Origin of the sequence: Emcibacter sp. SYSU 3D8, assembly GCF_039655875.1 — a bacterium.
Taxonomy (GTDB): Bacteria; Pseudomonadota; Alphaproteobacteria; order SMXS01; family SMXS01; genus RI-34.
In genome coordinates this window covers 619,788-730,479 of record NZ_JBBYXK010000002.1, presented here as the reverse complement: position 1 = coordinate 730,479, position 110,692 = coordinate 619,788, and the positions used below count along the sequence as shown (strand labels likewise).

General features: G+C 65.7%; 111 protein-coding genes, 1 tRNA gene and 1 pseudogene (2 of these 113 only partly in view). 53 read left to right on the top strand and 60 right to left on the bottom strand.

Annotated features, from left to right (window positions below):
- The 5 genes from WJU21_RS09405 to WJU21_RS09385 all read right to left on the bottom strand — a co-directional run.
- Nucleotides 1–1,020, bottom strand: the 5' end (the start) of a protein-coding gene (locus WJU21_RS09405; protein ID WP_346323147.1) for a DNA translocase FtsK 4TM domain-containing protein. It extends 1,374 nt beyond the left edge of the window; only the first 1,020 of its 2,394 coding nucleotides appear in the window; it begins with the start codon at nt 1,018–1,020; its stop codon lies beyond the left edge, outside the window.
- Nucleotides 1,020–2,243: an aminotransferase class I/II-fold pyridoxal phosphate-dependent enzyme gene (locus WJU21_RS09400; RefSeq protein ID WP_346323146.1), complete on the bottom strand. Its 1,224-nt coding sequence runs from the start codon at nt 2,241–2,243 to the stop codon at nt 1,020–1,022. Before WJU21_RS09400 ends, WJU21_RS09405 begins: the two co-directional genes overlap by 1 nt.
- A 121-nt stretch (nt 2,244–2,364) precedes the next feature.
- On the bottom strand, nt 2,365–3,594 hold the full coding sequence (locus WJU21_RS09395) for an ammonium transporter (RefSeq protein WP_346323145.1): 1,230 nt from the start codon (nt 3,592–3,594) through the stop codon (nt 2,365–2,367).
- A gap of 309 nt (nt 3,595–3,903) precedes the next feature.
- Nucleotides 3,904–5,208 (bottom strand): ammonium transporter, encoded by a 1,305-nt coding sequence (locus WJU21_RS09390; protein WP_346323144.1) that lies wholly within the window; start codon nt 5,206–5,208, stop codon nt 3,904–3,906.
- Between the two features lie 23 nt (nt 5,209–5,231).
- Nucleotides 5,232–5,570, bottom strand: a complete 339-nt coding sequence (locus tag WJU21_RS09385; protein ID WP_346323143.1) for a P-II family nitrogen regulator — start codon at nt 5,568–5,570, stop codon at nt 5,232–5,234.
- Nucleotides 5,571–5,869: 299 nt separating this feature from the next.
- Here WJU21_RS09385 and WJU21_RS09380 point away from each other — a divergent pair, with 299 nt between their 5' ends.
- Nucleotides 5,870–7,108, top strand: a complete 1,239-nt coding sequence (locus WJU21_RS09380; protein ID WP_346323142.1) for an FAD-dependent monooxygenase — start codon at nt 5,870–5,872, stop codon at nt 7,106–7,108.
- Nucleotides 7,109–7,272: 164 nt separating this feature from the next.
- Here WJU21_RS09380 and WJU21_RS09375 read toward each other — a convergent pair whose 3' ends face one another.
- On the bottom strand, nt 7,273–7,464 hold the full coding sequence (locus tag WJU21_RS09375; protein ID WP_346323141.1) for a DUF1192 domain-containing protein: 192 nt from the start codon (nt 7,462–7,464) through the stop codon (nt 7,273–7,275).
- 63 nt (nt 7,465–7,527) lie between these two features.
- Here WJU21_RS09375 and WJU21_RS09370 point away from each other — a divergent pair, with 63 nt between their 5' ends.
- Complete coding sequence (locus WJU21_RS09370) at nt 7,528–8,526, top strand: NAD(P)H-quinone oxidoreductase (protein ID WP_346323140.1); 999 nt, start codon at nt 7,528–7,530, stop codon at nt 8,524–8,526.
- A 200-nt stretch (nt 8,527–8,726) separates the two neighbouring features.
- The gene (locus WJU21_RS09365) at nt 8,727–9,344 is read left to right on the top strand and encodes a cell cycle transcriptional regulator TrcR (protein WP_346323139.1); all 618 of its coding nucleotides are present in this window, start codon (nt 8,727–8,729) and stop codon (nt 9,342–9,344) included.
- 75 nt (nt 9,345–9,419) lie between these two features.
- Here the strand turns inward: WJU21_RS09365 and WJU21_RS09360 are convergent, their stop codons facing one another.
- Nucleotides 9,420–9,584, bottom strand: coding sequence for a YdcH family protein (locus tag WJU21_RS09360; protein WP_346323138.1), 165 nt, complete (start codon nt 9,582–9,584; stop codon nt 9,420–9,422).
- A gap of 137 nt (nt 9,585–9,721) precedes the next feature.
- Between WJU21_RS09360 and WJU21_RS09355 the strand changes: the two genes are divergently transcribed.
- Nucleotides 9,722–10,270: a UbiX family flavin prenyltransferase gene (locus WJU21_RS09355; RefSeq protein ID WP_346323137.1), complete on the top strand. Its 549-nt coding sequence runs from the start codon at nt 9,722–9,724 to the stop codon at nt 10,268–10,270.
- 8 nt (nt 10,271–10,278) lie between these two features.
- Here WJU21_RS09355 and WJU21_RS09350 read toward each other — a convergent pair whose 3' ends face one another.
- Nucleotides 10,279–10,728, bottom strand: a complete 450-nt coding sequence (locus WJU21_RS09350; RefSeq protein WP_346323136.1) for a TIGR02444 family protein — start codon at nt 10,726–10,728, stop codon at nt 10,279–10,281.
- A gap of 76 nt (nt 10,729–10,804) precedes the next feature.
- On the opposite strand from WJU21_RS09350, the gene WJU21_RS09345 reads away from it, so the two are divergent.
- From WJU21_RS09345 to WJU21_RS09335, 3 genes are all read left to right on the top strand, one after another.
- Nucleotides 10,805–11,005 (top strand): DUF465 domain-containing protein, encoded by a 201-nt coding sequence (locus WJU21_RS09345; protein WP_346323135.1) that lies wholly within the window; start codon nt 10,805–10,807, stop codon nt 11,003–11,005.
- Between the two features lie 94 nt (nt 11,006–11,099).
- Nucleotides 11,100–11,594 (top strand): 5-(carboxyamino)imidazole ribonucleotide mutase, encoded by a 495-nt coding sequence (gene purE / locus WJU21_RS09340; RefSeq protein WP_346323134.1) that lies wholly within the window; start codon nt 11,100–11,102, stop codon nt 11,592–11,594.
- Nucleotides 11,595–11,602: 8 nt separating this feature from the next.
- Entirely contained in the window at nt 11,603–12,676 is a 1,074-nt protein-coding gene (locus tag WJU21_RS09335; protein WP_346323133.1) for a 5-(carboxyamino)imidazole ribonucleotide synthase, read from the top strand.
- A 63-nt stretch (nt 12,677–12,739) separates the two neighbouring features.
- Here the strand turns inward: WJU21_RS09335 and WJU21_RS09330 are convergent, their stop codons facing one another.
- Entirely contained in the window at nt 12,740–13,414 is a 675-nt protein-coding gene (locus WJU21_RS09330) for a COQ9 family protein (protein WP_346323132.1), read from the bottom strand.
- Nucleotides 13,415–13,563: 149 nt separating this feature from the next.
- On the opposite strand from WJU21_RS09330, the gene rpsU reads away from it, so the two are divergent.
- Entirely contained in the window at nt 13,564–13,770 is a 207-nt protein-coding gene (gene rpsU, locus WJU21_RS09325) for a 30S ribosomal protein S21 (protein WP_346323488.1), read from the top strand.
- Between the two features lie 67 nt (nt 13,771–13,837).
- Here rpsU and WJU21_RS09320 read toward each other — a convergent pair whose 3' ends face one another.
- From WJU21_RS09320 to WJU21_RS09280, 9 genes are all read right to left on the bottom strand, one after another.
- Nucleotides 13,838–13,990 (bottom strand): type II toxin-antitoxin system VapB family antitoxin, encoded by a 153-nt coding sequence (locus WJU21_RS09320; protein WP_346323131.1) that lies wholly within the window; start codon nt 13,988–13,990, stop codon nt 13,838–13,840.
- Between the two features lie 52 nt (nt 13,991–14,042).
- The gene (locus WJU21_RS09315; protein WP_346323130.1) at nt 14,043–14,972 is read right to left on the bottom strand and encodes a DMT family transporter; all 930 of its coding nucleotides are present in this window, start codon (nt 14,970–14,972) and stop codon (nt 14,043–14,045) included.
- A gap of 794 nt (nt 14,973–15,766) precedes the next feature.
- Nucleotides 15,767–17,170 carry an NAD(P)(+) transhydrogenase (Re/Si-specific) subunit beta gene (locus WJU21_RS09310; protein WP_346323129.1) on the bottom strand — a complete coding sequence of 468 codons (1,404 nt, stop codon included), beginning with the start codon at nt 17,168–17,170 and terminating at the stop codon, nt 15,767–15,769.
- Nucleotides 17,171–17,180: 10 nt separating this feature from the next.
- The gene (locus tag WJU21_RS09305; RefSeq protein WP_346323128.1) at nt 17,181–17,510 is read right to left on the bottom strand and encodes a proton-translocating transhydrogenase family protein; all 330 of its coding nucleotides are present in this window, start codon (nt 17,508–17,510) and stop codon (nt 17,181–17,183) included.
- 2 nt (nt 17,511–17,512) lie between these two features.
- Nucleotides 17,513–18,658: a Re/Si-specific NAD(P)(+) transhydrogenase subunit alpha gene (locus WJU21_RS09300; protein WP_346323127.1), complete on the bottom strand. Its 1,146-nt coding sequence runs from the start codon at nt 18,656–18,658 to the stop codon at nt 17,513–17,515.
- Nucleotides 18,659–18,766: 108 nt separating this feature from the next.
- A complete protein-coding gene (locus tag WJU21_RS09295) occupies nt 18,767–19,708 on the bottom strand; it encodes a hypothetical protein (RefSeq protein WP_346323126.1) in 942 nt (313 codons plus the stop codon).
- Nucleotides 19,709–19,750: 42 nt separating this feature from the next.
- On the bottom strand, nt 19,751–21,529 hold the full coding sequence (locus WJU21_RS09290; protein ID WP_346323125.1) for a M3 family oligoendopeptidase: 1,779 nt from the start codon (nt 21,527–21,529) through the stop codon (nt 19,751–19,753).
- 2 nt (nt 21,530–21,531) lie between these two features.
- Nucleotides 21,532–21,774, bottom strand: a complete 243-nt coding sequence (locus WJU21_RS09285) for a DUF2312 domain-containing protein (protein ID WP_346323124.1) — start codon at nt 21,772–21,774, stop codon at nt 21,532–21,534.
- Nucleotides 21,775–21,842: 68 nt separating this feature from the next.
- Nucleotides 21,843–22,676 carry a beta-1,6-N-acetylglucosaminyltransferase gene (locus tag WJU21_RS09280; protein WP_346323123.1) on the bottom strand — a complete coding sequence of 278 codons (834 nt, stop codon included), beginning with the start codon at nt 22,674–22,676 and terminating at the stop codon, nt 21,843–21,845.
- A gap of 143 nt (nt 22,677–22,819) precedes the next feature.
- On the opposite strand from WJU21_RS09280, the gene pyk reads away from it, so the two are divergent.
- The gene (pyk, locus tag WJU21_RS09275) at nt 22,820–24,244 is read left to right on the top strand and encodes a pyruvate kinase (RefSeq protein WP_346323122.1); all 1,425 of its coding nucleotides are present in this window, start codon (nt 22,820–22,822) and stop codon (nt 24,242–24,244) included.
- A 69-nt stretch (nt 24,245–24,313) separates the two neighbouring features.
- On the opposite strand, the gene ykgO is transcribed toward pyk, so the two are convergent.
- The 3 genes from ykgO to WJU21_RS09260 form a co-directional block, all read right to left on the bottom strand.
- Entirely contained in the window at nt 24,314–24,439 is a 126-nt protein-coding gene (ykgO, locus tag WJU21_RS09270) for a type B 50S ribosomal protein L36 (RefSeq protein WP_346323121.1), read from the bottom strand.
- Between the two features lie 100 nt (nt 24,440–24,539).
- On the bottom strand, nt 24,540–25,040 hold the full coding sequence (locus WJU21_RS09265; protein ID WP_346323120.1) for a hypothetical protein: 501 nt from the start codon (nt 25,038–25,040) through the stop codon (nt 24,540–24,542).
- Nucleotides 25,041–25,119: 79 nt separating this feature from the next.
- Nucleotides 25,120–26,529, bottom strand: coding sequence for a coniferyl aldehyde dehydrogenase (locus WJU21_RS09260; RefSeq protein ID WP_346323119.1), 1,410 nt, complete (start codon nt 26,527–26,529; stop codon nt 25,120–25,122).
- A 135-nt stretch (nt 26,530–26,664) separates the two neighbouring features.
- On the opposite strand from WJU21_RS09260, the gene WJU21_RS09255 reads away from it, so the two are divergent.
- Nucleotides 26,665–27,108: a thioesterase family protein gene (locus WJU21_RS09255; protein ID WP_346323118.1), complete on the top strand. Its 444-nt coding sequence runs from the start codon at nt 26,665–26,667 to the stop codon at nt 27,106–27,108.
- On the opposite strand, the gene WJU21_RS09250 is transcribed toward WJU21_RS09255, so the two are convergent.
- Entirely contained in the window at nt 27,098–27,706 is a 609-nt protein-coding gene (locus WJU21_RS09250; protein ID WP_346323117.1) for a 2-hydroxychromene-2-carboxylate isomerase, read from the bottom strand. The two genes, WJU21_RS09255 and WJU21_RS09250, sit on opposite strands and share 11 nt — an antisense overlap.
- Entirely contained in the window at nt 27,703–28,950 is a 1,248-nt protein-coding gene (locus tag WJU21_RS09245) for an MFS transporter (protein WP_346323116.1), read from the bottom strand. The genes WJU21_RS09250 and WJU21_RS09245 overlap by 4 nt, the downstream gene beginning before the upstream one ends.
- A 96-nt stretch (nt 28,951–29,046) precedes the next feature.
- On the opposite strand from WJU21_RS09245, the gene WJU21_RS09240 reads away from it, so the two are divergent.
- Nucleotides 29,047–29,508, top strand: a complete 462-nt coding sequence (locus WJU21_RS09240) for a MaoC/PaaZ C-terminal domain-containing protein (protein WP_346323115.1) — start codon at nt 29,047–29,049, stop codon at nt 29,506–29,508.
- A 10-nt stretch (nt 29,509–29,518) separates the two neighbouring features.
- Here WJU21_RS09240 and WJU21_RS09235 read toward each other — a convergent pair whose 3' ends face one another.
- Nucleotides 29,519–30,043 carry an arsenate reductase ArsC gene (locus WJU21_RS09235; RefSeq protein WP_346323114.1) on the bottom strand — a complete coding sequence of 175 codons (525 nt, stop codon included), beginning with the start codon at nt 30,041–30,043 and terminating at the stop codon, nt 29,519–29,521.
- Between the two features lie 246 nt (nt 30,044–30,289).
- On the opposite strand from WJU21_RS09235, the gene WJU21_RS09230 reads away from it, so the two are divergent.
- Genes WJU21_RS09230 through WJU21_RS09220 form a run of 3 tightly spaced genes read left to right on the top strand, consistent with a single transcriptional unit; the run spans nt 30,290 to nt 35,321 of the window.
- Nucleotides 30,290–32,863 carry a PAS domain S-box protein gene (locus WJU21_RS09230; RefSeq protein ID WP_346323113.1) on the top strand — a complete coding sequence of 858 codons (2,574 nt, stop codon included), beginning with the start codon at nt 30,290–30,292 and terminating at the stop codon, nt 32,861–32,863.
- Nucleotides 32,860–33,252 (top strand): response regulator, encoded by a 393-nt coding sequence (locus WJU21_RS09225; protein WP_346323112.1) that lies wholly within the window; start codon nt 32,860–32,862, stop codon nt 33,250–33,252. Before WJU21_RS09230 ends, WJU21_RS09225 begins: the two co-directional genes overlap by 4 nt.
- Entirely contained in the window at nt 33,249–35,321 is a 2,073-nt protein-coding gene (locus tag WJU21_RS09220) for a response regulator (RefSeq protein ID WP_346323111.1), read from the top strand. The genes WJU21_RS09225 and WJU21_RS09220 overlap by 4 nt, the downstream gene beginning before the upstream one ends.
- A gap of 4 nt (nt 35,322–35,325) precedes the next feature.
- On the opposite strand, the gene WJU21_RS09215 is transcribed toward WJU21_RS09220, so the two are convergent.
- The 5 genes from WJU21_RS09215 to WJU21_RS09195 form a co-directional block, all read right to left on the bottom strand.
- A complete protein-coding gene (locus tag WJU21_RS09215) occupies nt 35,326–36,993 on the bottom strand; it encodes an amidohydrolase family protein (RefSeq protein WP_346323110.1) in 1,668 nt (555 codons plus the stop codon).
- A 99-nt stretch (nt 36,994–37,092) separates the two neighbouring features.
- Nucleotides 37,093–38,454: an NAD-dependent succinate-semialdehyde dehydrogenase gene (locus tag WJU21_RS09210; protein WP_346323487.1), complete on the bottom strand. Its 1,362-nt coding sequence runs from the start codon at nt 38,452–38,454 to the stop codon at nt 37,093–37,095.
- Nucleotides 38,455–38,479: 25 nt separating this feature from the next.
- Nucleotides 38,480–39,604: a class I SAM-dependent methyltransferase gene (locus WJU21_RS09205; RefSeq protein WP_346323109.1), complete on the bottom strand. Its 1,125-nt coding sequence runs from the start codon at nt 39,602–39,604 to the stop codon at nt 38,480–38,482.
- Nucleotides 39,605–39,644: 40 nt separating this feature from the next.
- Entirely contained in the window at nt 39,645–40,541 is an 897-nt protein-coding gene (locus WJU21_RS09200; RefSeq protein ID WP_346323108.1) for an MBL fold metallo-hydrolase, read from the bottom strand.
- Nucleotides 40,542–40,563: 22 nt separating this feature from the next.
- The gene (locus tag WJU21_RS09195) at nt 40,564–41,547 is read right to left on the bottom strand and encodes a hypothetical protein (RefSeq protein ID WP_346323107.1); all 984 of its coding nucleotides are present in this window, start codon (nt 41,545–41,547) and stop codon (nt 40,564–40,566) included.
- A gap of 130 nt (nt 41,548–41,677) precedes the next feature.
- Between WJU21_RS09195 and WJU21_RS09190 the strand changes: the two genes are divergently transcribed.
- The 3 genes from WJU21_RS09190 (at nt 41,678) to WJU21_RS09180 (ending at nt 45,028) form a co-directional block, all read left to right on the top strand.
- Nucleotides 41,678–43,246 carry an AMP-binding protein gene (locus WJU21_RS09190; protein WP_346323106.1) on the top strand — a complete coding sequence of 523 codons (1,569 nt, stop codon included), beginning with the start codon at nt 41,678–41,680 and terminating at the stop codon, nt 43,244–43,246.
- 11 nt (nt 43,247–43,257) lie between these two features.
- Nucleotides 43,258–43,686 carry an OB-fold domain-containing protein gene (locus tag WJU21_RS09185; RefSeq protein ID WP_346323105.1) on the top strand — a complete coding sequence of 143 codons (429 nt, stop codon included), beginning with the start codon at nt 43,258–43,260 and terminating at the stop codon, nt 43,684–43,686.
- A gap of 196 nt (nt 43,687–43,882) precedes the next feature.
- On the top strand, nt 43,883–45,028 hold the full coding sequence (locus WJU21_RS09180; RefSeq protein ID WP_346323104.1) for a beta-ketoacyl synthase N-terminal-like domain-containing protein: 1,146 nt from the start codon (nt 43,883–43,885) through the stop codon (nt 45,026–45,028).
- A 5-nt stretch (nt 45,029–45,033) separates the two neighbouring features.
- Here the strand turns inward: WJU21_RS09180 and WJU21_RS09175 are convergent, their stop codons facing one another.
- From WJU21_RS09175 to WJU21_RS09165, 3 genes are all read right to left on the bottom strand, one after another.
- Nucleotides 45,034–46,302 (bottom strand): cytochrome P450, encoded by a 1,269-nt coding sequence (locus WJU21_RS09175; protein ID WP_346323103.1) that lies wholly within the window; start codon nt 46,300–46,302, stop codon nt 45,034–45,036.
- A gap of 152 nt (nt 46,303–46,454) precedes the next feature.
- On the bottom strand, nt 46,455–46,772 hold the full coding sequence (locus tag WJU21_RS09170) for a helix-turn-helix domain-containing protein (RefSeq protein WP_346323486.1): 318 nt from the start codon (nt 46,770–46,772) through the stop codon (nt 46,455–46,457).
- Between the two features lie 78 nt (nt 46,773–46,850).
- Nucleotides 46,851–48,308 carry an MFS transporter gene (locus WJU21_RS09165; protein WP_346323102.1) on the bottom strand — a complete coding sequence of 486 codons (1,458 nt, stop codon included), beginning with the start codon at nt 48,306–48,308 and terminating at the stop codon, nt 46,851–46,853.
- Between the two features lie 139 nt (nt 48,309–48,447).
- Between WJU21_RS09165 and WJU21_RS09160 the strand changes: the two genes are divergently transcribed.
- The 4 genes from WJU21_RS09160 to WJU21_RS09145 all read left to right on the top strand — a co-directional run bounded on the left by WJU21_RS09160 (nt 48,448) and on the right by WJU21_RS09145 (nt 50,430).
- Nucleotides 48,448–48,789 carry a hypothetical protein gene (locus WJU21_RS09160; protein ID WP_346323101.1) on the top strand — a complete coding sequence of 114 codons (342 nt, stop codon included), beginning with the start codon at nt 48,448–48,450 and terminating at the stop codon, nt 48,787–48,789.
- Nucleotides 48,786–49,346 (top strand): cytochrome b, encoded by a 561-nt coding sequence (locus tag WJU21_RS09155; protein ID WP_346323100.1) that lies wholly within the window; start codon nt 48,786–48,788, stop codon nt 49,344–49,346. Before WJU21_RS09160 ends, WJU21_RS09155 begins: the two co-directional genes overlap by 4 nt.
- Complete coding sequence (locus WJU21_RS09150) at nt 49,343–49,981, top strand: YceI family protein (RefSeq protein ID WP_346323099.1); 639 nt, start codon at nt 49,343–49,345, stop codon at nt 49,979–49,981. Before WJU21_RS09155 ends, WJU21_RS09150 begins: the two co-directional genes overlap by 4 nt.
- 86 nt (nt 49,982–50,067) lie before the next feature.
- A complete protein-coding gene (locus tag WJU21_RS09145; protein ID WP_346323098.1) occupies nt 50,068–50,430 on the top strand; it encodes a hypothetical protein in 363 nt (120 codons plus the stop codon).
- A 13-nt stretch (nt 50,431–50,443) separates the two neighbouring features.
- Here WJU21_RS09145 and WJU21_RS09140 read toward each other — a convergent pair whose 3' ends face one another.
- Together WJU21_RS09140 and WJU21_RS09135 are read right to left on the bottom strand one after the other, a co-directional pair.
- Complete coding sequence (locus tag WJU21_RS09140) at nt 50,444–51,922, bottom strand: MDR family MFS transporter (RefSeq protein WP_346323097.1); 1,479 nt, start codon at nt 51,920–51,922, stop codon at nt 50,444–50,446.
- 54 nt (nt 51,923–51,976) lie between these two features.
- Complete coding sequence (locus tag WJU21_RS09135) at nt 51,977–53,518, bottom strand: alkaline phosphatase family protein (RefSeq protein WP_346323096.1); 1,542 nt, start codon at nt 53,516–53,518, stop codon at nt 51,977–51,979.
- A 150-nt stretch (nt 53,519–53,668) separates the two neighbouring features.
- Here WJU21_RS09135 and WJU21_RS09130 point away from each other — a divergent pair, with 150 nt between their 5' ends.
- Nucleotides 53,669–54,298 (top strand): glutathione S-transferase family protein, encoded by a 630-nt coding sequence (locus WJU21_RS09130; protein WP_346323095.1) that lies wholly within the window; start codon nt 53,669–53,671, stop codon nt 54,296–54,298.
- Nucleotides 54,299–54,321: 23 nt separating this feature from the next.
- Here the strand turns inward: WJU21_RS09130 and WJU21_RS09125 are convergent, their stop codons facing one another.
- Together WJU21_RS09125 and WJU21_RS09120 are read right to left on the bottom strand one after the other, a co-directional pair.
- On the bottom strand, nt 54,322–54,870 hold the full coding sequence (locus WJU21_RS09125) for a hypothetical protein (RefSeq protein WP_346323094.1): 549 nt from the start codon (nt 54,868–54,870) through the stop codon (nt 54,322–54,324).
- Nucleotides 54,871–55,034: 164 nt separating this feature from the next.
- Entirely contained in the window at nt 55,035–56,048 is a 1,014-nt protein-coding gene (locus tag WJU21_RS09120; protein WP_346323093.1) for an NADP-dependent oxidoreductase, read from the bottom strand.
- 330 nt (nt 56,049–56,378) lie between these two features.
- Between WJU21_RS09120 and WJU21_RS09115 the strand changes: the two genes are divergently transcribed.
- The 3 genes from WJU21_RS09115 to WJU21_RS09105 are packed head-to-tail and all read left to right on the top strand — an operon-like array spanning nt 56,379 to nt 57,516.
- Complete coding sequence (locus WJU21_RS09115; RefSeq protein WP_346323092.1) at nt 56,379–56,591, top strand: hypothetical protein; 213 nt, start codon at nt 56,379–56,381, stop codon at nt 56,589–56,591.
- On the top strand, nt 56,591–57,049 hold the full coding sequence (locus tag WJU21_RS09110; RefSeq protein WP_346323091.1) for a DUF2243 domain-containing protein: 459 nt from the start codon (nt 56,591–56,593) through the stop codon (nt 57,047–57,049). The genes WJU21_RS09115 and WJU21_RS09110 overlap by 1 nt, the downstream gene beginning before the upstream one ends.
- A gap of 14 nt (nt 57,050–57,063) precedes the next feature.
- A complete protein-coding gene (locus WJU21_RS09105) occupies nt 57,064–57,516 on the top strand; it encodes a hypothetical protein (protein WP_346323090.1) in 453 nt (150 codons plus the stop codon).
- A gap of 118 nt (nt 57,517–57,634) precedes the next feature.
- On the opposite strand, the gene WJU21_RS09100 is transcribed toward WJU21_RS09105, so the two are convergent.
- Nucleotides 57,635–57,709 (bottom strand) — tRNA-Val (locus WJU21_RS09100).
- A 174-nt stretch (nt 57,710–57,883) separates the two neighbouring features.
- Here WJU21_RS09100 and WJU21_RS09095 point away from each other — a divergent pair.
- Complete coding sequence (locus WJU21_RS09095) at nt 57,884–58,807, top strand: N-formylglutamate amidohydrolase (RefSeq protein ID WP_346323089.1); 924 nt, start codon at nt 57,884–57,886, stop codon at nt 58,805–58,807.
- 280 nt (nt 58,808–59,087) lie between these two features.
- Here WJU21_RS09095 and WJU21_RS09090 read toward each other — a convergent pair whose 3' ends face one another.
- Both WJU21_RS09090 and WJU21_RS09085 read right to left on the bottom strand, forming a co-directional pair.
- Nucleotides 59,088–60,062 (bottom strand): NADPH:quinone oxidoreductase family protein, encoded by a 975-nt coding sequence (locus WJU21_RS09090; protein ID WP_346323088.1) that lies wholly within the window; start codon nt 60,060–60,062, stop codon nt 59,088–59,090.
- A 10-nt stretch (nt 60,063–60,072) separates the two neighbouring features.
- The gene (locus WJU21_RS09085; protein ID WP_346323087.1) at nt 60,073–61,200 is read right to left on the bottom strand and encodes an FAD-binding oxidoreductase; all 1,128 of its coding nucleotides are present in this window, start codon (nt 61,198–61,200) and stop codon (nt 60,073–60,075) included.
- 70 nt (nt 61,201–61,270) lie between these two features.
- Between WJU21_RS09085 and hisN the strand changes: the two genes are divergently transcribed.
- Entirely contained in the window at nt 61,271–62,074 is an 804-nt protein-coding gene (hisN, locus tag WJU21_RS09080; protein WP_346323086.1) for a histidinol-phosphatase, read from the top strand.
- 15 nt (nt 62,075–62,089) lie between these two features.
- Here the strand turns inward: hisN and WJU21_RS09075 are convergent, their stop codons facing one another.
- The 4 genes from WJU21_RS09075 to WJU21_RS09060 form a co-directional block, all read right to left on the bottom strand.
- Nucleotides 62,090–62,884: a hypothetical protein gene (locus WJU21_RS09075; RefSeq protein WP_346323085.1), complete on the bottom strand. Its 795-nt coding sequence runs from the start codon at nt 62,882–62,884 to the stop codon at nt 62,090–62,092.
- 72 nt (nt 62,885–62,956) lie between these two features.
- Nucleotides 62,957–63,865: an alpha/beta hydrolase gene (locus tag WJU21_RS09070; protein WP_346323084.1), complete on the bottom strand. Its 909-nt coding sequence runs from the start codon at nt 63,863–63,865 to the stop codon at nt 62,957–62,959.
- A gap of 11 nt (nt 63,866–63,876) precedes the next feature.
- The gene (locus WJU21_RS09065) at nt 63,877–65,706 is read right to left on the bottom strand and encodes an ATP-binding cassette domain-containing protein (RefSeq protein WP_346323083.1); all 1,830 of its coding nucleotides are present in this window, start codon (nt 65,704–65,706) and stop codon (nt 63,877–63,879) included.
- A gap of 42 nt (nt 65,707–65,748) precedes the next feature.
- A complete protein-coding gene (locus tag WJU21_RS09060) occupies nt 65,749–66,396 on the bottom strand; it encodes a helix-turn-helix domain-containing protein (RefSeq protein ID WP_346323082.1) in 648 nt (215 codons plus the stop codon).
- A 194-nt stretch (nt 66,397–66,590) separates the two neighbouring features.
- Here WJU21_RS09060 and WJU21_RS09055 point away from each other — a divergent pair, with 194 nt between their 5' ends.
- Entirely contained in the window at nt 66,591–67,934 is a 1,344-nt protein-coding gene (locus tag WJU21_RS09055; RefSeq protein ID WP_346323081.1) for a TldD/PmbA family protein, read from the top strand.
- Nucleotides 67,921–68,733, top strand: coding sequence for a 3'(2'),5'-bisphosphate nucleotidase CysQ (locus tag WJU21_RS09050; RefSeq protein ID WP_346323080.1), 813 nt, complete (start codon nt 67,921–67,923; stop codon nt 68,731–68,733). The genes WJU21_RS09055 and WJU21_RS09050 overlap by 14 nt, the downstream gene beginning before the upstream one ends.
- Before the next feature lie 91 nt (nt 68,734–68,824).
- On the opposite strand, the gene WJU21_RS09045 is transcribed toward WJU21_RS09050, so the two are convergent.
- From WJU21_RS09045 to xseA, 3 genes are all read right to left on the bottom strand, one after another.
- Nucleotides 68,825–69,601, bottom strand: coding sequence for a TorF family putative porin (locus WJU21_RS09045; protein WP_346323079.1), 777 nt, complete (start codon nt 69,599–69,601; stop codon nt 68,825–68,827).
- Between the two features lie 278 nt (nt 69,602–69,879).
- Nucleotides 69,880–70,683: a M23 family metallopeptidase gene (locus WJU21_RS09040; RefSeq protein ID WP_346323078.1), complete on the bottom strand. Its 804-nt coding sequence runs from the start codon at nt 70,681–70,683 to the stop codon at nt 69,880–69,882.
- A 5-nt stretch (nt 70,684–70,688) separates the two neighbouring features.
- Nucleotides 70,689–72,254 carry an exodeoxyribonuclease VII large subunit gene (gene xseA, locus WJU21_RS09035; protein WP_346323077.1) on the bottom strand — a complete coding sequence of 522 codons (1,566 nt, stop codon included), beginning with the start codon at nt 72,252–72,254 and terminating at the stop codon, nt 70,689–70,691.
- A 47-nt stretch (nt 72,255–72,301) separates the two neighbouring features.
- On the opposite strand from xseA, the gene purD reads away from it, so the two are divergent.
- The 5 genes from purD to WJU21_RS09010 all read left to right on the top strand — a co-directional run bounded on the left by purD (nt 72,302) and on the right by WJU21_RS09010 (nt 77,263).
- Nucleotides 72,302–73,570: a phosphoribosylamine--glycine ligase gene (gene purD / locus WJU21_RS09030; RefSeq protein ID WP_346323076.1), complete on the top strand. Its 1,269-nt coding sequence runs from the start codon at nt 72,302–72,304 to the stop codon at nt 73,568–73,570.
- A gap of 183 nt (nt 73,571–73,753) precedes the next feature.
- Nucleotides 73,754–74,824: a phosphotransferase gene (locus WJU21_RS09025; RefSeq protein WP_346323075.1), complete on the top strand. Its 1,071-nt coding sequence runs from the start codon at nt 73,754–73,756 to the stop codon at nt 74,822–74,824.
- Nucleotides 74,825–74,963: 139 nt separating this feature from the next.
- A complete protein-coding gene (gene ppa / locus WJU21_RS09020) occupies nt 74,964–75,503 on the top strand; it encodes an inorganic diphosphatase (protein ID WP_346323074.1) in 540 nt (179 codons plus the stop codon).
- 165 nt (nt 75,504–75,668) lie between these two features.
- A complete protein-coding gene (locus WJU21_RS09015; RefSeq protein WP_346323073.1) occupies nt 75,669–76,187 on the top strand; it encodes a nuclear transport factor 2 family protein in 519 nt (172 codons plus the stop codon).
- A complete protein-coding gene (locus WJU21_RS09010; protein WP_346323072.1) occupies nt 76,184–77,263 on the top strand; it encodes a nuclear transport factor 2 family protein in 1,080 nt (359 codons plus the stop codon). The genes WJU21_RS09015 and WJU21_RS09010 overlap by 4 nt, the downstream gene beginning before the upstream one ends.
- Nucleotide 77,264: 1 nt before the next feature.
- On the opposite strand, the gene WJU21_RS09005 is transcribed toward WJU21_RS09010, so the two are convergent.
- The gene (locus WJU21_RS09005) at nt 77,265–79,970 is read right to left on the bottom strand and encodes a PAS domain S-box protein (RefSeq protein ID WP_346323071.1); all 2,706 of its coding nucleotides are present in this window, start codon (nt 79,968–79,970) and stop codon (nt 77,265–77,267) included.
- 430 nt (nt 79,971–80,400) lie between these two features.
- Between WJU21_RS09005 and WJU21_RS09000 the strand changes: the two genes are divergently transcribed.
- Complete coding sequence (locus tag WJU21_RS09000; protein ID WP_346323070.1) at nt 80,401–82,305, top strand: ATP-binding protein; 1,905 nt, start codon at nt 80,401–80,403, stop codon at nt 82,303–82,305.
- Between the two features lie 37 nt (nt 82,306–82,342).
- Here WJU21_RS09000 and WJU21_RS08995 read toward each other — a convergent pair whose 3' ends face one another.
- The 3 genes from WJU21_RS08995 to WJU21_RS08985 all read right to left on the bottom strand — a co-directional run bounded on the left by WJU21_RS08995 (nt 82,343) and on the right by WJU21_RS08985 (nt 85,752).
- Nucleotides 82,343–83,902: an alpha/beta hydrolase gene (locus WJU21_RS08995; RefSeq protein ID WP_346323069.1), complete on the bottom strand. Its 1,560-nt coding sequence runs from the start codon at nt 83,900–83,902 to the stop codon at nt 82,343–82,345.
- Nucleotides 83,903–83,905: 3 nt separating this feature from the next.
- Nucleotides 83,906–85,216, bottom strand: a complete 1,311-nt coding sequence (locus WJU21_RS08990) for a mechanosensitive ion channel domain-containing protein (protein WP_346323068.1) — start codon at nt 85,214–85,216, stop codon at nt 83,906–83,908.
- A gap of 104 nt (nt 85,217–85,320) precedes the next feature.
- The gene (locus WJU21_RS08985) at nt 85,321–85,752 is read right to left on the bottom strand and encodes a nucleoside deaminase (protein WP_346323067.1); all 432 of its coding nucleotides are present in this window, start codon (nt 85,750–85,752) and stop codon (nt 85,321–85,323) included.
- A gap of 183 nt (nt 85,753–85,935) precedes the next feature.
- Between WJU21_RS08985 and WJU21_RS08980 the strand changes: the two genes are divergently transcribed.
- From WJU21_RS08980 to WJU21_RS08955, 6 genes and pseudogenes are all read left to right on the top strand, one after another.
- Nucleotides 85,936–86,391 (top strand): GNAT family N-acetyltransferase, encoded by a 456-nt coding sequence (locus tag WJU21_RS08980; protein WP_346323066.1) that lies wholly within the window; start codon nt 85,936–85,938, stop codon nt 86,389–86,391.
- 39 nt (nt 86,392–86,430) lie between these two features.
- The gene (locus tag WJU21_RS08975) at nt 86,431–86,661 is read left to right on the top strand and encodes a hypothetical protein (RefSeq protein ID WP_346323065.1); all 231 of its coding nucleotides are present in this window, start codon (nt 86,431–86,433) and stop codon (nt 86,659–86,661) included.
- On the top strand, nt 86,658–87,050 hold the full coding sequence (locus WJU21_RS08970) for a type II toxin-antitoxin system VapC family toxin (protein WP_346323064.1): 393 nt from the start codon (nt 86,658–86,660) through the stop codon (nt 87,048–87,050). The genes WJU21_RS08975 and WJU21_RS08970 overlap by 4 nt, the downstream gene beginning before the upstream one ends.
- Before the next feature lie 100 nt (nt 87,051–87,150).
- Nucleotides 87,151–87,849, top strand: a pseudogene (locus WJU21_RS08965) (pseudouridine synthase); the annotation flags it as partial.
- Nucleotides 87,850–87,934: 85 nt separating this feature from the next.
- Nucleotides 87,935–88,498: a 16S rRNA (guanine(966)-N(2))-methyltransferase RsmD gene (gene rsmD / locus WJU21_RS08960; RefSeq protein ID WP_346323063.1), complete on the top strand. Its 564-nt coding sequence runs from the start codon at nt 87,935–87,937 to the stop codon at nt 88,496–88,498.
- A 77-nt stretch (nt 88,499–88,575) separates the two neighbouring features.
- The gene (locus WJU21_RS08955; RefSeq protein WP_346323062.1) at nt 88,576–88,770 is read left to right on the top strand and encodes a hypothetical protein; all 195 of its coding nucleotides are present in this window, start codon (nt 88,576–88,578) and stop codon (nt 88,768–88,770) included.
- Here the strand turns inward: WJU21_RS08955 and mutL are convergent.
- The 8 genes from mutL to WJU21_RS08915 all read right to left on the bottom strand — a co-directional run bounded on the left by mutL (nt 88,753) and on the right by WJU21_RS08915 (nt 97,068).
- Complete coding sequence (gene mutL / locus WJU21_RS08950) at nt 88,753–90,555, bottom strand: DNA mismatch repair endonuclease MutL (protein WP_346323061.1); 1,803 nt, start codon at nt 90,553–90,555, stop codon at nt 88,753–88,755. The two genes, WJU21_RS08955 and mutL, sit on opposite strands and share 18 nt — an antisense overlap.
- Entirely contained in the window at nt 90,552–91,826 is a 1,275-nt protein-coding gene (locus WJU21_RS08945; RefSeq protein ID WP_346323060.1) for a glucose-6-phosphate isomerase, read from the bottom strand. The genes mutL and WJU21_RS08945 overlap by 4 nt, the downstream gene beginning before the upstream one ends.
- Nucleotides 91,823–93,148, bottom strand: a complete 1,326-nt coding sequence (locus tag WJU21_RS08940) for a pitrilysin family protein (RefSeq protein WP_346323059.1) — start codon at nt 93,146–93,148, stop codon at nt 91,823–91,825. The genes WJU21_RS08945 and WJU21_RS08940 overlap by 4 nt, the downstream gene beginning before the upstream one ends.
- Nucleotides 93,148–94,503, bottom strand: a complete 1,356-nt coding sequence (locus WJU21_RS08935; protein ID WP_346323058.1) for a pitrilysin family protein — start codon at nt 94,501–94,503, stop codon at nt 93,148–93,150. The genes WJU21_RS08940 and WJU21_RS08935 overlap by 1 nt, the downstream gene beginning before the upstream one ends.
- Nucleotides 94,504–94,565: 62 nt before the next feature.
- Nucleotides 94,566–95,054, bottom strand: a complete 489-nt coding sequence (locus tag WJU21_RS08930; protein WP_346323057.1) for a DUF3035 domain-containing protein — start codon at nt 95,052–95,054, stop codon at nt 94,566–94,568.
- 17 nt (nt 95,055–95,071) lie between these two features.
- Nucleotides 95,072–95,557 carry a signal peptidase II gene (gene lspA / locus WJU21_RS08925; RefSeq protein ID WP_346323056.1) on the bottom strand — a complete coding sequence of 162 codons (486 nt, stop codon included), beginning with the start codon at nt 95,555–95,557 and terminating at the stop codon, nt 95,072–95,074.
- Nucleotides 95,558–95,668: 111 nt separating this feature from the next.
- Nucleotides 95,669–96,670, bottom strand: a complete 1,002-nt coding sequence (locus WJU21_RS08920) for a bifunctional riboflavin kinase/FAD synthetase (RefSeq protein WP_346323055.1) — start codon at nt 96,668–96,670, stop codon at nt 95,669–95,671.
- Nucleotides 96,671–96,681: 11 nt separating this feature from the next.
- Nucleotides 96,682–97,068, bottom strand: coding sequence for a MaoC family dehydratase (locus WJU21_RS08915; RefSeq protein WP_346323485.1), 387 nt, complete (start codon nt 97,066–97,068; stop codon nt 96,682–96,684).
- Between the two features lie 249 nt (nt 97,069–97,317).
- Here WJU21_RS08915 and WJU21_RS08910 point away from each other — a divergent pair, with 249 nt between their 5' ends.
- The 7 genes from WJU21_RS08910 to WJU21_RS08880 all read left to right on the top strand — a co-directional run bounded on the left by WJU21_RS08910 (nt 97,318) and on the right by WJU21_RS08880 (nt 102,527).
- Complete coding sequence (locus tag WJU21_RS08910) at nt 97,318–97,638, top strand: DUF2849 domain-containing protein (protein ID WP_346323054.1); 321 nt, start codon at nt 97,318–97,320, stop codon at nt 97,636–97,638.
- A 170-nt stretch (nt 97,639–97,808) separates the two neighbouring features.
- Nucleotides 97,809–98,360, top strand: a complete 552-nt coding sequence (locus WJU21_RS08905; protein ID WP_346323053.1) for a hypothetical protein — start codon at nt 97,809–97,811, stop codon at nt 98,358–98,360.
- Nucleotides 98,361–98,464: 104 nt separating this feature from the next.
- Nucleotides 98,465–99,685: an acyl-CoA dehydrogenase family protein gene (locus WJU21_RS08900; protein ID WP_346323052.1), complete on the top strand. Its 1,221-nt coding sequence runs from the start codon at nt 98,465–98,467 to the stop codon at nt 99,683–99,685.
- A gap of 8 nt (nt 99,686–99,693) precedes the next feature.
- Entirely contained in the window at nt 99,694–99,870 is a 177-nt protein-coding gene (locus tag WJU21_RS08895; protein WP_346323051.1) for a hypothetical protein, read from the top strand.
- A 166-nt stretch (nt 99,871–100,036) separates the two neighbouring features.
- Nucleotides 100,037–101,392, top strand: a complete 1,356-nt coding sequence (locus WJU21_RS08890; RefSeq protein WP_346323050.1) for a cytochrome ubiquinol oxidase subunit I — start codon at nt 100,037–100,039, stop codon at nt 101,390–101,392.
- Nucleotides 101,393–101,403: 11 nt separating this feature from the next.
- Nucleotides 101,404–102,405 (top strand): cytochrome d ubiquinol oxidase subunit II, encoded by a 1,002-nt coding sequence (gene cydB / locus WJU21_RS08885; RefSeq protein WP_346323049.1) that lies wholly within the window; start codon nt 101,404–101,406, stop codon nt 102,403–102,405.
- Nucleotides 102,405–102,527, top strand: coding sequence for a DUF2474 domain-containing protein (locus WJU21_RS08880; protein WP_346323048.1), 123 nt, complete (start codon nt 102,405–102,407; stop codon nt 102,525–102,527). The genes cydB and WJU21_RS08880 overlap by 1 nt, the downstream gene beginning before the upstream one ends.
- Here the strand turns inward: WJU21_RS08880 and WJU21_RS08875 are convergent.
- Complete coding sequence (locus WJU21_RS08875) at nt 102,524–103,147, bottom strand: hypothetical protein (protein ID WP_346323047.1); 624 nt, start codon at nt 103,145–103,147, stop codon at nt 102,524–102,526. The genes WJU21_RS08880 and WJU21_RS08875 overlap by 4 nt on opposite strands.
- Before the next feature lie 105 nt (nt 103,148–103,252).
- On the opposite strand from WJU21_RS08875, the gene pabB reads away from it, so the two are divergent.
- The 5 genes from pabB to WJU21_RS08850 all read left to right on the top strand — a co-directional run bounded on the left by pabB (nt 103,253) and on the right by WJU21_RS08850 (nt 109,645).
- On the top strand, nt 103,253–105,082 hold the full coding sequence (gene pabB / locus WJU21_RS08870) for an aminodeoxychorismate synthase component I (RefSeq protein ID WP_346323046.1): 1,830 nt from the start codon (nt 103,253–103,255) through the stop codon (nt 105,080–105,082).
- 72 nt (nt 105,083–105,154) lie between these two features.
- Nucleotides 105,155–105,583, top strand: coding sequence for a DUF2946 family protein (locus WJU21_RS08865; protein ID WP_346323045.1), 429 nt, complete (start codon nt 105,155–105,157; stop codon nt 105,581–105,583).
- A gap of 65 nt (nt 105,584–105,648) precedes the next feature.
- Nucleotides 105,649–107,727: a TonB-dependent receptor gene (locus WJU21_RS08860; RefSeq protein WP_346323044.1), complete on the top strand. Its 2,079-nt coding sequence runs from the start codon at nt 105,649–105,651 to the stop codon at nt 107,725–107,727.
- Between the two features lie 38 nt (nt 107,728–107,765).
- Nucleotides 107,766–108,257, top strand: coding sequence for a copper chaperone PCu(A)C (locus tag WJU21_RS08855; RefSeq protein ID WP_346323043.1), 492 nt, complete (start codon nt 107,766–107,768; stop codon nt 108,255–108,257).
- Between the two features lie 53 nt (nt 108,258–108,310).
- The gene (locus WJU21_RS08850; RefSeq protein ID WP_346323042.1) at nt 108,311–109,645 is read left to right on the top strand and encodes a PepSY domain-containing protein; all 1,335 of its coding nucleotides are present in this window, start codon (nt 108,311–108,313) and stop codon (nt 109,643–109,645) included.
- Between the two features lie 76 nt (nt 109,646–109,721).
- Here the strand turns inward: WJU21_RS08850 and WJU21_RS08845 are convergent, their stop codons facing one another.
- Nucleotides 109,722–110,692, bottom strand: partial view of an acyl-CoA dehydrogenase family protein gene (locus WJU21_RS08845; protein WP_346323041.1) — the 3' portion only. It continues 169 nt past the right edge of the window; 971 of the gene's 1,140 nt are visible here — the last part of the coding sequence; its start codon lies off the right edge, out of view — the gene reads right to left on this strand; its stop codon occupies nt 109,722–109,724.

Here is a 110,692-nt window from a genome sequence, read left to right as displayed (position 1 = left end):
GATGCGGCCCTGGACGCCGAAATCGTCGAGCACGGATTCAAGCAGCCTGGCGTTCTGCTCCAGGCCCTCTTCGTTCACCCGGTCGGTCTTGCGGCCGGGTTCGGGTTCCTCGAGCAGCGACAGGTGCGGCAGGTTGAATGACGACGAGCCGGGGTCGAATTCGAGCGCCTGCTGCTTTTCCTCGGCGGCGCGCTTGCCTTCCCGGGGTTTTTTCGCCTCGCGGGAGATGATCGACTTCCGTTCCTTCGGCGGAGTGTCCAGCTCCGGATCGGCGGGGCGGCTGGACTGACCGCCCAGCACGGGCGCGATCCGCTCCCGCTTCTCGCGCGGCGGGGCTTTCCGGCGCACCACGCGTGGTTCGTCCTCGCCGCGTGCGCCGCGCCATTCGATCAATTGGGCGATGGGCCAGTACAGCACGCGGCCCACCGTCTGCCAGTGGTGAATACTGAAGCCCATGGCCGGCAGCAGCAGCATCATGGCCGCAGCGCCCAGCAACAGGCCCGGAAGCTGGGGCGGCAGCACGGGTGTCAGATAGGGTTGAAGCGCCTTGTCGTAGAGCAGCCATCCAAGGGTGCCGCCGGGACCCGCCCCGCCGGTGACCGGCCATTCCAGGCCCGGCGCCAGGGCCTTGGCGGAAAAGGCAGCCAGCACCACGCAGAGCGGCAGCAGCGCCAGATAGAACCAGATAGACCGCAGGCCCTGATGGGTCATGATCCGCCATCCCCAGCCGAGCATGGCCAAGGGGAACACATAGCCGGCGATGCCGACCCACTGGAACAGGATATTGGCGACCCAGGCGCCGGGCGTGCCCAGCCAGTTGGCGGTCATAATGGCCTGGTCGCCGATGCTGGTGTCGGTGCTGGGGTCGGCGATGTCGTAGCTGAGCAGGGCGGCCGCGAAGGCAACGGCGGCGGCGATCACCAGCAGGCCCCCCAGCTCGATCAGCCGGCGGCGAATGAACATGACGAACGCCGCGGGCAGGAAGGAACGCCGTGCCGCCGATGAACTGATCGTTGCCATCAGCGGGCGTCCACCGTCTCGAGTATGTCGCGGATGCTCTGCAGGGCCAGTTCCGTAACCTCCAGCGAGTTCACCAGCGCGACCCGGATATAGGCCGCGCCAGGATTATAGCCTGAAGCGTCGGGCCGCGCCAAATAAGCTCCGGGCAGCACGCGCACCCCGGCCCTGGCCCACAGCGTCCGCGCCGCCGCCTCGCCATCGCCCACGTCGAGCCAGAGATAGAAGCCGCCGCCCGGCCGGTAGGCGCCGAAGCGGCCCTGCAGGATGGAGTCGGCGGCGTCGAACTTGGCCCGGTAGAGCACCCGGTTCTCGTCCACATGGGTTTCGTCGTTCCAGGCCGCCGCGGCGGCAGCATAGACCGGCAGCGGCGACGGCGCGCCGCCATAGGAGCGCAGCTCGCGGTACGCGGCGATCAACCGGGGGTCGCCGGCAACGAAGCCCGAGCGCAGCCCCGGCACGTTGGAGCGCTTCGACAGCGACTGGAAGCTCAGCACATTGGCATAGGGATCGGCCGGATCGCCCAATCCGCGCCGGGCCATGTCGCGGCATGCCTCCAGCGCGCCCACGGGCGGCGCGTCGGTGTAGATCTCGCCATAGCACTCGTCGACCACCAGCGTGATGTCGTGACGCCGGCACAGGCCGATCAGCGTGTCGAAATAGTCCTGGCTGGCCACGGTTCCTTGCGGATTGGCGGGCGTGCACAGATAGACCAAAGCGGCGCGCGCAAGCGCCGCCTCGTCCAGCGCGGTGAAATCGGGCAGGAAGCCGGTTGTGGCGGTGGCCGGCAGATAGACCGGCTCGGCGCCCGCCGACAGCGCCGCAGCGGCATAGCACTGATAGAACGGATTGGGCATCAGCACCGTCGGCTGCTGCCCCGCCTTGCGCTGGGGCACGGCCACGAACGCGATCGAGAACAGGCCCTCGCGGGTGCCGGACACCGGCAGGACGTGCCGGTCCGGATCGATGCCGGTCAGGCCATAGCGGCGCTCCAGCCAGCCCGCCACCGCCTGCTGCCAGGCGGGCGTGCCCTGGATCGGCGGGTATTTGGCATAGCCGGCGCTGTTCGCCTCGAGCACCTCGTTGATGAACGCGGGCATCGGGTGGCGCGGCTCGCCAATGGTCAGGTCGAGCGGCGCATTGCGGCCGGCGGGAACGCCGTCGAGCAGCGCGCGGAGCTGGGTCCACGTATGGGCGGGCAAATTCCTGAAGACGGGGTTGAGCAAAGGGCACACCGGAACAAAAGCAAAACGCGCCGTACTGTACCGGTCACCGGGAATCCCGACAAGAGTCTCGCTTACCGGGGAACAGGACCGGCCTGCGGCGCAGCCTTGTTCCCCGGCAATTCTACCGCCCGCTGACGTCCTCTTCCGGCGTCGCGCCGATGCTATGGAGCGACAGGTCGGCGCCGCGGAATTCCTCCTCCTGGGTCAGGCGGATGCCCATCGAGACGCGCAACAGGCCGTAGATCGCCAATCCGGCGACCAATGCCAGACCGGCGCCGATCAGGCTGCCGACCAGCTGGCTCATTAAGGTCACCCCGCCCAGGCCGCCCAGCGAGTCCTGGCCGAAGATGCCGCAGGCGATGCCGCCCCACAGGCCGCACAGCCCGTGCAGCGGCCAGACGCCCAGCACGTCGTCGATCTTCCACTTGTTCTGGCACCAGGTGAATGCATAGACGAACAGGGCGCCTGCAATGGCGCCGACCGCCAGCGAACCGACGGGATGCATCACGTTGGAGCCGGCGCAAACGGCGACAAGTCCGGCCAGGGCGCCATTGTGGGTGAAGCCGGGATCGTTGCGGCCCGCCGCCCAGGCGGCGAGGATGCCGCCCGCCATCGCCATCAGCGAATTGATCGCCACCAGGCCGTTGATGGCGGCGACGCTCTGGGCGCTCATCACGTTGAAGCCGAACCAGCCGATGCAGAGCAGCCACGAGCCGAGCGCCAGGAAGGGGATGTTCGAGGGCGGAATGCCGACGACGGCGCCGTCCTTGCGGTACCGGTTGTGCCGCGCGCCCAGCATCAGCACCGCGCCCAGCGCCAGCCAGCCGCCGAACGCATGCACCACGATGGAGCCTGCGAAGTCATTGAACCGGGCGCCGAACTGGGCCTCCAAGAAATCCTGGAAGCCGAAATTGTTATTCCACGCCAGTCCTTCGAAGAACGGATAGGCGACGCCGACGATGACCGCCGTGGCGATCAGCTGGGGCGTGAACCGGGCGCGCTCGGCGATGCCACCCGAAATGATGGCCGGGATCGCCGCGGCGAAGGTCAGCAGGAAGAAGAACTTCACCAGGTCGAAGCCGCTGGCGGCGAATCCGCTGCCATCGGCCGCGCCGGAGATCATTGCCGCGCTCTGCAGGAAGTGGACGCCATAGGCCACCCCGTAGCCGACGAAAAAGTAGGCAATGGTCGATACTGCGAAGTCGACCAGGATTTTCATCAGGGCGTTGACCTGATTCTTCTTGCGTACCGTGCCGACCTCGAGAAAGGCGAAGCCCGCATGCATGGCGAACACCAGGATCGCCCCCATGAGTACGAAAAATACGTCAGCCGCCCGATCGGACGCTTCCATTCAATCTCTCCCTGTTGCTCTCTTCCCGGCGGTCAAACCGCAGGCAGGTCGACCGCATTGACGCCAGTTCCGAACCAAGAACCGTGCCAATTCGATGGAACAGGGTAAAAGAGACATGCTTTCAACAGGTTGGCAGTTCAGGCCGCGCCCGGCCTGGTTCCGGGCATGACCGCCGCTGCCCAAAAAACGGGCCGGGCCCGCCCGGAACGATGAAGTTCTGGGCAGGCCCGGGGGGAGAAACCGGCCTGGGAGAGGCCGGGGGAGAATGGGTTGGCCGGACCGCGGTGACCCGTGGTCCGGCCGATAGGCTTACTGCAGGGATTCCCCGTGCAGGCTGATGTCGAGGCCTTCGACTTCCTGCTCCTTGGAAACCCGGAGGCCGATGGTCATGTCGATGACCTTCAGGATGACGAAGCTGGCGATGCCGCTCCACAGCAGGGTGGCGACGATGCCTTCGATCTGGATGATGACCTGGCCCATGCTCGGGGCCGTGCCGCTTACCGCTTCGGAGACGAAGACACCGGTCAGCACTGCGCCGACGATGCCGCCCACGCCGTGAACACCCCAGACATCGAGGGAGTCATCATAGCGCAGCGCCTTCTTCAGGGTCGTGGCAGCGAAGAAGCAGATCACGCCGGCGGCGATGCCGATCCAGAGCGCACCCATGGGATCGACGAAACCGGAAGCCGGGGTGATCGCCACCAGGCCGGCAACGGCGCCGGAGATGATGCCGAGAACGCTGGGCTTCTTGTGGACCATCCACTCGATGAACATCCAGCTCAGCGCGGCGGCAGCCGTGGCGATCTGGGTCACGACCATGGCCATGGCGGCGCGGCCGTCAGCGGCCAGTTCCGAACCGGCGTTGAAGCCGAACCAGCCCACCCACAGCATGGAGGCGCCGATCAGGCTGAGCGTCAGGTTGTGCGGCGCCATGTTCTCCTGGCCGTAGCCGGTGCGCTTGCCCAGCACGATACAGGCGACAAGACCCGCGATACCCGCGTTGATGTGCACCACGGTACCGCCGGCGAAGTCGAGGACGCCGGCATTGGCAAGGAAGCCGCCGCCCCACACCCAGTGAGCCACGGGGGCGTAGACGATGATGCTCCACACGCCCATGAACCACAGCAGCGCCGAGAACTTCATGCGGTCGGCGAAGGCGCCGGTGATCAGGGCGGGCGTGATGATGGCGAACGTCATCTGGAAGACCATGAACAGGCTTTCCGGAATGGTGCCGCTGAGGCCGTCAACGGTCAGGCCCGACAGGAACATCTTGTCGAAGCCGCCGAAGAACTTGTTCAGGCCCGGGTTGGGGTTTTCGGTGAAGGCCAGCGAGTACCCGATGATCATCCAGATCAGCGTCATCAGACAGGTGATCGTGAAGCTCTGCATGGCGGTGGACAGGATGTTCTTCTTGCGGACCATGCCGGCATAGAACAGGGCCAGGCCCGGAATGGTCATGAACAGGACCAGAGCGGTCGAGGTCAGCATCCACGCCGTATTGCCGGTATCGAGAACGGGCGTCGGATCGGCCTCCTGCGCGAATGCGGGCATGGCGGCCATGCCCACGGCGACAATCGCCGTAGCCGCGGCCATAAGGGTTGGTTTGATCTTCATTGGATTGGTTCTCCCTAATCTTGTTAGACGGCGGTGGGGCCGGTTTCCCCGGTCCGGATGCGGGCTGCGTATTCCACCGGAACGACGAACAGCTTGCCGTCTCCGATATTCCCGGTCTTGGCGGAGGCCATGATGGCCTCGATGACCGCCTCGGTTTTTTCTTCGGGAATGACGAGTTCGAGCTTCAGCTTCGGGAGGAAGCTGACGTCGTACTCGGCGCCGCGGTAGATTTCGGTATGGCCCTTCTGCCGCCCGAACCCCTTGACCTCGCTGACGGTCATCCCCGCCACGTCGAGTTCAGTCAGTGCCTCGCGCACCTCCTGCAACTTCGATGGTTTGATGATCGCAATGATCAATTTCATGGGATCGTCCTTTGCCTCGTGGATGCCAATTTTTCTTGGGAAAGGAGTGCCGTGACGCCGAGACGCTCGTCTCCCTTCTGCTCCAGTAGCATCAAGAACCGTGCCAACCGGGAAAATAATCCGTAAGTTATTGCAAATATGGAATAATTGACTAATGCGGCAGGTTTCATGCTCGGGTGGGCTTCGTTGTGCATGTGAGCGATATTTGTGCATAATTTATAGACTGTCTGTTATTTAGGCAATTGCGGCCCGGTCAATGGGCTGGACAACGTATTGCGCCGCCGTCCATGGTTCGCGTCATGACCGTGCAGCATCCGACACCGGCCTCGTCCCCGCGCACCGACGTGCTGATCGTCGGCGGCGGCCTCGCGGGTCTCAGCCTCGCCGTGGCTTTGGGATGCGCGGGAATCCAGACAACTGTCGCCGAGCGCGCCAGCCTGGATGCCACGGTCGACCCCGGTTTCGACGGCAGGGTGACGGCCATCGCCTATGCCTCCTGGCGTCTGCTGGAGACGATCGGCGCGTGGCGGCACATGGCGGCGCATGCCCAGCCGATCCTGAATATCCGGGTTACCGATGGCGCGGCGCCCGTCTTCCTCGACTTCGATCATCGGGCTCTCGGCCGTGAGCCGTTCGGCTATCTGGTCGAGAACCGGCACATCAGACTGGGCCTGCTCAGGGCGATCCAGGACCTGGGTACGGTCCACCTGCAATACCCGGCCACGGTCGATGGCCTGGAGCCGCATCCGGGCGGCGTCAGCGCGCGGCTGGGCGGCCATGGCACGCTGCGCGCCTCGCTGGTGGTGGCCGCCGACGGGCGGAAATCGCCGCTGCGCGATGCGGCAGGCATCAAGGTGCTGGGCCGCGACTATGCCGAGACCGGCATCGTCACCACCATCGAGCATGAAAAGGATCATCTGGGCATCGCCCACGAGCGCTTCCTGCCCGCCGGCCCGTTTGCTGTGCTGCCGATCACCGGCAAGCGCTCGTCGCTGGTGTGGAGCGAGAAGCATCACGTGGCCAGGGCCATGCTGGCGCTGGACGAAAACGCCTTCAACGCCGAGATCTCGAAGCGGGTGGAGGGCTTTCTCGGCGCGGTGCATGCTGTCGGCCCGCGGTTCTCCTATCCCTACGCGGTACATGTAGCCGAGCGCTTCAGTGCCGACCGTCTGGCGCTGGTGGGCGACGCGGCCCACGGCATCCATCCCATCGCGGGCCAGGGCCTGAACCTGGGCTGGCGCGACGTGGCGGCGCTGGCCGAGCTGCTGGTCGACAATGCACGGCTCGGCCTCGACATCGGCTCGCCGCTGGTTCTGGAGCGCTACGACAGGTGGCGCCGCATCGACACACTGACGCTTGCCGCCGTCACCGATCGTCTCAACGCCCTGTTCACCAACGACGTGGCGCCGGTGCGCCTGCTGCGCGACGCCGGCCTGGCCGTGGTCAACCGGATCGATCCGCTGAAGCGCTTCTTCATGCAGCATGCCCGCGGCACTGTCGGCACGTTGCCGCGCCTGCTGAAGGGCGAAGCGCTGTAGCACGCCGGCCGGCGCGGACAAAAAAAGGCCGCTCGGCAATGCCTGAGCGGCCAAGTCTGGGGGAGTCATCAGACCGGCCAAGGGAGGGGAAAGCCGATCTGATGGTCTCAACCTATACGGATGAACCTTAACGTCGGATTAACGGCGTTCAGACATCGGCCCGTTTACTTGAACAGCTTTGCGGCCGCCGATTGGCTGGTTTCCTTGGAGTCCATCAATTTCCGGGTCCGCACGATCTCGGCCTCGAGCAGCGCGATGCGCTCCTTGAGTTCATAAATCGACAGGTTATCGAGCGCTTCCCGGGCAAGATCGGCGGCACCGGCCGGGCGCGGGCGGGGCAGGTCGTCCAAATCCACCTTGTCCTCCTGTTCGTCATTGGTAAGGTGCCCGGACTCTACTCCAAAATGGGAATCTCCAGAATGTCCGACCTGCCAAAGACCGCACCGGCCATCGTTACCGTCAAATTCGGCGGCCCCGAGAACATGGAAGTGCGGGACATTCCGGTGGATCTGCCGAAGGCCGGCGAAATCCTGATCCGGGTCCGCGCTGCCGGGCTGAACCGGGCGGACGCGGCGCAGCGCGAGGGCCATTATCCGCCGCCGAAAGGCTCGTCGGAGATCATGGGCCTGGAATGCGCGGGCGAAGTGGCGGCGATCGGCGACGGCGTTACCGGGTTCAAGCTGGGCGACAGGGTCTGCGCGCTGCTGGCGGGCGGCGGCTATGCCACCTATTGCGCGGTTCCCGCGATCCAGGCGCTGCCTTTGCCGAAGGGATTCAGCTTCGAGCAGGGCGCGGCCATCATGGAGACGTATTGCACGGTCTGGACCAATGTGTTCGAGCGCGGCCGGCTGCAGAAGGGCGAGCGCCTGCTGGTGCATGGCGGCTCGTCGGGCATCGGCACCTCTGCCGTCGCGCTCGCTGCGGCGCTGGGCGCCGAGGTCTATGCCACCGCCGGGACGGCGGAAAAGTGTCAGGCCTGCGTCGATCTGGGTGCAAAGCGCGCCATCAATTACAAGACCGAGGATTACGTAGAGGTCATCAAGGCCGAGACCGGCGACGGCGTCGACGTTGTGCTCGACATGGTGGGCGGCGATTACCTGGCCCGCGACCTCTCGATCATGCGGCTCGAGGGCCGGCATGTCAGCATCGCCGCGCTGGGCGGCAATACGGCCGAGATCCCGATTTTCACCATGATGCTGAAGCGGCTCACCATCACCGGTTCGACGCTGCGCGCGCGGACGCCCGAGCAGAAGGGCGCCGTGGTGCGCGGCATCCACGAAACCGTCTGGCCGCTGTTCGAAAGTGGCAGGATTGCGCCGGTCATCGACTCGGTAATGCCGCTCGCCGATGCCGCCGCGGCCCATCGCCGGATCGAATCGAGCGCCCATATCGGCAAGATCATCCTGAAGGTGGACTAGAACAGCCCGCGTCGCTGTTGGATGCCGGCACGCTGCTCAAGCACTCAGGAATCGATCTTCTGCCCGCATTCAGGTCCAGCCTCCTGAAAGCGGTGGATCCAGACAAAATCTTTCTTTCGCGCGCCCCTGAGCCTATATAGGGGCGAACATCCGAGCATTGACTTCCCGTCGGCGCCGATGCGGCGCACAGGAGACTATTGATGAACCTACCGTTGATGCCCAAGGCAACCGCTGTCTGGCTCGTCGACAACACCAAGCTGACCTTTCGTCAGATTGGCGAATTCTGCGGCCTGCACGAACTGGAAGTGCAGGGCATCGCCGACGGCGAGGTGGCACAGAACATTGTCGGACTGGACCCGGTCAGCAATGGCCAGCTTACCAAGGAAGAGATCGTCCGCTGTGAAGGCGACCCGGCCGAGCGGCTGAAGCTCAACCAGCCGGTCATCCCCGAAGCGAAAAAGCGCCGGGGTCCGCGCTACACGCCGGTATCCAAGCGTCAGGACCGCCCGGACGCCATTGCGTGGCTGGTGCGGAATCATCCGGAACTGACCGATGCGCAGGTCGGCAAGCTGATCGGCACCACCAAGCCGACCATCGCCTCGATCCGCAATCGGAGCCACTGGAACATCACCAATCTGAAGCCCACCGATCCGGTGTCGCTGGGACTGTGCACCCAGAGGGAACTGGACGAGGCCATCCAGATCGCGGCGGCACGCGCCGACAAGGCGCGGGCGGCGCAGGGAGACTCGGCCGGTATGGACGAGCAGCCCTATGTCGACCTGGGCAAGATGCCCCAGCCGGACATCACGTTCGACTAGCAGTCCGCGATCGGACTTGAACCGCGCTACGCCCGGCGGCCCGCAGAAACGGCCCGCCGGGTGGCGACGCGGGTGTCAGTCCTGCAACCGCGTGATCTCTTCCTTGATTCGAAGTTTTTCCCGCTTCAGGGAGGTCAGCCGGACCTGGTCCGGCGTGGGGCGATGCATTTCGCCGCTTATTTCGTCATCGAGACGGTGATGCTTGGTTTCGAGTGCGGACAGGTGCGACTCTGTGGTCATCAAAATCTCCTTATAGGCATCTAGCCAGTATACTACATCACGCCCACGGCGGCAGAGTCACGGAAGAACGATTCTAATCTAGGCTGCAAAGCGGAGGACTCATCTCCATTCCCACGCAAAACCCGAGCGGGAACAGATTGATCGTCGGAATCACCGGCGCGTCGGGCGTGATCTATGGCGTCACCCTGCTGCGCGCGTTGAGGGAAACGGGGGTGGAAAGCCATCTGGTGATCTCGAAGGCCGCCGAGATGACCCTGGGCTATGAGACCGAGCTGAAGCCGGCGGATGTCCGGGCGCTGGCCGACCATTATTACCCGGCCGCGGATGTGGGCGCGGCCATCGCCTCCGGCTCGTTCCGGGGCCTGGGCATGGCTGTCGTGCCCTGTTCGGTGCGCTCGATGTCGGAAATCGCCACCGGCGTCACCACCACCCTGCTTACCCGCGCCGCCGACGTTGCATTGAAAGAGCGCCGCCGGCTGGTGCTGATGCTGCGCGAATCGCCGCTTCATCTGGGCCATTTGCGGACCATGGCGGCGCTTACCGAGATGGGCGCCATCATCGCCCCGCCGCTTCCCGCCTTCTACCCCCGGCCACAATCCGTGCAGCAGATCGTCGATCATTCGGTCGGCCGCATCCTCGACCTGTTCGGGATCGACAATGAGCTGGCGCACCGCTGGCGGGAATGAGCGCAGGTTCAAGCGACGCTGGTCGCCGCCAATAGCGGTGCGGCCGCCGCCGCGAATGCATCTGCATCGGCCGCGAGCCGTCCGGCATAGAGGCGCAGATTGAGCCGCGCCAGGTTTGCGTCCGGCGCGGCGCCCTCGCCCAGCGCCTCGAGAGCGTCCTGTTCCAGCTTTTCCGCCGCCAGCTCGGCGCGTTTGACGGCATCGCGGGCGCCGCCATCATCCTTGGGCAGCGAACGGCGCATATCGCGCAGCGGCTGGATGTAGGTCTGGATCGGCGCCGCCGCTTCGAGCGCCGCGTCAAGGGCCTGAGGCGTCAGTGCGCGGCCGATCCACAGGCAATAGAGCACCAGGTTCACGTCGGCGCCAAAACGATCCTGGAGGTCCAGGCACGCCGCCTCCACGCCGGGCGCGCCGTAGACCGAGAGGGAAAAACACCAGAATGTGCCAGCAGGGGACATATGCGAGCGAAAGGCTACGGCAATTGGTACTCCGCTGCTATCATGCGCGCGGGAACTTTACGGATTCTTAGGCACGATGATCGATCGAGCGGCACTGGAAGCCAAACTGGCCCAGTTGGAGATTGAGCACAGCGATCTGGACGCTTCGATCTTGGCCCTGCAGACGCAGGCGCATGTGGATCAGATTCGTGTCCAGCGGCTGAAGAAGCGCAAGCTGGCCCTGAAGGACCAGATATCCAAGGTGCGTAATGAGCTCACCCCCGACATTATAGCCTAGCTGTGTGAGAGCACTGCTTCGGGCATCCGAACCGCGCTTGCTCCCGGCGCGATCCCGCCTATAATCGCGCGCTTTTCCGGTGGAAGGCAAAGCAATGGCGGATACGCCGCTGGTAGGGATCATCATGGGAAGCCAGTCCGACTGGACGACCATGAAGCATGCCGCCGACATCCTGGCCGAACTTGGCGTGGCCTACGAGACCCGCATCGTCTCGGCGCATCGAACGCCCGACCGCATGGTGGAATACGCCAAGGCGGCGCGCGGCCGTGGCCTGAAGGTGATCATCGCCGGCGCAGGCGGCGCAGCGCATCTTCCCGGCATGACCGCGTCGATGACGATCCTTCCCGTATTCGGCGTGCCTGTGGAATCGAAGGCGCTGAAGGGCCAGGACAGTCTGCTGTCCATCGTCCAGATGCCGGGCGGCATTCCCGTCGGCACCCTCGCTATCGGCGCGGCCGGCGCCAAGAACGCCGGATTGCTCGCTGCCCGTGTCGTGGCGCTGCTGGATGAGAAGGTTGCGGCGCGGCTCGATGCCTGGCACCGCGCGCTGACCGAATCCGTCGCCGTCGAACCCATCGACGAGGCATAGTAGGCACAATGCGTATCGCACCAGGTGGCACGATCGGCATCCTCGGGGGTGGCCAGCTTGGCCGTATGCTCGCGCAGGCGGCCGGGAAGCTGGGATACCGCACCGTCATTTTCACGCCGGAGGAAGACAGTCCGGCCTCGCAGGTGGCCGACGAGACCATCGTCGCGCCCTACAAGCGCGAGGAGGCGCTCAAGGCGTTCGCCGACAAGGTGGACGTGATGACCTACGAATTCGAGAACATCCCCCAGCAGACCGTGCTGTTCGCCAGCAAGGACAAGCCGGTGCATCCCTCGCTGCAGGCGCTGAAGACATCGCAGAACCGGCTGGACGAAAAGTCCTACCTCAATCGCATCGGCGTGCCGACAACGCCGTTCGCCGCCGTCCAGCTGCTCGACGACCTGGTCGGCGAAGCGCCCTTGCTGGGATTTCCCTGTGTGCTGAAAACCCAGCGCGGCGGCTATGACGGCAAAGGCCAGGTCCTGATTCGCGAACGCACCGATATGGGCCGGGCTTACGCCCAGATGCTGGGCCAGTCATGCATCATCGAGGCGTTCGTCGAATTCACCCGCGAGTTGTCCATCGTCTGCGTGCGCGGCCAGTCGGGCGCCATCCAGTTCTACCCGGTGGTCGAGAACGAGCACCGCGATCACATCCTGTTCCGCACCACCGCGCCGGCGCTGATTTCGGAACGGATGGAACAGCGGGCCCAGACCATCGCCACCAAGATTGCCGAGGGACTCGACTATATCGGCGTGCTGACCGTGGAGCTGTTCGAGACCGTGGATGGCGGATTGCTGGTCAACGAGACCGCGCCCCGGGTGCACAATTCCGGCCACTGGACCATCGAAGGCGCCAGGACCAGCCAGTTCGAGAACCATATCCGCGCCATTTGCGGCCTGCCGCTGGGGCCGACGACCCAGACCCACCGTGCGGTGATGACCAATCTGATCGGCGACGATATCGAGCAGGTGGCCGACTGGCAGGCGCAGCCCAGCACGTTCGTGCATCTCTATGGCAAGGCCGAGGCCCGCCCCGGCCGCAAGATGGGCCATGTGACGCAGGTCTTTCCGCTGGACGACTGAGGCAGGCCGTTGAAGCCGCCCATGCTTCAGGGTCCAGGCGACGCCGCCTGACGGCGGAATGATCTAGGGCTTCATCCGGGATTCGCCGGGATAGCGCAGCCGCGACAGCAAGGCGGCCAGCGAGGGGCCTTGCTGCAGCGTCTTGCGCAGCTTCAGCTTGGTCTTTTCCACGGTCATGACATTCTCGATCCGGCGGTCGAGGAACGCCCAGGTGTCGGCATTGCCCTCGGAACTGTCCCCGATCCAGTACATGACGGTGGCCGAGTACACCGCCGCCAGTGTGGCGCGCTTGGTGTAGAAGGCGAAATCGGTGGAGGTGTCGCCGGCGGCGCGCCACATCAGGTCGACGCTGCGCGCCAGGGTCTTCAGGCCCAGCGCGGCATTCTGGGGCAGCGCGGCGAAGCTGAGGGCCCGCCGCTCTGCCTCCCGGTGCTCGGCGATGACGTCGATGCGGGTCTTGACCACGGTGCGGATGCGGTCGCGCATGCGCATGTCGCCGATGCCCTGTTCGGCGACTCGGGCGAGCATGCGGGAATCGGCGTCTTGCGCGAAGAAATCCAGCAGGTCGGCTGCGCCGGCGGGAAACGCCATGCCCACGGCGCCCGCGTCCACGCCGATGTCCCTGGCCGCCTTTCCCAGGCTGATGCCGCTCCAGCCGTCGAACGGTATATGGGTCAGCGCGGCGGCAAGCACGTCGCGGCGGATGGAATCGAGTGCGTCGGCGGAAGTATCGCTCATGAATTGAATATGGTTGCTGGGCGCGGCGCGGTCAAAGGGCTTCACAAGCGTTTGGCGAAGTGTTACACACGCGCCAACTTGCTGGCTGAAACATGCTGGCGATACAGCTATATGTCTACCGTACGGTGACATCAACAACAGGAGAGAACGTGCAGGTTTCCGTTCGTGACAACAACGTTGATCAGGCGCTGCGCGCCCTGAAGAAGAAGATGCAGCGCGAAGGTATCTACCGGGAAATGAAGCTTCGCCGTTTCTACGAAAAGCCCTCCGAGCGCCGCGCCCGCGAGCACGCCACGGCCATCCGCCGGGCTCGCAAGCTCGAGCGCAAGCGCGCCGAACGCGACGGCGGCGTGTAAGTCTCACGCCGATTCCGGATCGAAAAGCCGCCCGATGGGCGGCTTTCGTGTTTCTGGGGGTTGTGGGCTATTTGATCGCGGGCATTCCGCGTTTGTGGCGTTCGCGGTTCAGTTCATTTTTCACGGCGGCTCTCACCGCAGCAGTAATTGACGTTCCCATTAGTTCGGCCAACTCGCGGGCAAGACGATCAGTCTCCGGATCTGTTATGTGAATCGTCATATTCCTGGGCCCGCATACGGCCAAATAATCTGTCTCGGTGATAATAGCGCCTTCACCGCCGCTCCATAAGCGTGAACCAGCCGACGCCGGCGATGATCAGCACCGCGCCGATCCATTCGGTGCCGGTCATCACCTCGCCCAGGATCGCGGCAGCGAGGACGATGGTGGCGATGGGGCTGAGCGTGCCGATCACCGCGTTGGCCTGGGCCGAGATGCGGTGGAGCGCGGCGTTCATCAGGAACGACGGGATCACCGTCGCGCCGATGGCGAGGAACAGCGAGCAGGCGAACGCGTTGGGCGACACCGCCAGCGCGCCGACCTCATGGGTCAGCAGGAACTGGGCGACCACCACGATGGACGCGGCGCTCATGGCGATGCAGGTGAACAGGCTGGGCCCGATGCGGCCGATCATCGGCTTGGCCAGCAGCTGGTAGAGCGCGAAGGCGATAGCCGAGGCGATGACGAGACTCGCGCCGATCAGCAGCGAATCACCCGTGCCGGCCGGGGCTCCGGCGAAGATCAGCGCCAGCCCCGCATAGGAAAACACGAAGGCGAACAGCGCCCGGGGCCGCACATGCTGGCGGAACAGCAGCGCACCGAACAGCACCGTGAACAACGGATAGGTGAACAGGATCAGCCGCTCGAGCTGGGCCGAAATGTAATTCAGCCCGAGGAAGTCGGTGTAGCTGGCGAACCAGTAGCTGAGGATGCCGACCAGCCCGGCCTTGACGATCAGGTTGCGGCCCAGCGGTTCGGCGCCGCCTGTCTGCCGGCCGCGCAGCGCCATCACGCCGACGACCACATAGAAAGGCAGCGACAACAGCATGCGCAGCGCGAGCAGCGTCTCGGTATCGACGCCCTCTTCATAGGCCAGCTTGATGGCGATGCCCTTGGTCGCGAACAGGATCGAGCCCAGCGCGCCGAGGCCGTAGCCGATGGCGAGGCGTGAGCGTTGTGCCGATGAAGCTGTCTGCGGGGTCATGCGATCGTTCCTTGAGCGTGGGACGGGAGCGATCGCGTTGGCAAGGGAGCGGCGGCGCGTCGCCCGCGCGGCCGGTCGGGATGCAGATTCAGGCACCGTCCCGGTCGCGGAGACCGGGAATAATCCACAGGATTGTGTTCGGGCGCTGCATCATGGTGGTTTGGTAGCACGCGGCTTCGAGCCGGCGCAAAAGGAAAAGGCGATCATTGAGTTTGCATGACGTTGCTCCGCAGAGTCCGCTATCGACCCATTCCGGTCATCGGTAAAATGCTGTAATTAGCTGCCTATGGTGCAAGCGCCCTCGAAATCTGAGCGTATGGAACTCCGCAAAGCGATTGGGAATCGAGCGATCCCCGGTCCCGATTCCGGTGTCCGTCCTCGTGGGCCAGATTACTTAGTCGCGCACGCCTGCTTCGATTGTCGAAAGTCATGGAAGATATCAGAGCAGAGCACGGCTACCTGCCCCCAATGCGGCGGGGCGCTGCATTGGATGGGGCGAGCATTCAAGGCGCCGAAGAAGTCCGACCTTGAGCAATGGAAGAAGGTTGAGCTGCTGTGGGGAGCCGGTTTCAGGTTCTTTCCGCACAGTCGCTGGAGAAACGTGGAGCCTTATCCAGAGCGACTCCGAGAGGTCGCAGCGTTCATTGAGAGCAATTGTGAGCACCCATTCAGAGTGAAATGCTAGCGGTTGCTTTCCACCCATAGCTGCCATCGGCGCGTGGATTTGCAGACTATGCAGTCGCCAAAGAAAAGGCCGCCCGGAGGCGGCCTTTCCGAAGCATGGGCAATGCGCCTTACAGCGACTTGACGATCTCTTCGACCATCTTCTTGGCGTCGCCGAACAGCATCATGGTGTTGTCGCGGAAGAACAGCTCGTTCTCGACGCCGGCGTAACCGGCCGCCATGCCGCGCTTGATGAACAGCACGGTTTTCGCGTTCTCCACGTCCAGCACGGGCATGCCGTAGATCGGGCTGGTCTTGTCGGTCTTGGCCGCCGGGTTGGTCACGTCGTTGGCGCCGATGACGAAGGCCACGTCGGTCTGGCTGAACGACGAGTTGATGTCCTCGAGTTCGAACACCTCGTCATAGGGCACATTGGCTTCGGCCAGCAGCACATTCATGTGGCCGGGCATGCGGCCGGCGACCGGATGGATGGCGTATTTGACGACGACGCCTTCCTTCTTCAGCTCCTCGGCCATTTCCTTCAGCGCGTGCTGCGCCTGGGCGACGGCCATGCCGTAGCCGGGGACGATGATGATCGAGCCGGCGTTCTTCATGATGAAGGCCGCGTCCTCGGCCGAGCCGCGCTTGACCGGGCGGGTTTCCACCGCGCCTGCCGAGGCCGACGAGGATTCTCCCCCGAAACCGCCAAGGATGACGCTGAAGAACGAGCGGTTCATCGCCTTGCACATGATGTAGCTCAGGATCGCGCCCGAGCTGCCCACCAGTGCGCCGGTGATGATCAGCGCCGTATTCGACAGGGTGAAGCCGATACCGGCAGCCGCCCAGCCCGAATAGGAGTTCAGCATGGACACCACGACCGGCATGTCGGCGCCGCCGATCGGGATGATCAGGGTGATGCCGATGACCAGCGACAGGCCGGCGATGGCCCACAGCACCCAGGCTTCCTGCGCGACGCAGAAATAGACGATCAGCAGCAGCAGGATGATGCCGAGCAGCGCGTTCAGCAGATGCTGACCGGGAAACACCACGGGTGCGCCCGACACCAGGCCCTGCAGCTTGGTGAAGGCGATGACCGAGCCGGTGAAGGTGACGGCGCCGATGGCGATGCCCAGCGACATCTCGACCAGGCTGGCCGTGTGGATCGCCCCCGGTTCGCCGATGCCGAACGCGACAGGCGAATAGAACGCACTGGCCGCCACCATGACGGCCGCGAGGCCGACCAGGCTGTGGAATGCGGCCACCAGCTGGGGCATGGCGGTCATGGCCACCTTGCGGGCGATCACGGCGCCGATGCCGCCGCCGATGGCGAGGCCGCCGACGATCAGCCCGATGGTCGCCGGATCGACGCCGTGGGCGGCGACATTGGCCAGGGTCGTGACAATGGCGATGGCCATGCCGATCATGCCCATGGTGTTGCCGCGCCGGGAGGTGACGGGTGACGACAGGCCGCGCAGCGCCAGGATGAACAGCACGCCGGCGACGAGATAGAGGATGGCGGTTAGGTTCGCGGACATTTCCGGCCCCTTACTTTTCTTTTTTCTTGTACATGGCCAGCATGCGCTGGGTGACGAGGAAGCCGCCAAAGATATTGACCGACGCCATGATCAGGGCGAGGAAGCCGAGGATCTTGGAGGTCCAGGTCATTTCGGCCATCTGGCCGGCGAATTCGGGGAGCTGTACGCCCACCGCGATCAGCGCACCGACCACGATCACCGACGAAATGGCGTTGGTAACGGCCATCAGCGGCGTATGCAGGGCGGGCGTGACGCTCCAGACCACATAATAGCCGACGAAGATAGCCAGCACGAAAATCGCCAGCTGGAAGACGACGGGACTAACGGCAAGCTGTTCCATGATCAGGCTCCGGTGAATTGCGGATGGACGATCTGGCCGTCGCGCGTCAGCAGGATGCCGGCCACCGTCTCGTCGTCCCAGGTGAAGGACAGGACGCCGTCCGTCACATGGGGGGTGATGAAGTTCAGCAGGTTCTTGGCAAACAGGTTCGACGCATCGACCGGGATGCGGCTCGGCACGTTGAAGTGCCCGATGATGGTCACATCGTTGCGCACCACCACCTCGCCCGGCTCGGTCAGCGTGCAGTTGCCGCCTGTTTCGGCCGCCAGATCGTAGATCACCGAACCCGGCTTCATGGAGGCGACCATGGCGTCGTCGATCAGCTTGGGCGCGGGGCGGCCCGGGATCAGCGCCGTGGTGATGGCGATGTCCTGCTTGGCGATGGTGTCGGCGATCAGCTTGGCCTGCTTGGCCTTGTAGGCGTCGCTCATTTCCTTGGCATAGCCGGCGGCGGTCTCGGCGGCCTTGGACTCGTCGTCCTCGACCATCAGGAATTTGCCGCCCAGCGATTCCACCTGTTCCTTGGTGGCGGGACGCACGTCGGTGGCCGAAACAATGGCGCCCAGGCGCTTGGCGGTGGCGACAGCCTGCAGCCCGGCAACGCCGGCGCCGAAGATCATCACCTTGGCGGGCGCCACGGTGCCGGCCGCCGTCATCATCATCGGCATGGCCCGCTTGTAGTGATTGGCGGCTTCCACCACGGCCTTGTAACCGGCCAGATTGTTCTGGGAACTCAGGATGTCCATGGACTGGGCGCGGGTGATGCGCGGCATCAGCTCCATCGCCATGGCGTTGATGCCGGCGCTGGCATAGGCCTTCACGCCGTCCATGTCCTGGTAGGGCATCAGCGACGCGATCAGGTAGGCGCCGGGCTTGATCATGGCGAATTCGTCCACGTCGCCTTCGCCGGCGCGCAGCGGGCGCTGAATCTTCAAGACGACGTCCGCGTCGGCATAGGTGCCGGCAGCGTCCGGCGCGATGGTCGCGCCCGCTTCGGCAAAGACACGGTCGGGCAACGAGGCGGCGTCGCCCGCGCCGGATTCGACGACAACGTCAAATCCCAGGCCTTTGAGTTTCTTCACGGTGTCTGGCGAGACCGCGACACGGCGCTCGTGCGGCCGCCGTTCCTTGGGTACAGCGATTTTCATGAAAAAGTCCCGTTATGCCGTTTTTTGGCGATGCTTATCGTTGGGGCGGACTATAGCAGACGAACACTGCACCGCAACAATCGACACGGAGTACCAGCGCACGTGACTTTAGGATTTTCGCACGGTCTGCGCGGGGGCCAGCCGCCGCACCACGAGGCTGGCGATCGTCACGTGGGGATGGGGGCCGTGGCCCAGCCGCATGGCAAGCGAGGGCGCACCATCCACCGCGTCAGCCAGCGCGCGGGCGCCGGAGGCGATGGCGCGCTCGGTGGCGATGCTGTCTTCCAGCCCCTTCTTCAGCGCGCCCATGGCGGTGCGCATGGGCGCCGTATTGGCCAGGCCGCTGGGATCCTCGTGGCGGCGCAACCAGTCGTAGTAGCGCGGCGCCGATGCGGCAGCCTTGCGCAGCAGGCCCTCGGCCTTGTCGATGGCCCGCCGGGCCGCGGCCAGCTTGGCCGGCTCCAGCGACTGGCCAGCGGCGTCGGGCCGCTCCAGCAGACGGATCATCGCCGAGTTGAGTTCGGCCCGTGCACGGGTCAGGAAATATTGCGGATTGGCGGTGCGGATCGCATCGGCCGCAGCGTGCTGGAAGACATTTTCCCGGGCCAGCAGGTCGATCAGGATCTGGTCCTGGGCGGACGCGAGCAACAACTCGGTGGCCAGGTCCTTCTTTGTCCGGGCGGTCCGAATCTGGCGTGAAATAACGGTCTGGCGTTCGGTCGCAGCGATCAGCGCCTCGGCATAGGCGAATACGCCGGCCACGTATTCCTGGCGCTGGGCGCTGCGCAATCTGGGCGCCGGTATCAACCTGAGTGCCCGCGATGCGACGCCCGCCGTGGCGGCCGCCTCGATCAGCACGTTGTCGGCGGCGGTGTCGGAGGCCTGGCGCTCGAGCAGGGCCACATAGGCGGCGCCCGCCTCGGCCAGGATCGGCGTCAGACGGTTCATGGCCTCGAATTCGGCCCTGCCGTCTTCCCGTGAATGACGGGACGCCGTGTCGGATACGGGCAGATAGCACTGGCGCACGCGCATCCACCAGGTTCGCACCATCCGGCCTATCCGCTTCGTGGAGACCCGCGCCACGACTCGCTCCTACAGCGATTCCAGTTCGTCGATCATAGCAGAAATCATGGACAATCCCTTCTGCCAGAACGCCGGGTCCGACGCATCGAGCCCGAACGGCGCCAGCAACTCCTTGTGCCGCTTGGTGCCGCCCGCCCGCAGCATGTCGAGATACTTGTCCTCGAAACCCTCGGGCTGCTGCTGGTAGACCGCATAGAGCGAGTTCACCAGGCAATCGCCGAAGGCATAGGCGTAGACATAGAACGGCGTATGGATGAAGTGCGGGATGTAGCACCAATAGTCGCGGTACGCGTCGGTCAGCTCGATGGCCGGCCCCAGGCTGTCGGCCTGCACGCCCATCCAGATTTCGCCCAGCCGCTGCGGCGTCAGCTCGCCGGTCCGCCGCTCGGCATGGACCTTTTCCTCGAACGTGTGGAACGCGGTCTGGCGCACCACGGTGTTGATCATGTCCTCGACCTTCGATGCCAGCATCACCTTGCGGCGCACCGGATCGGTGGTCTGGGCGAGCAGCGCCTGGAAGGTCAGCATCTCGCCGAAGACGCTGGCTGTCTCGGCCAAGGTCAGCGGGGTGCCGGCCATCAGCGCGCCGCGCGGCCCCGCCAGCACCTGATGCACGCCGTGGCCCAGTTCGTGGGCGAGCGTGGTCACGTCGCGGGTCTTGCCCTGGTAGTTCAGCAGCAGGTAGGGATGCGCCGACGGCACGGTCGGGTGCGCGAAGGCGCCGCCCTGCTTGCCCGGCTTCACCGGCGCGTCGATCCAGTTGTTGGCGAAGAACGGGTGCGCCACATCGGCGAGCTTGGGCGAGAAGGCGCGGTAGGCCTCGATCACCGTGGATGTGGCCTGCTCCCACGGAATGTGCGCATCGTCGTGCTCGGGCAGCGGCGCGTTGCGGTCCCAGAAGTTGAGCCGTTCGACCCCCATCCACCTGGCCTTGAGCGCGTAATAGCGGTGCGACAGCCGGGGATAGGCGTCGCGGGCGGCGCTTACCAGCGCATCGACGACTTCCGGTTCGACCTGGTTGGCCAGATGGCGCGAGGCGGCCGGCGTCGCATATTTCCGCCAGCGGTCCTCCACTTCCTTGTCCTTGACCAGCGTGTTCATCACCAGGGCGAACAGGCGGATGTTCTTGCCGAACACCTCGGTCAGCGCCTCGGCGGCCTTGCGGCGCAGGCCGGCGTCCTTGTCGGAGAGCAGGCCCAGGACCTGTTCTTCGGTCAGGCTTTCACCGTCCACCTGGAAGCGCAGGCCGGCGATGGTCTCGTCGAACAGGCGGGCCCAGGCGGAACGTCCCGACACCGACTTGTCGTGCAGCAGGTGTTCGGCCTCGTCGGACAATTGATGCTCGCGGAACAGCCGCACCTCGTCGAGCCAGGGACGGTAATGGTTCAATACCGGGCTGGCCATCAGCGCGTCGAACGTGGCGTCCTCGATGCGGTTGATCTCGAGGGTGAAGAACAGCAGATGTGCGCTGATGTCGGTCAGCCGTTCCTGGATTCCCTGGCTGAAACGCGCGGTTTCGGCGTTATCCAGGCGGGTAACGTAATACAGGCCCGCATAGCTGCCGATCCGGCCCGCCAGTTCCTCGATCTGCTCGAAAACCCGGACTGCCTGTCCGAGCTGGTCGCCGGTCAGGGCGCCGACCTTGCCCTGGAAACTGGCCTCGAATCCGGTGGCCTGCCGCTCGAGCTCGGCCAGGGCGTCCCTGAGCTGGGGCGACTCGGGACCGGGATAGAGATCCGACAGGTCCCATTCGGGCAGCACAGTATTGGCGATTGCGGATTCGGCCATAATTACCCCTCGATGGCGCTCATATAGAGGTCAAGCAGCGCCTCCAGCTCCTGACGATCGCCCCGTTCCATCTTGCGCAGGCGAATCACCTGACGCATGACTTTGGGGTCGAAACCGTTGCCCTTCGCTTCGGCATAGACATCGCGAATATCATCGGCGAGGCCCTTCTTCTCTTCTTCCAGACGCTCGATCCGCTCGATCAGCGACTTCAGTTGACCCGCCGCGATACCGCCGACATCGGCCATGAAACGCTCCCTGTTACTGTCTGTTCCGGTCCAGCGGGAACTTAGCGGCTATGATCTGGAATGCAAGCTCAGGGGGCGATGCGCGCGGCAAGTTCGCGGATGATCGAGGCGTCCACCGCCGGATCGAACTTGCGGGCGAAGAATGCGCCCGATGCGTCCACCGTGGGCAGGTCATCCCGCTGCAGCACGACGGGATGGGCCCTGCCGGCAAAGCGGTAGTAGCGCTTGTTGTCCTTGACCAGCGTATGGCGGAACGGGCTGGCCATGATCATCTGCTGTGACAGGAGCTCGTCCGAGGCGAAGGTGACGGGAAGCGTGGACCAGCCGGCGTCGCGCGCGCCGGTGCGGGCAACCCAGTCGCAGAACGGCCGGCTCAGCATCACCCATTGCGAGCCGTAATAGCGAACCCGGCCGCGGTGGAGGAGCGTCATCGGCACGGGAAGCCGCCGTGTTCGCCCCGCCCCCTCATAGGTGATCCAGCGCACGCGCCGCTGGATCACGCCGCGCAGCGGATTGTCGAGTTCGCTGATCTGACGGCAATCGATGTAATTGGCCCCCGGACGTGCGGCGAGGAAGGTCCGCAGTTCGTCGATGGGACGCAGCGGCATGTCCTGACCACTCAGATTGATCAGGTAGTCCCAGTCAAGTCCGCTTGCGCACAGATCCCTGATTGCGTCGAGCAGGATGCGGGACATGCTCCATCCGCCCCAATATATGGTGCGGGACGGCAACAGCCGGGCGCTCAGGCGGTCGCGCAGCCGCCGCGCCGTGTCGTGGACAGCGGCGTCGGCCTTCCGGTCGATGTGCAGCACCACCGAATCGCGCGGATCGGACAGCAGATGCGCCAGATCCTCGACCTGCTGCGGATTTCGGTGCGCGGCAATGAAAAAGGCTAGTTTCAAGAGGCCTCAACGGGAATTTTCTCGGTATATTAACGGTTTGCGCCGCGCCGCGCGATGGTTGGATCGGGCTTTTCGCGCGTGGTCCTGAAGCTGGCGGTATGGTACTTCGGAAGCCGACGTTCGCCCAGAGAGGAACTGCCGCAATGCGCCGGTCACGCAGCATCCGAATCATCGCCACACTTGGCCCCGCCAGCAGCACACCGGAGATGATCGACGCGCTCTATCGGGCCGGCGCGGACGTGTTCCGCCTCAACATGAGCCACGGCGACCATGGCCAGATCGCGGCGCTCTACCAGGCCGTCCGCGAGGTCGAAGCGGCCGCCGGGCAGCCGATCGGCGTGCTTGCCGACCTGCAAGGCCCCAAATTCCGCATCGGCGGCCTGGCCGCGGGACCGGTGATGCTGCGCGAAGGCGACAGGTTCCTGCTGGACCGGGACCCGTCGCCTGGCGGCAAGCAGCGCGCCCAGCTTCCCCATCCGGAGATATTCGCCGCCCTCGAGCCCGGCCAGCGGCTGTTGCTGGACGACGGCAAGATCCGGCTGAAGGTCCTCGAATCCGGCGTGGACACGGCGGTGACCTTGGTCGAAGTCGGTGGTGCGTTGTCCGATCGCAAGGGCGTCAACCTGCCCGAGGCTGTCCTGCCGCTGCCGCCGCTGACCGAAAAGGACAAGCGCGACCTGGAGTTCGTGCTGGGCCTGGGCGTCGACTGGATCGCCCAGTCCTTCGTGCAGACCGCCGCGGATGTGGCCGCCGCCCGCGATCTGGTCGCCGGCCGCGCCGGACTGCTGGCCAAGATCGAAAAGCCCCAGGCGTTGAAGGAGATCGACGCCATCACCGAAATCGTCGACGCGATCATGGTGGCGCGGGGCGATCTGGGCGTGGAGATGCCGGTCGAGGATGTCCCCGGGGCGCAGAAGACGATCATCGATGCCGCCCGCCGGCGCGGCAAGCTGGTGGTGGTCGCCACACAGATGCTCGAATCGATGGTGAAGTCCCCGGTGCCGACGCGCGCCGAGGTGTCGGACGTGGCCAACGCGGTGTTCGAGGGCGCCGACGCGGTCATGCTGTCGGCGGAATCGGCAGCGGGCGAGTACCCCATCGCCGCGGTCGAGGTGATGAACCGGGTTGGCACCAAGGTCGAGCAGGACCCGCACTACCGCACCTATATCGATTCGGTGCGGCCGATTCCCGAGGCGACCAGCGCCGACGCCATCACCACCGCCGCGCGTCAGGTGGTGCAGACCATCAACGCGGCGGCCATCGTCACCTACACCACGTCCGGCTCTACCGCGTTGCGCGCGGCGCGCGAGCGCCCTGCCGTGCCGATCGTGGCGCTGACGCCCCGGCAGGATACGGCGAGACGGCTGACGCTGGGCTGGGGATTGCACAGCGTCATCGGCGAGGACGCCAGCAATTTCAGCGAAATGGTCGGCAAGGCCCGCCGGGTCGCCAAACAGCAGGGCTTTGCCCGCACCGGCGACTATATCGTTGTCACTGCGGGCGAGCCGTTCGGGACGCCGGGCCGCACGAACGTGCTGCGGATCGCCCGGGTGCTGGAGGACGACTGAACCACGCCCCAAAGAAAAAGGGCCGCGTCTTGTGGACGCGGCCCCTAAATTCTTCGCCTGCGGCTGGATTCAGCCCTGGCGTGCCTTATAGCGGCGCTGCGTCTTGTTGATGACGTAGACGCGGCCCTTGCGGCGGATGACGCGGCAGTCGCGGTGACGCAACTTCAGCGACTTGAGTGAGTTCTTGACTTTCATTGTACTGCTCCGGACCGCGTTGCGGCTGAATTCGAGGCGCGGACCATATGAGCGGCATCCTGCATTGTCAACACGCAGAAAACGCCGCATGCACGAATCGTCATTGCGGGGCGTTTTCTTCGGTGAAGCCGTCGTTCGAGGCGCTGACGACGACCACGGCGCCGATGCCCAGCGCCAGCGCCATGAGACCATAGGTCCACCACGCCGAAGGTTCGCCTTCGTTGCGATAAGCGAGGCGCTGCTCGGTCTCGCGCATGCTCAGACCGTTGACCATGAGATCCTCGAACCCGTCGGGCGTGAACTTCAGATCGGCCATCGCCATCAGGTTGCGCCTTGTGTCGACATAATTGGTCGAGACGCTGTCGGGCATGCGGGCGGCCAGATTGAAGCCGTACTTCACATCGGACTTGCGCAGGTGGGCCGGGCCGCCGAACGGAATTCTCAGATAGGCCATCCCGGCCACCTCGTCCTGGCCCAGCACGCCAGCCAGGGCGTTTTCCTGCTGCGCGTAGAGGTGCCGCCACTCCTGGGCGAAGGACGGCATGGTCTGGGCCGCGACCAGCGCGAAGGCGGTGGCCATGAGAGCGGTCTTCCGCAGCATGAAGTACTCCGATTCCGGCGGTTGAGCCGCCGATAATACCTGTTTTCCCAAGCCTGTCATCCGCTTGAGACGCAATGAATCAGCTGCCGATCAGAAACCGGGCGATTCGCTCGATGCGCGGGCCGAACGGAGGCCAGGCGGCCTTGTTGAAGGCGATGCGTCCCTGTTCCATCACCGAACGCGCATGACTGAAGGTGCGGAACCCGGCCTCGCCGTGGTAGGCGCCCATGCCGCTGGCCCCCACGCCGCCAAATGGCAGGTCCTCGATCGCCACATGCAGCATGGTGTCGTTGATGGTGACGCCGCCCGACAGGGTGCGGTCCAGCACGGTTTGCTTCTCATCGTTGTCGTTGGTGAAGTGATACAGCGCCAGTGGCCGCTCCCGGGCATTGATGTAGTCGATCACGTCGCCGATGGAACGGTAGGACCTGATCGGCAGCACCGGGCCGAACACCTCCTCGCGCATCACCGCCATGTCGTCGTTTGCCTGCAGGATCAGGGTCGGGGCGATTTTGCGCCGGTTGTCCAGCGCCTCGCCCATCGGGTTGATCTCGATTACTTCCGCGCCCTTGTCCCGCGCGTCGGCGATCAGGTGGCAGAGGCGGTCATAGTGATGCTCGCTGGCGATGGCGCTGTAGTCCTCGTTGGCGGCCAGCGTCGGGTACATGGTGGCGGCCTGACGGGCGAATGCATGGGCGAAGGCATCCACGCGCTGCTCCGGCACGAAGCCGTAGTCCGGGGCGATGCAGGTCTGGCCGGCATTGATCAGCTTGCCGAAGGCGATGGCGCCCGCCGCCTTGGCCATGTCGTAGCCCTCGCCGATAATCACGGGAGATTTGCCGCCCAGTTCCAGCGTGACGGGCACCAGGTTCTCGGCGGCAGCCCGCATCACCAACCTGCCGGTGGCCGCCGATCCGGTGAACATCAGGTGGTCGAACTTCTGGCGCGAGAATGCGGCCGCGACCTCCGGACCGCCGGTAACCACGCTCACGCAATCCTCGTCGAACGTCGCGGCCAGCAGTTCCTTCATCAGTGCCGAGGCGCCCGGGGTCATCTCCGACGGCTTCAGCATCACCCGGTTGCCGGCGGCAAGAGCCTGCCCCAGCGGCACGAGGCACAGCTTGTAGGGATAGTTCCAGGTGGCCATGATTCCGATCACGCCGAGCGGCTGGTACTGCACATAGGCTTTCGCCAGCGGGTGCTGCAGCCGGTTGATCGGTACGGGGCGCTGCTTCATCCAGCGGGCCAGGTGCTTGCGGGTGTGCCGCAGCACCATCAGGGAACCCAGCGCCTCGGCAAGCAGGGTTTCGTGGCGGCTTCTGTGGCCGAAATCCTCCATGAGCACTTCGGCCATCCGCCGGTGATTCTGCTGGATCAGATCATCCAGCGCGCGCAATTGCTCAAGCCGCTCGGCAAGTTTCGGCGCTCCTTTTTCCAGGAACGCGCGGCGCTGTTTTTCAACGGCTACACCAATCCGACGCTCGAACAACCTGGCACTCCCGAATGGCAAGTCAGAGATGTATTCCGATACATTGCCGAATTCTAGCAGATGCGAGTGTGTGGCAAACTCATAACTGCCACACCCTGCATTGCAGGAACGCCGCACTTCGTTAAAAGTGTCCGGATGGCACGCACCGATTTCAGGTTCCACCACCGGATTCGCACCCGCTATGCGGAGGTCGACGCGCAGGGCGTCGTGTTCAACGCCCACTACCTGACCTATTTCGACGTCGCGCATACCGAGTATATGCGCGCCACCGGCTACGACTATAAGGACGAGGTGGCGCGCTCGGGCCTCGACTTCCATCTGGTCAGATCGCTGGTCGAATACCGCCAGCCGCTGGTCTTCGATCAGGAGATCGATGTATGCGTGCGCGCCGCCCGAGTGGGACGCACCAGCATCACCAACCTGTTCGAGATCCACGCCGCGGGCGCCGACGATCTGCTGGCGTCGGGCGAGACCGTGATGGTCTGTGCCGACATGGTCACCCGCCGGCCCGTGCCGGTGATGCCCTCCTTCCTCGAGGCCATGCGCCGGATCGAGGGCGAGGCGCTGGCTAGCGGCTGAGCCGTTCGAACGCCGCGCGCACCAGCGGCAGCCGGTCGTTGCCGAAATACATGTCGGTGCCGCCCACGAACATGGTGGGCGAGCCGAAGCCGCCGCGGTCGATCACGTCCTGGGTGTTGGCCTTGAGCCGGTCCTTGATGTCCTGCCGCGCGATACCGTCGAAGAATCGGGTCCGGTCCAGGCCGGTCTCCGCCACGATTCCGGCCAGCACCGAATCGTCGCTGATGTCGAGGTTCTCGCCCCAATAGGCGTGAAACACCCGAGACGCGAAGGGTACGAGCCTGCCCTCCTCGGCGGCGACGAGGCAGCCGCGCATGGCCTTCACGCTGTTGATCGGGAAGATCGACGGCCAGTTGATCTCGATGCCGGCCAGCCGCGCCCAGTCATACAGGTCCTTGCGCGAATAGGCCGCCTTGGCCGGCACGGGGTTCTCCCGGTTGCGGTAGACGCTGTCATTCACCGAGTTGAAGATGCCGCCGACAAGGATGGGCTTCCAGTCGATGTCGACCCTGAACTCGGCGGCGATCGGCTGGATGTTGAGGAAGCCCAGATAGGTCCACGGGCTGGAGCAATCGAAGAAGAACTCGAACCTGATCATGGCGCCTGCTCCTGTAGTTGGGGCCGATCCCAATATTTATAGACCACGAGCCAGACCAGTATGGCGCTCGATCCCAGATAGGCCGCGCACAGCGAGGCCAGCAGGCTGACCGACGCGCCGTGGTCGAAGGCAAGGCCCATCACATACGGCGACAGGGCCGTGGCCAGCATGCCGAAGCTGCTCATGATGGCGCGGGCCGTGCCCACATGGCGCGGGCCGTACATCTCGGTCCAGAACGCGGCGCCGACCGGGATGCCGAAGCCCAGGGTGACGCCCGACAGGCCAAGATAGAGCCAGGCGGCGATCGGGTGGCTGGTGACGGCAAGCGCGATCATGCCCGCCATGAAGGGCAGCGTGTTCCAGGCGATCATCTTGCGGGCGCCCAGCCTGTCGACCAGCGGTCCCGCTACGATCGAACACAGGAAGGCAACGGCGGCAAAGGCGATGAACGCCTTGGGCTGGAGACCCATCGGCCAGTCCTGCAGCCGGGCCACATGCTGCTGGTGGAAGATGAACCCGGTCAGGATGAACGGCATGGTCATGGCCGAGGGAAACATCAGGAAGAAGCGCACATCGCGCAGCAGCACGCGCCGCGCCCAGCCGTTTTTCTGGCTGGCGGCGTGCTGGCCCTCCTCGTTGTCGCGCAGGAACGCCTCGTGCCGCTCCTTGTGGCCGACCAGCAGCCACAGCATCATCGGGATCAGCGTGACCGTGAGAAACAGGGCGTTGTAATACCAGGCGTCGCGCCAGCCAAAATTGCTGTTGAGCGTCTTGGCCATCACCGGAAAGGTCGCCTGGGCCAGCGCCATGCCGAACGAGGCGACCGAGATCGCCTTGCCGCGCTCCTTGTCGAAATAGCGCGCCATGGAGGTGAACGAGGCATGCATCATCAGCCCTTGCCCCGAGATGCGCAGCAGGAAGAACGCCAGCATCAGGGTGGGGATCGAATTGGCGGTCGACATGGTGAAGCAGCCGGCGATCAGGGTGACGCAGATCAGCAGGGTGAAGGTGCGCAGGTCCACATCGTCGATCTTGCGCCCGGCCCACATCATCAGCAGCCCGGCCATGCCGGTGGCCAGCGAGAACAGCAGGCCGATGTCGCCGTGGCTCAGGTCGAACGATTGCCGCACCGAATCCGTATAGGGACCGAAATAGTAGGTCTGCCCGAAGCCGGAGAAGAACAGCATCATGAACCCGTAGGCCAGAAAGCGCGGGTTTGACAGGATGAAGGCCAGGTAATTCATCGGGCGCCCCTCCCCGTGGGCGCGGTCATTGTGGCATCGTCGACAAACAGTCTAAATAGGTTGGCAACAGGCTAGCTGCATGGAAAGGCGAAGGCCATGGCCGAATGGCGGTATTTCGAGGATCTGGCGGTGGGCGAGACGGTTGAGTCCGAGCCCTTCACGCTGGAGCGGCGAGAAATGATCGCCTTCGCCTCGCGGTACGATCCGCAATATTTCCACAATGACGAGGCGCTTGCCGCCGACCATCCGGTATTCCAGGGGATTACCGCCAGCGGCATCTACACCACGGCAATCTGGCGGCTGCTCGATCACCAGGTATTCGGCGATGTGCACTGGGTTTGCGGCATCGGCTGGGACAAGGTCCGCTGGCGCAAGCCGCTGAAGCCTGGCGACCGCGTCCGCGCCTGGGCCGAGATTCTGGAAAAGCGGCCGTGGAAGAAGCGCGCCGATATCGGCCGCGTCACCATTCGCCATGAATTGCGCAACGACGCCGGCGAAGCCGTGTTCCACTTTCTAGGTGACAGTCTGGTCCACCGGCGCCCGAAGGACGGCACCTGATAAGGCCGCCTCAGGCCTTCCGGGCGGCGTGCGCGGCCGACATCTCGTCCACCTTGTCTTCCAGGCTGAGCCGGTCCAGCGATTGGTGGGGCAGGCTGACGAAGGTGGACAACAGGGCGTGGATGTCCTTGTAGGTCTCGGCGAACTCGGCGGCGATTTCGGCCTCGCCATGGTCGCCAGTGTCGAAGCGCGACGGATCCGGAAACGTCCAGTGCGCGGTCACCGGCTTGCCGGGCCATTGAGGCGTGATCTCGCCTGCCGCGCTGTCACTCAGGGTAATGATGAAGTCGAAGGCCTGGGCGCCGGGCGCATTGAATTCCTCGATGGACTTGGAGCGCAGCTCCTCGACCGGGTAATGCATCTGGCGCAGCAGGTTGAGCGCATACGGGTCGATCGACCCTTTGGGCTTGGTGCCGGCGCTGTATCCCTTGAATTTGCCCTGCCCCAGTTTGTTCAGGACAGCCTCGGCGATAATGCTGCGCGCGGCGTTCCGCGTGCACAGGAACAGGACGTCGTATACACCGTCTTTGGGCATGGTGACCTCATGGCACAATAGTGGCGTGCCGCCCGTGCGGCAGCCATCCGTGGCGGTAATGGTTCTGAAACCCGCGCACCAATTCCAGTGAATTTTTTCTGACAGGGTATTCGCGGGGGGCCGCGCCGGCCGAATCTTTAGATAGGCAGCAGGCCTGTAAGACGTAATGATGAGCGGGATTGTACGAGGCCGCACGATGGGGATGGCGCCAGCCAGCGTAAATGATCCGGGGACGGGCACGCTATGATGGCGGCGCCACATCCACCTGATGAATCCGCCCGGCTGGAAGCGCTGCGCCGCTACGGGGTGCTTGATACCCCGCCGGAACAGGCGTTCGACGATCTGACGGCGCTGGCCGCCCGGATTTGCGCCGCGCCCATGGCCATGGTGTCGCTGGTCGACGCGACGCGTCAATGGCTCAAGTCCAGTGTCGGCGTCCCCTATGCCAGCGCGCCGCGCGACACCGCCCTTTGCGCATATGCGATTCTCGGCCGCGACGTGTTCGTGGTGCCGGACATTGCCCAGGACGTCAGGTTTGCCAGCCCGCCGGCGGGGCCTGATGCAGGCATCCGCTTTTATGCCGGTGCGCCGTTGATCACCGGTGACGGCCATGCGCTGGGCACCCTGTGCGTCGCCGACCGCGTGCCACGCCAGATCGATGATGGGCAGCGTGCCGCGTTGCTGGCGCTGGGACGCCAGGTCATGGCCCAGCTCGAGCTCCACCGGCATTTTGGCGACATGGCGGGGTCGCGTCTGGCGGCGATTGTCGAATCCTCGAACGACGCCATCCTGGCCAAGGATATGAACAGCATCGTCACCGACTGGAACGAGGGCGCCGAGCGGCTGTTCGGCTACAAGGCGCACGAGATCGTCGGCAGCTCGGTACTGGCATTGATCCCGCCCAGCCATCGCGACGAGGAGGTCGCCGTCCTGCGCCGCATCCGCCGGGGCGAGCGCATCGACAATTTCACAACCACGCGGCTCACCCGGGATGGCAGGACCATCGACGTGTCGATCACGGCGTCACCGGTGAAAAGCCCCGATGGGCAGATGATCGGCGCCTCGATCATCGCCCGCGACATCACGGCCCAGATAGCCCATGAGCGGGAACTCGAGCGGGTGTCCCGCCTCCATGCGGCCCTGACGGAGGTCAACCAGGCCATCGTCGCGACCGGAAGCAGCGGCGAGCTGTGCGGCCGGATCTGCAGTGCGCTGGTGGAACTGGGCGGATTCCGCATGGCGTGGATTGGCTGGCGGAACGACGAGACCGGCAGTTTCACACCTGTCGCCCAGTGCGGCGACGATACCGGTCTGCTCGATTCGATCCAGGTGTTCGGCGACGACGGACCGCACACCGGCGAGAGTGACGGCTATCGGTTCCGCTTTACCGAACCGTTCGTCAGCAACGATTTGCTGGCGGATCCCGCCACCAGGCCGTGGTGGCCGGCGCTGGCGAAAAGCGGATTTCAGTCGGCGGCTACCTTTCCCATCTCGAGCCAGGGCGAAGTGTGCGCGGCGCTGTGCGTCTATGCGGAACAGAAGGATTTTTTCCACGACAAGGAAAGCGAGCTGCTGCGGGAGGCAGCCGGTGACATTTCGTTGGCGCTCGATGCCATGCACGCCGAGACCCAGCGCGAACGTGCCGCGGCCCTTGCCGAGAACGAACGCCGGTTCACGGAAATCCTGATCGAGAGCATGCCGGGAATTCTTTACTTCTATGACAGCAGCGGCCGGTTCGTGCGCTGGAACCGCAATTTCGAGACCGTCTCGGGCTATGGGCACGACGAAATCGCGCTGATGCATCCGCTGGATTTTTTCGATACCGACGATTCGGCGCGCGTGGGCGAGCGCATTTCCGAGGTATTCAGCGAAGGCGATTCCTTCGTCGAGGCGGCGTTCCTCTCCAAGGATGGCCGCAGAACGCCCTATTACTTCACCGGGCGGCACGTGACCTACAATGGACGGGATTGCCTGGTGGGCGTGGGAATCGACATTTCGGAGCGAAAGAGTGCCGAGCAGGCGCTGCGCGATCTTAACGAGACGCTCGAGCAGAAGGTGGCCGAGCGCACCGGCGAACTGGAGGTCGCGCTGGTCAGGGCGGAGTCGGCGGACAGGATCAAGTCCGCGTTTCTCGCCACCATGTCGCACGAATTGCGCACGCCGCTCAATTCCATCATCGGCTTTACCGGCATCCTCGCCCAGGGACTGGCGGGGCCGCTCAACGACGAGCAGGCCAAGCAGCTGGGCATGGTCCGGAGCAGCGCGCGTCACCTGCTGGCGCTGATCAACGACGTGCTGGACATTTCCAAGATCGAGGCCGGCCAGCTTGAAGTGCGCACGGAAAGGTTCGACCTGCCGGCGGTGCTTGAGAACGTGGTCGATACGATCCGCCCGTTCGCCGAGAAGAAGGGGCTGTCCCTGACCGCCAGCATTTCGCCGCGGCTGGGTGCCATGACCAGCGACCGGCGCCGGGTCGAGCAGATAATGCTCAACCTGCTGAACAATGCGGTCAAGTTTACCGAAACCGGAGGCGTGACCCTTGTGGCCGACCTTGCCGAGGGAGGCGCCGCCGGACCGGTCCTGACCATCCGGGTGCGGGACAGCGGCATCGGCATCGCGGCCGCCGACCTGGCGACGTTGTTCCAGCCGTTCCGGCAGATCGATACCGGCCTGGCGCGCCAGCACGAAGGCACCGGCCTCGGTCTGGCGATCTGTCGCCGTCTGGCGGCATTGCTGGGCGGCGACATCGCGGTCGACAGCGAGCCCGGCCGCGGCAGCGTGTTCTCTGTCGTTCTCCCGCTGGAAAGGAAAGCGCCGTGAGCCGAACTGTCCTGCTGATCGAGGACAATGAGCAGAATCGCTATCTGACCAGTTTCCTGCTGGTGCGGAATGGCTATGCGGTGTCCATGGCCGAGAACGGACTGAAAGGCATTGCTCTGGCCGCGGAAACGGTGCCGGACCTGATCCTGCTCGATATCCAGCTGCCCGGCATGGACGGACACCAGGTCGCCCGCGTCTTGCGCCAGATGCCGGCTTTGGACGCCACGCCCATCATCGCCGTCACCTCCTATGCGATGGTCGGTGACCGCGAGAAGTCGCTGGAGGCTGGGTGCGACGGTTATATCGAAAAGCCGATCAACCCGGAGACCTTCGTCGCCGAAATCGAACAGGTCGCACCGCCGGGCCGGGCCGGCACGAGGATTCCATGACCACGATCCTCGTCGTCGACGATAAGGAGGACAACCTCTACTACCTGAAGGCCCTGCTCGAGGGTGTGGGATACGACGTCGTTGCCGCCCGGCACGGTGCCGAGGCGCTGGTCCTGGCGCGGCAGTCCCTCCCTGACATCGTCGTGTCCGACCTGCTGATGCCGGTGATGGACGGCTATACGCTGCTGCGCCACTGGAAGGCGGATCCGCGCCTGAGCGCCGTGCCGTTCATCGTCTACACCGCCACCTACACGGAGGCCGACGACGAGACGCTGGCCATGGATCTGGGCGCGGACGCGTTCATCATGAAACCCGCCGAGCCGGAGGATTTCATCGCGACGCTGCGCCAAGTCGAATCCGGCCCGGCCCGGTCCGGCACGCCGCGCCCGAAAGAGCCGAAGGCCGACGAGGATTCCATCCTCAAGCTCTACAGCAAGACCCTGATCCGCAAGCTCGAGGAAAAGAGCCTTCAGCTTGAACAGACCAATCGGACGCTCGAGACGGACATTGCCGAGCGCAAGGCCGTCGAGGCGTCGCTGCGCGAAAGCGAGCAGCGATTCCGGCTGGTGGCCGAAACCATCGATGAGGTGTTCTGGATCACCGACCCGCCCAAATCCCGAATGATTTACGTCAGCCCGGCTTTCGAACGTATCTGGGGGCGCCCGTGCGAGGACCTCTACCAATCGCCGGCCCTGTGGCTCGACGCGGTCCACGAGGATGATCGTGAGCGGGTCGACGCCGCGGCGGCCGAACAGCACAGCGGCGCGACCTACGACGAGACCTATCGGATCCGCCGTCCGGACGGCACCCAGCGGTGGATTCACGACCGGGCGTTTCCGGTGCGCACGTCTTCCGGCGAAATCATCCAGATGGTCGGGATGGCCGAGGACATCACCGAGCGCCGCCAGCTGGAAGAGGAATTTCGCCAGGCCCAGAAGATGGAGGCCATCGGCCGGCTCGCCGGCGGCGTCGCGCACGATTTCAACAACATCCTGGCGGCCATCATGATGCAGGCCGAAATGGCCTGCATGGCGGAGGAACTGCCCGCTGAAGCCTCCGGCTATCTGGACGACATCCGCGGCGCGGCGGAACGGGCCGCCAACCTTACTCGCCAGTTGCTCGCCTTCAGCCGCCGCCAAGTGCTGCAGTCGCGGTCGCTCGATATCAACCGCGCGGTGACCAGTCTGGGCAGGATGCTGAACCGGTTGCTGGGCGACGACGTCCGGTTGCACCTGAAACTCCATGATGCGCCGCTGGCGGTACGGGCCGATGCGGGCATGCTGGACCAGGTGCTGCTCAATCTGGTGGTCAATGCCCGCGACGCGATGCCGTCGGGCGGCCGGATCACGGTGGCCACAAGGATCAGCGATGTGACAGCCGAGGATGCCGCCGGCATCGAAGGCGCGGTGGCCGGCCGCCACGTCCGCCTCAGCGTCGCCGACACCGGCATCGGTATCGCGCCCGACAACCTGACCCGCATCTTCGATCCGTTCTTCACGACCAAGGAAGCCGGGAAAGGCACCGGTCTTGGCCTTGCCACGGTGTTTGGCATCGTCCGCCAGCACGGCGGATGGGTGACGGTTGAAAGCCAGGTCGGCAAGGGCACCACATTCCATGTCTACCTGCCGTTCGCCGCGTCGGACACGGTGCCGGGCGAGAGCGCGGCGCCGGCGCCGGCGCCGACGGCTGCCGGTACGGAAAACATCCTGCTGGTCGAGGACGAGATCAGCGTGCGTGTCATCACGCGGGCGCTGCTCGAGCGGCAGGGCTATGCAGTTCACGAAGCGGCGAGCGGCGTGGAGGCGCTGGAGGTCTGGGAGCGGCGCGAGCGCCCGTTTTCCCTTCTGTTCACCGATCTGGTGATGCCCGAGGGCATCAACGGCCGCGAACTGGCGTCCAGGCTCCAGTCAAGGGACCCCAGGCTCAAGGTGATCTACACCAGCGGTTACAGCGGCGACGTCGCCGGACGCGAATTGTCGCTGCGCGAGGGCTGGAATTTCCTGCAGAAGCCGTATACGCGCCAGCGCCTGCTGGAAGCCGTACGCCGCGCCCTCGACGGCGCCGACTGATCCCTCAGACGATCAGCCCGGCCCGCGCGGCGGTGTAGCCGCCGTCCCGCACCGTCAACGCGCCGTTGACGATCACCGCGTCGATCCCGGTGGGGTGGCGGATATAGCGGTTGGCGTTGCCCGGCACATCGTGCACGAAGATCTCCTCGCCCCGGTCGATGGTAGCGGGATCGAACACCACCACGTCGGCCGCCATGCCCGGCTTCAGCAGGCCCCGGTCGCCGATGCCCCAGGCGTCGGCCACTTCCTTGGTCATTCGGTGGACGGCGCGCTCCAGACTCATGTCGCCCCGATCGCGGACATGGCGCGACAGCATGTAGCAGGTGTCGCCCGCGCCGCAGAACTGGGCGATGTGGGCGCCGGCGTCCGACGCGCCGACCAGGCAGGCCGGATGGTCGAGGATCTTCGCCACGAAATTCTCGTCGCCGTGGATGGCGCCGACCAGCTGGAACTCGGCGTCGAGATCGTCGCGCAGGGCGATGTCGATCATGGCGCGCGGCAGGGAAACGCCCAGTTCGCTGGCCACCTCGGCCAGCGGACGGTTCTCGAACCGCTTGTTGTCGGGGTGGCTGACGCGGCCCACCCGCAGATTGCCGAACGCGGCCATGATCTGGCCCGCGCTCATCTCCTTGACCAGGATTTCCTGGGTGGCCGGGTCGGAGAAGTACTCCAGCCGCGCGCTCAGACCCATTTTCAGTGCCTTGGCCCAGCTGGGCATGGACAACAGCAGGAACGAGTTCTCCGACAGTCTCATGTTCAGGTCGAAGGGCCGGGGCATGGACTGGCCATAGACGTTGGCGCCGCCCTCGCGCACGGCGGTCAGCCGGTCGAGCGAATCCTGCCACAGCGTCCCCATGGGGCTGTAGACGATGGGCGCCAAGGTGCACATGATCCCCGTCTCGCGGGAAATCTGCGCCAGTTCGTCGATGCACTCGATCTGTTTCACCGGATCGAGGAAGAACGGCACGGTCTGCATCACGCCGCGGCCGGTTTCCACCATGGCGCGGGCCAGCGCCAGCTTTTCGCGCATGTCGGCGTAGCGGCTGGGCACCGGCTTCATGTTCTCGTCCACGTCCACATAAGAGGTGGACAGGCCGATGGCGCCGGCCTCCATGGCCTGTTTCAGCAACCGGACCATCTCGGCGATTTCCGCGTCGGTGGCCGCCCGCTCCTGCGCCGCGTCGCCCATGACGTAGAGCCGCAGCACGGAATGACCGACCAGCGCGCCCACATTGATGCCCAGGCCCTGGCAGATATGGTCGAGATAGTCGGGGAAACTCTCCCACGACCACGGCACGCCGGCCTCGAAGGTGGCGTCGCCGATATCCTCGATCACTCGGAACATGGAGACCAGCTTCTGCGCCGCCGCCTTGTCGCGGATCGGCGCCACCGACAGCGAGCAATTGCCGATCACCACGGTGGTGCAGCCATGCTCCAGCGACGGCGTCGCCAGCCGGTCCCAGCACAGCTGCGGGTCGTAATGGGTGTGAATGTCGATGAAGCCCGGCGCGATCACCTTGCCGGCCGCGTCGATGGTCTGCTTCGCCTCGCCGGCGAAGCTGCCGACGGCCAGGATCCGGCCATCCGCGATGGCGACGTCGCCCGCGAACGGCTTGCCGCCCGATCCGTCGACGATCAACCCGTTCCTGATCACGATATCAGCCTGCGCCATCCCCGCGTCTCCCTAACGCTGTTACCATATGGTTACACACGATAGAGCCGCGTGATGCGGTGGTAAACGGGCAAAATGGCCTGTGGAGCGATTGCCGCCCTAAGCCACCACCACCGTCTTGATATTGGTGAACTCGCGGATGCCGAAGATGCCGAGCTCGCGGCCATAGCCGCTTTCCTTGACGCCGCCGAACGGCAGGCGGGGGTCGGACTTGACGAAGTCGTTGACGAAACAGACGCCGGCGTCGAAATGGTCGCGGGCGATGCGCTCGCCTCGCTTGCGGTCCTCGGTGAACACGGCCGCGCCCAGCCCATAGGGCGTGTCGTTGGCGATCGCCAGCGCATCGTCCTCGTTCCTGGCAGTCATGATCGACGCGACCGGTCCGAACAGCTCCTCGTCGAAGGCGGGCATGCCCTTCTCGACGCCGTTCAGGATGGTGGCGGGATAGAACGCGCCGGGCTCGTTGGGGATGGCGCCGCCCAGGATGTTGCGGGCGCCATCCTTCAGGCTGCGCTCGACCTGGCCGTGCAGCTCGTCGCGCAGATCGGCGCGGGCCAGTGCGCCCAGCGCCACCGACTCGTCCATGGGGTCGCCCATCTTGCGGGCCAGCATGCGCTCGGCCAGCTTTTCCTCGAACTGCTTGGCGACGCTGTCGACGACGATGAACCGCTTGGCGGCGATGCAGGCCTGGCCGGTGTTGAACAGCCGGCTCGCCGCACCCGCTTCGGCGGCCTTGTCCAGATCGGCATCTTCCAGCACCACGAATGGATCGCTGCCGCCCAACTCCAGCACGCTTTTCTTCAGGCACTCGCCCGCCACCGAGGCGATGGCCCGGCCTGCGGCGTTGCTGCCGGTCAGGGTGACCGCACGCACGGCGCCGTGCCTGATCACGCCCTCGACCATGGTGCTGGGAATCATCAATGTCTGGAACACGTCGTCCGGCAGGCCCGCCTCGCGCAGCGCCTCCTCGATGGCAAGCGCCGAGCCGGGCACGTTGGAGGCGTGTTTCAGCAGGGCCGCGTTGCCCGCCAGCAGGCTGGGGATGGCGAAGCGCAGCACCTGCCAGAACGGAAAGTTCCAGGGCATCACGGCCAGCACCACGCCCAGCGGGCGGAACGCCACGAACGCCTTGTGCGCATCGGTCCGGACAATGTCATCAGCCAGATAGGCCGGACCGTGCTCGGCATAATAGCGGCAGGCCCAGGCGCATTTCTCGATTTCGGCGCGTGCTTCCCGGATCGGCTTGCCCATCTCGGCGGTCATCAGCCGGGCGTAGCGCTCCTTGTTGGCCTCCAGCACGGCCGCGAGGCGCGGCAGCAGCGCGGCGCGATCGTCGATGGCGGTCGCCGCCCAGCCGGTGAAGGCGCGGCCCGCATTGTCGGCCATCTGGGTTACCTCGCCGGCACTGTGCTGCTGGTAGGTGGCGATCACGTCGCCGCTCGCCGGGTTGATGGCCTGCATCACGCTCATGGCTGGTTCCCTAGATCTAGTTCTTCACGCGCTCGAGCGGCGTGGTCCACAGATAGATAGTCCTCTCGCGCTTGTATGCACCGCCCGGCGTCACCTTGACAACGGTCTGGTGGCGGATGCCGGGAATGTCGAAATCGTGACTGACGATGCGCGATCCGGGCTTCATCCGGTCGAACTGGGGCAGCAGCTTGGCATTCATGGTCGGGCTCAGATAGAGCGTCACGACGTCGGCCTGGCTCAGATCGGCCTCGAACAGATTGCCCTCGCGCACCTCGATCTTCTTGCCGAGGCCCAGCGCCTTGATGCGCTCGCGCGATTCTTCCACCAGCCTGGGATTGATCTCGTAGCCGACCGCCTTCGCGCCGTATTTTCGCGCGGCCGCGATCAGGATACGGCCATCGCCCGATCCCAGGTCGTAGACGGTCTCGTGCGGCATCACGCGCGCCATCACCAGCATTTCCTCGGCGACCGGCTCGGGCGTCGGCACGAAGTTGATGCCGGCGGTATCGGGCCGGTCCACGGCCGTTGCCGCCGAGGCGGTCTTCAGCGGCGTGGTGTAGACATAGATCAGATGCTCGCGGCCGCCTTCGACCTCGGGCGCGAACCGGATCAGCTTCTCGGGCACATAGTCGCCCAGGCCCCAGTCGTGACTGACGATGCGTGCGCCGGGCTTCAGCCTTTCCAGCTGGGGCAGCAGCTTGCGGTTCAGGTCGCGGCTGAGCGACAAGGTGATGACGTCGGCGTCCTGCAGGTCAAGGGTCAGGATGTCGCGGCGCAGGAAGGTGACCTTGTTCTCCAGCCCGGCTTCCCGTGCCGCCGCCCGCGACTGTTCGACCAGCTTGGGGTCGAGTTCGAAGCCGTCCGCCCTGACGCCAAAGCTGAGCGCCGCCTTGATGACGATCCGGCCGTCGCCCGAGCCCAGGTCGTACAAAACGTCGCCGCGCTCGAGCTTGGCCGCCTCCAGCATGCGCTCGACCACGATCTGCGGCGTGGGCGCATAGGGAATGTCGGGCTTCTTGAAGGTCTCGGCCGCCACCGGCGTGCTTTGCTCCCGGTATTCGCGCCAGCCGCTCCAGCCATAGAAGCCGGCCGCCGCGAGAACGAGCACGACGAAGACCCCGCGCGACAGCGTCCGGGTCATGGTTCCGATCCCCGATGTGACGCGGTGTTCCGGAAGGGACCTACTCCTCGACGTCGAGCCGGTATGTGTCACCGTCACGCTTCAGGCGTCCGGCGGTGGGACTGGCGAAATGGGTGCCGATGATCAGTGTCGGCGTATCCGCATACCGCTCGAACACGTCGCGGCGGGTGCGGGTGGACTGGTCCGAATCGTAATCCACGGCGGCGGCCCATTCCGGCCGGGCGATCTGGCAGGGATGGTGCATGAAGTCGCCGGTGATCATCGCCGTCTCGCCTTTCGATTCTATCATCACGCTGACATGGCCGGGCGTGTGGCCGACTGTCGGAATCAGCCTGACCGCGTCTGTAATGATGTGGTCGGTGCCGACAAGGTCAACCAGCCCGGCCTCGAACACCGGCCGGACGGAATCGCCGAATACCTGGCCGGTCTCGAGCATGCCCTTGTCTCCGGCAGGCCGGGCATCGTCGGCGTCGGCCTCGCTCTTCCAGTAGGCGAATTCCTCGGCGCCCATCAGGTAGCGGGCGTTGGGGAAGGTCGGCACCCATTTGCCGTCCACCCACATGGTGTTCCAGCCCACATGGTCGATATGCAGATGGGTGCACAGCACAGTGTCGATGCTCTCGCGCGGGAAGCCGGCCTTCTCCAGATCCTGCAGGAACGGGCCCTGCATGTGGTTCCAGGCGTCGAATGCCCGGTCCTTGTCGTTGCCGACGCAGGTGTCGACCAGGATGCGCCGGCCGCCGGTCTCGACAATAAGGGCATGGATGCTCGCCAGCATCTTCAGGTCATGGGTGACGAAGTGGGGCTGCAGCCACTTGATGGGCTCGATCGCCTCGCGGGTGGCGGCCGGAATCAGGCCGCGCATGCCCGGCACACGGTCCAGTTCCGGTACCTTGGTGATGGTGACGTCGCCCACCGTCCACTTCATGAACTCCATCGCTCTCTCCTCGTTGCCCTGCCTAAGGCAGGCGCGTCGCCACCGTACGCTTGAAGCGGCGCTCGGGCCCGATGATCGACTGGTGCTCGATAGTCATCGTGTCCGGCCATCCGTCGGCGAGTCGCAGCGTCGTGGTCTGAAATTCCTGCACGTCGTAGTTTTCCATGCTCTTGATGGTGCTGGCCAGCCTCTCGGGCACCTGGCCGCCACTTTGATCGGCCCGTTGTTGCAGCGCGGTGGCCAGACCCTCGCGCACGCTGTCGCGGTCGTAGGCGGTCCGCAGCTCGATCACCGCCTGGCTTGCATCCTGGCGCACCAGCCGCAAGGTGCCCCTGGTCTTCAGCAGGGTGCCGGTCATGGGCCAGGGCTCGGTCTCCTCGAACACGATCGCGCCGCCCACCGGCAGGTCGATGCCGGTGGTGCCGAACAGCGGCCTGATGTCGTCCAGCAGCATGTGATTGGCCTGATCGGGCGTCATGCTGGCGTAGGTCTGCTCCATGCCATCCACCATCTTGCCCATGGTCGCATCCGCCTGCGGCGGCAGCCTGGCCTGCTTGAAGTAATAGCGGAGGGTGCCGATGTTCTTCGCCATCACCTCCTTCACGTCAGCCAGGTTCTCCAGCCGGGTGGGATTGCCGTTCAGGTCGCACAGATAGACCAGCGTGGTGCGCTCGAAGCGCTTGCCGATCTTGTCGGCCACCTCGTCGCTGATCCCCATGGCCTTCATCTGCGGCGACCGGCTTTCCACCTTGTCGTAGCTCATCGCCATGCGGTAGCCGTCGCTCCGGGTCGACAGCACCCGGAACGACACCTCGGCGACCTGGGTCGCGGTTATGGTCGGGCCGGAATCGCCGTCCTTCTGGCGCGACTGGGTCACGTCGATGCGGTAGCGGAAGATGCTGGTCGGCGGCGCGCTGAACGGCACATTCAGGTCGCCCGGTTCCGCCCGCGCCACACCGGGCAGCAGCAAAAGGACGATCGACAGCAGGGCCAGCCTTGCGCGCATGTGCCTGAATCCAAACAGGGGTCGGCACGAACCCTATCGCGGCGCGGCAGCGGTGGATAGCCCCGTGATCCGCTGATTGATGCGCCCGCAAGCCGTCGATAGAGTGGGCGCGGGGAAACGGGGTAGTAACATGACCGAACTGGCCGAAGTCCATCTGGGCACCACCGCGGGCGAGATCTCGCGCCGGGCGATCGAGCGCTACGGCAGCCGCGAGGCGCTGGTGTGCGGCGACATCCGCCTGACCTACCGGCAGCTGGGCGACCGGATCAGCCAGATCATGCAGGCCATGCAGGCGCGCGGCCTGAAACGCGGCATGGCGCTGTGCCAGCTGGGCTCCAACCGGCCCGAGACGTTGATGGTGCGCCTCGCCTGTACCCTGCTCGGCATCCGCTACACCGCGCTGCATCCGCTGGGTGCGGTCGAGGATCATGGCTTCATCATCGAGGACAGCGAAGCCGACGCCCTGGCCGTCGATCCGCACTATGCCGAGCGCGGCGCGGCGCTTGCCTCGCTGTCGCCCCGGCTGCAACACGTGTTCAGCGTCGGCCCGACCAATATGGGCGACGACCTGCTGGCCCGGGCCGACGGCTTCGAGCCAACCAAATTATGGGACGACGCCGATCCCGCCGGCATTGTCGGGCTGGTCTATACCGGCGGCACGACGGGACGGCCCAAGGGCGTCATCCACCGCCACCGGGCATCGGTCAATGCCATCCTGATGATGCTGGCCGAGTGGGAATGGCCGCGCGACATCCGCACCCTGGTGGTGACGCCGCTGTCGCACGCCGGCGGCTCCATGGTCGCGCCCAGCTTCGTCAAGGGCGGCACGGTGCATCTGCAGGAAGGCTTCGATCCGGACAGGTTCCTCGATTGCGTGGTGCGCGAGAAGATCAGCGTCACCTGGCTGGTGCCGACCATGCTTTACCGGCTGCTCGAGCACCCGCGCATTCGCGAGCTGGACCTGTCCAGCCTCAAGCTGGTGGTCTACGGCGCCTCGCCCATGTCGCCCACCCGGCTGAAGGAGGCGCTCGGCATTTTCGGCCCGGTGTTCCTGCAGCTCTATGCCCAGTCCGAGCTGCCGATGACGGTGACCACGCTCAACACCTGGGACCACGATCCGAACCATCCCGAGCGCTTGGCGTCATGTGGTTTCCCGGTCGCCAACGTGCAGGTGAAGCTGCTCGACGAGAACGACGCCGAGGTGCCGCAGGGCGAGGTCGGCGAGATCTGCGTGCGCAGCCCGCTCGCCATGGATGGCTACTGGAAGCGGCCCGAGGAAACGGCGGCCACCTTGCGCGGCGGCTGGCTGCACACCGGCGATATGGCGCGCAAGGACGAGGAGGGCTACCTCTACATCGTCGACCGCAAGAAGGACATGATCATCTCCGGCGGGTTCAACGTGTACCCGAAGGAGGTCGAGGACGTGCTGACCCGGCATCCGGGCGTGGCCCAGGCCGCCGTTATCGGCGTGCCCGACGACAAGTGGGGCGAGGCGGTCACCGCCGTCATCGTCCGCAGGAACGGCGCCGCCGTCACCGCCGAGGAGCTGATCGCGCTGGTGAAGGAAAAGAAGGGCTCGGTACAGGCGCCAAAGCGCATCGAGTTCGCCGATTCGATCCCGGTGACCGCCATCGGCAAGCCCGACAAGAAGGTGCTGCGCGCCCGCTTCTGGGGCGAGACCGCGCGTCAAGTGAACTAGGAGAGCAACGCATGTCCGACACCGCCCTGGCCAACCCGCCGACCATCGTGCCGTTCCTGAAATTCGGCGCGGATGGCGCGCCCTATCTGGAAGGGCAGCAATGCGCCGATTGCGGCGAGATCTACACCACCGAGCGCATGGCCTGCTCGAAGTGTTTCTCGCGCAAGCCGTTCAAGGCGGTGCGGCTGCCGACGACCGGCGAACTCTACACCTTTTCCATCGTCCACCGCTCCTATCCGGGCATCAAGGTGCCGTTCGTGTCGGCCACCGTCGACCTGGACGGCGCCTGCTCGCTGAAGGGCACGCTGATCGACGTGGAGCCTGACCCCGAGCATGTGAAGACAGGCATGAAGGTCGAGGTGGTGTTCCGTGAGCTGGAGCACAAGAACAAGGAAGGCAGGACATATGTGTCCTACTTCTTCGTGCCGAAGAAGGGCTGAAGGTGTTTTCACTCCCACCCTCCGCCGTCATCCCCGCGCACGCGGGGACCCAGCTCTTCGTAGAGCACCGGCGCGCTGCGGAAATAAGGGGGTTTGTCGTGACTGAAGCCCACGACAGCCGCTGCCCTTTCCCCATCTGGGTTCCCGCGTGCGCGGGAATGACGGGCTTTGTTGTTGCGATCTGTGGAGACCTGACATGAGCGAAGACGTTTACGTACTCGGCGTGGACATGATCAAGTTCGGGCGGTTCCCGCACCGGACCATCGACGGCCTGGGCGCGGAAGCCGCGCTGCTGGCGCTGGACGATGCCGGGCTCGGCATCAAGGACATGCAGGCGCTCTATCTGGGCAATGTGGGACACGTCACCCAGTTCGTCGGCCAGAAGATCCTGCAGCAGATCGGTCAGACCGGCATTCCGGTGGTCAATTGCACCAATGCCTGCGCGTCGGGCGCGACCGCGTTCCGCGAGGCGTATCTGGCCGTGAAATCAGGCGAATACGACCTGGTGCTGGCGGTTGGCGCCGAACAGATGGGCAAGGGCCTGCTGGGGAACGCCGGCGGCGGCGATGACGGCATCCCGCGCGAGGGCCTGCTGGGTTCGCGGCTGATGCCCGCCCTGTTCGCCGAGGTGGGCATGGAGCATTCGCGCAAATACGGCACCAAGCCCGAGCATTTCGCCAAGGTGTCGGTGAAGAACCACCACCATTCCACGCTCAATCCCAAGGCGATGTACCAGATCGAGACGCCGCTGGAAGACGTGATGGGCGCCGAGATGATCGCTTATCCCAACACCAAGCTGATGTGCTCGGTGAACGTGGATGGCTCGGCCGCTGCGGTCATTGCCTCGGCGAAGAAGGCCCGCGAGCTGGGCATGGGCCGCGCGGTGCGGGTGCGCGCCTCGGCGCTGACCAGCGACCGCTTCACCCAGCGCGACCTCACCCTGCCCGACTTCAACACCTGCACCCGCGACGCGGCCAGGATCGCCTATGAGAAGGCCGGGATCGGCCCGCAGGACATCAACCTGGTGGAGTTGCACGACTGCTTCGCCACCGCCGAAATCGTACATTACGAGAATCTCGGCCTATGCGGCGAAGGCGAGGCCGGGGCGTTCATCGACTCGGGCGCCACCTGGCTGGGCGGCAAGGTGCCGGTCAATGTCTCGGGCGGCCTGCTGTCGAAAGGCCATCCGCTCGGTGCGACCGGCATCGCCAATATCTATGAGGTGGCGACCCATCTGCGCGGCGAAGCCGGCGCAAGGCAGGTCGAGGGCGCAAGGCTGGGCCTTACCCACGTATTGGGTCTGGGCCAAGCGTGCGCGGTGCATGTGCTGGAGAAGGTGTAGCGCGCCTACCGCGTCGGGGTGAACTCGATGTGCAGTTCCTTGAGCGCGCGGAGCATGAAGTTGGGCGCGTGCCGGAAGTCGTTCCTGCCGGGAGCGAAGCGCATGTCGTCGATGCGCTCGATCAGCGCCTTGAAGCCCCACCACAACTCACGTCGGGCGAGCGGCGCGCCCAGGCAATGGTGCACGCCCGAGCCAAAGGCCAGGTGGCTGCCGGCGTTCTTGCGATCAAGGTCCAGCTTCTCCGGGCACTCGAAGTGCCGGTCGTCGCGGTTGGCCGACGCGTAGCGGATATTGAGGATGGAATCGGCCGGCACCACCGTGTCGCCGATGCGCTTTTCCTTGGTCGCAATGCGGAACAGCCCTTGGACCGGGCTCTCGAGGCGCAGCACCTCCTCGACAAAGGTGCGCAGGTCCTTGTCGTCGCCTTGCTTCAGGCGCGCCCAGACATCGGGGTTCTGGATCAGCAGCATTACGCCCGCCGACAGGGCGTTGGTGCTGGTCTCCGAGCCGCCGACGAAGGTGTCGGCCATCATCTCGGCATGCAGTTCGTTGTCGTTCAGCGTGCGGCCCCATTCGGGGACGACCGTGTTCACCAGGTCGGACAAAAGCGTGTCGTCCGGCTCCTTGCGCAGCCTCTCGAAGATCGGCTGGAAATAATGCTGGGCCTCGATTTCCATCTCGACCGACCAGCGTTCTTCCTCCTCGCTTTGCATGCGGCCAAGCCGTTGCACCCAGGCGTCGGTCCAGGCCTTGATCCGCCAGATGTCCTCTTCCTTGGCGCCCATTTGCCTGCCGATGATCGTCAGCGGCAGCGGTACGGCGAACTGCTGCACCCAGTCGCAGTGCCCGTCGCCGATGAACTTGTCGATCAGCCGATGGGCGATATCCTCGACCAGCGGATCCAGCCCCTTGATCTTGCCCGCGCGGAACGCCTGATCGAAGATCGCCCGCATCTGCTTGTGGCCAGGGTCGTCCCGCCCGCCCAGCGTGGCCGCGGGCACCCATCCCTTGTCCTGATACAGAGCCAGCATGCGAAGGTCGCGCTCGGTCATCTGCTCCAGGGCGATGCGGCTGTACCGGTCATTGGAGAAATGCTCGGTGTCCAGCAGTATCTCGCGCAGGTCGTCATAGCGCGTGACTACGTAATAGCCAGTCAGCGGATCGCGCCAGACGGGTGCCTGGTCGCGCAGCGTCCCGTAGGCCGTGTAGGGACACTCCTGGGTTTCGGGATCCATGAAGTTGACGTCGTCGGGCCTGGCGCTGGCTTTTGTCACGGTCGTTCTCCCGGCTTGGCCTTAATGGGCCGATGTGGCGGGAACAGTGCCGGGAAACGCAAAATATGGTCAAGTACGGTTAAAAATCGTACCAAGTATGGAAATAGATACTATCAGTCTGCCAGACGACACGGCATGGATATGCCGCGCCATCAGCCTTGCCTGTCCGTCTTCAGACTGTCCGAATACTTGTATGCCCACTCTAACGCGGCGGCGAACATGGGCGCCAGGTCGACTGCGGCGCGCGAGAGCGTATATTCGACTTTCGGTGGCACCTCGGCATACACCTTGCGGTGAATCATTCCGTCAGCTTCCAATTCGCGCAAACGGGCCGTCAGCATGTGCTGGGTGATGCGGGGCAGCGCGCGCCGCAACTGGCTGAACCGCTTTGTACCCAGGCTGAGATGCCAGAGGATTTCCAGCTTCCATTTTCCGGCCAGGACCGTGAGCGCCGTGCTGAAGCTGGCCATCTCCTGTGCCGTGGCGGGTCTTCGGTTGAAAATCAAATCCTGATCGGTCATCGGATAACCTGCTTGATCGTAGGGTTCCTATCCGCGGGCAGGATCCGGGCCGGGCCTGAGCGGGACTGGTGCCGGAGAATACGTAGCCCATTCCGCCGTCGCCCGCACGGCTTCCGCGACCCGTTCGCGTTCGGTGCGGCGCGCGTTGCGCCGCTCGATGGCCGCGCGCATGCGGCGGTGGCGTTCCTCGGTAATCGGATAGCGCCAGGCGACAATGATGGTCACGATCATGAAGACGGGCGGGCCCAGGGCGAATACGAGTTTCAGGCCCCACAGGCTGGTATCCGAATTGGCCGCGCCCGGCGCCGGGTCGAAGGCGAGCCAGGCGAGCAGCGTCAGCGCGAGCCACGGTCCGATCGACAGGGCCAGCTTGGTGGCCATCGCCCATACGGAAAAGAACAGGGCGGCACGGTTCTGTCCGGTCATCATGGTGTCCAGGTCGATGACATCGGCCTTCATGGAACTGGCCAGCACCTGATTCGATCCGGCGCCGAAGCCGGTGGCCATGGTGATCGGGATCATCCACCAGAAGTCGCCCTCGCCCAGCAGCAGATAGAACGGGCTGGTGCAGGGATAGATCATCAGGCAGGCGATCCAGGTCTTGTGCTTGCCGATCCGCTTCGAGAGCCAGACCCAGAACGGAATGCCCACCAGGCATGCCAGATAGAAGGCGAGCAGGAAGACGATCCCCAGCTTTTCCTCGCCGACCACGCTGCGGATGTAGAACAGGACTGTCGCGGTGGCGACCGTGGTCCCCATGTAGCTGATGAAGAACGCCACGATCAGCCGGCGGAACGGGCCGTTGCGCCACATCACTTTCAGGCCGCGCCAGAAAGGAATGGTGGTGGGCTGGAATTCCGGCAATTCGGGCACATTCGCGACCGTCAGGCCGACTGTTAGCGGCACCAGCACCAGGGTCATGGCGCCGACCATCAGCAGCACCTCGCGCGTCCCGCCAAATCCGAACACCAGCAGGGCCAGAACCGGCAGCGCCTTGCTGGAGACGTTGGCCGCCATGCCGAGCCAGACGCGCCAGCCGACGATCACCGACCGCTCGTTGTAGTCGGTCGATAGCTCGGCAGCCCAGGCGTAATAGGGGATCAGCAGCATGGTCCAGCCGAGCCACAGCATCAGCATCCAGATCAGGAAATAGGTTTCGTCGACCGGCAGCTGTGGAAAAAACAGTTTCCAGACGGCCAGCATCATCACCGGCACGGACGCAACCATCCAGATGCGCCGGCGACCCCACCGCGTCCGGGTGATATCGCTCAGATATCCGATCAGCGGGTCGGTGACGCCATCGAAGATTCGCGCCAACAGCCAGACGAATCCCATGGCCGCGAGGCCGAGTCCCAGATCGGTGGCATAATAGTTCAGCAGGTAGGCGGAAACGACGACGCTGGCCACCTGCAGCGGCATTTCGGACAGACCGTAGAAGACGATGGTCCGCCTCGACAGCGGACGGTGTCCCGTTTCCTCGACCACGATATCTCCCCAATATCTTTTGGCCCGGCGCCAGTTAAGCAAACGTCCATCTCGCGGTAATGTCCAGCGAAGTTTCCAGCGGCCATGCTGAAAAACCGCCGCGCTGGACGCCGCGCGCCGCCGTGCTATGACTCTGACAATGCGGATACGAATTCTCGTCACGATCGCGGGTCTGATGGCGCTGGCTGCGTGCGGCGAGCCGCTGGGCAAGAAGTCCATGCTGGCGGGCTGCGAGGCCGCCTCGGCCGCCTTGCGGCCGGACCTTGCCAGCGGGTCGCTCGACTACCGCGCGGTTGTCGGGCGAGAATCGATCCTGCGGTTTCACCTGCAGCCGGACGGCGCCGGGCCGGTGACGGTCAATATCAAGTGCAAGGTCAACATGCGCGGCGCCCTGACCCGCATCAAGATCGACGGCACCCGCGCACGGAATGGCGACCTCGATGCCGCGAAAACCGCCTTCGCCGCGGCGACCGGGCGATGACCCGCTATTCGGCGGTGGCGATCACCCTGCACTGGCTGATCGCGCTGGCGGTCGGCGCGCTGGTGGTCCTGGGCATCGTCATGACCGGCCTGCCGGATGCTGAACTCGCCCGCAAGTTCGCGCTGTACCAGTGGCACAAGTCGATCGGCATCACCGTGCTGCTGCTGTCGCTGCTGCGCCTGGCATGGCGGCTGACGCACCGGGCGCCGCCGCTGCCGCCGACGCTCAAGCCCTGGGAGCGGATCGCGGCGCGGGCCACCCATATCGGCTTCTACGGGCTGATCATCCTCATCCCGTTGCTGGGCTGGGCCATGGTGTCGGCCTCGCCCTACAATATTCCGACGGTGCTTTACGGCCAGATCTCCTGGCCGCATCTGCCGGTGCCGAAATCCATGTTCGGCGCGGCGCTGGCGGCGCATGTCTGGCTGGCATTCGGCGCGGTCGCGCTGCTGGTGCTGCACGTCGCGGCGGCGCTCAAGCATCATTTCATCCTGAAGGATGACGTTCTGGCGCGCATGGTGCCGTTCCTGCGCCCGCCGCAGGGAGAGCAGCGATGACACGGTGGCTGACGGTTTCGCTGCTGACGGCGTGCCTTGCCGCATCCGGGGCATGGGCGGCGGGCGGCAAGCACAAGGAAGATGCCGCGGGCCACACGCGGCCGGCGCCCGCCCAGGCCGCGAAGCCGGCGGCGCCGACATGGCGCATCGTGCCGGGAAAGAGCAGCCTGACCTTCACCGCCACCCAGCTTGGCCAGGAGTTTACCGGCAGATTCCCCAGATTCGCCGCCGACCTCACCCTCGATCCGTCGGATCTGGCCAGGGCGACGCTGACGGCGAGTGTGGACCTGTCGGCCATCGACGCGGGCGACAAGCAGCGCAACGAGGCGCTGCCCGGCAGCGACTGGTTCGACGTGGCGGATCACCCGAGGGCGACGTTCAGGTCCCGCAAGATCGTCAAGAAGGACGACCGGCGCTTCGAGGCTACCGGCGTGATGTCGATCAAGGGCATCGAGCGGCAGGTCACCATTCCCTTCACCCTGACGCCAGACGGCGACCGGGCGGCGATCAAGGCCGGCTTCAGCATCACGCGCACCGACTTCAAGGTGGGCGACGGGCAATGGGCCACCGGCCAGTGGGTCGGCCTCGACGTCAGGATCGTGATCGATGCCGTCGCGTCGAAGTCCGGCACATGAAGGCCGCCACTTTCGCCGCGCGGCGGCGTTACCTATAAGGAAGGCGGCGCCCCGGATCGGCGTGCGCCCAGGGTAGCGGAGGAAACGTGATCGGAATTGCGAAGGGCACGGCCCTGTTCGGACTCGCCGTGGCATTGGCCGGCTGCGGCGTCGTCTACAAGCCGGAGGTGTTGACCAGCGGCTGCATTTCCGCGGCCAGGGCGCTGGGCGAGCCGATCACCGGCGGCAAGGTCGACACGCACAGCTGGGGACCCGGTCAGTCGCAGATCGACTTCATTACCCAGGATTCGGAAGAACCACGGCGAATCGTGGTCCGCTGCACCATCGACGGTGACGGCGAACTGGACCAGATCTCGGCCGATGGCCAGCGAATCGAGGGCGAACCTGCCGAGGCGGCCAGAAAGGCGTTCAGCGACATCGCCCGGTCGCCTGCCTGGAACAACCAGTAGACTTGGGACGCCGCTACTCGGCGGGTAATTCGGCGTTAGATGACGGCTTCCGTCCAAAGCCGCTCATCACCGCGCCCGCATCCGGTGTCAGCTTGCGGACCCAGAGCCAGGACGCGGCACACATCAGGCCCGCTGCGGCGAAGATCGGCAGGAAGTTGTCCGGGTCGATGCGCTGGACGGTATGGCCGTCCGCCATGCCGGGCACCAGGCTGAGCAGCAGGGCGGCAAACGCCACGCCCATGCCCAGGCTGAGCTGCTGGGCAACACTGGAAAAGCTGGTGGCGTTGCTCATGCGCGCGTCATCCACATCGGCGAAGCTGAGGGCATTGAAGCAGGTGAACTGCAGCGAGCGGAAGAAGCCCGAGACCATCAGCAGCGCCAGCACGATCAGATAGGGCGTATCCGGCCGGAGCAGGCCGGTCGCTGCAAGCAGCACGCCGCTCATCAGCGCGTTCCAGGTCAGCAGCGTCCTGAAGCCGAACCGGCGCAGCACCCAGGTGGCCACGACCTTCATGGTCATGGCGCCGATGGCGGTGGAGAAGGTGAGCGCCCCCGATTCCAGCGGCGACAGGCCGAAGCCCAGCTGGAACATCAGCGGCAGCAGGAACGGCACGGTGCCGATGCCGACACGGAACACCGAGCCGCCGACGGTGGCGATGCGGAAGGTGGGGATGCGCAGCAGCCGCAGGTCGAGCGCCGGATACCGGCTGAGCAGGGCATGGCGTCCATAGATCGTCAGCGTGACGGCCGCCACCGCGAAACCGGCCACCACCGACCAGGCCGGCAGGATGCCCCGGCCCAGATTGTCGATGGCGAAGGCGAAACTGCCCAGGCCAAGTCCCAGCATCAGGAAGCCGGCGATATCGGGTTTGCGCGGCTTGGGACCGGTGATGGGGCCGATGTGGCGCAGCGCCAGGAACAGGCCCAACGCGCCGATCGGCAGGTTGATCAGGAAAATCCAGCGCCACGACCAGTAGGTGGCGATGAAGCCGCCCAGCAGCGGGCCGACCGCCGGGCCGACCAGCGCCGGGATCACCACCCAGCTCATGGCCTTGACGAACTGGTTCTTGGGAATGGTGCGCAGCAGGATCAGCCGGCCGACCGGCATCATCATGGACCCACCCATGCCCTGGCAGACACGCGCAAGAATCAGCGTATTGAGATCGACCGCCAGCGCGCAGCCCAGCGAGCTCAGGGTGAAGACCACGATAGCGGCGCAGAAGATGCGCCGCGCACCGAACCGGTCGGCCAGCCAGCCGCTCAGCGGTATGAACACGGCGAGGCTCAGCATGTAGGCGGTCATTGCCAGGTTGAGCGCCAGCGGGCTTTCGTCCAGGTCCCGGGCGATGGCGGGAATGGCGGTCGCGATCACCGTCCCGTCCAGGGTTTCCATGAACAGCGCGCAGGCAATCACCAGCGGCACCATCATGGAAGGGCGAACTGCGGCGGGCGGCGACTTCGACAATGCATCGATCCGGTTCAGGGATCGCATACCATAGGCCGTGGGCGGGCCGCGGCCAAGGGCCGGCCAGCACGGGTGCAGAATTCAGTGGTGAAGCGGGAGCGGCTTGCCGTCGGTGTCTCCGGCAGGCACGCCAAGCAGGTGGAGGATGGTGGGCGCGATATCGAGCACGTTGCCGTCGGGCATCCGCCGTCCCGCGCGGATATCGGGACCTGCCGCCCATAATCGCGTATTGGGCACATGGTCGCCGGTGCGCGGATATCCCGGCGAGCGGATCGGGACCGCCACATGGCCCACCCGGGCCGAATGGCAGGCCTCGATCGGCCCGATGTCGGAGCGGAAGCGGATGATCAGGTCCGGCACGTCCGGATGGTGACCGGGTCCAAACGCGTCTTCGGCGCTGACGATGCTTTCGACGATCGGCTTGCCGGTTCCTGCCAGGGTCAGGGACATCAGGGCATCGCACAGCTCGGCCATCAGCGCCTGTGCCTCGGCGCCCGGCGCGACCGAGCCGAAGGGCTCGCGGCCTTTCAGGTTCAGCCGGATGGCGCCGCAGCGGTTGTTCTTCACCGCGCCGGCACGGGTGCGGGGAGACTCGAACGGGTCAAATGATGCGCCGATCCCCGACTGCACGCGGCGCAGCGCACCAAATCCGAGGGTCTTGCGCAAAAGGCGCTTGATGCCGAAGGGCAGGTAGCGGGCCTGATTGTGCATGCCGCGCAACGCACGGCGCAGGGGCGAATCGGCATGGCTCGACATGCCCAGCCGCGACATTATCTCCGGAAGCAGCTGCGGCCCGCCCGCATAGGGTCCGACGCCGTGGCTCGTCAGCACCATCACCGTGGTATCCGTCCCGGCGCGATCGATCAGACGGCCAATGCCCTCGTCGATCGCCGAATAGATCAGCTTCATGGAATCGCGCAGATGTTGGGGCGCATCGGGGTCATGCTCGGGGTGGGATTTGTCCAGCAGGTGCCAGAGCTGATGGCCGGCGCAGTGGGTTTCGCCGAACGCGCAAGCGAACAGGTCCCAGTGTTCCCGGTCCAGCAGGTCCACCATCATGTCGGCCTTGCTGCGGCAGCCTTTCAGCAGGCCATCGAGCAGGACGTCGTGTCCTTGCTGGCTGGCCAGCGTGTCGCAGGCGCGTCCCTGGATGGGATGGTCGCCATACAGCGCACTCATCTCGCCCATCAGCTCCGGGGGAACCGAGCCGGGGCGGAAATTGCGGTCATGCACGCCCCATTCGGCGATCTGGATGCCGTTCAGGTCCGGCGCCAGCACGCCCTGGGGAATGTCGATGGCCGCGACCCTCCGGCCGGCGCGGCTGGCCTTCGTCCAGAAATATCGTTCCGTCCGCGTCTCTTCCTCGCTGATCGGCCGGATTCGGGATTCGCCGGTATGAAGCTGGCCCGGATGGTAGAACTCGGCCATCCTGCCGCAGGAAATCCCAGTCATGATCTCGGGCCAGATGGCGCCCGGCAAGGTGCGCAGCGGGCTTTCCAGCCGGCACAGCGCGCCATCACGCTCCAGCCGGGAGAAGGTCGGCATGGCGCCCTCGGCGGCGAACCGGCGGACCAGCGCCGCGCTGCCCGCATCGAGTCCGATGAACAGTACTTTTGCCGGCATGCCCCTCCTGAAGGCGCGTCCAGCGCCAATCGGGCAGACATTAGGAGACCGGACGTCCCGGATCAACCGGCCGCGGGGCATATCGGCCTTTCGCTTCAGGGACATGCGGGGCTACTCTGCCTGCGGAACAGGGAATCAGCAGGAGACATCATGACCACTCGGCTCGAGGGCCTGACGTTGCTCGACAACAAGGCCGGCTCCAATACCAAGCGGGTGCGGATGTACCTGGCGGAAAAGGGGCTGGAGATCCAGCGCGAGAACGTGGCGTTCTCGAAGATGGAACACCGCACGCCCGAATTCCGCCGGATCAATCCCATGGCGGCATTGCCCGTGCTCAGGCTGGAGGACGGCACCTATCTGAGCGAGTCCTACGCCATCTGCCGCTATCTGGAGGAATTGCATCCCAACCCGCCGCTGTTCGGCACCACGCCGAAGGAGCGCGCCATCATCGAGATGTGGAACCGCCGCATCGAGCTGGACGTGGCCAGCTACGTCACCAGTTTCGTCAAGCACTCGCAGCCGTTCTTCGCCGAGGTGCTGACCCAGGTGCCGGACTATGTCGAGGCGTGCCGCAAGGACGCGCTGAAGAAGTTCGACTGGCTGGAAGGGGAGATGGCCGGCCGCGACTACATCGCCGGCAACGCGTTCACGGTGGTCGACATCACCACATATGCCCGTCTCGGGACCGGCAAGGGCGAGGGACTGTTCTTCACCGAGCGGCATCCCAATCTGCTGCGCTGGTGGGAACGGATCGAGAGCCGTCCCAGCGCCCAGGCATAGGCCTGCCGGCATTGCGCCGGTTGCTAGTGCGGCAACGGCGCGCCGGGCACGTCGCCGGGGCGGATCTCCGGTTCCTGGCGGCGCGGCTGCGGCTGGGGTGCGGGCGTTTCACGCGGCACCGGCCGGGGCTGGCGGACTGCCTGGGGCGGGTCCATGTCATAATTGCGCGCGAACGGCTCGGCGAAGTTGCGGCAATATTTGAAATCCTGCTTCACCAGCGATCCTCTGCCCGTGGCCGCACTCTCGGCGCCGTACTCCTCGACCATCCGCTCGACCTCGTCCATCACGCCATTGGCGGTCGCCGTTGGATCGTCGCCGGGTGTCATGCGGAACGAGGTGGCGATGGCGATCATCTTCATTGCCGTCTGCATCACGTTCTCGGCCTTGTCCGGCGTGACGCCGGCGCCCGCCACCTTCAGCGACGACATGTAGAGCGCGCCGCAGCGCATTAGCGGATAGGCGTGGTCGCGCTCGCCCGCCTCGCCGGTGCTCAGATAGTCCCGGATCGGCGCCAGGGCCTGTGCCGGCCCGGCCGCGAGCAGCAGCACGCCAAGCATTGCCGGCAGCAGCATGGCCGGCTTCGAGAAGGTTATGGGACCCGGATAAAATTTTGGCATCGCGTGGAAGGTAGGGGCCAGCGGTTGCCGCGGCAAGCGGCGAGGCCTTCTCGCCGCCTGCATCCGAACTCCTGATCAGGGATGACGCGGTGCCTGGCCGGACCGGGCGCAAGCCGCGGTCACGGTTTGACGAGCATCTTCCCGGTGTTGCCGCCGACGAACAGCGAGCGCAGGGCGGCGGGAAAGGCGTCGATGCCGTGCACCACCTGTTCCGGCATCTTCAGCTTGCCTTCGGCCAGCCATTGTCCCAGCTGGGCATAGGCTTCGGGGAATTGCGCGGTGAAGTGCATGACGGTGAAGCCCTCCATGCGCGCATAGCGCTCGGCAAGGCGCAGATACAGGCTCGGGCCGCGCACATGCTGCTGGTCGTTGTATTGCGAGATGGCGCCGCAGATCACCACCCGGCCGCGCTCGCGGATATTGTCCAGCGCGATGTCGAGGATCTCGCCGCCCACATTGTCGAAGAACACATCGATGCCGTCGGGCGCCAGTTCCTTGAGCCGGGCGTCCACATCCTCGCCCTTGTAGTCGATGCCGGCGTCGAGGCCGAGCGTGCCGGTCAGATAGGCGACCTTGTCCGGCCCGCCCGCCAGACCGATCACCCGCGCCCCGGCGATCTTGGCGATCTGCCCCACGATGGATCCGACCGCGCCCGCCGCGCCCGAGACAAGCACGGTCTCGCCGGGCTTCACCTGACCCACCTCGCGGATGCCGAAATAGGCGGTGACGCCGGTGGTCAGGCCCAGTGCCCCCAGATAGGTGGACAGCGGCATGGAATCGTCGATCTTCTGCAACATGCCAACCGGCAGGGTCGCATGGGTCTGGGCGCAGAGCGGCCCGGCCACCGCATCGCCCACCGACCAGCCCGGCGCATTGCTCTCGATCACCCGGCCGACGCCCAGGGCGATGACGGTGCCGCCGACCGGCACCTGGGTGTGCAGGCCTTCCGTGTCGTTCAGGCTGGTGCGGATGAACGCGTCGATGGAAATGGAATCCGTCTCGACCAGAACCTGCCCCTCGCCCGGTGGACGCGTGGTCTCTTCCTCGATCCGGAAGTGCTCGGGCCCGACCAGGCCGTTGACATGGCTGACGAGCACGACCTTGCGGTTGATGGGCCGGTTGGTTGCGGACATGCGAGTATCTCCCCTCAATTGCGCGGCGGTGTTCCGCCTGCTGGACAGGACAGTAGACAACGCCATTTTTAGAGTAAATCATCAATGCTGATTTTATTGAGGGAAACCGCAAAAGGCCCGTGCGATATCGCCGGGCGGCGCACAGCACCCTGACTGTCAGCCCCTCGGCGCGAACAGCTTTTGGAGGCCGTCCGGTGCCGCCAGATCGGAAACCCGAAAAATATGGCCCTTTCCGCCGGTTTCGATCCGCAAGACCGGCTTGATTTCACCATCTGGTGACCGGAACATTTGCCCGAAACGACTGTTATGCCAACAACGGACGGAGTTGGCATGACAATGCGCGTTGGACTTCTGACAGTTGGATTGGCGGCTTTTCCTGCCTCCCCGCTGCTCGCGTGCACGCTGTGCCACAGCGAAACGGCCGAAGCTGTCAGGGAGCGACTGTTTCAAGGCGACTTCCTGATCAATCTGGCGCTGGTTGCCGCCCCGATGGCTGCACTCGGCGTCGTCGTTGCATTTGCGCTTTACGCACGGAGTTCCTGATGCCGCGGAAATTGCATGCTGCAGGTCTCGCGATAGGCATCGGAATGGGCGGCTTTGTCGATGGCATCCTGTTCCATCAACTTCTCCAGTTTCACAACATGCTCTCCGCCCGCATTCCGGCTGATACCCTGATCGGTGCGAAGATCAACATGGTCTGGGACGGCGCTTTTCACGCACTCGTCTGGATGGCCACGGCAATCGGAATCTGGCTGCTCTGGGAGGCGACGAAAGACCTGGATGAATCCAGGTCCGGACAGGCGCTCTCGGGATCGATGTTAATGGGGTGGGGGCTGTTCAATGTTGTCGAAGGGGTAATCGATCATCACATCCTGAACCTGCATCATGTGTATCAGGTGGCCGGCCAATCGGTCTGGGACTACGCATTCCTGGCCTGGGGTGCTGCGATGATCGTCGGTGGCTGGCTCCTGAGAAGGGCAGCTGCAAGAAGACCAGTTTAGAGCAGGAGGGTTCGATGAGAAGCACTCGCCAGCGAGTCCAGGTTAGCACCGCACCAGAAATCAACGACCGGATAGCAGAGGCGACGCGGGAAAGCGTTGCGTACTTCCGGTCACACAAAGACGAGATTCCCGAACGCCTGACTGAACTTGATCGGGAATGGGACATAGAGAGGGCCATCGAAGCGAACGCTTCAACTTTGGCCCTTTCCGGGGTTCTGCTCGGCGCAGTGTCAGATCGCAGGTGGCTTGTGCTGCCGGCGCTCGTCTCCGCGTTCCTCCTTCAGCACGCTATTCAGGGATGGTGTCCGCCTGTGCCGATCCTCCGCCGATTAGGCTTCCGGACAGCGGATGAGATCAACAAGGAGCGATATGCGTTGAAGGCATTGCGAGGCGATTTCGAGGGTGTCGGCCGCCAGGAAAGCACCTTGGACCGTGTTCTCGCAGCGGTCGGTCTCGCGCCCAAATGATCCGCTGATGCACGCCATGGCCGACGGTCAGGAACGTGGCATTCCGCCCATTGCGGGTCGCAAGACGCTTGTACCCCGATGGGGGCAGCGACGTTCTCGATTGTTTCCGGGAGGATGATGGTGGGCGCAGCAAGGTTCGAACTTGCGACCCCTACGATGTCAACGTAGTGCTCTACCACTGAGCTATGCGCCCCTCGGGATCGGCGCGGACTATAAGCAAAACCTTCGTGCGCGCAAGACCTGTGTTGCCGGAATGCGCCGCCTTGTGCGTTTCGCGCGCGCCCGGTTGCCCTGCGGCCAGAATCCGTCATAATTCCATATGGAAGTGCCTTGCCGGAGGGTGCATCCGGTACCAGATGATCGGACCATGACCCCCAGCGAACCCGCACTCGACATCCAAGCCGCGCTCGACACCGAATCCGGCCCGCCCGCATGCCTGGTGACCGAACCGGCGCGCCAGACCGCGGCGCTGGTGTTTGCGTCGCCGCATAGCGGCCGCCACTACCCGGCCGATTTCATCGCGTCGTCGCGGCTCGATCCCCTCACCCTGCGCGCATCCGAAGACGCCTTCGTGGACGAATTGTTCGGCGCCGCGCCCCATCTGGGGGTGCCGCTGATCCAGGCGACCTATGCCCGCGCCTATCTGGACGTGAACCGGGAAGCGTGGGAGCTGGACCCGGAAATGTTCGACGGGCCGCTGCCCGAATACGTCAACGCCCGGTCGGGCCGGGTCGCCGCCGGCCTGGGCACCATCGCCCGCGTCGTGGCGAGCGGTACCGCCATCTATGACGGGCGCATGCCCTTTGCCGAGGCCGAGCGCCGGGTGTCGGTGGTCTACAAGCCCTATCACCAGGCATTGTCGCGGTTGCTCGACCGGACCCGCGCCCAGTATGGCTGCGCGGTGCTGATCGATTGCCATTCCATGCCGTCCTGCGGCGGCTCGTGGGGCGACATGCCGCTCAAGAGCGGCGGATCGGTGCCCGACATCATCCTGGGAGACCGCTATGGCAGAAGCTGCCACGGCGACGTGATGACGGTGGCGCAGCAGGCGCTGACCGAGCAGGGTTTCCGGGTGGTGCGCAACGATCCCTATTCGGGCGGCTTCAACACCCGGTATTACGGCATGCCGCGCGAAGGCCGGCACGCCCTGCAGATCGAGATCAACCGCGCGCTCTATATGGACGAGGCAACCATGAGCCGCAGCGAGGGTTTTACGCCGCTGCGCGACGCCATGAGTGCGCTGATCGCGGCGCTGGCCGCGTTGCCGACCGAGTTGCTCAAGGCATTCTGAGCCGGCCCCTCAACGATCGTCCCGGACCGGAACAATACCGCCGGTGCGGCGCTTGCGCGCCCGGGCCGGTCAAAAAAAGAGCCACTCCAGATGCCTGAAGTGGCCCAAGTTTAGGGAGGAAACGCCCACGAAGGGCAGTACCTTCTCGCGAAACTCGCGGCCAAAGGTACATGACTGATTTTAGGACTCCCCGGCCATGAATCAAGGCAATTCGGGAAGTGTTTCATGAACAATGGGTTACAGCGGGACTCCCCGGCCTGCCGCCGTGTCTGGCCGGCCTTCAGGGGCTGATCACCACCTTGCCCGTGGACTTGCGGGTAACCACCGATTTCAGTCCTTCGACGGCCTGCTCCAGCGGGAAAGTCCGCGATACCAGCGGCCTGATCTTGCCGGCCGCCAGCCAGCCGAGCAGTTCCTCCTGACTGGCGCGTGACACGTCGGGTGCGAAGCTGTCATAGGCCGGTCGGTTGACGCCGATGATGTCGACGTTCTTCACCATCACGTGGTTGGCCGGGATCTGCTGCACGCGGCCCCCGGCGAAGCCGATCACCAGGATGCGGCCCTCGAAGGCGACGCAGCGCAGCGAGGCGTCGAACACATCGCCGCCTACCGGGTCATAGACCACGTCGGCGCCGCGGCCGCCGGTCAGCGCCTTCACCCGCTCGCGGATATCCTCGGCCAGGTAATCGATGGTCTCGTGGGCGCCGGCGGCGCGGGCGATCTCCAGCTTGTCCGGGCCGCCCGCCGTGGCGATGATCCGCGCGCCCATGATCCTGCCCAGTTCGACCGCTGTCAGGCCCACGCCGCCGGCTGCGCCGTGCACCAGCAGCGTCTCGCCCGGCTTCAGCCGCGCCCGGTGGGCGAGCGCCACGTGGCTGGTGCCGTAGGTCACGGCAAAGCTGGCGGCCTGCTCGTAGGCCAGATGCTCCGGCAGGCGGGTCAGCCGATTGACATTCACCGCCACCAGTTCGGCATAGCCGCCGCGCCCGGGCAGGCCCATCACCCGGTCGCCGACGGAGCATCCTGCCGCGCCCTCGCCCAGCGCCACCACGTCGCCGGCGATCTCGGAGCCGGGAATGAACGGCAGCTCGGGCTGGTTCTGATACTTGCCCGCCGCCATGATGCTGTCGGCGAAGTTGATGCCGCAGGCGCGGATCCGCACCAGCGCCTGTCCGGGGCCGGCAACCGGATCGGGCACGTCCTCGAGCTTCAGGACGGACAGGTCGCCGTGTTCGCGGCAGATGATGGCGCGCATGAAATCTCCGTCAGCGGAAACGGTCGGGATCGTAGGTGGCGGCGGACACGTCGAAGCCGGCCAGTTCCTCGGGCATGTTCCGGTCGATGATCAGGCTTTCGGCAAGCCGCCCCATCATCGGCGCGGTCTGGATGCCGTAGCCGCCCTGACCGACGAACCAGAAGAACCCCGGGGCGCTGCCGTCGAAGCCGACAACGGGCGTGCGGTCGGGCGAGAAGGTGCGCAGGCCCGCCCATTTGTTGTCCACGTGCCGGACCGGGATATCGGCCGCCTGCTGGATGCGGTCGATGGCGATGGCGATGTCGAGCTCCTCGGGCTGGGCGTCGACCGGGTCGCTGGGTGTTTCGTCGGCCGGAGAGGCAAGGATGCGGCCGGATTCCGGCTTGAAGTAGAACTGGTCGCCGATGTCCAGCACCACCGGCCAATGCGGCGAGAACAGCGGCGGCGGCGGCAGGATGATGATGGTCCGCCGCAACGGGCGCATGCCGATGGGCCTGAGGCCCGCCAGCTGCGCCACCTGATCGGCCCAGGCGCCGGCCGCATTGACCAGCACCGGCGCGCGCCACGTGCCCGACGGCGTCTCGACGGACCATTGTCCGCCGACCCGGGTAATGGACTGGGCGGTGGCGTCGGTGACAACGGTGCCGCCGCGCTGGCGCAGGCCGCGCAGAAACCCCTGATGCACCGCATTGACGTCCAGGTCGGAACATTCCGGCTCGAGCAGCGCCGAGGCCACGTAATCCTCGCGCAGCACCGGGCACAACGCCCGCGCCTGCGCCGGCCCGAGCCGCACGATATCGGGCTCCAGCACCCGGAGCGCGGCTTCGAAGGCGTCGAGTTCGGCGACCTGGTCCTGGCGGGCGATGTAGAGCGCGCGCCGCTCGCTCAGCGGTTTGGTATCGGAGAAACCTTCCGGCGGCTGGCGCAGGAACGGGCCCGAGGCAATGGTCAGCGGCCGGATGCTGGTGCCGCCATAGGATGGCGCATAGAACGCCGCCGAACGGCCGGTCGTGTGATAGCCGGGCGCGCTTTCCCGCTCCAGCAGCGCCACGGTCCCGTGGCGGCTGAGGAAATAGCCGGCGCTTGCTCCGGCGATGCCGGCGCCGATGATCAGAAAGTCGCAGTCGCGGGCGGCCACTTGGATGCTTCCCCTGTTGGATTGGAGTGCCTAACCTATGCAGCGATGCAGCCTACGCAAGGGGAAATCCGTGGTTGATACCGATGGCAAAGAGCGACTGAGCGATGCCGAAGCGCGCGAGCTGCTCGCCTTTGCGCATGTGCTGGCCGATGCCGCCGGCACGGTGATCAGGCCGCTGTTCCGGTCGGCCGGCGCCATCGACAACAAGCGCGTTGCCGACTTCGATCCGGTAACCGCCGCCGACCGCGACGCCGAGGCGGCCATGCGCGCGCTGATCGCCGACCGCTATCCCGGCCACGCGGTGTATGGCGAGGAACACGGCGCCGAATGGGGCGAGCGTTTCACCTGGGTGCTCGACCCCATCGACGGCACACGCTCGTTCATCGGCGGCTTTCCCACCTGGGGCACGCTGATCGGCCTGGCCGAATATCAGCGCCCGGTGCTGGGCATCATGGATCAGCCGATTACCGGCGAGCGCTTCACCGGCGGGCCCAGCGGCGCGTTTCTGGGCGATCGCCGGCTGAAGGTCAGGCCCTGCGCCAATCTCGAGGACGCGGTGCTCTATTCAACGACACCAGACATGTTCGAGCCCGAAGTCGACATGCCCGCGTTCCGCCGGGTCGAGGAGCGGGTGAAGCTGCGCCGCTTTGGCGGTGACTGCTACGCCTATTGCATGATGGCGCATGGCCTGGTCGACCTGATCGTCGAGGCCAAAATGCAGCCTTATGACATTCACGCGCTGATCCCCATCGTCGAGGCCGCGGGCGGCATCGTCACCAACTGGGAAGGCGAGCCGGCGTGGCAGGCGGGCCGTATCCTCGCCGCCGGCGACCGCCGGGTGCACGAGGCCGCGCTCAGGGCATTGAACGGCTAGCGCAACCCGTTTTCTTCAGACGCTGTCCTTGAAGGACTCCTGCGGTTTCGGGCGCGGTTTTGGCGCGGACATGGCGCGCAGCGCCAGGTAGCGCAACGGCGCGTCGGTCCGCCCCAGCTTCTGGTAGACCCGCGCAAGGAACAGGCATGTCCCCTTGCGCTCGGCGGCGTTGGACGCCGGCCTGCCGGCATGGCCGCCAAAATACATCCGGTCCGCTTCCTCGCCCTGGGCGAGCGACGCCCGAATTTCCTCGACCTTGGCCCGGCCCGCCATCCATTCGTCGGGGCTCATGGTCACGGGCGCGCTGGTCGCAGTCGCAACCAGGTTCAGCATGACATTCCCGAGCCGATTCCGGATGTCCGGCGGCAACGGCGCGTTGCCATTCACCACGTGCCCGCGGGCAAACGCGTAACAACCATCGGGGTCTGAATCATATGCGTCGGCCAGGTATTCGGTGGTGACATCGAGAAAGTCGGCCAGCGCGGCATCGGACGCTGTCGCCAGCAGCATCGGCGAGTAGGCGCGGCCGATCTCCTGGCCGATGGCATGGGCCTCCGACGCGGATGCGTCGATGCCGCCGGCCGCGTACGCCGTCTTCAGCCGGGCCAGATATACGTCCCGCAATGATGGGTCGTGCCGGATAGCGAGCTGGAAGACGGCGTTGTTGTCGAGCGCGGCCGCCAATTCGTCCTCTGGCGTCGGCGCGGTCGCGATGATGCGTGTGACGGTGATCGCCAGTCCCAGCAGAATGCCGACGGCGCCAGCCGCGCACAGCTTCAGCAACCTGCGATTCGGCCGTGCCTCGTTCATCTCCGTTCCTTCCGCGCCGGCAGATGCCGGTATGCCTTGTCCGCGCCCCCGCCCGGGATGGGTGAGCCCTCCCTAGAGGAGTTTGCTCACGAACGCGTCGAAGATAACCCAGAACTGGTTGCGCAGCGCGTCGCGTTCTTTCAGCAGCTCGTGCCGGGCGCCTTCGATGCGGTGCAGTTCGCACGCCGGTACCCGTTCGGCGAACCGGTCCTGGGCTGTGTTGGAGACGACCTTGTCGGCGCCGGCCTGCACCAGGCAGATGGGGCTGCGGAACAGGTCAAGATAGGCCCGGTCTTCGAACAGTCTGATCGAGCGCAGCGCGGCCTTCAGCCAGCCATAGGTGCCGCCGCCCGATGCCAGTGCGGGGTTCCTGGCAATCCAGTAATGGGCATCGGCGAAGCGCACCGGATCGGAAGTGAGCGTGTTGCCCTCGAATTGCTGCTTCCACGGGCCGTAGTCGCGGGCACCGGGCGCATAGGCCTCATCGAAGCCCAGGCTGACCGCGCCGTTGACAATGGCGCCGATGGCCCAGCGCAGCCGTGCCGGCAGGGCGATGTCGATCATGGGTGACGACAGCACTGTGCCCCTGATGGCGGGCGGCCGGTTGTGCAGGTAGCGCAAGGCGATGTGGCCGCCCATGGAATGGGCGAGGATGAAATACGGTCCGGGCAACGCCAGCCCGACTATTCGTTCCTGAAGCTCCTGCAGGTCGTCGGCATAGCGGCGGAAGCTGGTGGCGTGGATCTTCTGGGGGTTGGACACGCTGCGCTGGGACAGGCCCTGGCTGCGCCAGTCCATGGCGGCGACCGCGAAGCCGCGGTCCAGCAGGTCCTGGACGGTCTCGAAATGCTTCTCGATGAATTCGGTGAAACCGCCCAGCAGGGTCACGGTGCCGCGGGCGCTCTCGCGCGGCCACAGCGCATAGCGGAGCTCGGCGCCGTCGCTGGCTGCGAAGGTGACGAACGCGCCGCCGGGCGGCATAGGCGCCGGGCTTATGCCGCGCCTTCCAGATCCTCCCGCATCATTTCCAGTTCCAGCCATCGGTCCTGCTTGCGTTCACGCAATCTTTGCGCGGTTTCCAGCAGCTTGGCCAGCCTGGCGATGCCCTCAACGTCAAGACCGGCGGGATCGGCGAGCTGGCCCTCGATGCGGGCGATATCGCGCTCCAGCGCCTCGATCTCGCCCGGCAGCTTCTCCAGCTCGTGCCGGTCCCTGAAGGTCATGCGCGCCTTGGCGGGCTGGCGCGGCGCCGCAGCGGGCCTGGGCCTGGCGGGCGGGTCGGGCTGCGGCAGGGTGGCCAGGATGGCTTTTTCGCCGCCGCGCTGGCTCAGCATATCCGAATAGCCGCCGGCATATTCGCGCACCTTGCCGTCGGGGTCGAAGCTGATGGTGCTGGTCACCATGCGATCGAGAAAATCGCGGTCATGGCTGACCAGCAGGACCGTGCCCGCATAGGAGGCGACGATGTCCTCAAGCACGTCCAGCATGTCCATATCCAGATCGTTGGTCGGCTCATCGAGCACGAGGACGTTGGATTCCTTGGTGAACAGCTTGGCCAGCAGCAGCCGGTTCTTCTCGCCGCCGGACAGTGCGCCCACCGGCTGGCGCGCCTGGTCCGGGTCGAACAGGAAGTCCTTCAGGTAGCCGACCACATGGCGCACCGTGCCCTGGACATTGACCGAATCGCCGCCGCCGCCGTTCTTCGCGTCGGTCAGGGTTTCCCACAGGGTCTGCTTGGGATCCAGCTTGGCGCGGGTCTGGTCGAAATAGGCGACTTCCAGGTTGGTGCCCAGCTTGATCTGGCCGCTGTCATGGCGCATCTCGCCGGTCAGCAGCTTGATCAGGGTGGTCTTGCCCGCGCCGTTGGGGCCGACGATGCCGACCCGGTCGCCGCGCATGATGCGGGTCGAGAAGCCGTCGATGATCAGCTTGCCGTCATAGGATTTGCTGATGTTGCGGGCCTCGACGATGCGCCGGCCGGCCGGCGGGCCGTCGGTCAGGTCCAGCTCGATCTTGTCGGGCTGCTTGAGCTGCTTCTGGCGGCGCTCGCGCAGGACATGCAACTCGCGCAGCCGGCCCTGGTTGCGCTTGCGCCGCGCGGTGACGCCCTTGTGCAGCCACTCGGTTTCCTCGGCGATCTTCCTGGACAGCCGGTGCCGCACCGCTTCCTCTTCGGCGAAGACGGCCTCCGACCATTCGTCGAACGCGCTGAAACCCTTTTCCATGACCCGCATGCTGCCCCGGTCGAGCCAGAAGGTGCGTTTGCTGACGGCGCGCAGGAAGGCCCTGTCATGGCTGATCAGCACCAGCGCGGTGGGCGTGCTCGCCAGGGTCCTTTCCAGCCAGAGGGTGACGGCGATATCGAGGTGGTTGGTGGGCTCGTCCAGCAACAGCACGTCGGGGTCGCCGACAAAGGCGCGGGCGATGGCCGCCTTGCGCAGCGCGCCGCCGGACAGGGTGCCGATCAGCGCCCCGGGATCGAGGCCCAGCGTGCCGAGCAGGTCGCGGACACGGTACTGCCGCTGTTCGCGGTGGTCCGCATCGAGGCCTTCGGAAACATAGTCGGCGACGGTCAGGCTCTGGTCGGGGGACGGGTCCTGCGGCAGGTAGGCAACCCTGGTGCCGGGCTGGACGAAGCGCTCGCCCGTGTCGACGTCGATGATGCCGGCCAGCGCCTTCAGCAGGGTCGACTTGCCGCTGCCGTTGCGGCCGACCAGGCAGATCTTGTCGCCGGGCGACACGGCCAGTTCTACGCCGCTGAACAGCGGCGTGCGGCCGAAGGTAAGGCCGGCATTCTTCAGGGCGAGGATCGGTGGGCTCATGGCGCGGGGTTTAGCAGGAAGCCGGCGTGGGCGGAAGCGCGGTCAGTCGGCCGGCTGGACCTGTTTCCTGCGGGCATCGAACACGCCGTGCACCAGCAGGCCGAACGCCTTCTCCAGCCGCTTCCAGTCTTCCTCCGAGCGGAGCGGGACGCCCCAGAAATCCTCGGCGACCCGCGAGCGCAACACCAGGTGCTGGAAACCCGACAGCAGAATCGCATAGACCGCGTCGGCGTCGATCCCTTCGGGGGCCTCGACGCCGTGCATGAACTTGCCGGTCGATGCCCGCGCTGCGCCACGCCGCGCGCGGGCCAGCGGTTCGATCAGCTCAGGGGGCGCGGTCAGTTCCGACGCCATGATTTCCTGCATCATGGGCCGCTGGCGCAGGATGCGGGTGTAGCAGGTGATCGACAGGCGCACGAGTTCGGCATAATCGTCGATCTGCTTGCCGCCGGTCTCGTCCTGCGCCTCGGCCGAGATATCGGCGACCGCCAGCCAGAAGTGCGCGTCCTTGCCGAACTCTTCCAGCAATGGCGCCAAGCCGCCGAAATAACGGTAGATCAGCGGCTTGCCGATGCCGGCTTCCTTGGCGATGGCGTTGACGCCAAGGCCGGTGAAGCCGTCCCGGGAAAGAACCCGGCCAACGGCCTGGAGAATGTTTTTGCGGGTTGCTTCAGCGTCGCGATGAGCCATCGTAGAAAGGGCTGCTTTTGGTTCTTGTTACCGGCAGTTTACACCAGAGTCTATGCAATGCGCCATGGGCACGGTTACCTGCCGCCAACATTGACAATAGCCATGATCGGCCGAACTTCCCACTCGGTAACCGGTATTCCCGTCAGGCGAAACCACTCTATAGTAAGCGCCGTCAATTTCACCAAGGAGACGTCATGACCCAGACCGGGCCATCCCTCGATATTCTGGCCAGGCTGCTGGATCTCGCCAAACGCGCGGGCGCGGAAAACGCCGACGCCGTGCTGCTCGAAAACGCCTCGCTCGGCGTGTCATGCCGTCTCGGCCAGATGGAGGATCTGGAGCGGTCGGAAGGCCGCGATGTGGGGCTGCGCGTGCTGATCGGCCGCAAGCAAGCCATCGTCTCGGGTAGCGACGTGGCGCCCATGGCGCTCGAGCTGATCGCCCAGCGCGCCGTCGACATGGCACGCTATGCCCCCGAAGACCCGTTCGCCGGCCTTGCCGACCCGGCGCTGCTGGCCAAGAACTGGCCTGACAACCTGGACATGATCGATAATTCCGAGCCTGGCGCCGAGGAACTGATCGAACAGGCCCGCGCCACCGAGGATGCGGCCCGCGCCGTCTCCGGCATCACCAATTCGGAAGGCGCCAGCGCAAGCTGGAGCCGCGGCCGGATCGCCATCGCCACGTCGCACGGTTTCGCCGGCAGCTACGAGAACACCAGCTTCGCGGTAGGCGTCTCGGTGCTGGCGGGCGAAGGCACCGCCATGGAGCGCGACTACGAGTATGACAGTGCCCGCCACCGCTCGGACCTGGCCGACCCGGCCGATATCGGCCGCCGGGCCGCCGAACGGACGATCCGCCGCCTTGGCGCGCGCAGCGTCAAGCCCAGGAAGGTGCCCGTGGTGTACGACCCGCGCGTGTCCGGCGGCCTGCTCGGCCACCTCACCGGCGCCATCTCCGGCAGCGCCGTGGCGCGCGGCACCAGCTTCCTGAAGAACAGCCTGGGCGAGATGATCTTCGCGCCCGGCATCAATGTCATCGACGATCCGCTGCGGCCGCGCGGCCAGCGCTCGAAGCCGTTCGACGGCGAGGGCGTGGCGACCCGGCGCCAGAACATCATCGACGACGGCAGGCTGACCACCTGGATGTTGGACAGCGCCTCGGCCCGACAGCTCAATTTGGCGAGCACCGGCCACGCCAGCCGGGGCGTCGGCCTTCCGGCACCCGGCCCGACCAATTTCTACATGGCGCCGGGCAAGGTCAGCGTGAAGGACCTGATCGGCGCCATCGACGACGGCTTCTATGTCACCGAGATGATCGGCATGGGCGTCAACGGCGTCACCGGCGATTACAGCCGCGGCGCGTCGGGTTTCTGGATCGAGAAGGGCGAGCTGGCCTATCCGGTTTCCGGCCTTACCCTCGCCGGCAATCTGCGGGACATGTACAAGGCCATCATTCCGGCCGACGACCTGGTGTTCAAGTACGGCGTCAACGCGCCCACCATGCGTATCGACGGAATGACCATTGCCGGAAGTTGATCACAGTGTTCGCCGTCAGGTGATGCTGGCCGCCGTGCGCGAGGCGGGCGCCCTCGCCATGGATTATTTCCGCAAGGGCGCCCGTAAATGGGAGAAGGCCGCCGACGACCCGGTCACCGAGGCCGACCTGGCAGTGGACGCGTTATTGCGCGAGCGGCTGCTGGGCGACCTGCCCGACGACGGCTGGCTATCCGAGGAATCCGAGCGCTCGCCGCACACGCCGGGCCTGCCCTTTACCTGGGTGGTCGATCCCATCGACGGCACCCGCGCGTTCATCGAACGCAAGCCCCATTTCACGATCTGCGCCGCGCTGGTGCATGGCGACGAGGCGGTGTTGGGGGCCGTGTTCAACCCGGCAACCGACGAATTCTTCGAGGCCAGTCTGGGCGGCGGCGCGACCTGCAACGGCCAGCCGATCCGGGTCAGCGATCATGCCGAGCTGAAAAATGTGCGCATGATCAGCTACCGCGCCATGTTCGACGACCGCCACTGGCGCACGCCGTGGCCCCCGGTGAAAATCCACATGGTGAATTCCATCGCCTATCGGGTGGCTTTGGTCGCCCGCGGCGATCACGATGCCTGCATCAACCTGAAGCCGCAGAACGACTGGGACATCGCCGCTGCCGAACTGATCCTGCGGGAGGCGGGCGGCATCTGCACCAATCGCGACGGCCAGCCCTATGTGTTTCACGGCAAGGGCGGGAAGAACCAGAACGTCATCGCCGCCAATCCGGTGCTCCAGCCCAAGCTGATCGCGAAGCTGCACGAATTCGAGCCGAAGCTTCCCAAGAAGGATTGAGCGTCGCCGCCATCCCCAAAAGAAAAGTGCCCGAGACCGTCTCCGGTCCCGGGCCCAGTTGGGAGAGAAGCTGGCTGGCTTGTCTAGGTAATCAGATCGAGCGGCTGACCATGACGGTGACGCGCTCGTCGCAAAGCTTGTGGCAGTAGACGTTGTCCAGATCGGTGTCGTGATACCGGACATCCACGTCGAACCAGTCGGTGATGCTCAGGGTCAGACCGATGTTCCAGTTCAGGTAGCTGTCGTGGACGCCGTCCCAGGTCACGCCCGCATTGGTGTACTCGTTGTAACCGAGCTGGCCGCTGACGCTCAGGCCGAACCGGTCGCTGCCGAGGGGAATCGGCACGCTCACATCGAGCGGCACGTTGATCATGTCGCCCGCGCCGCCGAAGAAGTCAGGCGAATAGACGATGCCGGTACCCACCGAGGCGAAACCGAAATCGGCGCTGACCTTGCCCCAGAACTCCCAATAGGCGTAGTCGCTGCCCGACGGGTCTCCGGGATACATGTAGTAGATGGCGCCGACTTCATAGCCGAAGATGCTGTTGCCGAAGGTGCCGGAATAGCTGGCATACAGATCGACTTCGACCGACGTGGAATTGCCGCCCGTCTCGTCCAGGAACTCAATGTTCGACGCCCAGACGCCAACGGCCAGGCCGCTCTTGTGGGCCAGGTCGAAACCGCCCTGTACGGCGAAATCCTCGTTGGTCTGGGTGAAGCCGCGGAACACGTAATCATTGGTGATCGCAATGTTGCCGCTAAAGCTGAAATCGGGCTCCGCCGCGGTTTCGGCCATGGCCGGGCCGCTGGTCGTGATGATGCCGGCGGCCAGTGCGGCCAGCGCGATTGCCTTCGTGAACTTCATCATGTGTCCTTCCTTACCCTTCGGGGTGCGTTTTCTAGTGTCTCAGAGCAGGGTGTCTGCGCTCTAAATGTTTATACTCAAGAGACGTGCCAACTCGGCATGTCGCATTGCGGAATGGACCCAGGAATGAGGCAGGTCAACGCTTTATGAAAGTTTTTAGGGATTTCATGCTGCATTTGCGCTTCGCTGTTGCGGTATTGCAACGCATCAAAATGCACATAAAATAGCCAGCAACTGCAACAAAGAAGAAATAATAGGCAGCATCCGCCGGGTTACGGCGGCTAATTATCAGGCATGGGCGAAATTGCCAGCGCCGGGTCGAGGCGGACCCCATTCCAGTTGATGCGCCAGTCCAAATGGGGTCCGGACGCGCGTCCCGCCGCCCCCAGCAGCCCGATTCGCTGGCCCTGCCCGACTGATTCGCCTGTCTTGACGTCGACCCGCTCCATGTGGATCAGGGTGGAGGAAACGCCGTAGCCGTGGTCGATGATGACAATGCCGCCCTCGTAATAGAAATCGGACTCGGCCAGCGTCACGATACCGGCGGTCGGTGCCGACACCGGCGATCCCTTCGGTCCGGCGACGTCGACGCCATAATGTGGCTGCTTGGGCACGCCGTTGAGAATACGTTGACTGCCGTAGACGCCCGAGATTCTTCCCCTCGACGGCCATACCAGCGTCTCGGCCCAGAACATGGCGTCGCTGACATGCCGGCGGGCCGCGCCGATGGCGGCCCGTTCCCGTTTCAGCCGCTCGGCCAGGCCGGGCGGCGGCGTCACTTTAGAGGGCGGAAGGCCGTCGATCCGCTGTATGTCCCAGCGGCGCTGGGCAATCGCAAGTATGCGCTGTTCGGTCTGACCGTCGGGCGAGGACACCTGCAGCACGGCCGATGGCGGCGCGTCGCGGCCAAAGCCGAATACGAAGCGGCCGTCGGGCGCAACGCGCACGGGTTGCCCGTCCAGCACCACAGCCGCACCGGGATCCGCATGGCCGATGATCATGCCGCCCTGGGTCATCTGGCCATCGAGACGCAACCCGGCGTGCGCGGGGCAGGCGATGGCGAGGAACAGCATTGCGGCGAGCAACAGCCTCAGAACAGGTCTCCCTGCGGAATGGCCGCGGGCGGCTTCTTCTTCGGCGCCGCGCGCGGCGGCGCGCCCTCGCCGGTCGCCAGCACATGGGCGCGGCCATCGGCGAACTCGATGCTCAGCCCGTCACCGGGCGATACGGCCCTGCTTTCAGTCACCGGCCGGTCGTCGGCGTCGCGGATCACCGCGTAGCCGCGCTTCAGCACGTTCTGGTAGCTCAGGCTGTCAAGCACCCGCGCGGCGGCGGCAAGCGCCGCCGTGCGCTGCTCCAGCGCGCGCGCTACCGCCGGCGCCAGCCGGCCTGCGCGGTCGTTCAGCACGCGCCCCGCATCGGCCATGCGGCCGCTGACCAGCGCGGGCCGCAACCCCGCCGACGCCTGGCCAAGGCGGTGCCGGTGACCCTGGATATTGGCCTGCAAGGCGCGGGGCAGCCGGGCGGCCTGTTCGGTCAGCGTCCGGTCGGCCTGCTGCGCTCCTCCGCGCAACAGCGAAGGCCGCAGGCCGCCTGCCACGTCGGCCAGCCGATGCCGGAGTGCCTGGGTGTTGGCGACGAGCGCGCGCGGCAGGCGCTCGGACAGCTCGTCGAAACGCTGCTGGCGCAGGCCGAGAATGGCGTTGAGATCAGGTAGCGCCCGCGCCGCCGCCGTCAGGGCGGTGCGGCGCTCCTCCATCAGCCGGCGCGTGCCCTGCCGGTGCCGGCGCTCCAGCCCGGCAATGCGATCGAGCAGGTCCTCGCGCACCGGCACGGCCATTTCGGCGGCGGCGGTGGGCGTCGGTGCGCGCCGGTCGGAAGCATGATCGATCAGGGTGGTGTCGGTCTCGTGGCCCACGGCCGAGATCAGCGGGATCTGGCTGGCAGCGGCGGCGCGCACCACGATCTCCTCGTTGAACGCCCACAGATCCTCGAGGCTTCCGCCGCCGCGCGCCACGATCAGGACGTCGGGCCGCGGCACCGTGCCGCCCGGTTCGATGGCGTTGAAGCCATTGATGGCGGCGGCCACCTGCGCCGCGGCGTCCGGTCCCTGGACCAGCACGGGCCACAGCAATACGTGGCGCGGAAAGCGGTCGGCCAGGCGGTGCAATATGTCGCGGATCACGGCCCCTGTGGGCGAGGTGACCACGCCGATCACCGCCGGCAGATAGGGGATCGGCCGCTTGCGGCCGGCGTCGAACAGGCCCTCGGCCGCCAGCTTCTTCCGGCGCTCCTCCAGCAGCGCCATCAGCGCGCCGGCGCCCGCCGGCTGCATGTTCTCGATCACCAGCTGGTATTCGGACCGGGGGCCGTAGGTGGTGAGTTTTCCGGTCACCAGCACCTCCAGCCCGTCCTCGGGCCGGAAGGTCAGACGACTGGTCGTGCCCTTCCACATCACCGCCTTCACCTTGGCGGACTCGTCCTTCAGGCACATGTAGAGATGGCCCGACCGGGCGGCCATGAACTCGGTGATCTCGCCGCGCACGCGGACGTGGTCGAACCGGGTCTCCAGCGTCTTCCTGATGGCGTTGGAGAGTTCGCCGACCGAATATTCGGGGACGTTCGGGGCCGCGCCGGCCGTGGGACTTGTGCTCATGGGGACCTATGCTACAAGAGCCGCACCCCGGATGAAAGAAGAGCAGCATGAAGGTTCTCGTTGTCGGCTCGGGCGGCCGTGAGCACGCCCTTTGCTGGGCCATAGCGGCCTCGCCCCTGTGCACGAAGCTGTATTGCGCGCCCGGTAACGGCGGCATCGCGCAGGAAGCCGAATGCGTGGCCATCGCCGCCGACGACCTGGACGGCATCGTCGGCTTTTGCCGGGACAATCACATCGACTTCGTCGTCGTCGGGCCGGAGCAGCCTTTGGTGCTCGGCCTGGTCGACCGGCTGGACGCAGCGGGTATCAAGGCCTTCGGTCCGCGCGCCTACGCCGCCGTGCTGGAAGGCTCGAAGGGCTTCACCAAGGATCTCTGCGCCAGATACGGTATGCCCACCGCTGCCTATGGCCGGTTCGGCGACGCGGCGGCCGCCAAGGCCTTCGTCGCCGAAAAGGGCGCGCCGATCGTGGTGAAGGCCGACGGTCTCGCGGCCGGCAAGGGCGTGATCATGGCCGAGACCGATGCCGAGGCCATCGCCGCCATCGACGACATCTTCGGCGGCCGGTTCGGCGCGGCCGGCGCCGAGGTGGTGATCGAGGAATGGCTGATCGGCGAGGAGGCCAGCTTCTTCGCGCTGGTTGACGGCGAGCACGCTCTCGCGCTCGCCACCGCCCAGGACCACAAGCGCGTCGGCGACGGCGACACCGGCCCGAATACGGGCGGCATGGGCGCTTACTCGCCCGCGCCGGTGATGACCCGGAAGGTGATCGACGCGGTGATGGAGACGATTATCCGTCCCACCGTCGCGGCGATGAACGCCGAAGGCCGCCCGTTCCGCGGCGTGCTGTTCGCCGGGCTGATGATCACCGACAACGGCCCGCAGCTGATCGAATACAACGCCCGTTTCGGCGACCCGGAATGCCAGGTGCTGATGATGCGGCTCAAATCCGACATCCTGCCCGCGCTGATCGCCTCGGCCGACGGCCAGCTCGCCAATTTCGACCTGCGCTGGCGCGACGAGCCGGCGCTCACCGTGGTGATGGCGGCGAACGGCTATCCGGGCGACTACGACAAGGGCACCGTCATCGGCGGCCTGGACGAGGCGGCCAAGGCGGATGGCGTGCAGGTATTCCACGCCGGCACCGCGCTGCGGGACGGCAAGGTCGTCGCCACCGGCGGCCGGGTGCTGGGCGTTACCGCCATGGGGACGACCATCGCCGAGGCCCAGCAGCGCGCCTATGCCGCCATCGACAAGCTGGACTGGCCCGAAGGCTTCTGCCGCCGCGATATCGGCTGGCGGGCGGTCGGGCGGTAGTTCACGTCAGTCCCCAGAGCCCGTCGGCCACTGCGAGCACGCCTTCGGTGATGGCACAATCAGGCACACCCGGCGTCGTCGAATAGGGACAGTGACGCAGGCCAGCCGCTTTACACCCCGGCGATTTGCGCTAAAAAAGGCCATGCCCGCCGGGCACAACGAACCTGCATCACGGGGACAGGCATGGCGATCGACCGCGCGACCGAATTTTCCGGCACCCAGGAGGTGCGCGAGCAGCACCGCTTCGATGTGGCGAAGCTGCAGGCGTTCATGGAGAAGAACGTCGAGGGCTTCTCCGGCCAGGTGGACGTTGCCCAGTTCAAGGGCGGCCAGTCCAATCCCACCTTCCTGCTCGACGCCGGCGGCAAGCGCTATGTCATGCGCCGCAAGCCGCCGGGCGAGCTGCTGAAGTCGGCCCACGCCGTCGACCGCGAGTACAAGGTGATCACCGCGCTGGGCAAGACCGACGTGCCCGTGCCGAAGACCTATGCGCTGTGCACCGACGATTCGGTGGTCGGCACCTGGTTCTACATCATGGATTTCATGGAAGGCCGCATCTTCTGGACGCCGGACCTGCCCGAGGTGCCCAAGGAAGGCCGCCTCGCCATCTACGAGGGCATGGTCGACGCGCTGGCCCGGCTGCACAAGGCCGACTTCCGCGCCATCGGGCTCGAGGATTTCGGCAAGGCCAGCGACTACATCGCCCGCCAGATCCATGTCTGGTCGAAGCAGTACCGGCTGTCCGAGACCGAAGAGATCGACGCCATGAACAAGCTGATGGACTGGCTGCCGGCCAATCTGCCGCCCGATCACGGCCCCTGCGTCGTCCACGGCGACTTCCGGCTCGATAACATGATCTTCCATCCCACCGAGCCGCGGGTGATCGGCATCCTGGACTGGGAGCTGTCGACCATCGGCGATCCCATGGCGGACTTCAGCTACAACTGCATGCCCTATCACCTGGTGTCGCAGGCCAACACCACCGGCCTCGTCCACCGCGACGTGCACGAACTCGGAATCCCGACCGAGGACGAGTACATCCGGATGTATTGCGAGCGCACCGGCCGCGACGGCATCGACAATTGGGATTACTACCTCGTCTACAACATCTTCCGGCTGGCGGCGATTTCCCAGGGCATCATGGGACGGGTCAAGGCCGGCACGGCGGCCAGCGCCAAGGCGACCGAATCCGGCCGGCAGGCGCGGCCCCTTGCAGAAAAGGCATGGGAGATGGCCCGCAAGATCGGGGCCTGAGCGGCACTTCGGGCTGTCAATTGGCCGCCCTAACCGCTAACAAGCTGCGCGAAACGGTGGGCAGCGTCTGGGGGTGTCCCCAGGCGTGGTGTGGCCGTTGGCTGCTCCGCACCGCCGGAAATACGACCAAGGAGCGCAGATGAACCTCGACAAGATTTCCGCCGGCGTCAATCCGCCCAGCGACCTCAACGTGATCATAGAAATTCCGCTGGGCGGCGTGCCGGTGAAGTACGAGCTCGACAAGGAGTCGGGCGCCCTGTTCGTGGACCGGTTCCTGCACACCGCCATGTACTATCCGGGCAATTACGGCTTCATTCCGCAGACCTTGTCCAACGACGGCGACCCCTGCGACGTGGTGGTGATCAGCCAGGTGCCGGTGGTGCCGGGCGCGGTGATCCGCTGCCGGCCGATCGGTGCGCTGGTCATGCAGGACGAGGCCGGCGCCGACGAGAAAATTCTCGCCGTGCCGGTCGATGCGCTGCACCCGTTCTACACCGGCATCAAGTCCTACCGCGACCTGCCGCCGATCCTGGTCGAGCAGATCGGCCATTTCTTCCAGCACTACAAGGATCTGGAAAAGGGCAAGTGGGTGACCATCGCCAAATGGCTCGACGTCGAGGAAACCCAGCAGCTGGTGCTGGAGGGCATGGCGGCGGCCGCGGCGGCGGCCAAGGGCTGAACCCCGGCACGCGCGAACTCGTCGCGCTGCCGTTCCGATTGCTATAATCTTTCAACGATGCGTCGTGGCAATGGCCACGACGCGGCATTTCGGCGGGCCACGCATTAGGTCGGACGGGAAGCGTTTCGCTGGGGAGCAGGAGCGCTGTGAACGGGGAGTGTTGCCATGCCCAAGGGACAGGGTGCGAGCGATCCACTCGATGCCGTGCTTGCGCGCCAGGCGCTGCACGACCTCAACGCGCTGTATGGCCGTGCGCTCGACCGGTGCGACCTGCCCTTGCTGACCAGCCTGTTCCATCCGGACGCCGTGGCGTCATTCGGGATCCTGGAGACCAGCGCCGCCGAATTCTGCCCGCGCGTCCTCGACGTCATGGGCTCGCTGAAGCGGACGGCGCACAGCCTCGCCAACGAATGGTTCGATATCAGGGGCGACCGGGCGGCTGGCGAATATTATCTGTTCTCGGCGTTCAGCTACGATGCGGATGGCAATGGGGTCGAGGGTTTCGTGGGCGGGCGTTATGCCGCCCAGTTCGAGCGGCGCGACGGTGTCTGGAAATACGCCCATCTCATGCTGGTGATGGACTGGAACATGAACAATCCGTCCACCGCCCAATGGCACCTGCGGTTTGGCGTGCGCGGCGACCGCAAGCCTGCCGACCTGCTCTATAGCGGGCTGTTCCAATGAGTGCGGCGCTGGAGGCGGCGCTCCGGGAACTTGCCGACAAGCACGCGATCGAACAGGTGCTTGCCGCCCATGGCCGAGGTATCGACCGGTCGGACAATGCGCTGATGAGCGCCTGCTATCACCCGGGCGCGACCGTGGAATACGGTGTCTTCGCCGGCCTGGCGGCGGATTTCTGCACCATGGTGACGGGCGCGCCCCTCGAGCGGCCGCCGACCACCCACCGCACGTCGAACATCTGGATCAGGATCGACGGCGACACGGCGGTGGCCGAGAGCTACGGCCTGGGCTACCGCGACGAGGAGGACGAGGGCGGCCGTATGCAACGGCTGATGGGCGGGCGTTATCTGGACCGGCTCGAGCGGCGGGATAGCGGCTGGAAGATCGTGCACCGCACTTTCGTGCTCGACTGGAACATCAACCTGCCTTGGTCCATGGATACGGCGAGCCCGCAATATGCAGGCATTCCGCTTGGCGGACGCGGCGACAAGGATCCGGCAACCCGCATGCTGGACGCGTGGGCGGGCGGTGACGCCGGTACGGCCGCGGCGCCGCCGGTCGCCGACCGGGCCGCCGCCATCGACAAGGCGGTATCGAAACAGGCGCTGCACGAGATCAACACGGCCTATTGCCGCGCGGCCGACCGGGCCGACGATGCGCTCATGCGCAGTCTGTGGCATCCGGACGCCAAGATTTCCTACGGTGAATTCTCGGGCGGGTTCGAGGGCTTTTGTGATTATTGGGCCGGCATACGGGACCGCTTCGAGCGGCTCACCCATCTGATCGGCACCGACTATTACGAAGTCAGCGGCGACCGGGCGGTCGGCGAAACGCAGGTGGCGCGCATCGAGGTGCTGCCGCGCAAGTCGGGCACCGTCGACCGGATGATCGGCGGCCGGTTCCTCGACCGTTTCGAGCGGCGCGGCGGCGTGTGGAAGCTGACCGGGCGGGCCTTCGTGCTGGACTGGAACGTCAACCGCCCGACCACGGCCCAATGGGACAAGGGCGTTTTCGCCAGCCTGCCGCTGCGCGGCGCGCGCGCGCCGGATGATCCCGTCTACGACCTTTGGAACGGCTGACCTAGCCGCCCGCCTCCAGCACCTCGCGAACCTTGGCCGCCAATGCCTGCCTGGTGAACGGCTTGGAGATCAGCACCACGCCCGGGTCGAGCCGTCCATGGTGGACGATGGCGTTGTCGGTGTAGCCGGACATGTACAATGTACGGCAGCCGGGCACGAGCCGGTTCACCGCCGCCGATACGTCGCTGCCGCTCATGCCGCGCGGCAGCACCACGTCGGCCAGCAGCAGGATCGGCCGCAGCCCGCCCTCGACAAGCGCAATCGCCTCGGCGCCGGCCTCGGCCGCATGCACGGTGTACCCGGCCGCCCTCAATGCGTGCGTCACCGACCGGCGCACCGAGGAATCGTCTTCGACCAGCAGCACCACGCCCTGCCCTGCCGGTATGTCGCGCGGTGTCTCGTCGGCCGCTGCCTTGGCCGAGGCGGTCACCCGCGGGAAATACAGCTTCGCGGTGGTGCCATGGCCGACCTCGCTGTACAGCTTCACATGGCCGCCGGACTGCTTGACGAAGCCATAAACCATGGAGAGGCCAAGGCCGCTGCCCTTGCCGACATCCTTGGTGGTGAAGAACGGATCGAAGGCTCGCTCCAGTACGTCTGGCTCCATGCCTTGGCCGGTATCGGAAACCGCGATCATGACGTACTGGCCCGGCCGGACGTCGTCAAAGTCGCGGACATAGTCATCGTCCAGCCGGGTATTGCCGGCCTCGATGGTCAGCTTGCCGCCCTCGGGCATGGCGTCGCGGGCATTGACCGCCAGGTTGATCAGGGCGTTTTCCAACTGCGCCTGGTCGACCTCGATGGACCAGATGCCGGCGGTAAGCACCGTTTCCACGTCGAGGTCCTCCTCCAGGGCCCGGTGCAGCAGGCGCATCATTTCGCGGATCAGAACATTGACGTTGACCACTTTGGGCCGGAGCGGCTGACGGCGCGAAAACGCCAGCAGCCGCGCGGTCAGGTCGGCGCCGCGCTGCACGGCGCCCAGCGCCATGCGAATACATTCCGATGCTTCGGCGTCGGACTGTACCCGTTCCTCCACCACTTCCAGATTGATCTGCATGGCCATCAGCACGTTGTTGAAATCGTGCGCGACGCCGCCGGTCAGGTGGCCCACGGTTTCCATTTTCTGGGCCTGGCGGAACTGCAGCTCGAGCTGCTTGCGCTCGGTGATGTCGTCCGAGAAGCCAAGCAGGTAGAGTGGTTGATCCTCCTCGTCATAGACCGGAATCTTGATGGTACGCAGCAGGCGCTCGCCTTTTTCCCGCGTCTGAATGACCTCTTCGGGAATCACGACGGGCCGCCGTCCGGCCAGCACGGACCGGTCCGCCTGGGTGAAGGCCTTTGCCTGATCCGGTGGAAAGAAGTCCGCGTCGTTCCTGCCGATCAGTTCGGAGCGCGGTACGCCCAGCAGCTCCTCGCCTGACTTGTTGATGGTCAGGAACCGCAAGTCCTCGGCATCCTTGACGAACAGCATGGCGGGGATATTTTCGATGATCTGGTCGAGGAAGGCCTCGGTGCGGCGCGTGGCGCTCTCGGCGACCACCTGATCGGTCACGTCCTGCATCGTGCCTGAGACCCGCACCGGCTTTCCGGCGGCATCAAACACCGCTTCGGCCTGGCTGGAGGCGTGCCGGATGACGCCGTCTGGTCGAACGATGCGGAATTGCCACGAGGCCGGGCCGTTGCCGGGCACCAGGCATTTTTCGAAGCCGGCGCGAACCGCCGCACGGTCTCCCGGATGGATCAGCGCCAGAGTCTGGTCCATGTCGAACGGCTCCGATCCCGGCGCCACGCCGAAGATATGATAGATTTCCGCCGACCAGCTGGTGCTGCCGTCGGCCAGGGTCAGGTCCCAGTTGCCAAGTTTGGCGATGCGCTGGGCGTTGGCGAGGCGCGCCTCGCTTTCGTGCAGGGCCGAGCGTGCCTGGCGGGTATCGGTGACGTCGAGGAACGAGGCCATGATCAGTTTCGGGCTGTCGTCGCCAAAGTCGACGAGACCGGCGGCGGCCGCGGCCTGGCGGGTCTCGCCATTGGGCCGAAGGACACCGATTTCCCCGATCCACTGCCCGTTGCGCAGCAGGTCGGCCAGCGCGGCGCTGCCCTCCGGCAGGAACTCCAGGGCATTACGTCCCACCAGGTCGGACACCCGGGCGACGCCAAGAAGGGTGGCGAAGGCCTGGTTCGAATAGGTGATATTGGCCTTCAGGTCGGCCATGGCGATAGCCCCGGCGGCGTGGTCGAGCGCGTATTCGCGCATGGCCAGTAATCTGTTGCTGGCCCGAAGCTCGGCGTTCTGGGCGGTGATCTGCCGATCCAGTTCCCAGCGGGTCTGGATTTCCTCGTTCAGCTGGGCATTGGCCGCCGCCAGTTTGGCCGGGCTTGGCAGCGCCACCAGCCGGGGCAGGACCAGCCACAGCGCCGCCGCGGTGACCATCGAGATCGCCGCCGTCAGGGCTTTGAGCAGGCCCTCCGGCAGATATGCGGGGTTCCAGACGGTGTAGACCGAGAAGAAATGCGTCACGCCGCAGGCAAGAATGAAGGCCGAGAAGGCATAGAAGATGGCGTTCAGTTTCAGGTCGCTTCGGCGGCGAGAGAACAGCATCAGCACGATCGGGATGGAAAAGTAGGCCAGGCCGATAGCCGCGTCCGAAATCACATGGAGCCACAGGATATGCGGCTCCCAGAGATAGCAGTGCCCGTGCGGCATATAATTTTCCGTGGAGAATAGCCTGTCCCACCACGCCATGCGCAGTCCCCCTTCGCTGATCGTTGAACTCTACTGGGACGAACGGGTCTGCGCGAAACGGAATTGGCCTGCGGGGGTGGTGTGCGGGTGCGGCGACTGCCCCGCATTGGCCCAGTGCCTGCGCTCCCCATAGGCCGAACGAAGGCTGTTGGCGGCGGCGGAGGCCAAGGGCCGGCGTACCGAATCAGTACGGAAACGCACCTTGCGCCGCACGGACGGCGTCGCCTACCATGCAGGGGCACCATCTCTGCGTCAGCAAGGTCCCTTTGTCTCGAATGTTCCGGCAGCCGTCCAAACGCGCCGCCTTAATGCCCGCCGGGAATGTAAACCTGACAGAATTGGCCGATCGTGAGGAGTCCCGGATGGGATTCGAGGTTGGAGAGACGGGGCCATGACTGACATGCCTGCCGGGCTGATCCTGAAAGGGATGGTCGCCAGTCCCAGTGCCTTCGTCGTGCTTGATGCCAGGTTCAGGGTGGTCTTCGCCAACGACACCGCGTTGCGGATCTGGGGCCTCAAGGACCGCGGCGAGGTCGTCGGCAAGCGGGCGGCCAAGTTCTGGGAAGATATGGAGGGGTCGCAGGCCTTCGTCGCACGGCTTGTCCAGGAGAAGACCTATTCCGGTGAACTGGTCGCCAGACGCACCGATGGTGCACCCGTCGATCTCTATGTCAGCGCGAACACCGTCGAGGACGAGCACGGCAAGCTGCTCGGCATCCTGGGGGTTTTCTTCGACATCAGCATCCAGCGCGACGAATTGCGGCGTCTCGAGGCCGGCAGGGAAGTATTCGCGTTCGTATCCAAGCACGCCAAGATGGTGGTGTGGGAGGCGATTCCGGAAGCAGGTCACTTTCGCATCCTCGGCGGAGAGCCGCTTTTTTCGCGCGGCTCCAGCGACGGCGCCATATTCAGCGTGCAGCAAGGCCTTGAGATCTATGGCGCGGAAGACCGTCAGCGCCTGGCGGTGGCGGCAACGGCAGTCATGGAGGGCCAGAAGAACGTGCAGCCCGTCCAAGCGCTGGCAATGCTGCCCGATGGCACCCGGCGCTGGGTGGAAACGGATGTTTTCCTGGTGAGCGCCCCCGGCGAAAAGCCGGCGCGGCTGCTTGGCTGGTCACTGGACATCACGGACCGCAAGCAGGCCGAAAGCAGGGCGCAGCAGGCTCAGAGAATCCAGACGCTCGGCCAGATGGCGGGCGGCGTTGCGCACGATTTCAACAATCTGCTGATGGGCCTGCAAATGAATCTCGAGCTTCTCCGGAGCCGCACTGCGGGCGACATGGAAAGCGAGGAATTCGTTAAGGCCTCCATGCGGACCGTCGAGCGCGGCGCCGAGCTGACGCGCTACCTGCTTGCGTTCTCGCGGGATCAGGCGCTGCAGTCGGAATCGGTCGATGTCGGCGCAACCGTCATGGAGATGACGGGCATGCTCCAGCGGACGCTTGGCGACGCCATTACGATCAGAACCACCCAGGCCGACGGCCTGCGGCCTGCCCTGGCTGACCGCAGCCAGCTCGAAAACGCCATGCTGAATCTGGCGATCAATGCGCGGGACGCGATGCCGGATCACGGCGAATTGCTGATCGATGTCCGGAACGTCACCTTGAACGCGCGCGATGCCGGCGACGGTTCCGCGGTGGCGGCGGGAAATTATGTGATGCTGTCAATGACGGATACGGGGCGCGGTATGCCGCCCGAAGTCTCCGAGCGTGCGTTCGAGCCATTCTTCACCACCAAGGAATCCGGCAAGGGCAGCGGGCTGGGGCTGAGCATGGTCTATGGGCTGGTGAAGCAGTTGGGCGGACACGTCGAACTCGAAAGCGCGGAAGGCGCCGGGACCACCGTCAGGCTGTACTTTCCGCCGGCCGAGACAGCAGTGGTCGAGAAGGCCCGGGTGGATCCATCCACGGCGCTGCCGCGCGGGTCGGAGACGATACTGGTGGTCGAAGACGAGCCCACGGTCCGGCGCTCGCTTGTGAAGGTGCTCACCAATCTGGGCTATGAGGTCTATTCGGCGGGCGATGGACCCGATGCGCTCAGGCTCATCGACGAATTCCAGATCCATCCAAATCTTGTCCTCAGCGATGTCTCATTGCCCAGGGGCATGAGCGGTCCCGACGTGGTGATGGCCGTGATGGGCCGGGTCCAAGGCTGCCGGGCGCTGCTGATGTCGGGTTACGCCGAGGGACAGCAGAGCGCGCTGGATCGGCTTGAAGCGGGCCTTGTCGACCTGCTGGCCAAACCTTATACGCGCGACGTGCTGGCCAACAAGATCCGTGACGTGCTCGACGCCTGAACGGCGGGATCGATGCCGGTCCGGTTGTGCCCGGAAACTACAGCCGTTCGATCCGGTCGGCGGGGCCGCCGCGTGTCATGAAGCGGGGAGGGCGCTGGTGCTGCAGGCATGCCGGGGGTGCCGGGCTCAGCGGATTGTCCAGGAAGCCATCGATCGCGGCCTTGGCGCAGTTGCTGGAAGGACTGGGCGAGTGACCCCGGTTGGGCAGCACGATACGGTAGACATAGGTCAGATGGGCTGCCTGGCGTTCGGCGTACGCCGCCGGCGTGCGGGTGTCGTAGGCGCCGTTGATAAGCAATGCCGGCACGTTGCTGACCACCGGCTCGCGGAACGTGTCCGGCGCCTTGCCCACCGGCCAGGAGGCGCAACTGGCAAACAGCAATGCGTCGGGCTCCAGGTTCCGCAGCAGCGGATGTGCATCGACTGACTGGCGCATCGCCGCGCTGGTGTTGAACGGCACTTCCTCGCGGCACAGCGTGGACAGCAGCAGGGCGTTGGCGTCGTGCTGCCAATAATCGTCAAACAGCAGCCTGGCAGCCAGATGTGCGAGCAGCCTGGTGCCGCCCTTGGCGGTGTCGTTGATGATGCCGGGCAGGAAGGGCACCCATGATCCAGAGACCAGCGCATATTCCACGATCTGCAGATAGAGTGCGTCATCGAGCACCACTTGCAGGGTGCGGGTTCCGCCGGGCTGTTTCACCGTCATGGCCACTGGCGCCGCGCGCAGCCGCGCCACGGCGGCCTCCATGTCCCGGGACAGATCCGGATAGGCGCCCGCGCATGCTGGCTGGGCGGCGCAGTCGGCATAGACCAGCCCGAGGGCGCGGTCCAGGTTCGGCAGCAGGCTGGCGATGGTCGGCTCGTCCGGCGGACTGAGCGAATCCAGCACGGCGGCATGCACGCCCTCGGGATCGCGCCGTATCAGCTCCAGCGCCAGCCGGGTGCCGTAGGAGATGCCGTAGATCGACCAGGACGGCAGCTTCAGCGCGTGCCGGAGGTCGATGAGGTCGGTGGCCGCGTTCGCCGTATCGTATGCGGCCAGATCGATGCCCTCGTTCACGAAACCGGCCCGGCAGCTCTCGACCATTTTGCGCACGGCCGCTTCCCGGGCGCCGGGCGTGCGTTTCAGCGTCTCCAGCGACAATATCCAGCCCACGTCGCTCAGCATGGGGCAGCGCAATCGGGGCTCCGACAATCCGCCCACGCCTCTGGTATCGACGACGATGTGGTCGCGGTCGCGCGCCCACACCGCGCCATCGAGGAACTGCGCCCAGCCCTTGATTTGATCGTTGTTCTCGATGCTGGCCGGCTGGCCCGGGCCACCCATGAGATGCAGCACGGGCGGCTCATCCTCCGGGGTCGACGGGCTGCGGAAGATCACCACCGGGAAGCGGATGGATCGATTGCTGGCGGTGCCGCGACTCTCGGGCGCGGTGAAGCGATAGCACTCGACGCTGCGGGACGCCGGGTTGTCGAACCAGCACCTGGCCGTCTCCAGCCGGCTGTCCGGCCGCTCCAGGGCGCGCCAGAGCACGGTCGTGCCGTAGCCGGCCGCGACGATCAACGCAGCAATGATGAGGGTCCGCGCCAGACTCAATGATCAGGTCTCGTCACGCCATATGCCCTTGAGACCCGGCGCGTCGACCAGATGAACATCGCGCTGCGGGAACGGGAAGCGGATGCCCGATGCGTTGAACTTGTCCCAGATTCTCAGCCGAACCGCGCTTTGCACATTGGTGATGCCGTTCTGGGGGTCCTCGATCCAGAACCGCAACTCGAGCTGAACGCCGTTGTCGGTGAAATCGAGCAACATGCACAGCGGCGCCGGCGTCTCCAGCACCCGCTCGGTTTCCTTGGCGGATTCGATGCACAGCCGCCGGGCCACGCTGACGTCGCTGTCATAGGATATCAGCACCTTCACATGCTGGCGCACCAGACGGTTGGAATGGGACCAGTTCACCACGACCTGGGTGATCAGGTCTTCGTTTGGTACGAGATATTCCGTGCCGTCGCGGGTGATCACCGAGGTGTAGCGGGTCGCCAGCTTGTTGATCCAGCCATAGGTGCCCTCGATCTCGATCACGTCGCCTGGTTTGATGGACCGGTCCATCAGCAGGATGAAGCCGCTAAACAGGTTTGAGGTCACCCGCTGCAGGCCGAAACCGACGGCGACGGCGAGAGCGCCACCGAAGAAGGCGAAGAAGGTCAGGTCCAGGCCGGCCGAGCCCAGGCCGACGACGATGGCGACGGCGACCAGCAGGAAGCGGGCGATCTTGGTCAGCAGCAGCCGCGCCGACGGCGTGAAACTTTGTGTCCGCGACAGCCGCTGTTCGACGAATTGTGAGGCGATCAGCGCCATCCAGACGAAGATGACCAGCGCCAGCACGGCGATCAGCACGTTGCGTATGGACAACGCGCTGCCCTTGCCCATCGGAATCGCCACATGCTCCAGCAGGACCATGGTCTGGTCGAGGATGCCCAGGATGTTGAGCGCGGCCACGCTCCAGGCGACGACGGCGATCAGCCGCGCCATTACCGGGTTGCGCACCGGCGCGGTCAGCAGGCGGATCAGCAGCCAGGCGGCCAGCAGATTGATGCTGATCCTGAGCGGCACATTATCCAGCTGAATTTCCTTGGCGCCCTGCAGCAGGATGATCTGAAGCACCAGCCAGATGGCCGGCGTGACCAGCAGCAGCATGACGTCCCGCGTCCGCTCGGCAGCGGTGGCCTGCATGGTCTGCGCCGCGATCCAGCGCTTGATCGGCCGCGCGGCAAGCCGCGCGACGATGAAGCTGAGCGCGATGGCAATCAGCTGGCCCAGTGTCGCCAGGCTCAGCACATGCGCCACGGCCCAGTCCGCAGTCTGATTTGCCCAGGCTGTGATGTCTCGGATGGTGCGGGACAGGTCCATGACGGGGAATCTTAGAACTTATCTGGTCAAAGCGGAATCGCTTACCGCGTTTTCCGGCAAGGCAGCGTCACCTGGCCGCCCGGCAGCCGCAATGAACATCCCGATCAGCGCCGTGCCGCGAAGAAGTCCTTCAGCAGCCGCCCGGCTTCGCCCTCGCCGATGCCGCCGTAAACCTCGGGCGCGTGATGGCAGGTGGGCTGGGCGAAGATGCGCGGACCGTGATCGATGCCGCCGCCCTTCGGGTCGGCGGCCCCGTAATACACCCGGCGGACGCGCGCGAACGCCATGGCCTGCGCGCACATCGGGCAGGGCTCCAGCGTGACGTAGAGATCGCAGCCGGTCAGCCGTTCACTGCCGAGCGCCCGCGCCCCGGCACGGATCACCATCATCTCGGCATGGGCGGTGGGATCGCGAAGTTCGACGATCCGGTTGCCGTCCCGCGCCAGCAGATTGCCGTCGGGCCCGATCAGCACGGCGCCGACCGGCACTTCGCCGCGAGAGGCGGCGGCGGCTGCTTCTTCCAGAGCGATCTGCATGAACGGGTTGCGCATGGGCGGACCATGGGGAAAGGGCTGAAAAGCGTCAAGCACAGGGTGTACGGGGACGGGAGGCGGCGGTCTGTGAAATGACACCATTGCCTGCCTTCGGTCAGTTGATGCGGCTTTCATGGCCTCGCCGCCCGCGCTACGCTGACCGCTGCAGCGGCAGGCTGACAGGCGATGCATATCATTGAAGCCGATTTCAGCGATCGACGGGTCACCGACCTGCTGCGCATTCACCTGACCACCGCGCGGGCTGCAACCGCGCCCGGCAGCGCCCATGCGCTCGACCTGAGCGGGCTAAAGGCGCCCGATATCACCCTCTGGACAATCTGGGACGGCGATACGCTGGCGGGTGTCGGTGCGCTGAAACGGCTGTCGGCCGATCACGGCGAGGTGAAGTCCATGCACACCGCCGAATCCCTGCGGGGACGCGGCGCGGGCCGGGCGATGCTGGCCCACATCATCGCGGTGGCGCGGGACGCCGGCATGTCGCGCCTCAGCCTGGAGACCGGCGCCTGGGACTCCTTCCGCCCGGCTCATGCGCTCTACCGGAGCCATGGGTTCGTAAACTGCCCCGCCTTCGGCGACTATGTACCTGATTCCAATAGCTTGTTTTTCACCCTCTCGCTGTAGCATGTTTACATGTGATCCACATGTGTCTATCCTCTTCACATGACCACGATGATTCAAATCCGGAACGTCCCTGACGACCTGCATCGCAAACTCAAGTCCCGCGCGGCGCTCGCCGGCATGTCATTGTCCGAGTACTTACTCGGCCAGGTCCGGGAGGTGGCGGAACGGCCGACGTTGGAGGAAATGCGCGCTCGCTTACAGAGGTTGCCGGAAGTGAACGTGTCGGTCAGTCCCGCCGAGGTGATACGCGCCGAGCGCGACCGCCCGTGATCGTCGTCGATGCGTCGGCGCTGATCGAGGCGTTTTTGCGCAGGCCAGCAGGACTGGCGGTGGAGCGGCGCATTTTCCGGCCGGGGGAAACGCTCCACGCGCCGCATCTTGTCGATGTCGAGGTTGCGCATGTGATCCGCCGGTACGCCGCGGTCGGCGAAATCGACGATCAGCAGGCGCGCGCAATCCTGGCGGCAATGGCGGATTTCCCGCTGACGCGCCATCGGCACGATGTGCTGTTGGAGCGTATCTGGGAGCTGCGCCACAACGTGTCCGCCTATGACGGCGCCTACGTGGCCCTTGCCGAAATACTGGGCGCTCCGTTGCTGACCAGCGACCAACGCCTCGCCGCGTCCTCCGGACACCAGGCGCGGATCGACCTGGCATAGGGCTCGGCAACCAACATATCGCACAGCGCCGTTTCGCACGGCCCCGATCCGCACTATGGTGCGCGGCATGAACGAAAAAACCGGCGAAACCAAGGACGGCGAGCGGATCGCCAAGGTGCTGGCGCGGGCGGGTGTGGCCTCGCGGCGCGGGGCCGAGGCTATGATCGAGGCCGGGCGTGTCGCGGTGGACGGCAAGACGCTGGACAGCCCGGCGCTGAACGTCACGCCGGGACAGGTCATCACCGTCGACGGCAAACCCATTGCCGGCGCCGAGCCGACACGGCTGTGGCTCTATCACAAGCCGCCGGGGCTGCTGACGACCCACAGCGACCCGAAGGGCCGCAACACGGTGTTCGACAACCTGCCCAAGGAGATGCCGCGGGTGATTTCCGTGGGGCGTCTCGACATCAACTCGGAAGGGCTGCTGCTGCTGACCAATGACGGCGAGCTGGCGCGGCACCTGGAAAGCCCGAAGACTGGCTGGAAGCGGAAATACCGCGCCCGCGCCTGGGGCGAGCCCGATGAAAAACGGCTGGAGCAGCTGCGCAAGGGCGTCGTCGTCGACGGCATCAAATACGCGCCCGCGGATGTGGAGGTGGAAAGCCGCAAGGCGTCGAACACCTGGATCGCCGTCGGCATCCGCGAAGGCAAGAACCGCGAGGTGCGCAAGCTGCTGGAGCATGCCGGCCTGCAGGTCAGCCGGCTGATCCGCGTCGCCTATGGCCCGTTCCAGCTTGGCACCCTGGCCCGCGGCGAGGTGCGCGAAGTGACGCGGCCGGTGCTGCGCACCCAACTCGGCGCGGCTTACCAGCTCAAGGCGAAGTGATGGTTGGCCCGGGGCTTTCGAGCGGCGACGCAGCGCCGCTTCCCCTCAAGGCGCTCTGATGCGAATCGTCGGTGGCCGGTATCGCGGGCACCGGCTGGCGGCGCCGGCCGATGATCGGGTGCGGCCGACAACCGACCGGGTCCGCGAATCCCTGTTCAACATCCTGGCGCACCGGTCCCCGCCGGTGCTGGACGGCGCCATCGTGCTCGACCTGTTCGCGGGTACCGGCGCACTGGGGCTGGAGGCGCTGTCGCGCGGCGCGGCGCGGGCCGTGTTCGTCGACCAGGATCCGCGCTCGCTGGCGCTGGTGCGGGCCAATGTGGCGGCGCTCAAGGCCGAGGCGCTGTGCGAGATCGTCCGGGCCGACGCGGCGCGGCTTGCGCCCCGGCCGCTTGCCGCGACCCTCGCCTTTCTTGATCCGCCCTATGGCCAGTCGCTGATCGCGCCGTCGCTCGCGGCCGCGGCGGATGGCGGCTGGCTGGCCGAGGGCGCGTTCGTGGTCATCGAGTTGCCGGCCGCCGAAGAGCCGGCGCTGCCGCCGGCCTTCAGCCCGGTTGACGACCGGCGCTACGGCGCAACCAGAATTATTTGCACCTGTTACGAAACCCGGGAGGTGCCATAGCGTTGTTGCAGGCCGGAAGTTGCAGTACGTTGATCCTTATTGATTGGGCAACCATTTTGAACGTGCAAGGCTGGGCCATGACAGGGCGTGAATCGCTCCGGGCAATCTATGAGACGATCCGTTACCTCGAGAAGGACGCCGAACTGGCGGGCGCCGATAGCGTCGCCACCTATCTGCGTCTCGCGGCAATCGAGGCGGACAATCTGATCCTGGAAATAGACGACGTGAAGACCAAGGCGACGCGACGGCGAAAGTCACCGCCGCCCAAATAGCCGCTCGATATCCTTGAGCTTGAGTTCCACATAGGTGGGGCGGCCATGATTGCACTGGCCGGAATGGGGCGTGGCCTCCATTTCGCGCATCAGGGCATTCATCTCGGTCACGGTCAGGCGGCGGCCGGCGCGCACGCTGCCATGGCAGGCCATGGTGGAACAGACATCCTCCAGCCGCTCCTTCAGACTCAGCGCCTCGTCCAACTCGGCCAGATCGTCGGCCAGGTCGCGTACCAGCCCCCTGATATCGCAGTCGCCCAGCAGCGCCGGCACCTCGCGGACGACGACGGCGCCAGCGCCGAACGGCTCCAGCGCCAGTCCCAGCTCGGCCAGTTCGTGGGCCCGGTCGGCCAGGTTCGAAGCGGCGACCGGATCGAGTTCGATGACCTCGGGCAGCAGCAGCATCTGCCGCGCCACGCCGCTGTCGGTCAGCGCCTTCTTCATCCGTTCATACACCAGCCGCTCGTGCGCCGCGTGCTGGTCGACGATGACGATGCCGTCCTCGGTCTGCGAAATGATGTAGGTCTCGTGAAGCTGCCCGCGCGCGGCACCCAGCGGATAGCGCGCCTCGGGCTGGCTTTCGGCGGCCTGTGCGGCGGGCGCTGACTCAACCCGCGCCGACGGCGTGTCCGCATAGGCGAAACCGGCCTGCGGCATCTCGCCGAAACCGTGCGCCGGCAATGGCTGGTGGAACGCGGCGAACGCTTCGCTCGGCCGGAACGGCTGGGCCTCGCGGCGAATCGCGCCAAGCGCTGCCGCGCCGACGGTGGTCGAGGCCTGGTGGCCGGCGGCGGCCAGCGCGTTACGCAGGGCGCCGACGATCAGGCCGCGCACCACGCCCGCGTCCTTGAAGCGGACCTCGGCCTTGGCCGGGTGCACGTTGACGTCCACATCCTCGGGGTCGGCTTCGAGGAACAGGGCCAGCACCGGATGCCGGTCGCGGGCGAGGTAGTCCATGTAGGCGCCGCGCACCGCGCCCACGAACAACTTGTCGCGCACGGCCCGGCCGTTGACGAACAGATATTGCTGCTGGGCATTGCCCCGGTTGTAGGTGGGCACGCCGGCATAACCGGTCAGCCGGAAGTTGCGGCGCTCGGCGTCGATGGGAATGGTGTTGTCGGCGAAGTCGGCGCCCAGCAGCGCCGAAAGCCGGGCGAGCAGACGCTGGTCGAACAGGTCGCCCGGCGCCGGCGGCACCCGCAGCATCACCCGGTTGTCGTGGGTCAGGGTGAAGCCGACGTCCGGATTGGCCATTGCCAGGCGGCGCATCATCTCCAGCGCGTGGTTGAGTTCGGTGCGCTCGCCCTTGAGGAACTTGAGCCGCGCCGGGGTGGCGTAGAACAGGTCGCGGATCTCGACCTTGGTGCCCTTGTTGAGCGCCGCGGGCCTGGCCGGCAGGCGCTTGCCCGCATCGACGCCGATCTGCCAGGCCTCGGCGGCGCCCTGTGTCCGGCTGGCGATGGTCAGGCGGCTGACCGCGCCGATCGACGGCAGCGCCTCGCCGCGGAAGCCGAGAAAGGCCACATGCAGCAGGTCGTCATCGGGCAGCTTGGATGTCGCGTGGCGCTCGATGCACAATTCGAGGTCGGGCCGGGCCATGCCCATGCCGTCGTCGGTCACGCCGATATACTGGATGCCGCCGCCCTCAAGCACCACGTCGACATGCCGGGCGCCCGCGTCGATGGCGTTCTCGACCAGTTCCTTGATGGCGCTCGCCGGCCGCTCCACCACTTCACCCGCGGCGATGCGGTTGACGGTGGTTTCGGGCAGGAGGCGGATACTCATGTTGCCTGGAGGTATTCCCGTGTGAGGATCTTGCCCAGCTCGACAGCGGGCTGGTCGAACGGATCGACGCCCAGAATATCGCCGATGAGAATGGTTTCCAGCATGAAGTGCATCAGCAGGCCGCCGACCGCCTTCTCGTCGGCGCGCGCCACATGGATGTGGCGGACCGGATGCCCCTTGCGGATCAGCACGTCCATGCTGGCCCTGGCCTGCGCCGCGACGATGTCGCCGATGGTGCGCCCGGCCATGAAGGACAGGGCTTTGTCCTGGGCCAGGTCGGCCGGCACGGTGGGGCCTGTGCCGGCAATGTCGGCGGTAATCACGGTCACCAGCTTGTCGTCGGGACCATCGACCAGCAATTGCTGCATGGAATGCTGGTCCACCGGACCCAGCGCGGCCAGCGGTGTCAGCCCCTTGCCATCCTTGCCGACGCTTTCCGACAGCAATTGGCGGTACCAGTGGCCGACCCGTTCGAGCCGGCCCACATAGGGCATCATGACCAGCGTGGTGACGGCTCTTTCCTCGGCGAGGGCGCCGATGACGGCGGCGCCGAGCGCCGGCGTGGAGGTGTCAGAATGCAGGAGGTCACCCAGCACGGCGGCCGCGCCGGAACGGATCGCCCAGGGATCGAGACCCGCGATCGTCGCAGGCAGCAGCCCGACGCAGGACAGCACCGAGTACCGGCCGCCCAGGTCGGGATCGTGATCGAGCATGGGGATCGACCACCCGGCGGCGATGTCGCGCAGCGGACTGGCGCCCGGCTGGACGATGGCGATCACCCGTGCGCGCACTTCCTCGTCCAGGCCGCGCGAGCGGTAGGCATCGAGCAGGATCAGGAACTGGGCCAGGGTCTCGGGCGTGCCGCCCGACTTGGAGACGACGATAAAGCTGGTGTCGAGCAGGTCGATACCGGTCAGCAGTTCGCCCAGCGCGACCGGGTCCAGGTTGTCGGCGAACTCGATCGACGGTTTGCGGCCGCGTTTGGCCAGGGTCGTCAGAGTCTGGCCGCCCAGGCTCGATCCGCCGATGCCCAGCACGACCACGTGATTGCTCTGGCGCGACAATAGCCCGGCAATGTCGGTCAGGCTCAGCAGGTCGGCGGTGTCTTCGGGCAGGTGCAGCAGCGGCAGGGTGCGCGCGTCGTAGGCGGTGCGAAGGCGCGCCACGCCGTCCAGTGCCTTGCCCATGACCCTGTCGAATGCCGACCGGCTGATTCCGCTCCTGACGGCGGTCTCGAAGCAGGCATCAAGGTTCTGGGTGAAGGGCATCATGGCGTTGCGGGCTCCGGCGTCGACTCGAGTCCTTCCGGCTTGCCCACGATGACCCAGAACAGCCGGCTCGAATCCAGCAGCCGTTTGGCGACCCGGTTCACGTCCTCGCGAGTCACCGACTCGACATACGAGTTTCGCTTGTTGATGTAGTCCCGGTCGAAGCCGTAGCGCTGGATACCGACCAGCTGACCGGCGATGGCGCCGCTGGTGTCGAAATTGAGCGCGTAGGAGCCGGTCAGGTAGGTCTTGGCATCGGCGACCTCGGCTTCGGTGGCGCCGCTCTGCGCCATGCGGGTGATCTCGTCCTCGATCACCTGCTTGGATTCGCCCATGCGCGCGTTGACGGTGGCGACGGTGCCGAGCACCAGCCCGGCATGGCTGTAGGGCTGCAGATAGGTGTAGACGCCATAGGTCAGGCCGCGCTTGCGCCGCACTTCCTCCATCAGCCGCGACGAGAACCCGCCGCTGCCGAAAATCTGGTTCATCACCATGGCGGCATACCAGTCAGGGTCGTCGCGCTTGATGCCCGGCATGCCGAACACGGCGACGCTCTGCGGCACCTGGCGCTCGATGACCTGGGTTTTCGCCTCTGCCAGCGCGGTGTCCGGCACCGTCAGTTCGGCGCCCGTCGCCGGCAACGCACCGAAGGTGCTGTCGAGCAGCGGACCCAGCTCGGCCGGCGTGATGTCGCCGACCACGCCTACGATCAGCCGGTCGCGGGTGAAGTTGTCCGTCACATAGGCGCGCAGGTCGGCGGCTGTCAGGCTGGCGAGGCTTTCGGGCGTGCCCGTCGTATTGTTGGCATAGGGATGCCCGGGGAAAGCGGCCCGCATCCATGCCTTGGCGGCGATGGAACGAGGCTGGTCGTCTTCCGAGCGCTGGATCGAGCGGACCTGGTCGCGCACCCGCTCCACGGCGTCGGCGTCGAAGCGCGGCTGGCTGAGCGCCAGGCCCAGCAGGCGGAACGCTTCGGACCGTTCCTCGGTCAGCGTCACCATGCTGCCGCTGAACTGGTCGCGGTCGGCGTCGAAGCTCATGCGGATCGCCCGTTCGTCGAGCGCCTTCTGAAAGGCCAGCGAGTCGAGATCGCCGGCGCCCTCGTTCAGCAGGCCCGATACGAGATAGGCGAGCCCGCTCTTGCCGTCGGGATCGGCCGAGACGCCGCCCTCGAACTCATAGCTCATCGCCACCAGCGGAATCGAATGCTGTTCCACCAGCCAGGCCTTGATGCCGCCCGGGCTGACCACTTCCCTGATTTCCACGGCGTCGGCGCGGGCCGCGAAGGTGAAGACCAGCACCAGGGCTGCGAGCAAGCGGGTCATCATGGGTGCTCCGGTCCGGGCGGCGGCGCAGACGGCGCGGCGGCGGGCGCACCGGCCCGATCCGGCAGCAGCAGACCCGTGACCGACCGCTGGGGCACGAAGATGGTGCGGGCGGCGGCGATGATCTCGGCATTGGTCACGGCCTCGATCTTGTCGGGCCAGCTCATCACATCCTCGACGCTGCGGCCGGTGACCAGCGATGCGCCGAAGATGTTGGCCAGTCCCTGACCGCTGTCGCGGGCATAGACCGCGGCGGCCTTCAGCGACTTCTTGGCGCGTTTCAGTTCCTCGTCGGTGACGCCGGACGCCGCCAGATCGGCGATGACCGCGTCGACCGCGGCAGGTATCGGCGCGGGATCGTCGTTTTGCGGCCTGACCGAGATGCCGAAGGTGGACGGGCCCAGCCCATAGCCGCCATAGCTGGAGCCGGCCTCGATCGCCAGTTGCTTCTGGACAACCAGGGTCTGGTAGAGCCGGCTGGTGGTGCCGCCGCCGAGAATCTCGTTCAGCACTTCGAGCGGCACGGCCAGCTGGCTGTCGCCGTATTGGTAGCTGGGCGCCGAGTAGGTGCGCACCCACGATACCTGGCTGACCCGGGCATCCGTCATCACCAGCTCGCGGGCGGCGAGCTGCGGCGCCTCGACGCTGGCGGTGCGGGGCGGCACCGGCTTGGCGGGTATGACGCCGTAGGTCCGGTCGGCGAGGGCCTTGACCGCGTCGGCATCCACATCGCCGACGACGACCACGACCGCGTTATTGGGCGCATAGTGCAGCTTGTAGAAGCCCAGCGCGTCGGCGCGCGTCAGCCGTTTGATATCGTTCATCCAGCCGATCACCGGCACCCGGTAGGGGTGGGAAAGGAACTGGGCTGCGTCCATCTGCTCGCGAAACAGGGCGGGCGGCGAATTCTCGGTACGGGTGCGGCGCTCCTCGATGACCACGTCGCGCTCCTGGTTCACCTCGTCCTCGGCGATCTTCAGGTTCACCATGCGGTCCGCCTCCATCTCCATGACCAGCGGCAGCTTGTCGGTGGCGACCTGCTGGAAATAGGCGGTGTAGTCGGACGAGGTGAAGGCGTTGTCCTGGCCGCCGTTTCGGCTGACGGTCTTCGAGAACTCGCCGGCGGGCACCTTTTCGGTACCCTTGAACATCAGGTGCTCGAGGAAATGCGCCAGGCCAGTCTTGCCGCCGAATTCCTCGGTGGCGCCGACCCGGTACCAGGCCATATGGGTGACGATGGGCGCCCGGTGATCCTCGATGACGAGGAGCTTCAGGCCGTTGCCCAGGGTGTATTCATGACTGTCGAGCGCCTCGGCGGCACGCGCCTGCGAGGCCCCGGAAAGGGCGATCAGCATGGCGACGAGCAATCCGAGAAGGTGACGGGCTGACCGTGCGTCCTGTCTCAGGTGGCACCTCTTTACTGGAGCGGGCCGATATAGTCCGGCGACGACTGGGTCGGGGCTTCGCGCTGGATGGTGGTCTGGGGCGCGCCCTCCACCTTGTTGTCGTACAGCAGTTGCTCGGTCATGTTGCCCTTGTTGACCACGGTGCCTTCCGGCGACAGGTCCGAGCGCACATTGGCATCGGCCGACGCGCCGCCGGTCGCCTTCATCAGCTGTTGTTCGGCGGGCGAGGTGATCGCCACCTGCTGCTTGGATTCGGGGAACAGGGCCAGCAGCGCCATCTCCGACGGATCGGCGTCCCTGGGCTTGGGCTGGTTCGGCCCCGGCGGGCGCAGATTGTAATCCGGCGGAATCACCAGCGCGCGCTTGGAGACGACCGCGAACTCGTCGGGCGGGTATTTGTTGGCGCCCAGCGCATCCTTCAGGCCGCCACAGCCGCTGAGCGAGCCGGTGGCCAGCAACGCCAACGCCAAGGAGAGGCCGATCGAGTTTCGTGCCACCATGATCCTGTCCTGTTTCCTTACTCGCCCTGCCGTCGGCCGGAACCGAAGAACGCGTCCCACAGCAGCAGGACCACTCCGACCGAAATCGCGCTATCGGCGACGTTGAAGGCCCAAAAGTGCCATCCCGCCACATGAAAATCAAAGAAATCCGCCACTGCTCCGTGCGCGATCCGGTCGACCGCATTTCCCAGCGCGCCGCCCATGATCAGCCCGAGCGCCACCGTAAGAAATAGGTTCGTGGCCCGAATCATCCAGACCGCGAGAGCAATCGAGACGGCGACCGCGAATCCGAACAGCAGCCAACGCATCAGGTCGCCATAGTCGCCGAACAGGCCGAAGCTGACTCCCCGGTTCCAGGTCATCACCAGGTTGAAGAACGGGGTCACTTCGACCGGATGGCGCGACGCGATGTCGTAGGAGGTCAGCAGCCACCACTTGACGCCCTGGTCGAGCGCAATGGTGCCCGCGGCGGTAGCCCAGCCGATGTTCGAGCGACGGCTCATGGGGCGATCCGCCCCTCGATGGTCGTCATCTGTCGTGAAGGCTCTGGCGTCATCCGTACCAATTGTCTGCGGCGCATGGCCCGCGTCGTCCGAATCCGGTGGCAGTGTGTATCAGGCCGGGCCGGTGCCTGTCGAGGTCCGCCGCGTTGCCGGCGGGAAACGGCCTGTCGCCGCTGCCGGGCTGGCCAGCATGGCGCGGGCTGCCGTGGCATCGGCGGCGATTTGCGCCTTCAGCGCGTCCAGCCCGTCGAATTTCTGCTCGGGCCGGATGAAGGCGATCATGTCGACGCCGGCATGGGCGCCGTAAAGGTCACCGTCGAAGTCGAACAGATGCACCTCGAAGCTGATGTCGGTCTTGCCGAAAGTAGGCCGCCGCCCCAGATTGGCCACGCCGTCATAAACGCCCCGGTGCGCGCCGTCCTCGACATGCATGCGCACCGCATAGACGCCCAGCCGGGGTTCCAGATAATCACCCCAGCTGACATTGGCGGTGGGAAAGCCGATGGTCCGGCCGCGCTGGTCGCCCAGCTCGATCCGGCCCTCGATGCGCCACCAATGGCCCATCAACGTCGCCGCCTGGTCGGGTTCGCCGGCGCGCAGGTGCTCGCGCACCCGGGACGAGGAATAGACCGAGCCGCCCGCCTGCAGCGGCTCCACCATGGTGACGCCGAACCCGGCCTCGCTGCCCATGCGGCGCAACAGGTCCGCATCGCCGCCGCGGCCCTTGCCGAATCGCTGGTCGTAGCCGGTGACCACGTGCCTGATCCTGAGTTGCTTCACCAGCACCTCGCGTACGAAATCCTCGGCCGGCGTGCCGGCAAGGGCGGCGTCGAAGGCGAGCACGAACAGGACGTCGGCGCCGAACGCCTCCAGTGCCTGGGCCTTCGAGCGCAGGCTCATCAGCCGGAATGACGGCGTCTCGGGCCGGAAGAATTGCGAGGGATGCGGCTCGGTGGTCATCACCGCCAGCGGCGCGCCCGTTTCGTCGGCGATTTCGGCCGCGCGGCGAACCACCGCCTGATGGCCCTTGTGGAATCCATCGAAATTGCCCCAGGCGACGACGGAGCCCGTCACGCTGCGCGGCAGGTTCTTCAGGTGCCTGTAGAGCTTCATGGGTGTTGGGTCTATGCCGGACGCGATGGAACCAGGATCAGCGCCTCGCCATCGAGTACCGGCTTGCCGCCCACCAGGCAGACGCACTCGAAGCGCGCCTGCTTCTTCTCGGGCCGGAGTTCGACCACGGTGACCTTGGCGGTCACCGTGTCGCCGGGACGCACGGGCGCCTTGAAGCGCAGGCTCTGGCTCATATAGATGCAGCCCGGTCCCGGCATCTTGGTGCCGAACACGGTGGAGATAAGGCTGGCCGACAGCATGCCGTGGGCGATGCGGCCCTTGAACATGGTCTCCCGCGCGAATTCCTCGTTGATGTGGACCGGGTTGGTGTCGCCGCTGACGCCCGCGAACAGCACGATGTCGGCATCTGTCACCGTTTTGGCGAATGAGGCGGTCATGCCTTCGGCAAGGTCTTCGAAATAGTAGCCGGTCTGTTCGGGCAAGGGCGTTTCCTTCGGATCGCGTCGGGCAGTTTGCACGTGACGCGTTGTCGTTGCCAACCTGTATAGTCGCGGCCCGCGGGCGCGGCAAGAAGCGGCCTTGGTCGCCTGGCGCGGCAAAAAGTACTTGCCGCCGGGCAGGCCGGTGTTGTCAAAAAGGCGCGACAGTGAGTTCGCGCCGACAGGGCGCAGACGAAAGGAACCACCATGGCTGACGGCGACGTGGAAGTGTATCGGGTGGTGACGGCGAACCGCCTGCGCGATGGAGTCATCGTGTATTTCAACAGCGACAGCGGCTGGACCGCCCAGATTCACGAGGCGACCGTCGCCGCGGGCGAGGAATCGGAGGCGCTGGTCGCGGCTGCCGAGAAGGACGCGGCGGCCAACCTCGTGGTCGGCGTCTATGCCATCGAGATCACCGGCGACCACCAGCCGCTGACGGCCCGCGAGCGCATTCGCGCCGCCGGCCCGTCGATCCGGTTCGGCGATGACGCGCTGCCCGCCAACAATTCGGATTTTGAGATTTGAGGCCCGCACGGCTATAGTAGCGCCCCTGGGGGCTACACATGGACCGCGCCGCGCGGCCATGTCACGGATCAAGGAGAGGTCACATTATCACGCGTCGAGGCCACATCGGATTCCGTGCCGTTTTGCGCCGTACCTTGCATGCGGTGGTAGCATTGGTAGCCATTTCCGGAATGACCGGCACAGCCCTGGCGCTCCCGTGCATGACCAAGGCGGAAACCACCGCCGAGCAGGCCCGCGGCCTGCAGGCCGCGCTGATGGTGGCGGCGCTGAAATGCGTCCACAAGCCCGGCCTGAAACTGCACGAGACCTATAACGAGTTCATCCTGCGCTACAATAACGAGTTGAGCGCCCATTCGACGGTGATGCAGGCCTATTTCAAGCGCAGCTACGGCCAGGGCCACAAGGATGCGCTGAACAAGTACATGACCAGCCTGGCCAACTATTTCTCGCTCAACACGTTCGGCAACAAGCTGTTCTGCGAGGATATGGCCGCTGCGGCGACGGCGATCGTCGCCAAGTCCGATGGCGCCGTGCTTCGCGGCGAATTCGACACCGACATGCTGCCGGCGACGTCCGCCCCGCTTTGCAACGATCCGGCCCAGCGCACCATGGCCAGCAAGGATGTCCCCACGCTCAACGGCCGAATCCCGGATCTGGCGGCGATTCACATGCCCGACCTGGACAGAAGACCTCTGCAGAGCGCCCTCGCTGACGCCGACTGACGTGGCGGTCCGGCCAAACCTCCCCTTGGCAACGGCGGATTCCCCGGTATAAAAGGGCGCGACCGCGCCAGGCGCCGGCCACGGCCATACTCGGGAGGATCTCCATGGATTTCGATTACAGCGACCGCGTCAAGGATCTGCAGAAGCGCCTGACGGATTTCATGGATGCCCACATCTATCCGAACGAGGACCTATTCTACGAACAGCTCGACAGCCAGGGCAATCGCTTCCGCACCCCGCAAATCCTCCAGGACATCAAGGCCAAGGCCAAGTCCGAAGGCCTGTGGAACCTGTTCCTGCCCCACGCTTTCCGTGACAAGTACGGCGTTGGCCTGACCAATCTGGAATATGCGCCGCTGGCCGAAATCATGGGCCGTGTCGACTGGGCTTCGGAAGCGTTCAATTGCAACGCGCCCGACACCGGCAACATGGAAGTGTTCGTCAAATACGCCACCGAGGAACAGCAGGACAAATGGCTGATCCCGCTGCTCGAGGGCGATATCCGCTCGTGTTTTTGCATGACCGAGCCGCAGGTCGCCTCGTCCGACGCCACCAACGTGGCGACGAGCATGAAGCGCGAAGGCGATGAATACGTCATCAACGGCCGCAAGTGGTACACCACCGGCGGCATGCGCGAGACGAGCAAGATATTCATCGTCATGGGCAAGACCGACACCAGCGCGCCCAAGCACCAGCAGCAGTCGCAGATCCTGGTTCCCAAGGACACGCCCGGCGTGAAGATCGTCCGCGCGGTGAAGGTCTACAACGATGACCACGCGCCGTTCGGCGAGGCCGAGGTGCTGTTCGACAATGTCCGCGTGCCGGTATCGAACGTGCTGCTTGGCGAGGGCCGCGGCTTCGAGATCGCCCAGGGCCGTCTCGGTCCGGGCCGCATCCATCACTGCATGCGCCTGATCGGCGCCGCCGACCGCGCCATCGACCAGATGTGCCGCCGCACCACCTCGCGCGAGGCTTTCGGCAAGAAACTGGCCGATTTCGACACCATCCGCTCGAACATCGCCTGGTCGCGAATCGAGCTCGAGCAGCTCCGCCTGCTGGTGCTCAAGGCCGCCTACATGATGGACCAGGTCGGCGCCAAGGGCGCGCGCAAGGAAATCGCCATGATCAAGGTCGTGGTGCCGCAGACCGTCGCCAAGATCATCGACCGCGCCATCCAGACCCACGGCGCCGGCGGCTTCACCAACGATTTCTTCCTCGCCAAGGCCTGGGCCTATGCCCGCACGACCCAGATGGCCGACGGCCCCGACGAGGTGCACACCGAAACCGTGGCCAAGCTTGAGCTTCGCCCTTACTCCAACCGCTGAGGCCGACCGTGAAATACGAAGTCACCTTGCGCGCCAACCTGAAGCGCGGCACCTTTTACTGGATCGCCACCGTTGAAGCGGACAGCGAGGATGAAGCGGCGATGGCCGCCGAAGAGCTGTTCGAGGAACAGATGGATTCAGGCGAGGAATGGGCGTTCGAGGACTTCTCGGCCGAGCCGGCCTGATCTTGCCATATCATTGATTTCGATCAAAAAAGCCGGTCTGTTGACCGGCTTTTTGCCGTTTCAGGGACTTCCCGCGGGCATGGGTGCTATAGTGAATTCGCGTATGCCATTCCTGCCGGCCGCTGCCATCTAAGGGGCGCGGCCACGCCTTCACCGGGGAAATTGAATGGAAATCGATACTGTCCTGTTAAGCCGATTGCAGTTCGCGTTTACGATCGCCTTCCATATCCTCTTTCCCACCCTCACCATCGGACTTGCCTGCTTCCTGGCGCTGGTCGAGGGGCTCTGGCTGAAGACGCGGGACCCGCGCTGGCGCGACCTCTATCGTTTCTGGGTGCGGATCTTTGCCCTGTCGTTCGGCATGGGCGTGGTTACCGGCATCCCCATGTCGTTCCAGTTCGGCACCAATTTCAGCGCATTTTCCCTCGCAACCGGCAATGTGCTGGGCCCGCTGCTGGGCTATGAAGTGCTCACGGCATTTTTTCTGGAGGCCAGTTTCCTCGGCATCATGCTGTTCGGCTGGAAGCGGGTCGGTCCCATCCTGCACTATACCGCGACCCTGATGGTGGCGTTTGGCACGACCTTGTCGGCATTCTGGATCCTGTCCGCCAATTCCTGGATGCAGACGCCGCAGGGCCACATTCTGGGCGCCGACGGTATCTTCTACGTCGCAAGCTGGTGGGATGTGATCTTCAACCCGTCGTTTCCCTACCGTCTGGCCCACATGGTGCTGGCCACGCTGCTCACCATGTCGTTCGTGGTCGCGGCGGTGTCGGCCTGGCAGATGCTGCATGACAGACACGCTGACACGGCACGCAAGGCGCTCAAGCTCGCCATCACGGCCGCCGCCATCCTGGCGCCGTTGCAGTTGTTCGTCGGCGACCAGCACGGCCTCAACACCCTGGAGCATCAGCCGGTCAAGGTCGCGGCCATGGAAGGTAACTGGGACACCGGCCCGCGCACGCCGCTCTTGCTGTTCGCCCTGCCCGACGAGGTTGCCGAGACCAACCATCTGGAGATCGGCATACCCGACGGCGCCAGTCTGATCCTGCGTCACGATGCGGACGGTGTCGTCCCCGGGCTGAAGGATGTGTCTGCGGCGGACCGGCCGCCTGTCGCCATCGTGTTCTTCGCATTCCGGATCATGGTCGGTATCGGACTGCTGATGATCGGCATGGCCTGGCTCGGCGTGCTGCTGCGCAAACGCTTGCCCGCGGTCCGGCCCTATCTGTGGGGGATGGTCGCCATGGGACCGGTCGGGTTCGTCGCCACCCTGGCCGGCTGGACCGTCACCGAGGTGGGACGGCAGCCCTGGACGGTCTATGGGCTGGTGCGCACCGCCGACAGCGTATCGCCGCAGCTTCAGGCGCCCGAGGTGCTGACCTCGCTGATGCTGTTCGCCATCGTCTATCACATGGTGCTGGCGGCGTTCCTGTACTTCGCGGCCCGGATCGCGCGGCAGGGTCCGGCGCCTGACGACAGCACGCGCCAGCCCGCGCTCGCGCCGTCCCAGGCGGCATAGGGAGAACGCATATGGACGTCACTCTCATCTGGACCGCCGTCATCGCCTTCGGCGTCGCCATGTACATCATCATGGACGGCTTCGACCTGGGTGTCGGCATCCTGTTTCCCTTCACCAGGCGCGAGGAATGGCGCGATGTGATGATGGACAGCATCGCGCCCGTTTGGGACGGCAATGAAACCTGGCTGGTGCTGGGCGGCGCCGGCCTGTTCGGCGCGTTTCCGCTGGCCTATGCCACGGTGCTGCCAGCGCTCTACGTGCCGCTGATCCTGTTTCTGGTGGCGCTGGTTTTCCGGGGCATCGCCTTCGAGTTCCGGCACGGATCCAACACCAGTAAATGGGCGTGGAACCTGTCGTTTGCCGCCGGCTCCACCATTGCGGCCTTCGCCCAGGGCCTGGTGCTGGGCAGCTTCGTCCAGGGGCTGCCGATCGAGAACGGCGTGTTCGTCGGCAATGCGCTCTCCTGGCTGACGCCCTTCAGCATCTTCACCGGCGTGGCGCTGGTGATCGGCTATGGCCTGCTCGGGTCCACCTGGCTGATCGGCAAGACCGAGGGCGACCTGCAGGACTGGATGTTCAAGGCCGCCAAGGGCCTGACGATCGGCCTGCTGGCCGCGATCATCGTGGTAAGCCTCTGGACACCGCTGCTGCAGCCCGAGATCGCTGCCCGCTGGTTCTCCATGCCCAACCTGCTGTTGCTGGCGCCCATACCCATCCTGACGGCCGCCGTTGCCCTGCTGCTCCTGCTGGCCCTGAAGAACCGGCGCGAAGGCGCTCCCTTCTTCCTGTCGATCAGCCTGTTCCTGTTGTCCTATCTGGGGCTGGCGGTCAGTCTGTGGCCCTATATCGTGCCGCGCGCCTTCACTATCTGGGAGGCCGCCGCGCCGCCCGAGACGCAGATATTCCTGCTGGTGGGGGCGCTGCTGTTCGTGCCGCTGGTGCTGACCTACACGATCATCGTCTACCGGGTATTCCGCGGCAAGGTCCGCCACGGCGAGGGATACCACCACTGATGCGCGAAGTGCCCCGCCGCCTGCTGTGGTTTGCTGGCCTGTGGCTGGCCTCGTTGCTGGCATTCGCCGCGCTGGCCTATGGCGTCCGGTGGCTGTTCGTGATGCTGGGGCGGGCGTTCTAGCGATCCGTCCGGGATTTGTACTTCTCCGGTTCCCAGCCATCGAGCCAGACGTCGGCGGTGACCACGTCGGCTGGTTCGCCGTTGGCGCCGAACCAGGAATCGATCACCCATTGGATGCCCGTGGCGGTGTCGGTCACCGTCGCCGTGTTGTGGAACCAGCGGTCGATGACATGGCCGCGAATGATCGGCTGACCCACCTTGTGCCATGTCAGCAGCCGGTTTCGCTCGAGCAGGTGCAGATAGACCGTGGTGTTGTGGGATTCGTCGAGGCAGTCCATCTGGCCGCGTGTGCGGGTGGTCAGGATGGCGGCGCCGGGCCTGTCGCCGGTGGTGCCCGTCTTGGGGCCGACGATGCGTTCGATCTGGCCGATGGCGAGCGCGATCTGCCGGCGCTCGGCGGCGGCATCGGTGGCGGGCGGATCGAAGAACGCCCGCACCTGTCTCCATTCGGCGTCGGTCAGGGCCACGTTGTAGCGCGCCGTGCACTGATAGTTGGAGCAGACCACGAAGTTGCTGCGGATGTCGTGCTCCACATGGTCCTCGAGCAGACCGATGGTCGGCGACGGGCCGCAAGCGGCCACGGCCAGCGGTGCAAGCACGGTTAAAATCCGGAAATTCATGCGCATTCCCTTGTCCGGAGTCCCCGCAGCATAGGGAATGGCGTGGGCGGGTGTCGAGCAACGATGGCTCTTTCCGGTGCACGCCGGATCGGCTAGACCGACTTCATGACAGCGCTGATGCCCAACGATCCGTTTGTGTTGCTGGAGAATAGCCGCGATCCGCGCGCGAAATCGCTGCTGTTCGAGCGGCCGCAACGAATCGTCCGCTGCGACGATCCGGCCGGGATCGCCGCGGCGTTGGGCGAGATACAGCAAGGCCTCAACGAGGGATTGCACGCGGCAGGCTGGCTATCCTACGAGGTCGGCTATGCGCTGGAGCCGAGGCTCGCAGCACGGATGCCGGACGCGCGCCGCGAGCCACTGGTCTGGTTCGGCCTGTTCAGCCGCCTCCGGCGGCTCGACCGGTCCGATGTCGACTTGTTCTGGCGCGAGCGGACGCAGGGCTCGTCCTTCAGGCTGTCGCCACTGCGCCCCATGCTGGCCCGCGCGGATTATCTGGCGGCCTTTGAGCGGGTGCAGGAGTACCTGGCGGCGGGCGATGTGTACCAGATCAACCTGACTATGGACGCGGCCGCGGATTTCTCCGGTGACCCGCTCGGGCTGCATGCTGCCCTCCGCCAGGCCCAGCCCGTCGCTCATGGCGGCTTCATTGCGGCAGGCGACTGGTGCGTGTCGTCCCATTCTCCCGAATTGTTTCTCGAGCGCCGGGGTAACCGGCTGACGGTAAAGCCGATGAAGGGCACCGCGCCGCGCGGCCGGTCCTTTGCCGAGGACGAGGCAGCGGCGAGCGTCCTCAGGAACGATCCCAAATCTCGCGCCGAGAACCTGATGATCGTCGATCTGGAGCGCAACGACCTGTCGCGCCTCGCCCTTCCCGGAACGGTCGTCGTCGACAGCCTGTTCGAGGTGGAAGCCTTTCCGACCGTGCTGCAGATGGTCTCGACCGTTCGCGCCGAGGTGACCGACGGGCCGCGGACCCTTGACGTGCTCACGTCCATTTTCCCGTGCGGCTCGGTGACCGGCGCGCCCAAGATACGTGCCATGGAGATCATTGCCGCGCTGGAGCAGCGGGCGCGGGGCGTCTATACCGGCGCCATCGGCCACATCGCCCCGGATGGCGACGCCGCGTTCAGCGTGCCGATCCGTACCCTTGTCGTCGAAAAAAGCGGCGTCGCGCGCATGGGCATCGGCAGCGGCGTGGTGGCTGATTCGCAAGGCGCCGCCGAATGGGACGAATGCCTGCTGAAGGCCGCGTTCCTCCGGGATCCCCGGGATCGCCCGGCGTTGATCGAAACGCTGCTGTGGGAGCGTGCCGGCGGCTACTGGCTGCTGGAGCCGCATCTCGAAAGGCTGCGGGATTCAGCGGCCTATTTCGTCTATCCGTTCGACGAGACCGCCATCCGCGACATGCTCGCCCTTGCCGCCGAAGGCTATTCCTCACAAGCCGATCAGCGGGTGCGGCTGCTGCTCGGGCCGTCGGGCGAGGTCTCGGTCACCGCCGTTGCGCTGGACGTGGAGGCGCAGCGCGCGGCGTTGCGTGCACAGGTGCCGAGCGTTGCGTGGGCGGCCAAGCCGGTGAACGCGGCCGATCCGTACCTTGCCCACAAGACCACCCGGCGCGATGTCTACGACCCGGCGCTCAAGGCCGCTGCCGCCGCAGGTCACTGGGATCTGCTGTTCGTCAACGAGCGCGGCGAGGTCACCGAGGGCGCACGCAGCACCCTGTTCCTCCAGAAGGACGGACATTGGCTGACGCCGCCAGTATCGTCCGGACTGTTGCCGGGCGTGTTTCGGCGGCACTTCATGACCGGCACGCCGGTCGAGGTGCGGCCACTGTCTCCGGACGACGTCCGCTCGGCCGACAGAATCTGCCTCGCCAATGCGGTCTGGGGCATGGTCGAGGTGCGCGTGATGGACGCCGAACTCCACTTTTAGCGCCATAGACCTGCACAAATTCGGTCACAGCCGCGCTGGACGACAGGCCGTTTCGGCGCTACAGAACCCGCCATGGCTTTCGCATCTCCGATCACCGGCTGGATGTCGCGCGTCTTCGTGACGCTGACCGTGCTCGCGCTCGCGGTGCGATTCGCCCTGCCCGGCGGCATCATGCTGCAGCAACCGGCGGAAGACGGTGACCTGCCGGCGCTGGTGATCTGCAGCTCGGCCGGCCTGATCACCATCAAGGCCGAAAGCTACGGCATACCCGCCAAACCGGCGTCCGGCGGCCACCAGGACAACGGTGAGTCCGGCAAGTCCGGCGAGCCCTGCGTGTTCGCCGCTGTTGCCGCCAATGTCGCGCCGCCCGCGCCGGCTCTCCTCGAACTCGCCGCGCCGGTCGCCGCGCCCGCACCGTCCTGGGCCGCCGTCCAGCAACGCCCCGGCGAAGGCCTCGCCGCACCGCCCCCACCCGCGACCGGACCGCCCTCCCTCGTCTGACGCCTGCCGCCGGCCGTTTCATCGCGCGCCGGCTCTGTTTCGTCCGACTGCTGGGAGCTCCCTTCTTGAATCCGTTCCGTATCACCGTCTCCGTGCGCGCGCTGGCCTGCCTGCTGCCGCTTTCCTCGACCGCCTTTGCCGAAGATCTTCGGCCGGCACCCGATGCCGCCAAGCCCGACAGCATCATCGTCAGCGCCAACGTCATTCCGGGCGAGCCGCCCGTCGTCGCCGAGGCGCGCAAGCGTCTGTCCCGCACGCCCGGCGCCGTGGCCGCCGTGTCCGCCGAAAGCTACGAGAATCGCCTCGCCACCGGCTTTGCCGACATCCTTCGCGACGTGCCCGGTGTGCTCGCCCAGAAACGCTATGGCGAGGAATCCCGCCTGTCGATTCGCGGATCGGGGATCGACCAGTCCTATCACCAGCGCGGCGTGCTTATCGCGCAGGACGGCGTCCCCTTCGCCGATGCCGACGGGTTCTCCGATTTCCAGAAGGTGGACGCCCTCGGCGCCCGCTATGTGGAAGTGTACAAGGGCGGCAATGCGCTGCGCTTCGGCGGCGCGCAGCTGGGCGGCGCGGTCAACCTGTTCACCCCCAATGGCAAGACCGCCGAGGCGGAAAACGAGCTGCGCCTCGAGGGCGGATCGTTCGGCAGTTTCCGGGGCCGCGCCGCGATCGCCCGGCAGTTCGGCAACTGGGACATCTATGCCGCAGGCAGCGGCCTCACCGCCGATGGCTGGCGCGATCACAGCAAGCAGAGCCAGGGCCGCGGCACGCTGAACGTGGGCTATTCGCTGGGCGAGGATCGGGAAATCCGCGCCATCGGCTATTATGCCGACATCAAGCAGGAGGTGCCGGGCGCTCTCACGCTGGGCGACGCGCTGACCGTGCCGCGCAACGCCGGTGCCGGCGTTGTCGCCAACGACTGGGCCCGTGACCAGACGGTCGCGCGCGGCACGTTGCAGACCCGCTGGCGGTTCAATGACGCGTTGCTCTTCGAGGGCGGCGTCTACGCCACGGCCACCAGGCTGCACCACCCGATCCCGATCATCATCGACCAGGATATCGAAACCCAGGGTGCGTTCGGCCGCTTCGACTGGTCTGGCGAGCTCGCGGGCCTGCGGGCCGATCTGTTCTGGGGGTTGTCCTATCGCCAGGGCACCAGAAAACAGCAGCTCTATGTCAATACGGGCGGCGCCAGCGGTTTCCAGTTCGGCGATTCGCAGCAGAAGGCCAGCGGCCTTGACGTGTTCGCCGAAGCACGCCTGTTCGTCATCGAGCAACTGGCTCTCGTCGCCGGCGGCTCCTATGGCCGGGCCACGCGCGACTATACCGACTACTTCAACCCGGCCAACGCCGCGTCGAAGAATTTCGACTGGTTCTCGCCCCGCATCGGCCTGCTGTGGGAATTCGCCGGCGGCGCCCAGATCTACGCCAACATCACCCGGTCGGTGGAGCCACCCCATTACGGTGCCCTGGTCCAGTCGCCCAATCCCGGCTTCGTGCCGGTGGACGCGCAGCGGGCATGGACCGGCGAGATCGGCGCGCGGGGCCGTACCGGCGAGCTTGCCTGGGACGTCACCTTCTACCGCGCCGCGGTGAAGGGCGAGTTGCTGAGCTTCCAGCTTGCCGCCGGCATTCCCGCCAGCTTCTTCAACGCCGACAAGACCATCCACCAGGGCGTCGAGGCGGCGCTGGATTGGACCATCCTGCGTCATGCGCCCGGCGGCGGCGCCGTATCGCTCAAGCAGAGCTATACCTTCAGCGACTTCACCTTCGACGGCGATTCGGTCTATGGCGACAACCGCCTGCCCGTGGCGCCGAAGCATCAGTACCGGGCCGAGTTGACCTATCGCCATCCGGCGGGCTGGCACGTCGCCCCGGCCATCGACTGGCGTCCCGCATCCGTCTGGGCCGACTATGCCAACACCATGAAGGTGCCCGGCTACGCGCTGCTGTCGGTTGGCGCCGGCATCGACATCGGCGAGCATGTCACGCTCTACCTCGATGGCCGCAACCTCACCGGCAAGCGCTATGTGGGCGAGTTCGGCGCGCTCACCAACGCCGCCGACCCGGCCGTGTCAAAGGCGGTATTCTATCCCGGCGAGGGCAGGTCCCTGTTCGCCGGCCTGACAGTGAGGCTTTGACCATGGATCGCCGCCCATCAACCGCAAGGGAGACCATCATGTTTCGTACCGCCACCGCACTCATGCTGCTGGTCAGCATCATGTCGGGCCACGCTTTTGCCGCAGAATACAAGGCTGGCCCGCTCACGATCACCGACCCCTGGTCGCGGGCCACGCCCGGCGGCTCGAAAGTCGGCGCCGGCTATCTCACCATCGCCAATACCGGCGCGGCGGACCGCCTCCTGGCCGTCGAGGCGCCGGAGATCGCAGGCAAGGTCGAACTCCACGAAGTGGTCGAAAGCAATGGCACCATGTCCATGCAGCACCGGCCGGAAGGTCTGGCGGTGCCCGCCAACGGCACGCTTACCCTGAAGCCGCGCTCGTTCCACATCATGTTCATGAGCCTCAAGCAGCCCCTCAGGGAAGGCGACTCCTTCCCCGGCGTGCTGCGCTTCGAGAAAGCGGGCGCGGTGGATGTGCGATTCGACGTGGCCCCGGTGGGCGCGGCGGCGCCGCACAGCGCCGGACACCATCAGCATATGGGCCACTGACCGTCCCATGCGCATGGGCGTGTCCGGGATGAAGCGGCGAAGGTGAGGCGGACATGAGCGGCAGGACGACAGGAAACGCTGGTGCGGCCTACCGCGCGATCTGGCGCTGGCACTTCTATGCCGGGCTGTTCTGCGTGCCCTTCGTGATCGTTTTGGCGCTCACCGGCTCGACCTATCTGTTCAAGCCGCAGGTCGAGGCGTGGCTGGAGCGGAGCTATGACGGCATCGGCGGAACCGGGGCTTCCGCCAGCGCCGCCGCGCAGGTCGGCGCGGCGTTGGCGGCGGTACCGGGATCGTCGCTGCGGTCCTACGAGGTACGCGCCGACGCGGCCGATGCCGCGCGGGTGACCGTGGCGGGGCCGGACGGCGATGTCCGGGTGTTCGTTCACCCGCGATCGGCGGCGGTGCTCGGCATGGTGCCCGAGGACGAGCGGCTGATGCAGGTGGTCAAGACCATCCACGGCGAGTTGCTGATCGGCGATTCGGGCGCGATCCTGGTGGAATTGGCGGCCAGCTGGGCCATCGTCATGATCGTGACCGGGCTTTACCTTTGGTGGCCGCGCAAGGCCGCCGGCCTGGCCGGCGTGCTCTATCCGCGCCTGAAGCAGGGTGGGCGGCAGTTCTGGCGCGACCTTCACGCGGTGATCGGCATCTGGGTGTCGGCCTTCGCGCTGTGCCTGCTGCTTTCGGGCCTGCCCTGGACCAATGTGTGGGGCGGCGCGTTCAAGGACATCAAGCAGGCCACAGGCATGACCGGCGGCAAGCAGGACTGGAAGGCCGGCATGGCGGCCCACGTCCATCACGATCACGCTCCTGGTGGCCATGGGGCGCACCCTGCGGGCGTGCCGGACTCGTTCGATGCCATGGTCGCGGCGGTCCGGCCGCTGCGCCTCCCGCCGCCGGTGCTGATCCAGCCGCCCTCCGACCGCTGGCCGAAATCGCCCGATTGGGTGGCGCGCTCGGATACCCAGAACCGGCCGCAGCGGGTCATGCTGGTGCTCGATCCGGCCACCGGCGCGGTGGTGCGGCGCGAAGGCTTCGGCGACAGTCATCTGGTGGACCGCATCGTCGGCTACGGCATCGCCGCCCATGAGGGCCAGCTGTTCGGTCCGCTCAACCAGGCGCTGGGCGTGCTGACCGCGCTGTCGCTGATCGGACTCAGCGTCACCGGCTACGTCATGTGGTGGCAGCGGCGTCCCGACGGCCGGCTGGGTGCGCCGCCTGCGCCGGACGGCCGCATCGGCGTTGGCCTTGCCGTGCTGATCCTGGCGCTGGCGGTGTTCCTGCCGGTGCTGGGGGCGTCGTTGATCGCGATCGCGCTCTTCGAATGGCTGGTGCTGCGACGGGTGCGGCCGGTCAGTATCTGGTTGGGGCTAAGGACTGCCTAATCGTCAAGCTCCACCCCTCCCCAAATCGTCATTCCCGCGTGCGCGGGGATGACGAGAAAAGGACGGCGAATAACTGTCAGATCGACCGGCTGATCAGTTCCTTCATGATCTCGGACGTGCCGCCGAAGATGCGCTGCACGCGCGAGTCGGTATAGAGCCGGGTGATCGGGTACTCGTTCATGAAGCCGTAGCCGCCGTGCAGCTGCACGCCCTCGTCGACCACGCGGCCCAGCATCTCGGTGACCCACAGCTTGGCCATGGCCGCGTCGGTGGCGGTCAGTTCGTGGCGCAGATGATGCTCGATGCACTTGTCGCAGAACGCCCAGCCGACCTCGACCTGGGTCTTCAGCTCGGCCAGCTTGAAGCGGGTGTTCTGGAAGTCGAACACCGTCTTGCCGAACGCCTTGCGCTCTTTCACATAGGCCACGGTCAGATCGTAGGCATATTGCGCCACGGCCTGGGCGTTGAGCGCGATGCCGAGGCGCTCCTGCGGCAGCTCGCTCATCAGCTGGGCAAAGCCCTTGCCCTCCTCCGGGCCGAGCAGGTTCGACGTCGGCACCCGCACGTCGGTGAAGAACAGCTCGGACGTGTCGGCCGCGTGCATGCCCATCTTGTCCAGGTTCCGGCCGCGCGCGAAGCCGTCGCGGTCCGCCTCGACCAGCAGCAGGCTGATGCCCTTGGCGCCCAGGCTCGGATCGGTCTTGGCGACGACGATGACCAGGTCGGCGTTCTGGCCGTTGGAGATGAAGGTCTTGTTGCCGTTCACCACATAGTGGTTGCCGTCGAGCAGCGCCGTGGTCTTGACGCCCTGCAGGTCGCTGCCGGTGCCCGGCTCGGTCATCGCGATGGCGGTCACCACCTCGCCGGTGACCATCTTCGGCAGCCATTGCCGCTTCTGGTCCTCGCTGGCGTATTTCAGCATGTAGCCGCAGACGATGTCGCTGTGCACGGCAAAGCCCGGACCCGACGCGCCCGCCAGCCCCAGTTCCTCATCGACAATGGCCAGATAGCGGTAGTCGCCGCCGGCACCGCCATATTCCTCGGGCA

What these genes read in the sequence shown, in the direction of transcription:
- WJU21_RS08855 (WP_346323043.1), top strand. Translation starts at nt 107,766, where the DNA reads ATGTTTCGTACCGCCACCGCACTCATGCTGCTGGTCAGCATCATGTCG.
- rsmD (WP_346323063.1), top strand. Translation starts at nt 87,935, where the DNA reads ATGCGAATCGTCGGTGGCCGGTATCGCGGGCACCGGCTGGCGGCGCCG.
- WJU21_RS08915 (WP_346323485.1), bottom strand. Translation starts at nt 97,068, where the DNA reads ATGACCGCCTCATTCGCCAAAACGGTGACAGATGCCGACATCGTGCTG.
- WJU21_RS09385 (WP_346323143.1), bottom strand. Translation starts at nt 5,570, where the DNA reads ATGAAATTGATCATTGCGATCATCAAACCATCGAAGTTGCAGGAGGTG.
- ykgO (WP_346323121.1), bottom strand. Translation starts at nt 24,439, where the DNA reads ATGAAAGTCAAGAACTCACTCAAGTCGCTGAAGTTGCGTCACCGCGAC.
- WJU21_RS09015 (WP_346323073.1), top strand. Translation starts at nt 75,669, where the DNA reads ATGCCCAAGGGACAGGGTGCGAGCGATCCACTCGATGCCGTGCTTGCG.
- WJU21_RS09335 (WP_346323133.1), top strand. Translation starts at nt 11,603, where the DNA reads ATGCGTATCGCACCAGGTGGCACGATCGGCATCCTCGGGGGTGGCCAG.
- WJU21_RS09140 (WP_346323097.1), bottom strand. Translation starts at nt 51,922, where the DNA reads ATGCGATCCCTGAACCGGATCGATGCATTGTCGAAGTCGCCGCCCGCC.
- WJU21_RS09240 (WP_346323115.1), top strand. Translation starts at nt 29,047, where the DNA reads ATGGCCGAATGGCGGTATTTCGAGGATCTGGCGGTGGGCGAGACGGTT.
- WJU21_RS09330 (WP_346323132.1), bottom strand. Translation starts at nt 13,414, where the DNA reads ATGAGCGATACTTCCGCCGACGCACTCGATTCCATCCGCCGCGACGTG.
- WJU21_RS09210 (WP_346323487.1), bottom strand. Translation starts at nt 38,454, where the DNA reads ATGCAGGCCATCAACCCGGCGAGCGGCGACGTGATCGCCACCTACCAG.
- WJU21_RS09290 (WP_346323125.1), bottom strand. Translation starts at nt 21,529, where the DNA reads ATGGCCGAATCCGCAATCGCCAATACTGTGCTGCCCGAATGGGACCTG.
- WJU21_RS09160 (WP_346323101.1), top strand. Translation starts at nt 48,448, where the DNA reads ATGCGGATACGAATTCTCGTCACGATCGCGGGTCTGATGGCGCTGGCT.
- WJU21_RS08985 (WP_346323067.1), bottom strand. Translation starts at nt 85,752, where the DNA reads ATGCAGATCGCTCTGGAAGAAGCAGCCGCCGCCGCCTCTCGCGGCGAA.
- WJU21_RS09000 (WP_346323070.1), top strand. Translation starts at nt 80,401, where the DNA reads ATGACTGACATGCCTGCCGGGCTGATCCTGAAAGGGATGGTCGCCAGT.
- WJU21_RS09060 (WP_346323082.1), bottom strand. Translation starts at nt 66,396, where the DNA reads ATGGCTCATCGCGACGCTGAAGCAACCCGCAAAAACATTCTCCAGGCC.
- WJU21_RS09130 (WP_346323095.1), top strand. Translation starts at nt 53,669, where the DNA reads ATGACCACTCGGCTCGAGGGCCTGACGTTGCTCGACAACAAGGCCGGC.
- WJU21_RS09230 (WP_346323113.1), top strand. Translation starts at nt 30,290, where the DNA reads ATGGCGGCGCCACATCCACCTGATGAATCCGCCCGGCTGGAAGCGCTG.
- WJU21_RS09070 (WP_346323084.1), bottom strand. Translation starts at nt 63,865, where the DNA reads ATGCCGCCCGGCGGCGCGTTCGTCACCTTCGCAGCCAGCGACGGCGCC.
- WJU21_RS09255 (WP_346323118.1), top strand. Translation starts at nt 26,665, where the DNA reads ATGGCACGCACCGATTTCAGGTTCCACCACCGGATTCGCACCCGCTAT.
- WJU21_RS08875 (WP_346323047.1), bottom strand. Translation starts at nt 103,147, where the DNA reads ATGAATTTCCGGATTTTAACCGTGCTTGCACCGCTGGCCGTGGCCGCT.
- WJU21_RS08890 (WP_346323050.1), top strand. Translation starts at nt 100,037, where the DNA reads ATGGAAATCGATACTGTCCTGTTAAGCCGATTGCAGTTCGCGTTTACG.
- mutL (WP_346323061.1), bottom strand. Translation starts at nt 90,555, where the DNA reads ATGAGTATCCGCCTCCTGCCCGAAACCACCGTCAACCGCATCGCCGCG.
- ppa (WP_346323074.1), top strand. Translation starts at nt 74,964, where the DNA reads ATGAACCTCGACAAGATTTCCGCCGGCGTCAATCCGCCCAGCGACCTC.
- WJU21_RS09245 (WP_346323116.1), bottom strand. Translation starts at nt 28,950, where the DNA reads ATGAATTACCTGGCCTTCATCCTGTCAAACCCGCGCTTTCTGGCCTAC.
- WJU21_RS09025 (WP_346323075.1), top strand. Translation starts at nt 73,754, where the DNA reads ATGGCGATCGACCGCGCGACCGAATTTTCCGGCACCCAGGAGGTGCGC.
- purE (WP_346323134.1), top strand. Translation starts at nt 11,100, where the DNA reads ATGGCGGATACGCCGCTGGTAGGGATCATCATGGGAAGCCAGTCCGAC.
- WJU21_RS09305 (WP_346323128.1), bottom strand. Translation starts at nt 17,510, where the DNA reads ATGGAACAGCTTGCCGTTAGTCCCGTCGTCTTCCAGCTGGCGATTTTC.
- WJU21_RS09170 (WP_346323486.1), bottom strand. Translation starts at nt 46,772, where the DNA reads ATGGCCAGCTTCAGCACGGCGCTCACGGTCCTGGCCGGAAAATGGAAG.
- WJU21_RS08880 (WP_346323048.1), top strand. Translation starts at nt 102,405, where the DNA reads ATGCGCGAAGTGCCCCGCCGCCTGCTGTGGTTTGCTGGCCTGTGGCTG.
- WJU21_RS09045 (WP_346323079.1), bottom strand. Translation starts at nt 69,601, where the DNA reads ATGATGAAGTTCACGAAGGCAATCGCGCTGGCCGCACTGGCCGCCGGC.
- WJU21_RS09110 (WP_346323091.1), top strand. Translation starts at nt 56,591, where the DNA reads ATGCCGCGGAAATTGCATGCTGCAGGTCTCGCGATAGGCATCGGAATG.
- WJU21_RS08990 (WP_346323068.1), bottom strand. Translation starts at nt 85,216, where the DNA reads ATGGACCTGTCCCGCACCATCCGAGACATCACAGCCTGGGCAAATCAG.
- WJU21_RS09215 (WP_346323110.1), bottom strand. Translation starts at nt 36,993, where the DNA reads ATGGCGCAGGCTGATATCGTGATCAGGAACGGGTTGATCGTCGACGGA.
- WJU21_RS09185 (WP_346323105.1), top strand. Translation starts at nt 43,258, where the DNA reads ATGTCCGACACCGCCCTGGCCAACCCGCCGACCATCGTGCCGTTCCTG.
- WJU21_RS09365 (WP_346323139.1), top strand. Translation starts at nt 8,727, where the DNA reads ATGAACCTACCGTTGATGCCCAAGGCAACCGCTGTCTGGCTCGTCGAC.
- WJU21_RS09090 (WP_346323088.1), bottom strand. Translation starts at nt 60,062, where the DNA reads ATGCGCGCCATCATCTGCCGCGAACACGGCGACCTGTCCGTCCTGAAG.
- WJU21_RS08865 (WP_346323045.1), top strand. Translation starts at nt 105,155, where the DNA reads ATGGCTTTCGCATCTCCGATCACCGGCTGGATGTCGCGCGTCTTCGTG.
- WJU21_RS09350 (WP_346323136.1), bottom strand. Translation starts at nt 10,728, where the DNA reads ATGTCCCCTGCTGGCACATTCTGGTGTTTTTCCCTCTCGGTCTACGGC.
- WJU21_RS09095 (WP_346323089.1), top strand. Translation starts at nt 57,884, where the DNA reads ATGACCCCCAGCGAACCCGCACTCGACATCCAAGCCGCGCTCGACACC.
- WJU21_RS08920 (WP_346323055.1), bottom strand. Translation starts at nt 96,670, where the DNA reads ATGAAGCTCTACAGGCACCTGAAGAACCTGCCGCGCAGCGTGACGGGC.
- WJU21_RS09300 (WP_346323127.1), bottom strand. Translation starts at nt 18,658, where the DNA reads ATGAAAATCGCTGTACCCAAGGAACGGCGGCCGCACGAGCGCCGTGTC.
- WJU21_RS09285 (WP_346323124.1), bottom strand. Translation starts at nt 21,774, where the DNA reads ATGGCCGATGTCGGCGGTATCGCGGCGGGTCAACTGAAGTCGCTGATC.
- WJU21_RS09180 (WP_346323104.1), top strand. Translation starts at nt 43,883, where the DNA reads ATGAGCGAAGACGTTTACGTACTCGGCGTGGACATGATCAAGTTCGGG.
- WJU21_RS09395 (WP_346323145.1), bottom strand. Translation starts at nt 3,594, where the DNA reads ATGGAAGCGTCCGATCGGGCGGCTGACGTATTTTTCGTACTCATGGGG.
- WJU21_RS09315 (WP_346323130.1), bottom strand. Translation starts at nt 14,972, where the DNA reads ATGACCCCGCAGACAGCTTCATCGGCACAACGCTCACGCCTCGCCATC.
- WJU21_RS09320 (WP_346323131.1), bottom strand. Translation starts at nt 13,990, where the DNA reads ATGACGATTCACATAACAGATCCGGAGACTGATCGTCTTGCCCGCGAG.
- WJU21_RS09055 (WP_346323081.1), top strand. Translation starts at nt 66,591, where the DNA reads ATGACCCAGACCGGGCCATCCCTCGATATTCTGGCCAGGCTGCTGGAT.
- WJU21_RS09370 (WP_346323140.1), top strand. Translation starts at nt 7,528, where the DNA reads ATGTCCGACCTGCCAAAGACCGCACCGGCCATCGTTACCGTCAAATTC.
- WJU21_RS09105 (WP_346323090.1), top strand. Translation starts at nt 57,064, where the DNA reads ATGAGAAGCACTCGCCAGCGAGTCCAGGTTAGCACCGCACCAGAAATC.
- WJU21_RS08850 (WP_346323042.1), top strand. Translation starts at nt 108,311, where the DNA reads ATGAGCGGCAGGACGACAGGAAACGCTGGTGCGGCCTACCGCGCGATC.
- WJU21_RS08905 (WP_346323053.1), top strand. Translation starts at nt 97,809, where the DNA reads ATGACCGGCACAGCCCTGGCGCTCCCGTGCATGACCAAGGCGGAAACC.
- WJU21_RS08975 (WP_346323065.1), top strand. Translation starts at nt 86,431, where the DNA reads ATGACCACGATGATTCAAATCCGGAACGTCCCTGACGACCTGCATCGC.
- WJU21_RS09005 (WP_346323071.1), bottom strand. Translation starts at nt 79,970, where the DNA reads ATGCCGCACGGGCACTGCTATCTCTGGGAGCCGCATATCCTGTGGCTC.
- WJU21_RS09200 (WP_346323108.1), bottom strand. Translation starts at nt 40,541, where the DNA reads ATGGAGTTCATGAAGTGGACGGTGGGCGACGTCACCATCACCAAGGTA.
- WJU21_RS08935 (WP_346323058.1), bottom strand. Translation starts at nt 94,503, where the DNA reads ATGCTGATCGCCCTTTCCGGGGCCTCGCAGGCGCGTGCCGCCGAGGCG.
- WJU21_RS09380 (WP_346323142.1), top strand. Translation starts at nt 5,870, where the DNA reads ATGACCGTGCAGCATCCGACACCGGCCTCGTCCCCGCGCACCGACGTG.
- WJU21_RS09390 (WP_346323144.1), bottom strand. Translation starts at nt 5,208, where the DNA reads ATGAAGATCAAACCAACCCTTATGGCCGCGGCTACGGCGATTGTCGCC.
- WJU21_RS09310 (WP_346323129.1), bottom strand. Translation starts at nt 17,170, where the DNA reads ATGTCCGCGAACCTAACCGCCATCCTCTATCTCGTCGCCGGCGTGCTG.
- cydB (WP_346323049.1), top strand. Translation starts at nt 101,404, where the DNA reads ATGGACGTCACTCTCATCTGGACCGCCGTCATCGCCTTCGGCGTCGCC.
- WJU21_RS09125 (WP_346323094.1), bottom strand. Translation starts at nt 54,870, where the DNA reads ATGCTGCTGCCGGCAATGCTTGGCGTGCTGCTGCTCGCGGCCGGGCCG.
- WJU21_RS09155 (WP_346323100.1), top strand. Translation starts at nt 48,786, where the DNA reads ATGACCCGCTATTCGGCGGTGGCGATCACCCTGCACTGGCTGATCGCG.
- WJU21_RS09265 (WP_346323120.1), bottom strand. Translation starts at nt 25,040, where the DNA reads ATGCTGCGGAAGACCGCTCTCATGGCCACCGCCTTCGCGCTGGTCGCG.
- WJU21_RS09235 (WP_346323114.1), bottom strand. Translation starts at nt 30,043, where the DNA reads ATGCCCAAAGACGGTGTATACGACGTCCTGTTCCTGTGCACGCGGAAC.
- WJU21_RS09115 (WP_346323092.1), top strand. Translation starts at nt 56,379, where the DNA reads ATGACAATGCGCGTTGGACTTCTGACAGTTGGATTGGCGGCTTTTCCT.
- WJU21_RS08910 (WP_346323054.1), top strand. Translation starts at nt 97,318, where the DNA reads ATGGCTGACGGCGACGTGGAAGTGTATCGGGTGGTGACGGCGAACCGC.
- WJU21_RS09345 (WP_346323135.1), top strand. Translation starts at nt 10,805, where the DNA reads ATGATCGATCGAGCGGCACTGGAAGCCAAACTGGCCCAGTTGGAGATT.
- WJU21_RS08955 (WP_346323062.1), top strand. Translation starts at nt 88,576, where the DNA reads ATGACAGGGCGTGAATCGCTCCGGGCAATCTATGAGACGATCCGTTAC.
- WJU21_RS09075 (WP_346323085.1), bottom strand. Translation starts at nt 62,884, where the DNA reads ATGAACGAGGCACGGCCGAATCGCAGGTTGCTGAAGCTGTGCGCGGCT.
- purD (WP_346323076.1), top strand. Translation starts at nt 72,302, where the DNA reads ATGAAGGTTCTCGTTGTCGGCTCGGGCGGCCGTGAGCACGCCCTTTGC.
- WJU21_RS09135 (WP_346323096.1), bottom strand. Translation starts at nt 53,518, where the DNA reads ATGCCGGCAAAAGTACTGTTCATCGGACTCGATGCGGGCAGCGCGGCG.
- pyk (WP_346323122.1), top strand. Translation starts at nt 22,820, where the DNA reads ATGCGCCGGTCACGCAGCATCCGAATCATCGCCACACTTGGCCCCGCC.
- WJU21_RS09195 (WP_346323107.1), bottom strand. Translation starts at nt 41,547, where the DNA reads ATGCGCGCAAGGCTGGCCCTGCTGTCGATCGTCCTTTTGCTGCTGCCC.
- WJU21_RS09250 (WP_346323117.1), bottom strand. Translation starts at nt 27,706, where the DNA reads ATGATCAGGTTCGAGTTCTTCTTCGATTGCTCCAGCCCGTGGACCTAT.
- WJU21_RS08980 (WP_346323066.1), top strand. Translation starts at nt 85,936, where the DNA reads ATGCATATCATTGAAGCCGATTTCAGCGATCGACGGGTCACCGACCTG.
- WJU21_RS09205 (WP_346323109.1), bottom strand. Translation starts at nt 39,604, where the DNA reads ATGACCCGGACGCTGTCGCGCGGGGTCTTCGTCGTGCTCGTTCTCGCG.
- WJU21_RS08945 (WP_346323060.1), bottom strand. Translation starts at nt 91,826, where the DNA reads ATGATGCCCTTCACCCAGAACCTTGATGCCTGCTTCGAGACCGCCGTC.
- pabB (WP_346323046.1), top strand. Translation starts at nt 103,253, where the DNA reads ATGACAGCGCTGATGCCCAACGATCCGTTTGTGTTGCTGGAGAATAGC.
- WJU21_RS08900 (WP_346323052.1), top strand. Translation starts at nt 98,465, where the DNA reads ATGGATTTCGATTACAGCGACCGCGTCAAGGATCTGCAGAAGCGCCTG.
- WJU21_RS09065 (WP_346323083.1), bottom strand. Translation starts at nt 65,706, where the DNA reads ATGAGCCCACCGATCCTCGCCCTGAAGAATGCCGGCCTTACCTTCGGC.
- WJU21_RS09360 (WP_346323138.1), bottom strand. Translation starts at nt 9,584, where the DNA reads ATGACCACAGAGTCGCACCTGTCCGCACTCGAAACCAAGCATCACCGT.
- lspA (WP_346323056.1), bottom strand. Translation starts at nt 95,557, where the DNA reads ATGAGCCGTCGCTCGAACATCGGCTGGGCTACCGCCGCGGGCACCATT.
- WJU21_RS08930 (WP_346323057.1), bottom strand. Translation starts at nt 95,054, where the DNA reads ATGGTGGCACGAAACTCGATCGGCCTCTCCTTGGCGTTGGCGTTGCTG.
- WJU21_RS09010 (WP_346323072.1), top strand. Translation starts at nt 76,184, where the DNA reads ATGAGTGCGGCGCTGGAGGCGGCGCTCCGGGAACTTGCCGACAAGCAC.
- WJU21_RS09295 (WP_346323126.1), bottom strand. Translation starts at nt 19,708, where the DNA reads ATGGTGCGAACCTGGTGGATGCGCGTGCGCCAGTGCTATCTGCCCGTA.
- xseA (WP_346323077.1), bottom strand. Translation starts at nt 72,254, where the DNA reads ATGAGCACAAGTCCCACGGCCGGCGCGGCCCCGAACGTCCCCGAATAT.
- WJU21_RS09150 (WP_346323099.1), top strand. Translation starts at nt 49,343, where the DNA reads ATGACACGGTGGCTGACGGTTTCGCTGCTGACGGCGTGCCTTGCCGCA.
- WJU21_RS09120 (WP_346323093.1), bottom strand. Translation starts at nt 56,048, where the DNA reads ATGTCCGCAACCAACCGGCCCATCAACCGCAAGGTCGTGCTCGTCAGC.
- WJU21_RS09190 (WP_346323106.1), top strand. Translation starts at nt 41,678, where the DNA reads ATGACCGAACTGGCCGAAGTCCATCTGGGCACCACCGCGGGCGAGATC.
- WJU21_RS09220 (WP_346323111.1), top strand. Translation starts at nt 33,249, where the DNA reads ATGACCACGATCCTCGTCGTCGACGATAAGGAGGACAACCTCTACTAC.
- WJU21_RS08940 (WP_346323059.1), bottom strand. Translation starts at nt 93,148, where the DNA reads ATGACCCGCTTGCTCGCAGCCCTGGTGCTGGTCTTCACCTTCGCGGCC.